General features: G+C 35.3%; 86 protein-coding genes and 3 pseudogenes (1 of these 89 cut by a window edge). 45 read left to right on the plus strand and 44 right to left on the minus strand.

The genetic code is table 11. The annotated features are described in order from the left end of the window. A protein-coding gene (locus MQX03_RS08260; protein ID WP_242802499.1) for a peroxiredoxin-like family protein crosses the window boundary here: on the minus strand, positions 1–307 show its start. The gene continues 332 nt to the left of window position 1, outside the view; 307 of the gene's 639 nt are visible here — the first part of the coding sequence; it begins with the start codon at positions 305–307; its stop codon lies off the left edge, out of view. 92 nt (positions 308–399) lie between these two features. Between MQX03_RS08260 and MQX03_RS08265 the strand changes: the two genes are divergently transcribed. Next, complete coding sequence (locus MQX03_RS08265) at positions 400–741, plus strand: winged helix-turn-helix transcriptional regulator (protein ID WP_242802500.1); 342 nt, start codon at positions 400–402, stop codon at positions 739–741. Positions 742–896: 155 nt separating this feature from the next. Here the strand turns inward: MQX03_RS08265 and MQX03_RS08270 are convergent, their stop codons facing one another. Then, positions 897–1,343 (minus strand): GNAT family N-acetyltransferase, encoded by a 447-nt coding sequence (locus MQX03_RS08270; RefSeq protein ID WP_242802501.1) that lies wholly within the window; start codon positions 1,341–1,343, stop codon positions 897–899. An 89-nt stretch (positions 1,344–1,432) separates the two neighbouring features. On the opposite strand from MQX03_RS08270, the gene pdxR reads away from it, so the two are divergent. After that, positions 1,433–2,884: a MocR-like pyridoxine biosynthesis transcription factor PdxR gene (pdxR, locus tag MQX03_RS08275; protein WP_242802502.1), complete on the plus strand. Its 1,452-nt coding sequence runs from the start codon at positions 1,433–1,435 to the stop codon at positions 2,882–2,884. Positions 2,885–3,045: 161 nt separating this feature from the next. Here pdxR and MQX03_RS08280 read toward each other — a convergent pair whose 3' ends face one another. The 12 genes from MQX03_RS08280 to MQX03_RS08335 form a co-directional block, all read right to left on the minus strand. Beyond that, on the minus strand, positions 3,046–3,489 hold the full coding sequence (locus MQX03_RS08280) for an ASCH domain-containing protein (protein WP_242802503.1): 444 nt from the start codon (positions 3,487–3,489) through the stop codon (positions 3,046–3,048). Positions 3,490–3,755: 266 nt separating this feature from the next. Continuing rightward, the gene (locus tag MQX03_RS08285; RefSeq protein ID WP_242802504.1) at positions 3,756–4,175 is read right to left on the minus strand and encodes a hypothetical protein; all 420 of its coding nucleotides are present in this window, start codon (positions 4,173–4,175) and stop codon (positions 3,756–3,758) included. Between the two features lie 347 nt (positions 4,176–4,522). Further along, positions 4,523–5,206, minus strand: coding sequence for a GNAT family N-acetyltransferase (locus MQX03_RS08290; protein ID WP_242802505.1), 684 nt, complete (start codon positions 5,204–5,206; stop codon positions 4,523–4,525). Between the two features lie 81 nt (positions 5,207–5,287). Then, the gene (locus MQX03_RS08295) at positions 5,288–5,797 is read right to left on the minus strand and encodes a ClbS/DfsB family four-helix bundle protein (RefSeq protein ID WP_242802506.1); all 510 of its coding nucleotides are present in this window, start codon (positions 5,795–5,797) and stop codon (positions 5,288–5,290) included. A 60-nt stretch (positions 5,798–5,857) separates the two neighbouring features. Next, entirely contained in the window at positions 5,858–6,808 is a 951-nt protein-coding gene (locus MQX03_RS08300) for a heavy metal-binding domain-containing protein (protein ID WP_242802507.1), read from the minus strand. Between the two features lie 9 nt (positions 6,809–6,817). Continuing rightward, entirely contained in the window at positions 6,818–7,036 is a 219-nt protein-coding gene (locus MQX03_RS08305) for a heavy-metal-associated domain-containing protein (protein WP_242802508.1), read from the minus strand. A gap of 140 nt (positions 7,037–7,176) precedes the next feature. Then, on the minus strand, positions 7,177–7,704 hold the full coding sequence (locus MQX03_RS08310; RefSeq protein WP_242802509.1) for a DUF2652 domain-containing protein: 528 nt from the start codon (positions 7,702–7,704) through the stop codon (positions 7,177–7,179). Positions 7,705–7,768: 64 nt separating this feature from the next. Continuing rightward, positions 7,769–9,184, minus strand: coding sequence for an MFS transporter (locus MQX03_RS08315; protein ID WP_242802510.1), 1,416 nt, complete (start codon positions 9,182–9,184; stop codon positions 7,769–7,771). Positions 9,185–9,216: 32 nt separating this feature from the next. Next, the gene (locus MQX03_RS08320) at positions 9,217–10,566 is read right to left on the minus strand and encodes a TolC family protein (RefSeq protein ID WP_242802511.1); all 1,350 of its coding nucleotides are present in this window, start codon (positions 10,564–10,566) and stop codon (positions 9,217–9,219) included. Between the two features lie 23 nt (positions 10,567–10,589). Further along, positions 10,590–13,694 carry an efflux RND transporter permease subunit gene (locus MQX03_RS08325; RefSeq protein WP_242802512.1) on the minus strand — a complete coding sequence of 1,035 codons (3,105 nt, stop codon included), beginning with the start codon at positions 13,692–13,694 and terminating at the stop codon, positions 10,590–10,592. 21 nt (positions 13,695–13,715) lie between these two features. Next, positions 13,716–14,816: an efflux RND transporter periplasmic adaptor subunit gene (locus MQX03_RS08330; RefSeq protein WP_317224564.1), complete on the minus strand. Its 1,101-nt coding sequence runs from the start codon at positions 14,814–14,816 to the stop codon at positions 13,716–13,718. A 268-nt stretch (positions 14,817–15,084) separates the two neighbouring features. Next, the gene (locus MQX03_RS08335; protein ID WP_242802514.1) at positions 15,085–15,636 is read right to left on the minus strand and encodes an AraC family transcriptional regulator; all 552 of its coding nucleotides are present in this window, start codon (positions 15,634–15,636) and stop codon (positions 15,085–15,087) included. 232 nt (positions 15,637–15,868) lie between these two features. Here MQX03_RS08335 and MQX03_RS08340 point away from each other — a divergent pair, with 232 nt between their 5' ends. Further along, the gene (locus MQX03_RS08340) at positions 15,869–16,135 is read left to right on the plus strand and encodes a hypothetical protein (protein WP_242802515.1); all 267 of its coding nucleotides are present in this window, start codon (positions 15,869–15,871) and stop codon (positions 16,133–16,135) included. Between the two features lie 99 nt (positions 16,136–16,234). Here the strand turns inward: MQX03_RS08340 and MQX03_RS08345 are convergent, their stop codons facing one another. Both MQX03_RS08345 and MQX03_RS08350 read right to left on the minus strand, forming a co-directional pair. After that, on the minus strand, positions 16,235–17,305 hold the full coding sequence (locus tag MQX03_RS08345) for an iron-sulfur cluster-binding domain-containing protein (RefSeq protein WP_242802516.1): 1,071 nt from the start codon (positions 17,303–17,305) through the stop codon (positions 16,235–16,237). 209 nt (positions 17,306–17,514) lie between these two features. Beyond that, on the minus strand, positions 17,515–17,763 hold the full coding sequence (locus MQX03_RS08350; RefSeq protein ID WP_242802517.1) for a heavy-metal-associated domain-containing protein: 249 nt from the start codon (positions 17,761–17,763) through the stop codon (positions 17,515–17,517). Positions 17,764–18,077: 314 nt separating this feature from the next. Between MQX03_RS08350 and MQX03_RS08355 the strand changes: the two genes are divergently transcribed. Genes MQX03_RS08355 through MQX03_RS08370 form a run of 4 tightly spaced genes read left to right on the plus strand, consistent with a single transcriptional unit; the run spans position 18,078 to position 20,391 of the window. After that, positions 18,078–18,404 (plus strand): ArsR/SmtB family transcription factor, encoded by a 327-nt coding sequence (locus tag MQX03_RS08355; RefSeq protein WP_242802518.1) that lies wholly within the window; start codon positions 18,078–18,080, stop codon positions 18,402–18,404. Positions 18,405–18,463: 59 nt separating this feature from the next. Continuing rightward, complete coding sequence (locus MQX03_RS08360; protein WP_242802519.1) at positions 18,464–18,934, plus strand: DUF6428 family protein; 471 nt, start codon at positions 18,464–18,466, stop codon at positions 18,932–18,934. 9 nt (positions 18,935–18,943) lie between these two features. Beyond that, positions 18,944–19,975 carry an ACR3 family arsenite efflux transporter gene (gene arsB / locus MQX03_RS08365; protein WP_242802520.1) on the plus strand — a complete coding sequence of 344 codons (1,032 nt, stop codon included), beginning with the start codon at positions 18,944–18,946 and terminating at the stop codon, positions 19,973–19,975. Continuing rightward, positions 19,972–20,391 carry an arsenate reductase ArsC gene (locus MQX03_RS08370; protein WP_242802521.1) on the plus strand — a complete coding sequence of 140 codons (420 nt, stop codon included), beginning with the start codon at positions 19,972–19,974 and terminating at the stop codon, positions 20,389–20,391. Before arsB ends, MQX03_RS08370 begins: the two co-directional genes overlap by 4 nt. Positions 20,392–20,522: 131 nt before the next feature. On the opposite strand, the gene MQX03_RS08375 is transcribed toward MQX03_RS08370, so the two are convergent. Then, positions 20,523–22,940 carry a heavy metal translocating P-type ATPase gene (locus tag MQX03_RS08375; RefSeq protein WP_242802522.1) on the minus strand — a complete coding sequence of 806 codons (2,418 nt, stop codon included), beginning with the start codon at positions 22,938–22,940 and terminating at the stop codon, positions 20,523–20,525. Between the two features lie 285 nt (positions 22,941–23,225). On the opposite strand from MQX03_RS08375, the gene dcm reads away from it, so the two are divergent. Next, the gene (dcm, locus tag MQX03_RS08380) at positions 23,226–24,449 is read left to right on the plus strand and encodes a DNA (cytosine-5-)-methyltransferase (protein ID WP_394801739.1); all 1,224 of its coding nucleotides are present in this window, start codon (positions 23,226–23,228) and stop codon (positions 24,447–24,449) included. Positions 24,450–24,467: 18 nt separating this feature from the next. On the opposite strand, the gene MQX03_RS08385 is transcribed toward dcm, so the two are convergent. Further along, positions 24,468–25,178, minus strand: a complete 711-nt coding sequence (locus tag MQX03_RS08385; RefSeq protein WP_242802524.1) for a PmeII family type II restriction endonuclease — start codon at positions 25,176–25,178, stop codon at positions 24,468–24,470. Positions 25,179–25,418: 240 nt separating this feature from the next. On the opposite strand from MQX03_RS08385, the gene MQX03_RS08390 reads away from it, so the two are divergent. Further along, complete coding sequence (locus MQX03_RS08390; protein WP_242802525.1) at positions 25,419–26,060, plus strand: GNAT family N-acetyltransferase; 642 nt, start codon at positions 25,419–25,421, stop codon at positions 26,058–26,060. Between the two features lie 55 nt (positions 26,061–26,115). Here MQX03_RS08390 and MQX03_RS08395 read toward each other — a convergent pair whose 3' ends face one another. The 5 genes from MQX03_RS08395 to MQX03_RS08415 form a co-directional block, all read right to left on the minus strand. Then, complete coding sequence (locus tag MQX03_RS08395) at positions 26,116–26,940, minus strand: KilA-N domain-containing protein (RefSeq protein WP_242802526.1); 825 nt, start codon at positions 26,938–26,940, stop codon at positions 26,116–26,118. A 54-nt stretch (positions 26,941–26,994) separates the two neighbouring features. Then, positions 26,995–27,558 (minus strand): helix-turn-helix domain-containing protein, encoded by a 564-nt coding sequence (locus tag MQX03_RS08400; protein WP_242802527.1) that lies wholly within the window; start codon positions 27,556–27,558, stop codon positions 26,995–26,997. Positions 27,559–27,641: 83 nt separating this feature from the next. Then, positions 27,642–28,274 carry a LysE family translocator gene (locus MQX03_RS08405; protein WP_242802528.1) on the minus strand — a complete coding sequence of 211 codons (633 nt, stop codon included), beginning with the start codon at positions 28,272–28,274 and terminating at the stop codon, positions 27,642–27,644. A 168-nt stretch (positions 28,275–28,442) separates the two neighbouring features. Continuing rightward, positions 28,443–28,964, minus strand: a complete 522-nt coding sequence (locus tag MQX03_RS08410; protein ID WP_242802529.1) for a GNAT family N-acetyltransferase — start codon at positions 28,962–28,964, stop codon at positions 28,443–28,445. Positions 28,965–29,127: 163 nt separating this feature from the next. Then, positions 29,128–29,991 (minus strand): AadS family aminoglycoside 6-adenylyltransferase, encoded by an 864-nt coding sequence (locus MQX03_RS08415; RefSeq protein WP_242802530.1) that lies wholly within the window; start codon positions 29,989–29,991, stop codon positions 29,128–29,130. 414 nt (positions 29,992–30,405) lie between these two features. Here MQX03_RS08415 and MQX03_RS08420 point away from each other — a divergent pair, with 414 nt between their 5' ends. From MQX03_RS08420 to MQX03_RS08450, 7 genes are all read left to right on the plus strand, one after another. Beyond that, positions 30,406–31,560 (plus strand): helix-turn-helix domain-containing protein, encoded by a 1,155-nt coding sequence (locus MQX03_RS08420; RefSeq protein ID WP_242802531.1) that lies wholly within the window; start codon positions 30,406–30,408, stop codon positions 31,558–31,560. A 138-nt stretch (positions 31,561–31,698) separates the two neighbouring features. Then, positions 31,699–32,757 carry a serine hydrolase domain-containing protein gene (locus MQX03_RS08425; protein ID WP_242802532.1) on the plus strand — a complete coding sequence of 353 codons (1,059 nt, stop codon included), beginning with the start codon at positions 31,699–31,701 and terminating at the stop codon, positions 32,755–32,757. A gap of 55 nt (positions 32,758–32,812) precedes the next feature. Further along, the gene (locus MQX03_RS08430) at positions 32,813–34,276 is read left to right on the plus strand and encodes a serine hydrolase domain-containing protein (protein WP_242802533.1); all 1,464 of its coding nucleotides are present in this window, start codon (positions 32,813–32,815) and stop codon (positions 34,274–34,276) included. Between the two features lie 213 nt (positions 34,277–34,489). Next, entirely contained in the window at positions 34,490–34,948 is a 459-nt protein-coding gene (locus MQX03_RS08435) for a hypothetical protein (protein ID WP_242802534.1), read from the plus strand. A 28-nt stretch (positions 34,949–34,976) separates the two neighbouring features. Continuing rightward, positions 34,977–35,675, plus strand: a complete 699-nt coding sequence (locus tag MQX03_RS08440; RefSeq protein ID WP_242802535.1) for a hypothetical protein — start codon at positions 34,977–34,979, stop codon at positions 35,673–35,675. A 7-nt stretch (positions 35,676–35,682) separates the two neighbouring features. Continuing rightward, on the plus strand, positions 35,683–36,396 hold the full coding sequence (locus MQX03_RS08445; protein WP_242802536.1) for a DUF1266 domain-containing protein: 714 nt from the start codon (positions 35,683–35,685) through the stop codon (positions 36,394–36,396). A 30-nt stretch (positions 36,397–36,426) separates the two neighbouring features. Then, a complete protein-coding gene (locus MQX03_RS08450) occupies positions 36,427–37,803 on the plus strand; it encodes a serine hydrolase domain-containing protein (protein ID WP_242802537.1) in 1,377 nt (458 codons plus the stop codon). Between the two features lie 484 nt (positions 37,804–38,287). Here the strand turns inward: MQX03_RS08450 and MQX03_RS08455 are convergent, their stop codons facing one another. From MQX03_RS08455 to MQX03_RS08475, 5 genes and pseudogenes are all read right to left on the minus strand, one after another. Further along, positions 38,288–38,638, minus strand: a complete 351-nt coding sequence (locus tag MQX03_RS08455) for a 4Fe-4S dicluster domain-containing protein (protein WP_242802538.1) — start codon at positions 38,636–38,638, stop codon at positions 38,288–38,290. An 81-nt stretch (positions 38,639–38,719) separates the two neighbouring features. Beyond that, a complete protein-coding gene (locus tag MQX03_RS08460) occupies positions 38,720–39,058 on the minus strand; it encodes a 2Fe-2S iron-sulfur cluster-binding family protein (protein ID WP_242802539.1) in 339 nt (112 codons plus the stop codon). Next, the gene (locus MQX03_RS08465) at positions 39,055–39,609 is read right to left on the minus strand and encodes an NADPH-dependent FMN reductase (RefSeq protein WP_242802540.1); all 555 of its coding nucleotides are present in this window, start codon (positions 39,607–39,609) and stop codon (positions 39,055–39,057) included. Before MQX03_RS08465 ends, MQX03_RS08460 begins: the two co-directional genes overlap by 4 nt. 5 nt (positions 39,610–39,614) lie before the next feature. Next, a pseudogene (locus MQX03_RS08470) lies at positions 39,615–40,112 on the minus strand (DUF2480 family protein). 14 nt (positions 40,113–40,126) lie between these two features. Continuing rightward, a complete protein-coding gene (locus MQX03_RS08475; protein WP_242802541.1) occupies positions 40,127–40,753 on the minus strand; it encodes a superoxide dismutase in 627 nt (208 codons plus the stop codon). Positions 40,754–40,940: 187 nt separating this feature from the next. Here MQX03_RS08475 and MQX03_RS08480 point away from each other — a divergent pair, with 187 nt between their 5' ends. Continuing rightward, positions 40,941–41,564 carry a helix-turn-helix transcriptional regulator gene (locus tag MQX03_RS08480; protein ID WP_242802542.1) on the plus strand — a complete coding sequence of 208 codons (624 nt, stop codon included), beginning with the start codon at positions 40,941–40,943 and terminating at the stop codon, positions 41,562–41,564. 186 nt (positions 41,565–41,750) lie between these two features. Here the strand turns inward: MQX03_RS08480 and MQX03_RS08485 are convergent, their stop codons facing one another. The 5 genes from MQX03_RS08485 to MQX03_RS08505 form a co-directional block, all read right to left on the minus strand. Next, positions 41,751–42,311, minus strand: a complete 561-nt coding sequence (locus MQX03_RS08485) for a DUF6624 domain-containing protein (protein WP_242802543.1) — start codon at positions 42,309–42,311, stop codon at positions 41,751–41,753. 139 nt (positions 42,312–42,450) lie between these two features. Next, a complete protein-coding gene (locus tag MQX03_RS08490; RefSeq protein ID WP_242802544.1) occupies positions 42,451–43,521 on the minus strand; it encodes a serine hydrolase domain-containing protein in 1,071 nt (356 codons plus the stop codon). Positions 43,522–43,852: 331 nt separating this feature from the next. Continuing rightward, positions 43,853–45,664: a metallophosphoesterase family protein gene (locus MQX03_RS08495; protein WP_242802545.1), complete on the minus strand. Its 1,812-nt coding sequence runs from the start codon at positions 45,662–45,664 to the stop codon at positions 43,853–43,855. 31 nt (positions 45,665–45,695) lie between these two features. Further along, positions 45,696–47,477 (minus strand): alkaline phosphatase, encoded by a 1,782-nt coding sequence (locus MQX03_RS08500; RefSeq protein WP_242802546.1) that lies wholly within the window; start codon positions 47,475–47,477, stop codon positions 45,696–45,698. A 21-nt stretch (positions 47,478–47,498) separates the two neighbouring features. After that, a complete protein-coding gene (locus MQX03_RS08505; RefSeq protein ID WP_242802547.1) occupies positions 47,499–48,626 on the minus strand; it encodes an alkaline phosphatase in 1,128 nt (375 codons plus the stop codon). 276 nt (positions 48,627–48,902) lie between these two features. Here MQX03_RS08505 and MQX03_RS08510 point away from each other — a divergent pair, with 276 nt between their 5' ends. Together MQX03_RS08510 and MQX03_RS08515 are read left to right on the plus strand one after the other, a co-directional pair. Continuing rightward, on the plus strand, positions 48,903–51,668 hold the full coding sequence (locus MQX03_RS08510) for a SusC/RagA family TonB-linked outer membrane protein (RefSeq protein WP_242802548.1): 2,766 nt from the start codon (positions 48,903–48,905) through the stop codon (positions 51,666–51,668). Between the two features lie 23 nt (positions 51,669–51,691). Continuing rightward, positions 51,692–53,428: a RagB/SusD family nutrient uptake outer membrane protein gene (locus MQX03_RS08515; RefSeq protein WP_242802549.1), complete on the plus strand. Its 1,737-nt coding sequence runs from the start codon at positions 51,692–51,694 to the stop codon at positions 53,426–53,428. A 218-nt stretch (positions 53,429–53,646) separates the two neighbouring features. On the opposite strand, the gene MQX03_RS08520 is transcribed toward MQX03_RS08515, so the two are convergent. Then, positions 53,647–54,267 carry an RNA polymerase sigma factor gene (locus MQX03_RS08520; RefSeq protein ID WP_242802550.1) on the minus strand — a complete coding sequence of 207 codons (621 nt, stop codon included), beginning with the start codon at positions 54,265–54,267 and terminating at the stop codon, positions 53,647–53,649. A gap of 238 nt (positions 54,268–54,505) precedes the next feature. On the opposite strand from MQX03_RS08520, the gene MQX03_RS08525 reads away from it, so the two are divergent. The 8 genes from MQX03_RS08525 (at position 54,506) to MQX03_RS08560 (ending at position 65,169) form a co-directional block, all read left to right on the plus strand. Continuing rightward, entirely contained in the window at positions 54,506–55,450 is a 945-nt protein-coding gene (locus tag MQX03_RS08525; protein WP_242802551.1) for a FecR family protein, read from the plus strand. Positions 55,451–55,498: 48 nt separating this feature from the next. Then, positions 55,499–58,801 (plus strand): TonB-dependent receptor, encoded by a 3,303-nt coding sequence (locus MQX03_RS08530; protein WP_242802552.1) that lies wholly within the window; start codon positions 55,499–55,501, stop codon positions 58,799–58,801. 394 nt (positions 58,802–59,195) lie between these two features. Further along, positions 59,196–60,491 (plus strand): hypothetical protein, encoded by a 1,296-nt coding sequence (locus MQX03_RS08535; protein WP_242802553.1) that lies wholly within the window; start codon positions 59,196–59,198, stop codon positions 60,489–60,491. Between the two features lie 70 nt (positions 60,492–60,561). Next, complete coding sequence (locus MQX03_RS08540; RefSeq protein WP_242802554.1) at positions 60,562–61,581, plus strand: T9SS type A sorting domain-containing protein; 1,020 nt, start codon at positions 60,562–60,564, stop codon at positions 61,579–61,581. 271 nt (positions 61,582–61,852) lie between these two features. Beyond that, positions 61,853–62,602 carry a hypothetical protein gene (locus MQX03_RS08545; protein ID WP_242802555.1) on the plus strand — a complete coding sequence of 250 codons (750 nt, stop codon included), beginning with the start codon at positions 61,853–61,855 and terminating at the stop codon, positions 62,600–62,602. A gap of 90 nt (positions 62,603–62,692) precedes the next feature. Beyond that, positions 62,693–64,069 carry a S41 family peptidase gene (locus MQX03_RS08550; protein WP_242802556.1) on the plus strand — a complete coding sequence of 459 codons (1,377 nt, stop codon included), beginning with the start codon at positions 62,693–62,695 and terminating at the stop codon, positions 64,067–64,069. A 23-nt stretch (positions 64,070–64,092) separates the two neighbouring features. Then, complete coding sequence (locus tag MQX03_RS08555; protein ID WP_129536528.1) at positions 64,093–64,374, plus strand: hypothetical protein; 282 nt, start codon at positions 64,093–64,095, stop codon at positions 64,372–64,374. 336 nt (positions 64,375–64,710) lie between these two features. Beyond that, positions 64,711–65,169 (plus strand): hypothetical protein, encoded by a 459-nt coding sequence (locus MQX03_RS08560; RefSeq protein ID WP_242802557.1) that lies wholly within the window; start codon positions 64,711–64,713, stop codon positions 65,167–65,169. A gap of 150 nt (positions 65,170–65,319) precedes the next feature. On the opposite strand, the pseudogene MQX03_RS08565 reads toward MQX03_RS08560, so the two are convergent. Next, positions 65,320–65,665 (minus strand): annotated as a pseudogene (locus MQX03_RS08565) (response regulator transcription factor); the annotation flags it as partial. A 39-nt stretch (positions 65,666–65,704) separates the two neighbouring features. Beyond that, on the minus strand, positions 65,705–67,660 hold the full coding sequence (locus tag MQX03_RS08570; protein ID WP_242802558.1) for a KUP/HAK/KT family potassium transporter: 1,956 nt from the start codon (positions 67,658–67,660) through the stop codon (positions 65,705–65,707). Between the two features lie 1,423 nt (positions 67,661–69,083). Here MQX03_RS08570 and MQX03_RS08575 point away from each other — a divergent pair. From MQX03_RS08575 to MQX03_RS08595, 5 genes are all read left to right on the plus strand, one after another. Continuing rightward, positions 69,084–69,296, plus strand: a complete 213-nt coding sequence (locus MQX03_RS08575) for a zinc-binding dehydrogenase (protein WP_242802559.1) — start codon at positions 69,084–69,086, stop codon at positions 69,294–69,296. 20 nt (positions 69,297–69,316) lie between these two features. After that, entirely contained in the window at positions 69,317–70,300 is a 984-nt protein-coding gene (locus tag MQX03_RS08580; protein WP_242802560.1) for an L-histidine N(alpha)-methyltransferase, read from the plus strand. Positions 70,301–70,317: 17 nt separating this feature from the next. Then, positions 70,318–71,508, plus strand: a complete 1,191-nt coding sequence (gene egtB / locus MQX03_RS08585) for an ergothioneine biosynthesis protein EgtB (RefSeq protein ID WP_242802561.1) — start codon at positions 70,318–70,320, stop codon at positions 71,506–71,508. Positions 71,509–71,604: 96 nt separating this feature from the next. Then, on the plus strand, positions 71,605–72,435 hold the full coding sequence (locus MQX03_RS08590; protein ID WP_317224566.1) for an ABC transporter ATP-binding protein: 831 nt from the start codon (positions 71,605–71,607) through the stop codon (positions 72,433–72,435). Then, positions 72,432–74,003: an ABC transporter permease/substrate-binding protein gene (locus MQX03_RS08595; RefSeq protein ID WP_242802563.1), complete on the plus strand. Its 1,572-nt coding sequence runs from the start codon at positions 72,432–72,434 to the stop codon at positions 74,001–74,003. Before MQX03_RS08590 ends, MQX03_RS08595 begins: the two co-directional genes overlap by 4 nt. A 406-nt stretch (positions 74,004–74,409) precedes the next feature. Here the strand turns inward: MQX03_RS08595 and MQX03_RS08600 are convergent, their stop codons facing one another. From MQX03_RS08600 to MQX03_RS08625, 6 genes are all read right to left on the minus strand, one after another. Beyond that, the gene (locus MQX03_RS08600; RefSeq protein ID WP_242802564.1) at positions 74,410–75,060 is read right to left on the minus strand and encodes a MarR family winged helix-turn-helix transcriptional regulator; all 651 of its coding nucleotides are present in this window, start codon (positions 75,058–75,060) and stop codon (positions 74,410–74,412) included. A 47-nt stretch (positions 75,061–75,107) separates the two neighbouring features. Further along, on the minus strand, positions 75,108–75,806 hold the full coding sequence (locus MQX03_RS08605) for an SDR family NAD(P)-dependent oxidoreductase (protein ID WP_242802565.1): 699 nt from the start codon (positions 75,804–75,806) through the stop codon (positions 75,108–75,110). A 61-nt stretch (positions 75,807–75,867) separates the two neighbouring features. Continuing rightward, on the minus strand, positions 75,868–76,149 hold the full coding sequence (locus MQX03_RS08610; RefSeq protein WP_242802566.1) for a TIGR03643 family protein: 282 nt from the start codon (positions 76,147–76,149) through the stop codon (positions 75,868–75,870). Further along, positions 76,133–76,279, minus strand: coding sequence for a DUF2256 domain-containing protein (locus tag MQX03_RS08615; protein WP_242802567.1), 147 nt, complete (start codon positions 76,277–76,279; stop codon positions 76,133–76,135). Before MQX03_RS08615 ends, MQX03_RS08610 begins: the two co-directional genes overlap by 17 nt. 1 nt (position 76,280) lies before the next feature. Continuing rightward, positions 76,281–77,603, minus strand: a complete 1,323-nt coding sequence (locus MQX03_RS08620; protein WP_242802568.1) for an ABC1 kinase family protein — start codon at positions 77,601–77,603, stop codon at positions 76,281–76,283. Further along, positions 77,604–78,263, minus strand: a complete 660-nt coding sequence (locus MQX03_RS08625; protein WP_242802569.1) for a TetR family transcriptional regulator C-terminal domain-containing protein — start codon at positions 78,261–78,263, stop codon at positions 77,604–77,606. Positions 78,264–78,360: 97 nt separating this feature from the next. Between MQX03_RS08625 and ribA the strand changes: the two genes are divergently transcribed. Continuing rightward, positions 78,361–78,951 carry a GTP cyclohydrolase II gene (ribA, locus tag MQX03_RS08630; RefSeq protein ID WP_242802570.1) on the plus strand — a complete coding sequence of 197 codons (591 nt, stop codon included), beginning with the start codon at positions 78,361–78,363 and terminating at the stop codon, positions 78,949–78,951. A gap of 49 nt (positions 78,952–79,000) precedes the next feature. Then, positions 79,001–80,440 (plus strand): SDR family oxidoreductase, encoded by a 1,440-nt coding sequence (locus MQX03_RS08635; protein ID WP_242802571.1) that lies wholly within the window; start codon positions 79,001–79,003, stop codon positions 80,438–80,440. A gap of 816 nt (positions 80,441–81,256) precedes the next feature. Here the strand turns inward: MQX03_RS08635 and MQX03_RS08640 are convergent. Next, a complete protein-coding gene (locus tag MQX03_RS08640; protein WP_242802572.1) occupies positions 81,257–82,444 on the minus strand; it encodes an MFS transporter in 1,188 nt (395 codons plus the stop codon). Between the two features lie 88 nt (positions 82,445–82,532). Between MQX03_RS08640 and MQX03_RS08645 the strand changes: the two genes are divergently transcribed. After that, entirely contained in the window at positions 82,533–83,378 is an 846-nt protein-coding gene (locus MQX03_RS08645) for an AraC family transcriptional regulator (protein ID WP_242802573.1), read from the plus strand. A 255-nt stretch (positions 83,379–83,633) separates the two neighbouring features. On the opposite strand, the gene MQX03_RS08650 is transcribed toward MQX03_RS08645, so the two are convergent. Beyond that, positions 83,634–84,200: a TetR/AcrR family transcriptional regulator gene (locus MQX03_RS08650; RefSeq protein ID WP_242802574.1), complete on the minus strand. Its 567-nt coding sequence runs from the start codon at positions 84,198–84,200 to the stop codon at positions 83,634–83,636. Between the two features lie 104 nt (positions 84,201–84,304). Here MQX03_RS08650 and MQX03_RS08655 point away from each other — a divergent pair, with 104 nt between their 5' ends. The 10 genes and pseudogenes from MQX03_RS08655 to MQX03_RS08700 form a co-directional block, all read left to right on the plus strand. Further along, entirely contained in the window at positions 84,305–85,309 is a 1,005-nt protein-coding gene (locus tag MQX03_RS08655) for a Rossmann-fold NAD(P)-binding domain-containing protein (protein WP_262916920.1), read from the plus strand. 36 nt (positions 85,310–85,345) lie between these two features. Next, the gene (locus tag MQX03_RS08660) at positions 85,346–85,783 is read left to right on the plus strand and encodes a nuclear transport factor 2 family protein (RefSeq protein WP_242802576.1); all 438 of its coding nucleotides are present in this window, start codon (positions 85,346–85,348) and stop codon (positions 85,781–85,783) included. Between the two features lie 178 nt (positions 85,784–85,961). Then, positions 85,962–86,099, plus strand: coding sequence for a hypothetical protein (locus tag MQX03_RS08665; RefSeq protein ID WP_242802577.1), 138 nt, complete (start codon positions 85,962–85,964; stop codon positions 86,097–86,099). Continuing rightward, on the plus strand, positions 86,054–86,308 hold the full coding sequence (locus tag MQX03_RS08670; protein WP_242802578.1) for a DUF2383 domain-containing protein: 255 nt from the start codon (positions 86,054–86,056) through the stop codon (positions 86,306–86,308). Before MQX03_RS08665 ends, MQX03_RS08670 begins: the two co-directional genes overlap by 46 nt. 544 nt (positions 86,309–86,852) lie before the next feature. Next, positions 86,853–88,430 (plus strand): Na+/H+ antiporter, encoded by a 1,578-nt coding sequence (locus MQX03_RS08675; protein ID WP_242802579.1) that lies wholly within the window; start codon positions 86,853–86,855, stop codon positions 88,428–88,430. Positions 88,431–88,991: 561 nt separating this feature from the next. After that, a complete protein-coding gene (locus MQX03_RS08680) occupies positions 88,992–89,669 on the plus strand; it encodes a sialate O-acetylesterase (protein ID WP_262916921.1) in 678 nt (225 codons plus the stop codon). 734 nt (positions 89,670–90,403) lie between these two features. Next, on the plus strand, positions 90,404–94,309 hold the full coding sequence (locus MQX03_RS08685) for a response regulator (protein ID WP_242802581.1): 3,906 nt from the start codon (positions 90,404–90,406) through the stop codon (positions 94,307–94,309). 893 nt (positions 94,310–95,202) lie between these two features. Next, positions 95,203–95,739, plus strand: a complete 537-nt coding sequence (locus MQX03_RS08690; protein WP_242802582.1) for a peptidoglycan-binding protein LysM — start codon at positions 95,203–95,205, stop codon at positions 95,737–95,739. A 193-nt stretch (positions 95,740–95,932) separates the two neighbouring features. Beyond that, positions 95,933–96,478, plus strand: a complete 546-nt coding sequence (locus MQX03_RS08695; RefSeq protein WP_229984310.1) for a peptidoglycan-binding protein LysM — start codon at positions 95,933–95,935, stop codon at positions 96,476–96,478. A gap of 532 nt (positions 96,479–97,010) precedes the next feature. Further along, a pseudogene (locus MQX03_RS08700) lies at positions 97,011–97,264 on the plus strand (peptidoglycan-binding protein LysM); the annotation flags it as partial.

The raw sequence follows: 97,264 nt of genomic DNA on the forward strand, positions 1-97,264 counted from the left end.
CGATAATCTGTTTCAGACTGTCTTGCAATGCTTTCAATTCAAGATTGCAATAAGGACACCAACTGCCACGAAAAAAAGCTACAATCACTTTTCCGTTTTGTAGAAGCTCTTGTAACTTTACGATTTCATTGTTTGTATTTGGAAGACTAAAATCAGGAAACGTATCGCCTGTGGCGATGCTGTTTTCTTCGATGTTCTTGGTTTTCAAATCCTGAATAGATTTTCCGAATACCTCCAAAACTTCTGTCGGAAGTTGTTTTGCTAAATTTTCATTTAGTTCTTCTATTTGATTTTCTAAATCCTTCATATTAAATTTTTTATTTTTGCAAATATGTGTGCTTAAATTGAGGGCTACAATACCGCATACAATTGTCTCTATGAGACAAAAAAGTCAATTTTATGAAAACAAAGGAACGAGCGATAGAAGAAAAAATTTGCCCGCTGGAAATAGCTGTTAATGCCATTAGCGGAAAATGGAAAATCCCGATTATATGGCGTATAAACGAAGGCGAAAAACGTCCGAGCGAAATGTTGCGAGGTATAGCCAAAGTCGACAGACGTGTTTTGAACCAACAATTGAACGAAATGGTTTCAGACGGAATTTTAACCAAACAATCATTTAACGAACTACCTCCAAGAGTAGAATATTCACTTACTCCGCTTGGCGAAAAATTAGTAGAGGTGCTTTGGCAATTGAACGATTGGGGGAAAGTGTTATTAAAGCATTCTAATGAGGAATAACAAATAGTCAAAATTTGTTATCAATTGTAGTTTTTATAATTGTTTTTTACTTTCCATTGCTGATGAAATAGTTCTGCTTCTTTTTTATAAACATCAAATAATTTCATTTAACTAACTTTAAGGAAAAGGCGAACCGATTAAGTCCGCCCTGTCCGTTATTTCCACCAATAGTAATAATTGTGATTGCCGTCGTACTCAAAACCGCAACGTGGATAGAGCTTGTTGCCTATGTCGTTTGTTTTTTCGGTTTCAAGCATCAAGCCGCAAGCACCTGTTTCATCGCACCATTGTTTTGCCTGGTCTATCAACGCTACCGAAAGCCCTTTTCCTCTGTAATCTGGGTGAACGAACAAATCGCTCAACAACCATTGTTTTGCCAATTTGATATAATGATACAATTTGTACAACTGAACAAATCCGACTGCTTTGTCGCCTGCATACACCACAAAAATATGCGATTGGTCATTGTTTAAGCGTTCCTCTATGAACTTTTTGCACTTTTCGTAATCGTCCGCTTGGCGATAAAAAACCCGATAAAGGTTAAATAATTCTGCTGCTGTGTCTAAATCTTTTAGCGCTACTTTTTTAATGTTGTACTCCATTGTTTTTGATTATTTTGAATGAGATAGCAAAATTATATTTTAACAGGACTATCTTTGTAGTCCAATTTAGATATAAAAGGTAGTCCAGAATGTTGCCATACGAACACATCATCGTTATAGATAAAGAAAGTAAAATTCCTGTTTACAGGCAGATTGCTGTATCCATCATCAATGCTATCAGAAACGGCACTTTGAAAGCCGGAACACACCTGCCGGGTAGCCGTGAATTAGCTAAAACGCTGGGTGTACACCGTAAGACGGTCATTGCGGGTTATGAGGAATTGGATGCACAGGATTGGATTGTGATTATTCCAAGAAAATACGTGGCTGTTTCGGAACACATTCCGTTACTCAAACCTCAAAAATGGAGCGAACCCAACAACGTACTGACAGCCTATGAACATGATTTGGATATACCTTTTAGAATGATAGAAGAGAAAGTATTTGACGAAAATACTGTTTCATATCCCGATATTATTATTGATGACGGACATCCTGATGTAAGATTATCGCCAATAGATGATTTATTGAAAACATACCGCTCGCTTACGTCAAAAAAGTACGCAATTAAAAACGCAAATATCGGAACTACGCAAGGAACGCTGAAACTTCGGGAGGAGCTGGTTAATTACCTGTCAATAACAAGGGGACTAAACATTTCGGCTGATAATATTTTGATTACTCACGGGGCACAAATGAGTATTTATTTGTCTGCCCAATTGCTTTTAGGGCGTTCGTCCAATATCATTGTGGGTAAACCTAATTATCCTGTCGCCAACAAAACTTTTGAAGAAACCGAAGCGACCATTATTGAGGTAAATTTAGATGACAAGGGCATTGATACAGATGCCATTGAAAAGATATGTAAACGGAGAAAGATTGACGTAGTGTATGTCATTCCGCATCATCATTACCCTACAACCGTAACGCTAAGCGTAGAAAGGCGGGTGAAATTACTGGAACTTTCCAAACAATTTTCGTTTGCCATTATCGAAGATGATTACGACTACGATTATCATTATACCTCTTCGCCTTACCTGCCTTTGGCAAGTGGCAATCACAACGGAAACGTGATTTATATTGGCTCTTTTTCCAAGTTATTAGACCCTGCTTTACGTATTGGTTTTATGGTAGCTCCGAAAAATTTTATTGAACAATGTACGGCTTTCAGAAAAATAATAGACGTGGGTGGCGATGGATATATGCAGAATGCTTTGGCTACCTTGATAAAAGAGGGCGAATTGAAAAGACATCTGAGAAAAGCCAAGAAAATCTACCACCAACGCAGAGATTTTTTGGATGCGTTGCTGAAAGAAAAATTAGGAAAGTACGTTTCTTATACGTTGCCAACAGGCGGAATGGCTGTTTGGATAACGCTTAATAAAGGGTTTTCTGTCGAGCAATTACAATCAAATAAAGCTTTGCAGATAGTCAGATTAGATAACGAACTAAATTCTTTTAGGTTTGGTTTTGCTTCGATGAATGAAATAGAATTACAATTGGCCGTAAATGCGATAGAAAAATTGTTAGCGAAAAGTTGATTTTTTGGTAAAATAGCAAATAATGTTTCTCGGCTTGGCGGTGGTGGGCAAATCGAGCTGAAACTTTCAACTAAAATACAAAATTGAACCGAAGCGCAAAACTTGAGTTATAGACTTTCTTCCTGCTATTCCCAAATCATTGTTAGCTGTAGCCAATTTTTTTACCAAATAGTTTCAAAATATTCGCATAAAATTTCCATTTCTTCGCTCGGATATTCATTGAATTCTTTCATTTCATTAGTGTAGTAATCCCAATGTGCTTTTTTCCAATAATCCAATGTTTTATCTCCTTCACCTTCAATGTGAGCGTATTCTGGTGTAATATCTTTAAATCTAACTATTTCTACTTTTATTGTCTTTATTATTGCTTTAGGTTCTCCATCCCAATTTGTAACAATAGCAATATCTCCAATTTTTGGAAATGGTTCATTATTTTTCTTAAACCACCATACAGATGGTGAGGTAGCTTGTTTAATTTTTTGAACGACTAAGTCGGCACATTCATCAGCCTCTCTTTTATTATCACAAAAGAAAAAAGATTGAGGTTGCTCAACATTAGTATATTCACTATTGTTTTTTTGAAATTCTTTCCAATATTCTGTCATAGAATTTATGGTTTCATAATTATTTTTGTTACTCGTAATGATTGTCTTGTTATTTTGATTGCAAGACATTAAGGTTATTAAAATAAAAGGAATTATTAATTTTGACACAGTTTTTTTTGGGTTACAGTTAACGTTTCGGGGCTTTGTGTTCAGGCGGGAAATCGAAGCGCAAAAGTTGATATTATTACTAAAGTTTAATTGAAATACTACCGTTGAATTTAGCACTCAGCCCGTCTGACGCAAAACCCTAGTTAGCAGATGTTTTTCTATTTAATTTCATTCCATTTATATTTTGTAAACAAATATCTGTGACTTGCTTCTTTTAGGTCTGTATCTTTTGGCGCTGGAATTCCTTGTTGCATTATTGAGTCATTTTCATTTGGAACAAAAACCGGCAGGTCATGTCTTTCTATCAAAACACCTGTCACTTTAGCACTTTTAGTTTCTTTTTCAGTATAAAATCCGTCGGGCCAACTATGCATTTCGTCCATCCAAATTCGTTGTCCGTTTTCTAATATCAATGCTGCTCCTAGCTTCATATTCACTGTTTTGCCAATAAAAGTTACATTCTTTCCAAGGAGTTGTTTTATTTCGTCATTCTTCGGATTATCAGTTTGATTCGTGGTTGAACAAGCAAAAATCCAAAATATTTGGAGAAGCAAAAATCCTCTTGTGATATATTTCATTGTACGTTTTTTTTAAAATATCTGCTAACACCCAAATATCCGAAAGTTTTTCAAAACACACAATATAGATCAACCTATCAACGACTTATGTTTTTTATATTTGCAGACATTCAAAGTACGAAACCTGAATTCAATTGCTATTTTTACTTCATCTGTGGAACTAATAGCAATTTTTCACTCTTGTTGTCGTAATTCATTATACTTTGTTTTAGAGTTATCTTTAATAAACAACATAGAAATTCAAAAGAAAACCCCGCGACAAAACGCAGGGTTGATTTTATCCGGATTACTCGGCTCAGATTTTACTATTAAATCTGTCGTAACTAATGACCTTGGCTGTTGATGTGTCATTTCTCCTTTGCAATAAAATTCCAAAAACTGATTTCTTTTCTGGTTTGAAAACCTAGTTTTTCATATAGTTTTATAGCTCCGATATTGGTGTTAGCGACGTGTAAATACGGGATTTTTTGTTCGTCGAAAATTTTGTCGCTTGCAAATTTTATCAACTGTTTTGCATAGCCTTTTCCTGTGAAATCGGGGTGTGTAACGATAGCACTTAGTTCGGTATATGCATCCATTTTCATTCGTTCGCCAGTTACCGCAACTAGCTTATCATCCTTATAGATGCCAAAATAATTGCCTAAATCTGATGTTTTGTTTTTAAAATAACCAGGTTGAACCAAATTCACAAGGTTAAATAAATCAGCCTTATGAATTGCTGTTTGAAGTTCAACGATGCGCTCCTTTATTTCCAGGTCAATTTGTTTATCAAGCACCATCTGGTTGCAAACCAATTCGTTGTTCAGTAGAACTTTATCGTTACTATTTGGTTTGTTGCCCACTACAAAAAAGTTGTTCGTCAGTGAAGCGTATGCTTCAATTCCGTCTGCGGTTTTGTCTGAATTTAGAAAGCCTCCGAAAGGACAGTAATCGGGATGATAAAACTTGATGCCATCAAACTCTACCGCAAAATCTTTATGGGTTTCGTTCAAAGAATGCCAGGTTGGATTGTCTAATTTATTGATTTTCATTTTTTTATTCTTCTATTTGATAGGTCGAAATCTGGAAAGAAAATAAGTTGTTACTAATCTTTGCTAATATTATTATTATTATTATATGTTTTGTCCCTTTTTCCATTTGCGAATTCTTCCTCTTGCATTGGTGTAAGGGGAAGCCGTATTGAATTGTATCATTCTTCCCAAAGTCCATTTTTCGTACCAGCTTACTTCGTAAAGTTCCTTATTCGATTTGTTTTCTATCAATTTTAAAATCTCTTCAACGGTTTTGTTCAATTTTTCAGTTAAAATATTGAAGTCATCATCTTTATAATCTGCATAGAATTTCTGGGCAAGTTTTCCAAGTTCGTTCCATTTGTAACCCATTTCAGGGAAATCAACAGCTTCTTTATTATCTTTCTTTTTGTTCCATTTCAAAACCAATTCTCCCCAACCGACAAGATAAGCCACCAAATTATTGATGCTCATTAATGTTCCTTTAGAATGCCCTTCCAATTCTTGAAAGCTGGTCATATCGTAAGGAATTGTAGATAATTCTTTATTTAATTTGGAAAAATTCTCAACAATCGTTTTTTGTAATTCTTCTTTATTGATTGGAACAGCCATTTTTATAATTCTATTGGATAAATTTGCGATTGCTCTATTCAACATCCAAAATTAAACTTTTTAATGATGATGTGCGTGCGACTTTTCTTCGTTTTCGCCTTTTTTCCCTTCGGCTACATCAACGGTGAAATCTGCGGTATGCACTTTTCCATCTATTTTAAACTGTGCCCACATTCTGTAAATTCCAGCCTTTTCGATTTGTGTCTGCGCAAAAACTGGAAAACGGCTGTCTGATACCGGATGAATATGCAGAAATTCTTTGCCAACTTTGCCAATCATTACGATATGGGCAGATGCACCTAAATATTGTTGCAAATCCTTTTCGATTAATTTCTTTCCGTCTTTTTCGATGGAAATTTCCAGGTGCTGTGTTTTGTTGGTTTTAAAGTCGCTTCCATTAAGAAGAGTTACGGTAAATCCATCAACTTTTGAAATATACTTAGTCGAAATATCATTATTAACCGGACTGCTTTTTCCTTGCACATCAATTTCCTGCTTGTTCAAAGTTTGTTCACCACCGCTCGGTTTAAAATCAGAAAACAGCAGATACTTTCCACCAGTCGGGAATGTTTCCGTAATCGCATATGCACCGTCTTTCTGCTCTTCCGGATGGATGTGGCGAAACCAGTTTAAATCTTCACTCACCACCATTAAATGTAATTTCATCTCGTGTGAAATATCCAGAGCCACCATTTTTTCGTTTTGCTTCACCGCTAGTGTCAATTGGGTTGGCTTTCCAGCTTCCACATTTCGTGGCGAAGTAGTTAACTGCACCTCATACGCAACTGTATTTTCAGCATTAACTGCTTTCAAATCCATTCCACATTTAGGGCATTTTTCTCCCTGTTTTCCGGTTACTTCCGGGTGCATAGGGCAAGCGTAAACGCTTTCTTTGTCTGTGTGCTTGTGAGTTGTCATATCTTTATTTTTTTTATTTTCTACATTGTTACAGGCCGATAAAGTAACTAAGCAAACCGTTACGCCCAACAATGTATTGATTACCTTTTTCATCTTTATAAATTATTTTATCGGTTCTATTTTGAAACCTGCTTTTTGAACTGTTTCTATCACTTCTTGTTCGGTAATTCCTTCAGACTTTAAGGTAAGGATTTTTTCTCTGTTGGCAGTGTCCACTTCCCATTGCCCGATACCTTCGGCATCATTTAAAAAAGGGGTTACTTTTGCTACGCAGCTGCTGCAGTTGATATTTGTCTTGAACTGAAAATTCGTATTTTCCATTTTTATTTATTTTAAATTATTTGTTGATACAAAGTTGCGCCAAATAACACGATTTCTTTTGCGGTTTTTGGGGTTTGATTTGTAAGATTTACTGATTGCAGATTTTGTATTGTTACCGATATTGAATGCATGGTCTCTAATTACAGATAATGTATATATCCAATTTTAGCCAGGTAAATACAGTTGTCGCAATTGTCATATTCAATAGTAGATTGGGCAGGATGTTCGAAATTAGCTTTTAAAAAGGCTTCGGAAAACAAAGCATACGGTGGAAACTTCGCAATATGGTTTTTAAGCATTTGATGCGCTTCTACAACTGTTGCTCCATAAAGTTTTTCAAACTTGCCAATTTTATATTGGGTAAAAGCACCATAGTGAACAATAATTTTTAAGGATAGAGAGATTTCCATAGTAAGCTCCAATGACAGCCTGGCTAGCTCTTTTTTGAAATTCTGGTACATTACCACAATCTGGGCTATCGTATCGTCAAAGGAAGGAATTTTGCGGTATTTATAAAACAATACCGCATCTCCCTCAATCTCTGAAACTTTAAACGAAAGGTTGTTGCTGTCAATTATTGATTTCAGAAGATTTTCAGTTATGTATTTCCCAATAGACATATTGGTATTTATGACAAAATCTGTAAATCCGGATATGTCAGGTATCATTACCATTCCTGTTTCATTTGGGGAAATAATTTCTTCCATAATCTAAACTGATAAATGCAACGGGTTAATTTTTAAGTGTTTTTATAGAAAAAGCAGCAATAATCGCGGCAATTACACAGATAACGGCCGCCGAGAAAAATGCCGTTTGAAAACCTGCATTCAGTGCTTCCATATCAGCTGCTCCTGTTGTTTTAATTGCATTGGTTTTTGCAGCAGAAATAGCAACAATAATCGCCAGACCCAAAGCCGAACCTACTTGATAACTCGTATTAACCAATCCTGAAGCCAGTCCTGTTTCTTCGGGTTTAGCACCCGACATCGAAGCAATCGTACCCGGAATATAAGCCAGCGACATACCCAACGCTCCCAACAAAGATGCTGGCAATACATTGACCAGGAACGTTCCATCAGCCGGAATGGTGCTAAACAGAAAAAGTGAAGCGGCAAGTGTAATTAGCCCGGCTATAAGATTTGTTTTGAACCCAAATTTGGCTACCAGTTTGCCCGTAACACCTACCATCAAAAACATAATCGCAATCGTCATAGGCAGTAAAGCCAATCCACTATTGAAAGCAGAATAATTCAGCGTCTGCTGCAGGTACAGATTTAGAAAAAACCATAAAGGTATCCAGGCTGCTGCCAGTAAAGCCATTACCAAATTACCTGATGAAAGATTGGGCACTTTGAAAATGCTTAGCGGAACCAAGGGTTCATTTTTCTGTTTTTGGATAACAAAGAAGATAATGAACAATACTAAAGAAAGTGCCAACAGTCCGATGGTCTGAAGCGATTTCCACCCGGCACCTTCAGCCGATACAATGCTATATACTGCTAACACTAACGCGGCTGTTGCCAAAATTGCGCCTGCTACATCCACTTTGCCTTTTTGGGTACTGCCTTTAAACAAAAGCTTTTTGCTATAAAACAGCACAGCAAGTCCTATGGGAATATTAATGAGGAATACCCAATGCCATGAAAGCCATTCGGTAATAGCTCCACCAAGGAAAACTCCCGCAGAACCACCCGCTGCTGCAGAAGCTCCCCAAAAGCCCAACGCTTTATTGATTTCTTTGGGGTCGGTAAATTTGGATAAAACTAAAGTAAGTGCTGCCGGAGCAATCAACGCAGAACCCAAGCCTTGCAAAGCCCTTCCGGCATTAAGTGCTGCTTCTGACCAAGCTACACCTGCCAGAAGTGATGCAGCAGAAAGAATAACAAAACCCCACATAAAAACCTTGCGGGCGCCAAACAAATCTGACAAACGTCCGCCGAGTAGTAAAAAGCCGCCAAAGGCGATAACATACGCATTAAAAATCCATTGTAAGCCGCTTTGGGAATAACCGAGGTCTGCTTTTATTGCCGGCAAAGCTACCCCGATAATAGAGGTGTCCATAATTACTATAAACTGCGCAGTACAAAGTAAGAAAAGTGCCGACCAGCGTTTGCTGTATGCGGCAGGTTTGTCTATTGGTTGTTTCATGTTTTTTATTTTTTTAAATTATTGATGAGTGATTACAGGCTTAACAGCCCAAGCGCATTTTGCAATTCTACATGAAGCATCCGCAGGTTATATACAGCATTCAGATAATTAATCTTGGCTTGTGTCAAAGCCAATTCGGCATCCGTCAATTCAAGCCTTGAACCTAAGCCGTTTTTGAAACGGTCTTCCATCATGTGGTGGTTCAGTTCTGCCGATTGCACGGTGGTTTCCTGAATGTCCATTTGGGTATTGGCTTCTTTCCATTTGCTTATAATGGTGGCCAGTTCTGTTTTAACCTTGTCTTTTAAATCGTTTAAACGTATATCTTCCTGCTCCGCTTTAATTTTTGCCTGGCTGATTTGAGATTTGGTACGGTAGCCGTTAAAAATTGGTACGGTCAATTGCAAACCCAGAAAGGAAGTTCTTGGTAAAGAATATTCGCCAAACTTCATATCATCAGCCTGTGCCTGTACCTGATATTGTCCTATCAGAGAGAGCTGTGGCAACAACATGGCTTGCGTAGCTTTTAATTTTTTTTGCTGAAGGTCAATCGATAATTTTTGGATATTCAGGTCTTTTCGATTGACTTCTGCAATTTTGAAAGCTTCATCAACCTGGTAAAATTCACTTTTGTTGGCTTCAATACCCAGCTCAAGGTCATCGGTCAATTCTAATTCAGATACATCTTGCAACCCAACCAATCTTTTTAATTCAATACCCGAAACCTCAACATTGTTTTTCAAATATGAAATAGAAGATTTTAAATTTTCTACTGCGATAAAACTCCTTAATGTATCCGCTTTTAAGCCTTTTCCCTGCGCCAACAATGCCCGTGCATCTTGCAGTGCCTTGATATTGCGTTGCAGACTTTGGTCTAGTAAACCCAATTGACTGTTCATCATCAATATATCCAGATAGCGGGTTGAAACCTGAAGGGCAACCTGGCTTTTCAGGTCGGCGGTTTTTTCAATTTCAATTTTTTCATTGATTTTTGAAACCTTTGTTAACTGATGTGCGGCAGGTGAAAAAATGGGTTGATAGAGTGATACAAACCCGTTGTAAATATTTTTTCCGCCAACGGCGATGTCCTGCACCGGCTTATTGGTGCCTGCAAACGAACGGGGCATGAATATAACCTGCCTGTCGAAATAATAGGAATAGCCAAGGTTTGCCGAAATAGTAGGCAGTAAGGCGCCTTTTGCTTCACGGGTTTTTTCTTTGGCGTTAATTTCTTCCAAAACCTGTACCTGCAATGCCTTGTTTCCCTGTTTCGCCATTTCCAATGCATCGGTAAGGGACAGCATTTTTTTCTGTGCATACAATATATTTACGCTACTAATCAAGAGCAGCATCGTAACTATATATGAGATATTCTTTTTCATTTTTTCTTTTTTGAGATTTAAAATCATACTACTTCGGCTGGTCTGTTTTCTTCCTCGGTATCTTCTTCTACAATTACTTTTTCTGCTTTTTTGCTTGATAAATAAGAATAAACTGCCGGGATGATAAACAAGGTTAGTATTCCGGAGAAGGCTAATCCGCCTACAATCACAATCCCTAACGACTGACGGCTGTTAACCGTCAATGCAATCGGTAATGCTCCGAATATCATCGCCAAAGAGGTCATCAAAATAGGACGGAAACGTTGCTCGGCTGCCTGTATGGCTGCTTCTCGTTTTGAAAGTCCGGTGTTTTTAAGGTGGTTGGCAAATTCGACGATAAGGATACCGTTTTTGGTAATTAACCCAATCAGGGTAATTATCCCAATTTGACTGAACACATTTAAACTCTGACCAAACCACGAGAGGCTGAGAATGGCTCCGGTTATAGCCATCGGTACGGTAAGCATAATGGTCAACGGGTCACGTAAATTGCCAAACTGTGCCGCTAAAATCATGTAAATAAGTACCAGTGCCAGAATAAGCGTAAAGGTGATATTGCCCTGACTCTCTGTATAATCTCTCGACTGACCGGCTAAGGATGCTTTAAACGTTTCACCCAAAACTTCTTTCTTTATTTTTTCGATTTCCTGTATTCCTTCGGCAAGGCTCACGCCGGGTGCCATGGCTGCCGAAACTGTGGCAGAAGTGTATTGGTCGTATCGGTAAATAGCGGCAGGACTTACAGCTTCTTCTGTGGTGATGAGATTGCTCAATGGTATCATTTCGCCTGTTGCCGAACGAACGTAGATTGCACTCAGGTCACTTTTGTCATTTCTATAAGTTCTATCTAATTGTCCGATTACTTCATATTGACGGTCGTTTCGTAAGAAATATCCGTAACGCTGCCCGGAGAAAGAGAGTTGCAAAGTATGTGCTACTTCCTCCATTGAAACACCCATTAAGGCCGCTTTCTGGCGGTCGATATTTATTTTTACTTCTGGTTTATTAATCTTTAAATCGGCATCTATAAACATCAGTTTTTTACTTTGCCGTGCCGCTGCCAGGAATTTTGGAAGCACCGCCGTCAAACTGTCGAGGTTTTGCGATTGCAATACAAACTGTATCGGCATTCCACCACCATATCGGCTTCCGATAGTTGGAGGTAAATAAGGAAACAGAAGAAATCCTCTGAATTGCCCTGATGCAGCACCATATTGGTTATACAGGTCCTGAACACTATGCTTTCTGTGCTTAGGGTCCTTAAGATAGATACTTTGTACCGCCACATTCACAGGTGCCGGAGCGGGAATAAAGGAAATAGCGACCATTGAATAGGTTTGATACAGCCCATCGGTGGAGTCGTTCACATATTTCCCGACTTCGGTCATGTGCTTTTTCATATAATCGAACGAAACACCTTCTGGGGCAACAGCGATGAGGTTCATGTTTGAACGGTCTTCAACAGGCGCTAATTCTGATGGAAGTCCTTTTCCTACAAAATAAATGAGTGCAGTAGTACCCACTAAAAATACCCAGGCTAACCATCTGGCTTTCATAAATGTGGTAAGCAAACGGGCATATCCATTATTTAAACGCACGAAAAACGGCTCAGTAACCCGATAAAACCAACTCGGTTTTGTTTTTTTCTTTAAAAAATAAGCACTCAACATCGGTGTTAATGTCAATGCCACCAAAGCCGATACCAGCACCGAACCCGATACCACAATGGCGAATTCCTTGAAAAGCTGTCCACTAATTCCACCCATGAAAACAATGGGAAGAAAAACGGCTGCCAACGTAATGGTAGTGGAAATAACCGCAAAATAAATTTCTTTGGAACCTTTAAACGCAGCCTGTATGGGCGTCATGCCTTCTTCTATCTTTTTATAAATATTTTCAAGTACAACGATGGCATCATCTACTACTAATCCGATGGCAAGCACCAATCCCAAAAGCGTTAAAATATTGATGGAAAAACCAGCCACATACATGATGAAAAACGCGGAAATGATGGATACCGGAATCGCCAATACCGGAATGATGGTCGAGCGCCAATCCCTCAGAAATAGAAAAATAATCAACACCACCAGTCCGAAAGCGATGAATAGTGTTTCTTCTACTTCTTTGATAGATTCGCGTACAGAACTGGTATAGTCGAAACCAACAATCAAACGGTATTCAGACGGAACTTCTTTACGCAGTTGCTCTAAGCGTTTGTAAAATTCATCTACCACTTCAATGGCATTCGCACCTCTTTGAATTTGAATGGCAACACCAATTCCGATACGGTTTAACCCACCAGTTTCGTTAATAATTGCGGTACGTTCATTCTCTTCGCCCAATTCGGCAGAGCCAATATCTTTGAGGCGAATAACTGTATTACCCACTTGCTTGATGAGCATTTCTTCAAAATCATTTACCGAAGTAAGGCGACCCATTGTACGGATGCTCAGCTCACTGTTGCTTCCTTCTATGCGGCCAGCAGGCAGGTCAATATTCTCTCTCGTTAACGCTTTGCGAATGTCTGCAGGTGTCAATTGATAAGCGGCAAGTTTTGCGGGGTCAAAGCGAAGGCGCATGGCGTATTTGTGTTCACCTACAATCGCTACGTTACTAATCCCAGGGATAGATTGCATTTTGTCTTTGATGACGGTAGATGCAAGGTGACTTACTTCTTTGATGTCTTTGGTGTCACTTTCTACCTCAAGGAATGCTACCAGATTATCTGGCGAAGATGCTTTTTGCACAATTGGCGGGTCAACATCACCAGGAAGTTGTTTACGGGATTTGGCCACTTTGTCCCTTACATCGTTCAATGCATCCTCCAAATCCACTTCACGGTTAAATTCTACCGAAATAATACTTACCTGTTCCCTGGATTCAGAAGAAATGGTACGTATTCCGTTGGCCTCGGCAATAGATTCCTCCATTGGGCGGGTAAGCTTCGATGCAATCACATCCGGGCTTGCACCGGGATAGAAGGTAATGACCGAAATAACGGGAGGTTCTGTTAGCGGGAATTCCCGAACGCCTAATTGTTTCCATCCTACTATTCCCAAGATAATAAGCAGGAGTGAAAATACCCCGGCTAAAACCGGTTTTTTTATACTTAAAGATGATATACTCATAATGCTAAGATTTGAAATGAATTATTTGGACACAACGGCTTTTACAGGCATTCCATCTCCTAAGCGCAACATATTTGAAACAATAATGCTATCGCCGGTTGCAATGCCGGAGGTAATGACCGCATCTGTTTCTGTCCTTTTACTAATGGTTACTTCCGCAGGTTTTGCCACGCCATTTTTAATGATAAAAACAGTGTAACCTTTTGCGCCGGGAGCCAACGCTTCGGTTGGTACCAATATTCCTTTTGCGCCTTTATCGGTAGCACTGAAATATACTTTTGCAGAAAGTCCCGGCCTAAACTGACCACCCGTATTAATTGCCAATGCCTGCACCTGCAAGCTCCTGCCTTGAGCATCGAGCCCAGGTTCGGTGGCATTGATGGTTGCCACATACTCCTCACCAGATAACTCTGAAGTAAACCGTACTTTATCTCCCATTTTTATTAAAGGCAGGTATTTTTCCGGAACCGAGAAATTGATTTTGATACTGCTTTGGTCTTGCAACATCACGAGTACTGCACCAGGTGTAACATAAGCACCAAGATGTACTTTTGAAATCCCGATTTTTCCTGAAAATGGTGCACGGATTACCGTTTTTGCGAGTTCAACACGTAGCAAATCTTGCTGTGCAACCAAGGAGCGGAAACGCGTAAATGCTTCATCATATTCCTGCTGTCTTACAGTTTCGGTTTTCAAGAGATTACTCATACGCTCTTTGTTGAGTTTTGCCAATTCCAGTTCTGCAGCAATTTGTTTTAAACGGGATTTGATATCGGCGTCATTCAGTGTGTACAATACAGCGCCTTGGGTAACGTAACCGCCGTCTTTAAAGGCTACTTTAGTTATCTTTTGAGGAATTTCGCTGACGATGGATACTTCTCGATTAGACATCATCGTACCCACAATAGCTTCTTCATGATTGAGCAGCTGTTCCTGAGCAATGATAATATCTACCGGCAATTTGCTGGCATCTGCGTTATTTGTTGCCGGTTTTCCCGACGTTTTTTCCGACTTGTTCTCACAGGCAATCAATAAGATGCCCATTAACGGAATTAAAATTCCTAACCTTAGTCTTGTAGAATTGTATAACATGGTCTTGTGTTTAATGATTTTGTATAACATGTTGCTATGCTTAATGATGTAACAAACGATTAATTTTAAAGGACAAAGGTATTGGTGGCTGCTGCCGTATTTTTGATACTATTACGGGTAAGAGTTGTGAAATTTACGCCTTGCTATTTTTAGCTTTTAAGCAGTATAGTTTTGTTATTAAACCACTTATAAAAAAATCCCTGTTCCTTTTGACGAACAGGGATTGGCAAGTTGATTTGTATTCCGGTAGTTTTACGAAATCGTGCTACAAAGAATTTTAGGTGTTACTGGCAATTTTTCATGTGATTATTTCTGTTGTAATAGCCAGCTTATCACGTCTTATTTTTTTATAGTGGGAAGAGGTAAAGCCGGTGTACTTTTTTAACTGATTGGATAGGTACGCCGGACTGCCGTAACCTAGGCTGTAAGCAATATCAGACAGTGACTGGTCTGTATAGACTAAAAGCTCTATTACTTTTTCTATCTTCTTTGAAATAATAAATTTTTCGAGCGTGAGTCCCTCCAAAGATGAAAACAAGGCACTCAGCGAATCATATTCTTTATACAATTCGTTACTGATAAATGCCGAAAATTTAACAGGCTTGCCAGTCTCCAGTTGTTCATCAATCCCTTTTTCAACGGCAGTTTTAATAAATTCAATAATCTTTTGGTCTTTACTGTATAACAAATCGAATCCGTTCTTTTGGAGCATGGCTCTGATAACTTGTTCATCAACAATGATTGCATCCGTTTCTTTTAGAATTACCACCCCTAAGCGTATTTCGGAAATTTCCAAACCGAGCTTAGGAAATTCTTCCGACAGAAAATAGATGCACCTGTTGCATACCATTCCTTTAATTAATAGTTTCATAGGTTAAAAAAGATATTTCGCATTCTTGATATTATGGAGTCAAAAGTCCGGTTTTGAGGACTATAAAATGTTACGATATTCCGTGTTTGATTTGCAAAATTTCGTGAATCATAAAATAGGGAGAACATTAAAAATTACAAACTAATCAAGGAAAACCATACAGATTTTATAATTAGTCCTGCGGAATTTTGTATAAAATAAAAGTCGGATAATGAAGAACAAGCAAAATATCGAACATCAAATTATAAAAGTGCTTAAAGACTATAATTCAGGGAAAAGCGGATTGGACCTCTTTGAAAAATATGGAGTTTATGGGGTAAATATTTTTGAGTTAAAGCAGAAATACAAAGATTTAGGGATAGATATCCTTAAAGAGCTTATTAATCTTAATGAAGAAAACTACAGATTGAAAACAATGTATGCAGATTTAAGTATCCAACATCGTAAACTGAAAGATTTATTGAAGGAGGATTTTTAAAGGTATAATTGATAAAATTTATCCAATGTGCAAAAATTGCTCAATCAAGTACAACAAACATTTTGTCAAAATTTTTTGGATTCTTTTTTAAATAAACGGTCAGGATAGGTTTATGACCACTTCCTCGTCCATCGGGTAACTCTGACATAGCAATATAATGCCCTCCGATATATTCTGTTCGGTAAGTGCGTGATGGTTGAGCATCCGTACTTCACCATCGGTTTTAAGCGCCCAACAAGTACCACAGGTTCCGTTTTTGCAGGAACTTGAGACTTTGATATGATGTTCGTTCATTGCATCTAAAAGAGATTGATTGGCTTTTACTTCAATAAGCGAAGTGCATTCGTAGGTCTGTACTTCATTGTTAATGTAATGGTCCTGAAAATAAGTCACGATAACATCTTTAGATATACCATCATTCTCAAATACCAGATTTTCTTCGGGAACAGGGTCGAAATATTCGGTATGGATTTGTTCTGGTGAAATATTCAGACCGAGCAAAGCTTCCTGATAAAGTTTCATTAATCCGACTGGTCCGCAGATGTAGTAATTTGCCTCTTCTAACGTCGCAACTTGTTTCCTGATGATAGAGTGGAGTAGTTGCGGAGAAAATCTGCCTGTAATATGGTTGATTTTGGAGGATACAAACTCGTCCGATGTAAACGAATAATAGGGATTTAGCTTTCCATCTGCCTGCATTACTTCCAATTCGTTCCAAAAGATAGTCTCTTCAGGCGATTTATTTCCGTAGATAAGTAAAGGTGTTTTTGCACTTTTATCAATGCTTTTCAACATAGAAAACAGTGGTGAAATACCACTGCCTCCAGTTAGCAGAACTATTTGAGCATGTGCTGCAACCTGCTTTTCCAAAACAAAATTACCGAATGGCGCCTCTATCTCCCAGCTTGAAATGAATATTGCATTATCTACAAGATGGTTGCTCATCTTTCCTCCGGCAACGCGTTTTACGGTTATCGAGGGAAATTCATCGGATGGTTTAGAACTAAGAGAATACGACCTGATGACCAACTCTTCATTTATCACACATTTTATATTGAGGTATTGTCCCGGAAGATAGTTGAATGTCTGCTGTGCGGTATCAAAGTATATTGTAATCGTATCTTCTGTTTCCTTTACTATTTTATATGTGCTCCACTTGTATTTCTTCATCTGTATATAGTTTCTGTTTTTTTTTGTTGTACCCTAGTAAAAAGAAAACCTCTTCTTAGCTGTCTAAAGAGAGGTTTCTGCCCAGTTAGTTCCTGACTTTTCTTGTGTCGTAGCTTCTGTTTTAACTCTGTTGAGCTTAAATTCTTCAACACTTAAAATTTCAGGGATGTAATTTATTGATACATCATCCCTGAAATTAAATTAAACTTTTAGTTAGCACAGCATCCGCTTGAAGGGCTTGAATCCTTTTCGCTATCATCATCTTCTACTTTGTAACCAGCTTTTTCAATGGTTTCTGCCAGCTTATCTTTTATTTCGTCGTTTTCAACAGCAACGGATAATTTTCCAGCCTCTAATTTTTCAACTTTTATACCTTCAATAGCTGCGATTGCGCTATTTACTCTTGTCTGGCAATGTGCACTCTGCATACTTGGAATGCTCAATTCTATATTTTTCATTTTAAATAAATTTTTGTTTTACAAAGTTCCGTACTGTTCTACGCTTATCTTATATGTTATTCCCTTTTTGATTTGTGATATTTACTGATTGGGGTGATGGTATTTGGGTTTGGGAGAGGAATTTAGAAAGGATTTACTTTGTGAACTTGAAAAAATAATTCTGCAGGGGAATATGGGTAATACATAATGTTATATTTTAGAATTAGGTATCAACTATTACAACTGTCCGTACAAGCCTCAACATTTTACTAATTGAAAAAAAAATTGTCTGATAAAATTATTATCGTAATATTGCGATATAGAATTTATGAAAAATGGGAGCCACTAAAACAGAACATTTCACGGACAAGCAAAATCAAATTGCCACCATCGCAAAAGCCTTGGGACATCCTGCAAGAATTGCGATTATTGAATATTTAATGAAAGTAAACGAGTGCATTTGTGGCGACATTGTGAACGAACTTCCATTGGCGCAACCGACTGTTTCCCAACATTTAAAAGAGTTAAAAAACGCCGGAATTATTAAAGGAAATATCGAAGGAAATTCGATTTGTTATTGCATTGATGAAAAAACAATCGAAATTTTAAATATTTATTTCTCAAAAATTGTAGAAACGGTTTCTAAAGCCAAATGCTGTTAAAGTATTTTTTTTGGCTAATCATATCGCAATATTGCATTTAAACTATAAAGAATTATAAGATGAAATTATCAGACGTAAAACAGATCTTACCAACATTAAAAAATGTTGAATTTCAATTAGAAAACGGAACTTTTGTTCCCGAACATTTTCACGTGACGGAAGTGGGAATGATCACTAAAAACTTCATCGATTGTGGTGGCGTAATCCGCACAGAAAAAGTAGTGAACTTTCAGTTGTGGAACGCAGATGATTTTGAACATCGCTTAAAACCTAACAAATTACTCAATATCATCAAGCTATCTGAAGAAAAATTAGGCATCGAAGATTTTGAAATCGAAGTGGAATATCAAAGTGATACAATTGGGAAATACGATTTAGAATTTAACGGAAAAACATTTGTTTTGGTCAATAAAACTACGGCTTGTTTGGCTCAGGATGCATGTGGAATTCCATCAGAAAAAGAGAAAAAAAACTTAGCAGAATTGTCTGCAAATCAAACAGTTTGCAAACCCAATTCGGGTTGCTGTTAAATGATTAATATGAAGCCAAAACTAAAATTTCTCGACCGTTATCTTACCCTTTGGATTTTCCTTGCAATGACTATTGGCGTTGGTTTAGGATATTTTATTCCCAATATTTCAGACGTAACCAATTCACTTTCAGTCGGAACAACTAATATCCCATTGGCAATTGGGTTGATTTTAATGATGTATCCGCCTTTGGCGAAAGTGGATTACTCATTATTACCAATAGCATTTAAAGACAAAAAAGTACTATCGGTTTCGCTCTTACTGAACTGGATCATCAGTCCGATTTTAATGTTTATACTGGCAATAATTTTTCTTCGAAATGAACCCGATTATATGATTGGTTTGATTTTGATTGGCTTGGCAAGATGCATTGCAATGGTTATTGTGTGGAATGATCTAGCGAAAGGAAACCGCGAATATGCGGCTTTATTGATCGCATTAAACAGTATTTTCCAATTGGTATTTTATAGCTTTTACGTTTGGCTTTTCATCAATGTTTTGCCACAAAAATTGGGTTTTGGTCATTTTAATATTAACGTGCCAATGAAAGATGTAGCCGAAAGTGTGTTCATCTATTTAGGTATTCCTTTTATTGCAGGATTTTTGAGTCGCTATTTTCTAATAAAATCAAAAGGTGAAGAATGGTTCAATAGAAAATTTATTCCTGCCATTTCACCCATTACTTTATATGCCCTGCTTTTCACGATTGTATTAATGTTTAGTTTAAAAGGGGATAAAATTTTAGAATTACCGATGGATGTTGTAAAAGTTGCGATTCCTTTAATCATCTATTTTGTGCTTACATTTTTCATTAGCTTTTTCATCAATAAAGCATTGAAAATACCTTACGACAAAAACGCATCCATCGCATTTACGGCCACAGGAAATAATTTTGAATTGGCAATTGCCGTAGCCATCGCAGTTTTCGGAATCCATTCGCCACAAGCATTCGTTGGTGTCATCGGACCTTTAGTTGAGGTTCCGGTTTTAATTTTATTGGTTAAAGTAAGTTTATATTTAAAGAAAAAAACGTATTTATGATAACAAAAAAAGTATTAGTGCTTTGCACAGGAAATAGTTGCAGAAGCCAAATTGCGGAAGGATATTTAAGATATTTCGCAGAACAAAAAGCAGAAATTTTTAGCGCAGGTGTAGAAACTCACGGTGTAAATCCGAAAGCAGTCGCAACGATGAAAGAAGACGGAATTGACATTTCACATCACACTTCAAACAATATTGACGAATATCGAAATATAGATTTTGACTTTGTAATTACGGTTTGCGACAATGCCAAAGAACGTTGTCCATTCTTTCCTACAAAAGCTCAAAAGTTTCATTATAATTTTCCCGATCCAGCAAAAGCAACAGGAAGTGATGATGAAATTTCGGAAGAATTTAGAAAAGTAAGACAACAAATTAAAGAATATTGCGAAAAATTTGTTGCCGAAAATTTTTAGATTGATGAACCGAAAAGGCTAACGTATTACACGAAATATTCGACAAAATGGCGGGATGAGTGCTAAATTCAACGACTTTTTTCGCTTGAATTTTGTACTATTCCCGCTACTACACAAAATCCCAATCTGTTTTATTTCTTCCACTTTAATCTTAAGCTATTACTCACAACACTTACGCTACTCAAAGCCATTGCAGCTCCGGCTATCATTGGGTTTAACAAGAAACCATTGATTGGATACAATATCCCTGCCGCCAGGGGAATACCAATCAGGTTGTAAATAAATGCCCAAAAGAGGTTTTGCTTAATGGTGGCCACGGTTTGTTTGGATAAACGTATTGCCTGTGGTATCTTGGTAAGGTCTGATGAGATGATGGTCATTTTGGCTACATCCATGGCGATATCGCTGCCTTTTCCCATGGCAATGCTTACATCGGCTGTTGCCAATGCGGTGCTGTCATTAATTCCGTCGCCTACCATGGCTACTACTTTGCCTTGCTGCTGTAGTTCTTTTACAAAATCGGCTTTGTGTTGTGGTAATACTTCGGCTTTGTAATGCAGGATGCCTGTTTGCTCGGCAATTGCTTTAGCTGTGGCTTCATTGTCGCCGGTTAACATATACAATTCGATACCCATTTCCTGCATTGCTGCAATTGCCTGAACCGATGTTTCTTTGATTTTATCGGAAATAGCGATAACAGAAAGTGCCTCTTTGCTGTTTGCAAACCAAATGACCGTTTTGGACTGTTTGCCCCATTCATCGGCTTGGTTTTGCAATTGTTCGGCAATCGCAATGTTGTTTTCTACCAGGAGTTTTTTATTTCCTACAAAATAGGTTTCGTTGTTATGATTGGCTTTTGCTCCTTTACCTGTAATGCTGTCGAAGTAGGATAAGGGTGCGGTAGCTACGCCTTCCAAATGTTTCACTACGGCTTCTGCCAATGGATGCTCTGATTGTTTTTCGATGCTCAGCAAAATAGTTTTTGCGGTATCATCATTGTTCAGCCATTGGATACTTGTTACTTCGGGTCTTCCCTGTGTTATGGTTCCGGTTTTATCCAAAACAATGGCATTTACTTTTTTAGCCAATTCAAGACTTTCGGCATCTTTAATTAAGATACCATTTTCTGCACCTTTACCAACACCCACCATAATTGCCGTTGGTGTAGCCAAGCCCAATGCACAAGGACAAGCAATAACCAAAACGGTAACGGCTGCCAATAATCCTTGCACCAAACCATTTTCGCCACCTAAAATAATCCACAAAACAAACGTCAGAATAGCAATACCAATCACCACCGGAACGAAAATGCCTGCAATTTTATCAACCAATTTTTGAACGGGAGCTTTACTGCCTTGTGCATCTTGCACCATTTTAATGATTTGGGCCAACATGGTTTCCTTACCCACTTTTACTGCTTTAAATTGAAAACTTCCTTTTTGGTTAATGGTTCCGGCAAATACTTTTTCGTTTTCTGTTTTTAGTACCGGAACAGGTTCGCCGCTCAGCATACTTTCGTCTACATACGAATTACCCGAAGTAACCATTCCGTCGACCGCAATTTTCTCGCCGGGCTTTACCAGGATTATATCATCAACATTTACGGCTTCAATAGCGGTTTGTTTTTCGCTTCCGTCCGGTGCTATTACTATCACGGTTTTAGGTTGCAAGCCCATCAGTTTTTTAATGGCCGTAGAGGTATTTCCTTTGGCTTTTTCTTCCAATAATTTACCTAAAAGGATAAAGGCGATGACCACTGCAGCTGCTTCAAAATAGACGTGTGCGTGCAATCCTCTCTGGTGCCAGAAATCCATAAAAAGCATATTGAATACACTAAATATATACGCAATGCCTGTACTCAAGGCGACCAAAGTATCCATATTGGCAGAACGATGTTTGGCCTGTTTCCATGCGTTGATGAAGAAATCTTTACCCAGCCAAAGTACCACAGGAGTGGAAAAGAACCACATAATTTCGTTACCATAGGGCATATCCATAAAAAACATACCGATGGTTACCACAGGTAATGATAATATAACGGCCCAAATAGTTTTGTTTTTTAACTTTTTGAATTTCTCTGCATGGATGGTCTCCAGGGATTCCTGCTGCTTTGCTTCTTCAACAATGAGCAGGTCATAACCAACGCCCTGAACCGCTTTTTGCAGTTTGGTAGCATCCGTCATATTGGGAAGGTACTCAACGGTCAGGTTTCCTGTAGCGTAGTTGACAGAGGCGTCAATCACACCCGGCTCATACTTTACGATGCTTTCTGCACTACCCGCACAAGACGCACAAGTCATCCCTAAAACCGGGAAGGAATTTTTTACGGTTGGGACACCATAACCCAAGTCTTTAATAGCTGCAACGGCTTTACCAACGGTTTCAGTATTTTTAACGGTAATGGCTGCTCTGTGGTTATTGATTTCTACTTTCTGGGTTTCAACACCATCAACCTTTGCCAACCCTTTTTCAACGATTAATGCACAATGTTCGCTTTCCACATCTTCTAAAGGAATGTAAACCGTTTCTCTGTTGTTATTTGTAGCCATAATTTCTATTGCTTTATTTGCAATACAAAATTGGCGACAATGTGGAGAATAGTTATTGTGGAATTATGGAATTGATTTGTAATATTTACTAAACTTGGTTTAATGGTTTGCGGTTGAAGTTTTCTTCAATCGCTTTAAAAAAAGTCGTTTTTTATAAGTTATTTTGAAGTGGGAGCTGGGAAACGGCGACTGATTTTATCTTCTGTTTTTTTTCGTCCGTTCGATTGTTAGCTCAAAATATTTTTCTAAATTTGTAACCATTGTATAAGGTTAAACAACTTGGTTATGAGCGAATATTTGTCATTGTCGGAAGCATCAGAATTAATTGGGAAAAGCAAAGAAACGCTTAGACGTTGGGATAGAGAAGGAAAATTGTCTGCTGTTCGTGAACCAATGAGCAATTATCGGGTTTACAGAAAATCGGAAGTTTTAGAATTATTTACTGATTTTGTAAATGATGACATTGAAGCATCTAATTTTGTAGAACCCGAAAATGAATACAAAGTTTTAGAACTATTTGCAGGCGCAGGTGGTTTGGCCGTAGGAATGGAAAAGGCTGGTTTGAAGTGTGTTGCACTCAACGAAATTGATAAATTTGCTTGTGCTACTTTGCGCAAAAATCGACCAAATTGGAAAGTTTTGGAAGGTGATATTAAAGCTTTTGATTTTTCTGAATTTCACGATAAAGTTGATGTTGTAACCGGTGGTTTTCCTTGTCAGGCATTTAGTTATGCAGGAAAAAAATTAGGATTAGCAGATGCAAGAGGAACTTTGTTTTATGAATTTGCGAGAGTCGTAAAAGAAGTAAATCCACCGATTTGTATTGGAGAAAATGTTCGTGGTTTGTTGAGTCACGATAACGGAAATACTTTGCAAGGAATGATTTCTATTTTAGATGAAATTGGCTACAACGTAGTTCCAGTACAGGTTTTGAAAGCCATTAATTACAATGTTCCACAAAAAAGAGAACGATTAATTTTAGTCGGAATTCGAAAAGACATCAATTTAGAATACGAATATCCAATACCGTATAAGAAAATTTACAACTTAAAAGATGCTTTGAAAAAAGGCGAATTATTCGACACCAATGTTCCAAAATCAGATGGTGCAAAATATCCGAAAAGCAAAATTGAAGTTTTAGATTTAGTTCCACCAAAAGGATATTGGCGAGATTTACCTTTGGAAATTCAGAAATCTTTTATGGGCGGAAGTTTTCATTTGGGTGGCGGAAAAACTGGTATTGCTCGCAGAATTGGTTGGGACGAACCTTGTCTCACTTTAACTTGCAGTCCTGCCCAAAAACAAACCGAACGTTGTCATCCCGAAGAAACCCGACCATTTACCGTTCGCGAATATGCAAGAATTCAAACTTTTCCGGATGATTGGAAATTTGAAGGTTCCATTGCGCAGCAATACAAGCAAATCGGAAATGCTGTTCCTGTAAACCTCGGAAAGGAAGTTGGTTATTCGATTGTGAAATTTTTGAATAAATATTATAAAGTAAAATAGAAATTACTGGTATCTATTTTACTCAAAGTATTTTTCTTGGATTTCAATTGTCAGTTTTGAGATAGTCTCTTCAACTATATGACTACCGTCAACTTCTAAGGCTACATCTCCAATTGCATCAATCAAGTCAAAATAGAAATCTTCTTTGCCTGTTAATTTATGCCAAAAATCTTTTCCAATTATTACTGGATATAATTGAGATATTTTCTTGTAATGTGAACTTAATTCGGCTTCTTCTCCATAAATAACACCAACAATCATATCATTAATTCCAATATTTAAATTGTTTGTTCTAGCTAAATTCCGAACACCATTAAAATGATTAATAACAGTTGTAACATCATCGTGATTAATTGTGTTTGGACCAGCTTTTAATTGGCAGTATTTTCTTCTTCCATCTGTTGCGTCAATAAATTCAATATCAATTCCAGATGTTGTTGAGCCTAAACCTTGAAATAATTGTCCAATTAATTTTTGAACTTTCATTCCAAATGAAGTGTTAATTGAAGACCCTAAAATTCTCGGTAAAACCAAAGCTTTTGCTATACTTTCAGCATTATCATTTCCTGTGAGAAAATTCGCCAAATATTTAAATAAAAATGGATTTACATTATATTCAGATAATTTACTAGCCCTATTACAAGCTCCTTCGATATGACTTGTAACAATTTCGGTTCTGAAAAAGTCTTTAGCATTGTTTAAAATTTCAAGTCTTTGTTCTTCTGTCATCTTTTATTAATTGGTTGGCTAAGTTAAGTCTTTTGTCTAATATTTTCGGTTGTTGATGTTAGCACGCTGGTTGTATAGAATGATTACTAACTCAAAACAAAATAGTTTAAACAATATTATGAAATTTCATATTATTCCGCAATGAGTAATCATTTAAATTGGTTTTCGGTTAGGCAGTGCAACGCTTACCCTTGTTGAGAGAAGTTTTTTATATTTTAGCTTTTTTAATATTTGTTTTAAATGGAACATCCGATTTCTAAAGATATCATTGCGAAATGGCTTACAGCTTGGTCTTTGTCTAGAGAATTATCGTTACCTGTGAAGTATAAGTCAGGCTTTAAAGTTGATGTTGGTTTCGAAAATCAGAAAAGCCGTTTTGTTTTTACAGAACTTAACGAAGATTTTATTCAACTTTCAAAAGAAATTGATGAGCCATGGGTTTTTCTAAAGGTCTGTGCTTCACCAAAAGAAATTGAGGGCAAAATTTCAGATAAATGGAAAATTCAATCACAAGGTTACATGATGTGTTGTTTTCATAAAATGGATATTGTAAGCACCCAATTAAATGAGGCGTATAAATTAGAGTTTGAAAATTATAACTCAACTGTAGTTGTTAGAATTGTTACGAAAAATGGTGAACTAGCTTCAGAAGGCCGGGTTATTATCGTGGATGATTTAGCAGTTTACGACAGAATAAAAACTGAAAATAACCATAAAAGAAAAGGCCTTGCAACTTTTTTGATGAAAGAATTAGAAAATATTGCTTTATCAAAAGGCGTTTTTAAAAATTTTTTGGTGGCGACAGAAGAAGGCAAATCACTATATGAAACTTTAGGTTTGGAATTGTATTGTCTTTATACTTCAGCTGTATTAATAGACTAATGATTACTCCTTTTCTTCATGAAATTTTGGCCAACTGGTTCGCGTTTCTCTTCCTTTATTTTAGCTTCTTAATGGCTTTACTTTCTATCAATGATTTCATTTGAGTAATTGCAACTTTGTTGAGTTGTATAAGTCTGTCACTTTGTGATAATCCTTGTTGAATAAGCAAAGCATTGATACCTTCCATATTGCTCAAAACCACCAATTGCTCTAATGTTGCATCGTCTCGGATATTTCCTTTTTGGTCGGGATTCGTTTCTCTCCATTCTTTTGCAGTAATTCCGAATAAGGCAACATTGAGTAAATCAGCTTCGTTGGCGTAAACAAAACTTGCTTGTTGCTTTGTGATTTCTTGCGGTATCAGACTTTCTTTAATTGCATCAGTATGAATTCGATAATTGATTTTGGAAATGGTGCGTTGCAAATTCCATTCTAATTTTAGTCGGTTGTTTTCGTCATCTTTTAATCGCTGAAACTCTTTGATTATGTAAAGTTTAAATTCTATGGAAATCCACGATGCAAATTCCAAAGCAATGTCTTTATGAGCAAAAGTTCCTCCGTATCTTCCAGCTTTTGAAACAATTCCGATAGCATTTGTATGTTCTATCCAACGTTTTGGGGTCATTACAAAACTGTTGAGTCCCGCCTGCTTTTTAAACCCCTCGAATTCGAGGGGTTTAAAATCTGGGTTGTACATCGTTTCCCAAAAGCCCAATAGTTCGATAGTGTTTCGGTTTCTCATCCAATTTTGGACGATAGTATCCATATTTTCGGGGTCTTTGTGTCGAGCTATATCGGTCAGGGAAATAAAATCGTTGCTATCATCTTCATATAAAATAATATCAACTCCCTGAACATTTATCTTTTTATTTTTTGCCATAATTGAGCACTTGAATTTTACACTTTCAATAATATTTTGAAATGATACAAATACCTAAACTTCATCCAAAGGTTTGCGTTTCTCTTCCTTTATTTGCTTGAAATGGCTCGGCGTCAATCCGGTAGTCTTTTTGAATTGATTGCTGAGGTAGGCAACGCTGGAATAGTTGAGCTGAAAAGCGATTTCACTCAATGACAATTCATCATAAACCAATAACTCTTTTACTCTTTCAATCTTCTGAGCGATAAAATATTTTTCTATTGTGGTACTCTCAACCTCAGAAAATAGATTAGAAAGATAATTGTAGTCGTGGTTGAGTTTTTCACTCAAGATATCAGATAGATTGGTTTTTGCGTCATTATCCTTATGATGTACTAAATCAATAATAACATTTTTGATTTGCTCTATCATCCTGCTTTTTTTATCATCAATCATTTCAAAACCCAATACTGATAAGGCTTCTGCTAAATTCTGCTTCTCTTCGATAGTCGGCTCTTTTTCAAAAACCACTTCGCCAAGCTTTATGCTTATTGCAGACAAATCAAGCTTATCCAATTCATTTTGAACCACCATTATACAACGGTTGCAGACCATATTTTTTATAAAAAGTGTTGTCATATTTCTTTGGATAACAGATTTGTAAAAGTACAATTATTAAGTTCATAAGGACTCAGTTGGTTGCAACAAAAATCTTTCGTTTGCTACTTTTTTGTCAATGCTACCTTTAGCCCTAATAAAATAAATACGACTCCGGATGTCTTATTTAACCAACTTTCAGTCTTTTTATTTTTATTAAAAAGCACTGCAACTTTACTACCCATCAACGCCAAAAAGGCACACCAAACAAGCGTAATAAAGAACATAATTAACCCCAGCAAAAGGTAGGGGATTGGATTATTAATTTCTGTTGGCTGAATGAACTGTGGCAGAAATGCTAAAAAGAAAATGGCAATTTTGGGATTTAGAACGTCGCTCAGAAAAGCAGTTAAAAACATTTTTCTCAATCCGGTGATTTTAATATTAGTTGCTTTTATCTCTGTTTGTTCGCTTTTACTTAATAACGATTTGATACCGATGTAAATTAGGTATCCAGCTCCTAAATACTTGATGATACCGAATGCCATTGCTGATTGTGCAATGATTAGCGAAAGACCAAAAGTCACGGCACAAGTATGAAATATCAGTCCTAAACTAACCCCCAAAGCCGAATAAAGTCCAGCTTTTTTCCCTTTAGAAATACTTCTGGTCAAAACCATAATGGTGTCTATACCTGGTGTTGTTACTACAATGAGTGCAGTAACTATAAATGCTTCTAAATTTATTATTCCTGTCATTTTATAGTGTGTTTTTAAAATAATTCGATATCTGAATTTATTGCAATCAAAATATTTAAATCAAGCTGAATTTCCAAGCCAGAATCTCCAGCTAAAGTACATATTTCAACTGAGGAATTAAGCTTGAATTTTGTGATTCAGTTCGTCTGAGATAAATCTTTGTTAGCTTCAGTAATATTTTCGATATTCTACAATATTCAAGTTGACAGAATCATCTTTTTGTTTTGAGTAAGTTTTAAACTCTTTAAATCCCAGTTTTTCAGGAATTTTTCTACTTTTAATATTTTCTTTGTCAACAGGATAAATGATATAATTAATCTTGAAATTTTGTTCAATAAAATTTATCAGGCTACTTATAATTTCCGTTCCAAATCCTTGACTTTGACTATTTTCTTTGAGCCATAATCCAAGCTCTACTGATTCTGAATTTATATTGTGAATTCCGCAACATCCAATAAAAATTTCATTAGCATCAAACACAACCAATACAATGTCTGTTTTTTCCTTAAAACATTTGATAGAATTTTTCACGAAATTTTCAATTTCTATTCTATTCCCGTTTGGATTGAAGGGCATATATTTCGTTACCTCTTTCGTAAAGTTGATATTAATTTCATCAATGTATTTTTCATCAATAAGTTTTAATCTTAAACGATTTGTTTGGATAACTATGTTTGAATTGAACTCCATACTTTTATAAGACTTGCTTAGAATTATTGTAGCTAAAATGTTTTGAATAAATCTAAATTTTGACGCTCAAACGTTAGGCTAAAGTACAAAATTTAAAAAACAGCTATGTTTGGGTCTTATAGTTTCGTCCGTCTGATGCAAAGCACTCTTGTTTACGACGTAGTTATTTTTTAGCCTTTACTTCGTTTAAATATTTTCGTATATCTTTTTCTAGCTTATTAGGATATTTGTAACCTAATTTTTCCGATAACTTAGTCCCCATTTCAGAAAATAATTCAGCCATTGCGAATAAAGCGTTCCAGTTATCTTCTAATTTGCTTCCCGAAAATGTTTGCTCTGTTTTTGCCCAAATTTCTGAGTTTAGATACTTTTTGAATAATCTTCCGTGTTTATTGGTTGTTATATTCCAATTGTGTTCACTTGCAATATACCATTGGATTAAGGGAATTAAATATTCGGTGCGTATAATTGTTTCTGACATAAATTTTGCATAGAATATTTCATCTCTCGCAATGCATTTTACTACATAAGTTGTGTCCCACCAAAAGTCGTTTAAAATACTCTGAAACTCTTTTTCGGATGGTTTTTTGATAATAGAAACTTGATGCGTTGGCTTTAGCATTTCCTTTGTAATCCCATCTTTGTCAACCAGAATTTTATAGCCAATATCCCAATCTTCGGGTAATTCTTTTTGTTGAGTTTCTTTTAAAAATTTTGATTTGCTATAAAGTTTAAAATCTACTTTAACACCGTCATCATACAACACCATTTTCATTGCGTGTTTATTATCGAAACAACTTTCATCTTCTTCAATCATTGCAATAGGATTTCCAAAGCTAAGTGTCCACCTTTTGTCTGAAATGTAGCCTGTATTTTTCTCGAAAACAAATTCAATGTCTAAGTCGCTAAATTGGTCAACGGGTGCTAATGGATTTGCGAGAGAGCTTGTCAAAAGGAGAACTCTTACATCTTCATTTCTTTCCGCCCACTCAATAATGGAGTTTAGTTTTTCTTCTCTGATTTTCATTTTTTATTCAGTTGTTTTAAGTGATATATCAATTGATGAGAAACTTCATTGCAAGTTTTTACTTGTAATTTATCTATTAATTATCAGGAATAATGAGTGAACTTACGAAGGTAATCTTTTTTAATTTTGTAATGCTGTTAATCAATCAATTGAATTTATTTCGAAAATTAGTATATAAAATGATTCACCGAATGTATGTAATAACCATTTGGAAATGTGTGTTATAAAATTAAATAAAAGCCTTTGAAAAGCAGTAGCCCGCTCGATAGACATGCTGGAATATATTTTTGATTGAAAAAAACTAAAGTAAAGTCAATCTAATTTTTATATTTGCACTTTTTGGATCTTAAAAGACTGCTGGAATTCCAATAAAAATTTTTAAATAAAATAACTATATACAAAGAAGGGTAAGGAATGGATAAAATCAATTTATTAATTATTGTAAATATAGTCTCTTTATTCATTTCATTGTTTCTGGCATTTTTCCTGATTACACTTAAAACAAAGTACAAAATAAGTAATTCTCTGTTTGCTGTTTTTCTACTGTTAAATGCAATAGATATTAGTGAGCCTTTGTTTAACATGCTGGCTGATGGCCCTTCTAACCTGGGAATGTTTAGGACCACCTTCGCTTTCCTGCAAATTCCTGTTTTTTATCTCTATATAATATCAGTCTGTTACTCTGATTTTAAGTTAAAGCCAAAATATTTACTACATCTGCTCCCATTTTTAATTGTTAATTTGGTTTTACTGCCACGTTTTTATACTGTAGATGACGCATCGAAAATGAGTTTTATTCAGAATCGTCAAAATATGATAGAGTTCCAGTTCATTCATATTTTAATCCATTTTCAGATCGTTTTATACATCATTGCTGTTTTTAGAGTATTAAGAAAATCAAAGAAACTATATCTTGAAAACTATGCAGGGAAAAACATCAGTTCCTATAATTGGCTATTCCAGTTTACCATTGTATTGACCATTTTATATACGGTAGCTCTTTTAAAAAATATTTTAAAATTCTCTGATTATCCATACATTTCAGAATGGATCAAGATCGGACTTTTAGTATCTTCTCTCTTTATCTTTTGTTGGTATCTGTTCAAAGCATTAAATAATCCAGGTCTTTTTAGAAATATTGATTCAAAACTAAAGCTTGTTTCTGAGCTTGTTTCAGAAGAGAAAGGCTGTGAACAATCAACCATAGATGAAAGAGAATATAACGAAGAACTTTTGAAATTAAAAAAATACATGGTTGAGAAAAAACCTTACCTTAACTCTTCGCTCACCATTCAGGATGTTTCCAGTGATATTGAAATTCCAGTGCGGGATTTATCTCTTTTAATCAATCATCAAATAGGGCAACATTTTTACGATTTTGTGAATACTTATCGTATAGAGAATGCCATGGAAATTTTAAAAGATGCTTCAAAAAGTAAGGTAACTATTCTTGAGATTCTGTATGAAGTCGGTTTTAATTCAAAATCTTCTTTTAATACCGCTTTTAAAAAACACACGGGTAATACACCAACTAGTTATCGTAAGGATTTGAAAATAAGTAGTTTGTAATTACTCGTACTCTTTTCTGTAAGGATTCGTACTTATTTTTTTGCACAAATGTGATTGAATACTTTTATTCGGTCGCATAATTTTGTTTTCTCTCACATCTTTGTATCGAAATAATTTTTAACATAAAAAAACGATACAATGAAAACTTCATTAAAACTTTTAGCAGGACTATTATTTATAAGCAGTTTTTCTTTTGGACAAAACATTACCCAAAAGATTGATTCCATCATAAGCGATAATTATAAAAAAAATCCTGAGGTAGGAATTAGTGTTGCCTTTATCAATAGCAATGAAGAATATTATACTGCCTATGGTAATTTGAATGCAGAAAGCCAAACAAAAATTAATAAAAACTCGATATTCGAAATTGCATCAATCACTAAAATTATGACTTCAAATTTAATTGCCCAGGCGGTTTTGGATCATAAAATAAAATTAGATGATTATATAGACGGATTTCTCCCTAAAGAATATGTACTACAGCAGAATCTTAGAAACAAAATTAAAATTTCGGATCTGGCATCACATCAGTCTGGTTTACCTGATATCGATTTTGCGAAATTGATAGAACAGGATCCGCAGCAGCCTGTAAATAGCGTGACTGCAGAAACATTGGCTGCTATAATCAATAATTGCAGTGAACTGAAAGATTATGGTAAATATCGTTATTCTACGATTGGATATACTTTACTGGGGCAAATATTGGAGAAAGTGTATGGTAAGAGCTATGATGAAATTATCAGATCTAAAATAATAAAGCCGTTACATATGACTCAGACATTAACTAAGGATTTTGATGTAAAAAACAAAACAACTGCCCATAATCCTAATGGAGGAATCCAGGAATTTTTCAAATGGAACATTACCGCATCTGCTGGATTAATAAAATCTAATGCTTCCGATATGGTAACGTATTTAAAAGCAGTACTAAATAAAGAAACAACAGTAGGTAAAGCTGCCATCATCACGGAAAAAATCACGTATAAAGATGAAAAAAGAGAAATGGGATTAGGACTGAATATCGTAACTGATGACAAAAATACAATTTATATGAAATCAGGAGATTCTATGGGACAGTCTTCCATCATCTGCTACAACAGGAATAAAAAGTGGGGTATTATCATCCTTCTTGACCAGAGAAACTCAAAAATGAGACAGGATCTGTTGAATAAAATTTATGATACAGTATTGAAATAGATTAAAAACAGTTGGCTGAGCAAAAAGAACTTTTATCCTAAAAGAAGATCATACCATGAAAAATACACTTTATTTACTCATTGTTACACTCATCATGTTGAGTTGCCAAACTAGGAATAATGCAGTAACCTCAAAAAAAGATTATAGCTTTCTTACAGACAGTTTACATATTGATAAGCAGTTAGAAAAGTATAAGCTTCCTGGTTTTAGCCTTGTCGTTTTTGAAAATTATAAGATTGTATACTCAAGCCAGGTAGGTGTGAAATCTATGGATTCTAAAGACAAATTAGATGTAAACACTGCTTTTTCCACAGCGTCAATCACAAAACCAATAACAGCACTTCTTTGCCATATCCTTGAAGAAAAAGGATTAATTAACTTGGATGAGCCAATCGATAAGTACTTAAAACGCTGGCATTTGCCAAAAAGTAAGTTTACAGAAAAGAATAGTCCAACCTGGAGACAATTTTTTAATCATACTTCGGGTACAAACCAAGGAGGATTCTCAGACTATTACAATGGAGATGTCATCCCAACTATAAAACAAAGTCTTTTAGGGCAGATCCCAAGGTATGATAAGGAAATAGAATTCCTGTTTACGCCGGGAACCGGTTTTGAATATAGCGGTGGAGGTTATGTAATTATCCAAATGGCGTTAGAGGATACTTTGAATAAATCTATTACAGAACTGGCGAAAGAACATCTTTTTGTACCTCTTGGCTTGACGAATACCACCATGATACAGCCTAATGAAAAAGGGTTTCCAACAAATGTAGCTTCTGTTCACGATAAGGATGGAAAAGTTATAAAAACAGGCTTGCCCATTACGCCACAGATTGGAGCATCAGGAGTATGGTCTACCCCTACAGATCTAGCTAAGCTTTCTATTGAGATACAAAATGCTTTACGCAATAAAAATAACAAAGTGATTTCTCATCAGGTTGCCAAAAAAGTAACGGAAGTAACAGCTTTGAAAGATGCTGTTGGCGGTTGGGGCTACGGCTGGCAAAAGTCTGTTGCTTATAACAACTATAATTGGTTTATGTGTAATGGTTCCAATACTGGAGTTGGGGGAAGTATTTTGGCTACTATGGAAGACGGGAATGGTTTTGTAATTCTTGCGAATGGCGAAAAGCCTAATCGTATTCCGGTGATAAATGAAGCCCGCATAAAGCTTCTGACATTAATGGACTGGAATAAGAAAATATCCAATGAAAACACTCAGGAACTTCCTTTGAGCTTAAAAAAACAACTTGTCGGGACGTATAACGATTTTCTTTATGGGCAGGGAGCGGAAACAAAAATTGTAGAAAAGAATAACAGGCTCTATGTTGAATCTCTATTTTTAGGATATTTTAAAGGAAAAAATGCTAACGAATTACTGTATCTGAAAGATGGAACTTTTAAAATTGTAGATTATCCAAATGCACTAAAATTTGATTTCAGCAATGGAAAGATAAACTCTGTTGTCTTAACAAGAGATTCCATGAAAACAGAAGTTCAAATAACTAAAAAATAAATACAGTTTCCCATGAAAAAATTACTGACCGGTATTTTTCATTTTCATGTCCTGTTTGTGTATTCACAATAAGAGAATAACGCAATAGTGCTTTCTATCCATAAATTAAAACCATAAATTAATCGCAGCTCATCAATATTCAGATATGTAAGTGTTGCAATATTCAAAAATATTGTCTTACAGCTGATATGAGCCAAAATCAAATATTAAAATATGATAAAAAAAATTCTCTTACTATCTTTTGTTTCAATCCTAGCAACAAATCTTATTTCAGCAAAGGCGAAAATTCCATTTGGAAAGGTTGATAAAATAGAAATAATAGCAGATTTACCGAACACTGAGAAGTATGCTGTAAGTAAAGACTCAAAAGAATACCTGGATTTGGCAAGAATGCATCAGGAATATAATATTGCCTGGGTCATTCCGGTCTGGATAACGCAGGAACCCAAATTGGTCTTAGCAAAAAAAGAAAGTGACGAATATTTCGAATTAACTAATGAACAGCTAGATCAGATTATGAATGAAAATAAACTGAATAAAGAAGATCTTTTGCAGCTTGGGCTTTACACACAATATGGAGGGAAATTCATAATAGTATTGATTATCATACTTATTCTCTATGGGATTTTTTCTAAAGACAAGCCTAAAAAAGTAAATCCAACAACTATTTAAATATTAAAAAACTTAAACCAAATAAAAAATGAATCCATTATTTTTAATTCCAGTCGTAGTAATAATTGCAGGGATAGCTTTCATGATTATCATGAATAAAAAACACAAAACTGCAAAATCAGAAATTGATTTAGATTCTGAAAGAACTAAATATAACCAGTATAAACAAGAGCTTTTAGCGCAGGATTTTCCAAAAATAACAGAGTGGATGAGAGGGAAGCGAATTGATGCTTTTACTTCTGCATCTGTTCCCCAGTCAACAACCAATAAGATGCAGGAACTTGTAACTGACGGACTAAAAAATGTTGCATTATCCGCAATAGGGGTAAAGCTTAGACGGATTGAAACAGATTCTTTCTGGGTTTTAAGTGGAAACGATTTACATTTTTTCAGTACCGATACAGTTGGTGAATTAGATGAACACATTGTATTTGACAATTTTAGAATCGAAAAAGCCACACTTCAATATGGAGGTATCCTGAAATCGCAATTGGGTGTTTATGCCAAATCATCAGAAGAATATTTACCCAAAACACATGTTATCACTTTTGATATAGACGGAAGTTCATTATCTCTTGAAATTCACGATAGACTTAATTATAGGGTAGATCCTGAAGATATGCTCAACCTGAAAAAGCAATTGAAAACAAGAGCAAAATATCAGGTAGTCGGCGAAAAATTGGTAGCAATTTTACAAGACAGATTTCCTAATTTAAAAATGTCTTAATAATAGCATGGGGCTTTTATCAAAATTTTTAAATTCATTTAAAAGCATACGATTAAATGATAAAAATAGAGTAAATGGCTATTTATTGGATCATTTGCTGGTAGGTTCAATGTATGCCGAACAACAGTCGGCATACCTGAATTCTTATGAAACGGGGTTGAACAAATCTGATATTACAAATTTAGTTGAAACATATTGGGGAATATCAGATCAAGATCAGGCTATAGAAATTCTCCAGAGTTTGCATGACAGAAATCAAGATGAAAATCTTGATATTGTATATAAAGCATTTGAAAACTCAGAAAACTATGTTGATATTTTAAGATCAAATCTTCCCAATGAAGAGGACGTTTTTGAATATTACCTGAATCTGTTCAGAACATTGAAAAATGTTGTTCCTGAATTAATTGAGCAGAAAATTATCACAGATTTTACTCAGTTAAAAAAAATAAAAGATAGCGGCTGGAATTATGGAAGAAGTGTGTTTTTAGCACGGTGTTGCTACGAATTGGGTTATATTTCTGAAAAGGAGCTCATAGAATATTTAGCAAAATCTCACAATGAATTGAAAAAATATTGCAGCACCTGGAAAGAATACACAACGAGTTATATTTTTGGAAGAGCCATTTGGGGTGGAGGCAGTAATAATGGAATGGTACAGATTGCAAATGACTTATTGAATAACAGCCAAAGCCCACTCAAGAATAGAACCTACCTCTGATTAGAAACCTATGTTCAACACCTACTATGTATGAGAAACTCAAAATTATTATTTCTTTTAGGAATTAGCTTACTCTCTCTCAAAGGCTTTTCGCAAATCAAAAAGGTTGAGAAGAATGTTAATATAACAGAGAATCGGAAGAGCCTCTCTGAAAAATTATCAAATTACATGCAGGCCCAGGCAGATGTGAATGGATTTAGTGGTACCGTTCTGATTGTCAGAAAAGATTCTGTGCTGTTTCGGGAAGCTTATGGTTATGCAAATTATGAATGGAAAATAAAATCAACTGCTGATACAAAATTCAGCTTGGCTTCTGTAAGCAAACAGTTTACTGCTGCAGCAATTCTTCAATTGGCAGAGCGTAAACTTTTATCAGTTGATGATGCACTAAATAAATACTTTCCAGACTTTCTAAAAGGTGATCAAATCACACTTCACATGATGCTTTCTCACATGTCAGGGCTTCCAATGGATTTTGATGAACTCTATCTTAACCAGGTTTCTTTAACCCAAGATAATGTATTGAGTTACATTGCTCACAAAGAACTTTTATTTACGCCGGGAAAGCAGGCTGAATATAGTAATATTGGTTATTACCTGCTGGCACGTATTATAGAAAAAGTAAGTGGCAAAAGCTATTCAATATATTTAAAAGAAAATATCTTTGATCCACTGAAAATGAATGATACTGGTGTTATGACCAATGATAAAGTGATAACGAATATGGCTGACAGGTATATCAAAAAGGAGAAAAGTTATAACAAAAACCCATACATCAATTGGTCATTTAATATTGGACATGATGGGATCTATTCAACGGTTGATGATCTTTCAAAATGGGATAGAGCTTTATATGGGGTAACGATTTTAAGTGAAAAAATGCAGCAACTGATGTTTACTTCATATAATGAACAAAACTTTGGATACGGATTCCTGATCAATCCTTTCTATCGTCAAGGACATCAATTGATTGCTCATGATGGTGGCTTTTTTGGAGCTATGACTTCCCTCAACCGTTTTACAGATGATGATTTGCTTGTCATTGTTCTTTCTAATAATCAGTCTCCAGCTTATATGTTTGCATACGGATTAGCAGCAATATGCTTTGGTAAAGATGTTGAACTTCCATATTATCATCAGAAGGTTAAAAACAATATATCGCTTTACAAGCTCTTTAAAGGAAATTATGAAGATGTTAAAATTCTTGAAAATAATGGAAAGCTCTATTATAATGATTTCGATATTGAGCTATTTCCGGAATCAGATAATAAATTTTTCAGATCAGATGATGATAACAGAACCCTTGAATTTATTAGAGATTCTAATGGAAAATACTCTAGCATTAAATTGACTAAGGCTGGGGTAGTGGAAATACGAAAAAAACTATTTAGATATCCGATGCCTTAAATTTATCTTCTTTGGAGTTTGCTTCATTATTTTGACAGATCCGACAATTCATAATTTTTAATGTTTTATATGGAGTATGGTTCTTTTGTTTTAAATCCAAAATTTCTTTTATACTGGGAGGATACTTTCCATTAAAATACTCATAGACCAAAGGATTTTGAGAAAAAAAATGCTTGTTAGATTTAACCCAGGTTTCAGTTAATGTCTGTCCATTTATATGGACAAGAAAAGAAAAGTCGAAGATTTTAAAAATAAAATTGCTTTTACTTTTTGTGCTCATCTTGACAGTAACCTTATTTGTAGCTTGAAGATTATTTGGTAGACAAATTAGCAGCTTTCATCTTGACTATTTTTATCTGTCTATTGCCATTTATAAGCAATGGCGATATCTTGCAACTAGCTACCTTTGAAGTTTTAAGAGATATGGTGTTTTCCATGAAAAAAATATATAGTTTGCAAATGATATGACAAATACTAATTTAAATCATTCGTGATGAAGAAATTTTTGACGTTCAAATAATATTTCGTCTGTTTCCCTATGGTTAGGATCGTCAACACAACAGTCGACGGGGCAAACTTCCTTGCATTGTGGTTCATCATGAAAACCTTTACATTCTGTACATTTTCCCGGAACAATATAGTAGACTTCGTCAGAATAACCTTCATTGAATTCTTCAGAATCTATCTGCTGGCCATCAGGAGAGGTCAATTTACCTGAAAGTTTGGTCTTATCTTTCCACCGCCATTCCATTGCGCCCTCATATATTGCGTTATTTGGGCATTCCGGCTCGCAGGCACCGCAATTGATGCATGCATCTGTTATCATTATTGCCATTGTGAATTAAATTATAGGTGTAAAAGAGGGATTCTCATTTTAAATTAAAATCCCTCTTGAAATAAAACAAAATCTTTGTTTTTAATTGGATGCTATTTCAATGGATAAACCATTTAGTTCTTTTGTGATCTGAATTTGACAAGCTAATCTACTGGTGCTATTTGATGTAAACAACTCTGACAGAAGAGCTTCTTCAATATCTCCCTTTTCAGGAAGTTCAATGTCGTTTAAAATAAAACAGTGACAAGTTGCACACATTGCCATTCCTCCACAGACAGCTTCCATTGATAATTCATAAACTTTACAGATATCTTTTAAATTGAGTCCCATATCAGTGGGGCAGTTCAGTGTATGGACGATACCATTCTGATCTCTTACTGTTATGTTGATATCCAGTTCATTATTTGCAGTATTCGTCATAAATTTACAATTTTTTTATGAGTAGCGATATTAATGAGCTGATCAAATTTATTCTTGTAGAATTCTGAAAATTTTGTTTTATCATCATTGTCGAACAGAGAAGAGCGAAGTATTGGAACACTGAACGGCAATGGCCAGGCTCTTAAAGATTTCGCAATGGCGTCCATCGCCGTAATTCCCTGCATGGCATGCAGGCCTTCTGCCCAGCATACGAATCCTATGGTTTTATCTGTGAGATAGGGCGGGTTACTTTTTGCGGTAACTTCCAGCCAATCCAGACAGTTTTTCATCACGCCTGGGATACTTCCGTGGTAAAGAGGTGCGAACCAAAAATGAAGGTCGGCTTCTCTAAACAATTGATACATCCTTTCTACAGCTAGCGGCGTTTTTCTAAGAGATGTGTCAAATAGAGGAATTCCGGAATCGACAAGATTGAAAACTTCAGTTTTAATTTTTAAATTGAGCAATTGATCAGCGAAATAATTGGTAATCAAACCTGAAATAGATTCGGTTCTTCTTTCTAACGCTCCATTAAATATAATAGCTTTCATTTTTTCTAATTTTTAAATATGACTTTCGGCATTCCAATTTCTCCGTACATCAAGGTTTTAACCAAAGGTTTGAGAAATAGCGTTGCGGAAAGATACAATGCAGGTGTAATTTCGGTTCTGGCTCTGACCACTACTTTTTTGTCCTTATAAAATGTTAGATCAGCAGATTTAAGATTGTCCAGTCAAATGTTTTCCAATACTTTTTCAGGATTGTCAAAATAAATATTTTTAGCGTGTGTAAATATTTTTTCTGCAATCAGCATAAAGATCCACGGAGGTAGGATTGCGTCCGCAGAACAGATTATAGCCACAATTTTATCTTTGAATTTGGTAAAATCAATCGACGAAACGGACTCGCGAAATTCTTTTTCTTTTACAATAAGTCCCATAAAAAGATGATCTTTAATATCAAGTACTTTAATTTCCTCAATAGGTTTGAGATCTAAAAGATCAATGGCAACAATACCGGATGCATCAACTTTGTTAAAAAAAATATTTTCCATAATATTTGATTTAATTATTTGATCTTTAAAAGGGTTTCATCATATTTTTTTTCAACTGACTCCCAATCTAAAACATACCATAGGGAGTCAATATAATCTGCTCTCTTATTTTGATACGCCAGGTAATAGGCGTGTTCCCAAACATCAAAACCGAGAATCGGAAATCCTCTATCCGTTATCTGCGTATCCATCATTGGGTTGTCCTGATTAGGTGTCGCAGTGACAGCAAGTAAACCATTGAATTTTACATACAGCCAAACCCATCCTGATCCAAATTGGCTTAGGCCGACTTTTTTTATCTCTGCTTTTAAATTGTCCAAGTTTCCAAATTTTACTTTAATAGCTTCATCGAGTTGGCCTTCAGGCGCCAATTTTGCAGTTGGTGAAAGAATTTCCCAAAATAAAGAATGGTTGAAATGTCCTCCGGCATTATTTCTTACGGACGGACCATACCAACTGATTTTTTGAAGGATTAATTCAAGATCCGAATTGTTTTTTTCCTCTTTTTCTAAAGCAATGTTGAGGTTGTCGACATAGGCCTGATGATGCTTTTGGTGATGGATGCTCATCGTTTCTTGATCAAGATAGGGTTCTAGGGCATCATAGGAGTAAGGAAGCTGTGGTAATTTAAATGTTGACATAATTCTTTTGTTATTTTTATAGGGCAAAGATAGTGTAAAAGTAAATTAAACAACTATTAGGTTGTTTAATTGGTGTATTGAAAATATTTGCATTTATTTGAAATGTAGCTTGTTAAAGTTTAAAATGACAAATTATTGAAAATAACTATATTTGTAACGGGAAATAAAACAACCAAAATATTGACAAATGGAAAAAACTGCAGGAGAACAAATTTTGATGTTTTTAAAAATGAAAACTGAAGCTACTTCTTTAGAGGTTGCCCAAAAACTTAATATCACAAAAGAAGGGGCGAGAAAACATTTGATCAGTCTGGCTAATAAAGGATTAATCGAGCCTGTTCTAAAAAATGTTGGAGTGGGGAGACCGAGTACCTACTATGTTCTTACTCCCAATGGGCTGTCAAAATTTCCCGATACCCATGCAGATGTCACCGTCCAGTTATTGAGGTCTGTTAAAAATCTATTAGGTGAAAACGCCTTGGATCTGCTCATCAATGACCGGGAGAAAGTGGCTTACGACCGATACCAGAATGCAATGGAAAATAAGTTTACGTTAGAGCAGCGTTTGGAAACGTTGGTGAAATTGAGAAGTGACGAGGGTTATATGGCAGAATGGAATACAATTGATGAAGTCTACTATTTAACCGAAAATCATTGTCCTATATGCGCGGCTGCACGGGAATGTCAGGGATTTTGTCGCAGTGAGCTGAAAAATTTTCAGAGTATCATAGGAGAGGAATATAAGGTAGAAAGAGTAGAGCACATCCTGTCAGATGGTAATCGTTGCAAGTATAAGATAACTGAAATTTAATCTACTTTTTATAAAAAAGCTCAAATTAAATTCTTAGACATTATCCCAAAAGTGATTCAGCCTAATTTTAGTAATAAAATCTTTAGATCTTTTGAGTTCTAATGTTGGTTCATCGTAGCGAATATTTATGGGAATGTAAGACTTAATGAATATATTTTACACCTTTAATAATATATGAGAAATTCATTAAATCCATCCCACTTTTTTTCTCCATAAGAGATAGTCTGGATTTTCATTCTCGATCCTTTCAATATCTTCAATCGGAAGAATGCGGTCGATTTCTTCAAGGGATAAAATTGGTAAATTGTTTTTGATCCTTAACTCGTTGATTTGATCCTTGTTGATGACAGGGTAGATGGTGCCATCTGAATTGAGCTGTGTTGCAAATTTCTGTGGTTTTCCCTGAAAAAATTGTATCCTGTCGAAGAGATAGGCACGATCCTTTAAATCATTGTCATTGCTGTTTTCAAGCATCAACTGGTAAGCCTCTTTCATAAATTCGGGTTCTGCAATGGCGTGTTGGATGATCAGCCAGGCAGCTTTATTTGCCTCCTTCCCAACTTTTGAGATGGTAGGGAAACCGATCAGCCGAATGATCTCTCTCAGCTTTTGTGCATTACGCCGATGAACACTTTCCATCTCGGGATGATATCCCCCTGAAAGTTTGTTCTCTTTTAATAATCTATCCCTTACTGACAAATCATATTCAGATAATTCTAATAATTGCCTGGAAAAGTTATTTTTCATTAAATGGAAATTTTAGTTAGAATAAATTCACTTTGTTTAAATCAAATATAAGAATTTACAATTTACCTTGTTGTGCTAATGCCCGTCTGATAAATTGCCTATACCGATAAAAAAAGGTATTTTAATATCTCATCTGAGTTTATTTATCTTTAGAATTTTCCAGACTTAGTTTCGCGATATCTTTAACAAGTTGGGTAGGGGAATTACAATCGCAATTACTGAATCCAACTACATAAATGTCTTTTTCAGGAATATAAACTGCCATAGATTTGAATCCGAAAATGCTTCCGCCGTGTTCACGAGTCGGAGTTCCATTGATGTTCTTTAGGTGCCATCCGTATCCGTATTCTATTTCCTGACCATTATTAAGCTTGTATTTGGTAAAAGCCTTTGTCTCTTCTTTTGAAGTTAATAATAGATTATGATTTAAGGCATTCTGCCATTTCAGCATATCATCCAAAGTCGACATGAGTGAACCGGAGGAAAAAGGAACACTGAAATTGATCATTGTTTTATTCACGTAGCCTGAACTTTTTTTGTGGTAACCAAATGCCCTGTTTTTTATAATTTTCCTGTCGCTGGCGTAAAAAGAATTTGTCATTTCTGCTTTGTCAAATATATTCTTCTTAATAAAATCTTCGTATGATCCTCCAGATGCCAATTCAATGATATAACCTAAAACCACATACCCTGAATTATTATAGTCGAATTTTTCTCTTGGAGCAAAATCCACCGGTTCATTCTTAAAGAAATCGACCATTTGTTCCGGCGTCATTTCCTTTTGAGCAATGTCTTGCAATGCTTTCATTTTCGTAAAATCCTTGATACCGGAAGTGTGGGTCAAAAGATCATGAATAGTGATCTTATCTCCATTGGGATAAGAGGGAATGTATTTCGAAACAGCATCACTTACCTTTAATTTTCCATGTTCTTCTAACATCAAAATGGCTATTGCCGTGAACTGTTTGGTCATAGAACCAATCTGGAATACACTGTTTGTATTCAGTTGGGAGTCCAATTCAAGGTTTGCCATTCCGAAGGCTTTTTTATAAATAGGTTTCCCTTTTTTCGCAATAAGGAAAACACCGCCCGGTCCATTGATTTCTTTGAATTCTGCTTGGATCAGACTGTCGATTTTTCGATTCAGATCTTGAGCATTCGATACAATCGAAAACAATACGATAAAGCATAATAAAAATAATCTTTGCATAGTGGTGTAATTTTACACAAAGATATATTTATTTTTTAATACTATGTAATACAAAGTAGTAAATTAATTTTTTATTTTTCATCCCGTAAACAAGGAGGGAAAGTTATGTTTTATGATTATTATGATAGTCTTGCTAATATTGATTTTATTTTCTACTATACTTGAAACTAAGTCTCTAGCAATATAAAAAAAAACTATTCATTAAAATTGTTTCATGCCTTTTAGGTATTTGTCATATTCTACAGCATAGTAAGATCTGCAAGTTTATTCAGGTCATCCACAAAAGTGTTCGAAAACTGCATTTCTCGGGTCACTTTTAAGCCAAACAACGCTAATCAGTTTTTAATTTTACAATCTCCCTTTTCTCAAAATTAATTTTGAAATGGTCTGCGGGATCTCCCGAAAATAGTTTATTTAAAATTTTGAAGAATGTTTTCAGCTGATTTAGAAATTCATCTTCTGTATTCACTTTTTCGAAATTTTCGTGCAAAATTTTGAATTGTGAAAGGCGTTTTTCAGGAATGTCTTTTTTTGCTAATTCGTCTGCAGACTGTAATTGATAAAGATTTAGTAAAGCATCTTCAAAATTCCATGTTTTAAATTTTTCTGCATTTATTTTATTTGAATTTGCAGTGTCAATACTTAAATAAAGTAAATCTTCTCCTGAAAGTTTGGAAGCTTCCTCAATAAAATCTTTAGGCCACTCTGAAGGAACAAATCTCAATCGCACCAGTTCTTTTAAATGAAATAATGTGAAATCGTGATAATTCTTTGTTTTTAAAATGTCAATGTTCCAGATATCTTTTGTATTCTGATTTTTTAAAGCATCAAACTCTTTCAGATACAAAGGAAATAGCTCATCAAAACGTGGAACATCAGTAATAGAAACCGTTTCTACTTCAAAATCAGCGGGAGAATTCACCGTTAAAATTTTATATCCCGGAAGATAAGCTGCCAACGAAGGAACCTGAATGTTGACCAGCATTTTTCCGTTTTCAAACTTTTTGATTCCGGTATCGTTGATGTGCATGTGACCTGCGAAATGAAGTTTCAGTCCTGCATCAGCAAAAACCTGAGCAACCTGATCATTTGGTACTCTGTCAAGCTGCCATTTATTTTTACCTAATAAATTTTTAATATCTTCAGAAGCACCGTCATTGTAATCAAGCATAGGGTAATGTGTAAATGCAATGAGAATTTTGTGGTTTTTTTCTGCTTCTTTCGAAATATTTTTCACCCAATCAATCAAATGTTTTTTATTGGTAAGTACATTGTTGTATCCAACGGAAGCACCATGAAAATTATCGGGATTTGTTGGATTTCCATTACTATTTTTTGGCAAATAGGTATTTCCGTCAATTGCTAAAAGCCAAATTCCTTTTATAGGTTCTACCACATAACTCAAATCAGGAACAGAAAATCCTTGACTAACTTCATACATTCTGTTGGAATATTCTGAACTTTTTAAAGCCTTTTTAAAACTATAATCTTTGTAAGGATTATGATTAAATGGAGTTTCCCAAAACAGATCTTTTTCAGAAGGGGAGAACCCAAATTCTTTGAGCTCGTTCATAATTTCAAGATAGCCAGACATCGCAATATCTTTGGTTATGAAGGTTTCCTGACCATTATTTTGAACTAAATTTTTATTACTGAAAATGTTAACAGGGCTTCCATTTTCGCCTAAAAAATCAGATTTACCACCATCCTTCAAAAACGGACTTACCGGATCGTGATTTCCTGTAGTAATAAAAAACTTTATCCCATACTTTTTCTCATACTCATTTAAAATCCGTTTTAATCCTCTTAAATTGTAGGCTTGTCCATCATCAGTATAATCACCGGGAAGTGCGACGATTTTAATTCCCCGTTTTGCTACATCATCCAAAGCTGCCAGAAAAGCAAAATAATTTTCATTAAAAATTCTTGTCGAATGGAGCTGAGAATCCATTGTTCTCAATAAGGTTTTCTTTTTGGTTTTTAGATTTTCTACTCCTCTGAATGTATTATCTGAAAAGTCTCCGTAAAGATCCTGAAAATGAACATCTGCCAAAAAGGCTATTTGAATTGCCTTATGTTGTGCAAATACGTTTAGGGAAAGCAGTAAAGCAACTAAAACATGAATAGAAAAATGTTTTTTCAAAACTGTATATTTTAGAAAAATAATTAGAATACTAATTTACTTTCAAAACTTTTAATATTTTATGGAAAATCTCATTATTCTCGTATACTCCCGTAAAAATTTCTGAGCCGGAACCGTAGGAAAACACAGGAATTAATGTAGCCGAGTGATCATCTGTCGTAAAATCACCTTCAATAGTGCTCGTTTTCAGATCACCATGAGGAATACTAAAACCACCTGTCTCGTGATCTGCAGTAATGATCACCAAAGTCCCTGGGTTTTGATCTGCAAACTGTACTGCTTTTGTAATTGCCCTGTCAAAATCAATACCTTCAGTAACGATGGTTCCTACATTATTGCTGTGACCGCCGCTGTCAATTTGCGCCGCCTCAATCATGATGAAGAATGGTTTTTTCTTGCTTTTTAAAAATTGAAGCCCACTTTCTACAGTTTCGGCCAAAAGATTGCCTCGGCCTTTCAAAACTTGCGGAACGCCGTTATCGGAAAGAAAGTATGCCAAACGATCTGCTTTACTTTCTGCAATATCTTTTGTGTTTTGCGCTAATTTAAAATCATTCAGACCAGAAACTTTAGATTTACCACCTGCTGCAAAAAAGTTAAGTTTTGATTTTGGTAAATCTTGAGCAATTTCCTTTTCCATACCGCGGTCTTCTTGATGAGCATAAAATGCAGAAGGTGTAGCTCCTACAATTTCGTCAGTCGTAATAATTCCTGTGCTAAAACCTTTTTCTGAAAGAATTTCGGTAAGGTTTGCGGTTTTTTGTCCCTCAGAATCTACTCCGATAAATCTGTTTTTTGTTTTCTTTCCGGTTGCAAAAGCGGTTGCTCCTGCTGCAGAATCTGTAGTGAAATTGTCAGTGGAAGAAGTTTTAATTAATCCAATATTTTTAAGCTGTGTTAAAGTAAGTTCACCTTTATTTGCTAAAACGGATGAAGAAATTTGTGAAAGACCATTTCCGTCACCGATTAATAAAATAACATTTTTCACAGGAATATTTTTTTTCAGATAGGAAAATTTAGGTTGATAAACTTCTGAAAACAGATTATTCCTAAAAGTTCTTTTCTCCAAAGAATTTACATATTGCACACATTCTTTCGGATGATCTGTATTAATAAAATCAACACCGTTGTGTGTGAAAAATTCCCATGAAGTTTTCCCGTCGGGAATCGCCCAGAACCTGAATGGTTTCCCAAAAGATTTCGCTTTTTTGATGACTTCTGTTATTTTCGGCAAATCTTCTTCTGTTAAGCCTCCTTTACCGTTCCATTTAGAATACTGCGGGAAGCTTAAACTTACCAAGGCAACTTTCTTCCATTGATCAGCTGTTAAATTATCCAATTTTTGATAATCAAAGACAATGAATTCAGGATAAGAAGCATAGTCTTCCGGTTTTGGCTGATTTCCTGAAATAACAAAGCTTACTTTTTTTTGAGCAGTCAATGCAGGATATTTCTCAATCGATTTTACAATCTGTTGCAAGGTTGTTTTTGCATCTGTCTTTATGTCAATCAAAATCTGTAGAGATTCCTGCGTAATCATGTTCATTCCTAAAGCTTTATCAATAGGATTCAAATATAAACTTTCAAAAGTCCGTTCTTTGGTTATGTTTTTTTTGTCGTGGGCTACAAAAAGCTCGTTGTTTTCAAGAAAAACATCCACTTCAATTGAATTTGTACCCGAACCTAACGCATACCAAAATGGGATTTTCTGTTCGTAATCATTGTGAGAATGTACTTTTGTGGTTTGACCAAAAACAGTCGCTACAAAAAGAAGAGTGATAAAGGCTGTATTTTTTTTTAAATGTAAGCACATAAGATTGTAATAAAATTCAAATTATTTAATAGAAATTCCGTTTTTTTTCAACGCTTCAACAAGCTTGTGATAGATTGTGTTGTTTGGGTAAACGCCAGAGAAAAGCTCTTGATTTTTTCCCATCGCAAAAACAGGAACCAAAGCCGCTGTATGTTGATTGTCGATGAAATTCACCTGCACTTTATTTCCGATTTCTTTTTCCTTCCCTGTCACCGGATCTTTTTCCGAATATTTTCCGATGCTTGCACCGCCTGTTTCATGATCTGCTGTAACAATTAATAATGTATTTGGATTTTTTTTGATGAATTCCATCACCATACCGATGGTTTTGTCGAAGTCTAAAACTTCTTTCACCATCATTTCACCATCTTTTGCATGACCGCCCCAATCGATAAACGAACCTTCCACCATAAGAAAGAATGGTTTATTATTCTTTGATAAATAATCTAAAGCCATCTGAGTAGCTTGAGGAAGGAAATCGCCTCTTCCCTGAACTTTATTTGGAAGCTCGTCCTGCGCTAACAGGTAAAAGTTGTTTTTGTTTTGAATAGGTTTTGAAAGTTTCAGAGTGTCTATATTATAATTGAGTTTTTTAAATTCATTCAAAAGATTTTTTCCGTCTTTTCTTTTGTTGAAAAATTTTAAACCGCCGCCTGCTAAGAAATTTACGTTTGCTTTTACCAAATCTAGCGCAATATCCTCGTGAAGATCTCTGTCTTTTACGTGAGCATAATAAGAAGCGGGTGTTGCGTGAGTAATGCTCGTTAAACTAACCAATCCTGTTTGGTAATTTTTTTTCTGAAGCTGTTCTAATATAGTGGGTAATGCAATTGAATCTTTATCGACACCAATAGCACGTTTGTAAGTTTTTTCTCCTGTAGATAAAGCGGTTGCTCCGGCTGCAGAATCGGTAACCCAATCACTGATTGAGGAAGTTTCTGAAAGACCAACAATTTTAAACTTCTGAAAGTGGGGTTCTGAATTTCCAAAATAGAATGCTGAAGTGACTTGAGAAACACCCATCCCGTCACCAATCATAAAAATAATATTAAGCGGTTTTTGGGTTTGAGCTTTAATTAATGCTGTAAAAAGAAGCAAAGAATATAAAATTACTTTATTGAATTTGGTAATTGTGCAAATAAATTTCATAATGTTTGATTTGTTGATAATTTGAATTGAGATGAAATTAGGTGCAAAATTACTTACAAATCATGTTTCAAAAACTGTTGCTATAAATCATAGACCCAATATTAACTGATAGTTTATTGATTTGGAGTTTCTTAAAAAAAAGTTGGTTGTAAAAGTTTATAGAAATTTAATTTTCAACAATAAAATTCACATTGTATTAACTTTTTAATATTCATTTATTAAAGCTTAATTAACATATTCTGGCGTTTGGCAAACCTAATTTTGCACAAAAAAAGAATGAAACGTATTTATTTGGTACCGACAGTTCTGATGAGTTGTGTAGGTTTTACATTTGCGCAAAATAAAATCTCTGATACTGTAAAGGATGAGACTAAAATGAAAGACATTGATGAAGTGGTAATGGTTGGTTACGGCTCTCAGAAGAAATCTGATGTTACCGGAGCAATAGGATCTGTGAAGAGCGAAGATTTCAATAAAGGTCTAGTAGCTAACGTTGGTCAGCTTCTTCAAGGGAAAGTTGCCGGAGTAAATGTTGCAAACGTGAGCGGTGAGCCTGGAGCCAATCAAAACATTGTGATTCGTGGAGTAGGAAGTTTACGTTCTGGAACTACGCCTTTGTATGTTATAGACGGTTTTGTAATCGATAACAGCAATACAGGAGTTGCCAACAACCCGATGAACTTTATTAATCCCGACGATATTGCATCAATGGATGTGCTGAAAGATGCGTCTGCATCAGCTATCTACGGTGCGAGAGGAGCAAATGGTGTCATCGTAATTACCACAAAAAAAGGAAAAAAAGGAAGAACAGAAATGAATCTTTCTTCATCACTGACGGTTTCTAATCTTGCCAATAAAATGAATGTTTTCAGCGCAGATGAATTCAGAAAGCAGGTAAATGGAATGGGAGCGAAGATTGATGACATGGGCGGAAGTACAGACTGGCAGGACGAATTGACTCGTACAGCAATTTCAAAAAACCTAAATTTCTCAGCAGCCGGAGCAACCGAAAATTCTAATTACTACGCTGCTTTAGGGTATGAAGATCAGGAAGGAATTCTTTATAATAGTTCTTTGAGAAGATATTCCGGTCGTGTAAATGTTTCTCAAAAAGCATTTGACGGAAGGGTAAATATTGACTTCAACATCAATGGAAGTAAAACTGAAAACGACAGGCCAAGTGTGACAAGCATGGTTTCCACAATGTTGACACTCAACCCTACTTATCCGGCATATACGAATGGTTCGCCAACTACTGTTTTTAATAATGGAGCTTTCAATCCGCTGATACGTCAGGATATTTATACAGATTTTACAAATAACAACAGAATCTTAGCCAATGTTTCTCCGTCAGTTGAAATTATTAAAGGTTTAACTTATAAATTAAATTTAGGAGTAGATTACTCAAGTGCAGACAGAGTTGTACAAAATATGCCACACGCTGTTCCTTTGGAAAATGGAAGTTTAAATCTAAATTATTTCACAAATAACAATACGCTGGTTGAGAATTATCTAACCTATAAATTTAAAGTTCAAAACCACGATTTTAATGTTATGGCTGGGCATTCTTACCAAAGGCTTTTCTTAGTGGCAAGAGGTTGGAATTATTTGAATTTCCCAAACAATGGTATTGAGCCACAATATCAAATTCCTGCGGGTGACAAAACTACAATGACTTCATCGTCTATTGCCAACAGAAACGAACTGCAGTCTTGGTTTGGAAGAGTAAACTACGACTATCAGGATAAATATCTATTAACTGCTACTTTAAGGGCTGATGGTTCATCAAAATTTGGTGAAAATAATAGATACGGCTATTTTCCTTCTGTAGCTGCTGGATGGAATATCAGCAAAGAAAGTTTTCTTTCGGATGTTGATATGATCAGTAATTTAAAATTGAGAGGAAGTTGGGGTAGAACCGGAAATCAGGAAATTCCAAATAAAATTACCAAAAAAAGCTACAAATCTGCATCAGACGGAAGCGGAATGGCAACCTATCCAATGGACGACAGCGGAAATTATCCGGTGGGAATTTATTTGGTAAGAGCCAATAATCCTGATCTTCAATGGGAAGTAACTACTCAAACCAATGTAGGTGTTGATTTTGGAGTTTTAAACAACAGAGTGACCGGTACGGTAGATTTCTTTAAAAAAGTTTCAAACAATATTCTTTTAGAAATAAGTCCTGAAGATCCTATTGAACCGGCAGAGACAATGTGGAAAAATATTCCGAATATGTCGATTCATAACACAGGTTGGGAATTTGCGCTTGACTACAGCAGCGATAGAAACAAATCTTTTACTTACAGTATAGGAGCCAACGCAACCTTCATTAAAAATAAAGTGCAAGATTCTCCGTACCAAGTAATTTCAACAGGTGAAGCTCAAGGTCCCGGAACTACGAATGCGGTAATCAACGGTTACTTAAACAATGAGCCTATTGGAACTTTTTATGTGCGCGAATTTGTCGGATTAAGTCAAAACGGAACCAATATTTTCAGAGATGTAGATGGTGACGGAATCATCACAGATAATGATAGAGTAGCAGCAGGAAGCGCATTGCCAGATTTTACTTATAATTTGTATGTGAAAATGGCGTACAGAAATTTTGATCTTGGACTGAATTTCAACGGAGTTTCAGGAAACATGATCTACAACAACACTGCTTCCACTTTGTTTACGAGAGGTCGTTTGGGACTTTCTCAAAACACAACTGACGCAGCAACTCAATTTCCTAACGAAAGTGTAAACAATACCAATGTAATTTCAACGAGATATTTAGAGAAAGGAGATTTCTTAAGATTAAATAATGCCACATTAGGATATAATTTGAATCCTAAATTTTTGGGAATAGGAGATCATGTGAGAAATATAAGACTTTCTGTTACCGCACAAAATTTATTCGTCATTACAAAATATTCGGGTTTTGATCCGGAAATCAATACAGGTATTTCTCAAGGCGGAATTCAGTCATTCGGAATTGACTATGCTACCTATCCAAAAGCAAGAAGCTTCGTGTTTGGCGTTAATATAGGATTTTAATTAAAATTTTAAAAAAGAAAAAAATGAAAAATAAATTTTTACTAGGAATAGCAAGTCTTACCGCTCTATTTGCAGTAGGCTGTACAGATCTTTCGGAAGAAATTATAGATGAATCTTTGGATGTTCAGACAGATAATATTGTTTTGGCAGTAATGGCTCCAGCTTACGGGCCGCTTCCGGATGCGTTTACTCATACTAAAAACTATGGCTTGCAGTTGGTGAGTTCAGATCAGGCAATTTTGCCACCAAGAGGAAGCGGAAATGATTGGTACGATGGCGGAAAGTATATAGAACTTCATCAACACAATACCACAACCACAAATGTTGTGGTGAGAGATACCTGGAATGCTTTTACATTAATGCTTTCCAGAACGATCACGGCAATTGAAAGATTGCAGCCACTTGCGGCAACAGATCCTCAGGCCGCTAAGGCTTTGGCAGAAATGCGAGGTTTGAGAGCGTATTACAATATGCTGATGCTTGATTACTGGGGAATTGCCTTTAAAAAAGATGCCGCAAGTGAGCAGTCAATTATTTTAAGAAAAGCTGATGCTGTAAGTTATATTGAAAGCGAATTTCTTGCAGTTGTCAATCAATTAGATAATACAAAAGGTCCGGGAAGAATTTCTCAAGCTTCAGTGAACGGGTTTTTAGCTCAATTGTATTTAAATGCAGGAGTGTACAGAAATCCTTACGGAACGCCTACTTTTGCTGCTACAGATATGGATAAGGTGATTGAGTATACAAACAAAGTAATCAATTCGGGGTTATTCATTTTGTCGCCAGAATATTTCTCTATTTTCGACGATAATAATCATTCAAACAAAGAATTGATTTTTGCAATCGATCAACGCTCAAATCTAACAACGTCACACAACAGATTAGCATACTGGTCGCTTTCAGGAAGTCAATATCCATTAGCAGCTTTCCCAAAAGCAAACGGAACAGACGGTCCTGCTTTAACTAAATATTTCTATAACACTTGGGTACAAGCTTACGGAAGTACAGATCCCGCGCAAGCTGATGCGAGATTTTACAAAGAGAACCTGGTGATTCCACAGAATTTACAGAATCTTACGGGAGTGAGCCCAGCAAATGATGGCAATCAGTATTTTCTGGTAAATGGCGCTACGTATCAAATTAACAGAGGTATTCTGCGTGGTATTCAGTGGGGTTTAAGAAATCCAGCTAATGGACAACCTTTCAAGATGGAAAACGGACAATATAAAATTTACCCAATGATCGAGCAAAGAGACGGTTTTACAAGCTATGTGAACCACAGTATTGATATTGATCTTGAAAATCCTAACAATAAAGATTACTCAGACGGTTACAGAGTGGCAAAATATCAATTCAGCAGTACTTCAGATACAGGAAGAAATAAAGGTCAGGCTGATATTGTTTTGCTAAGGTTGGCTGACGTTTATCTGATGAGAGCCGAAGCTCAATTAAGAAAAGGTAATAATGGTGCGGCCTTAGCTGACGTTAATGTAGTACGAGCTTCAAGAACAGCTCGTCCACAAGTGACTCCACCCGCTTTAACTTCAATTAATCTTGATTTACTTTACCGTGAAAGAGGTTTTGAACTGTATTGGGAATATAGCAGAAGAACAGATATGATTAGATTTGGTCATTTTGAAGATGTTTATGCTTCGAAGACCAATGCTGATCCTAGAAAAAGACTGTTTCCAATTCCTCAATCTGCGATCGATGGAGCATCAAGTGCGCCAGGATATCTGGTTCAGAATGAAGGATACTAATTTTACAATTTTTTACTTTCCAAAAAACTGTCAGCAGAATTTCTGCTGACAGTTTTGATTTTATAGAACAATTTTAATCATTTTACGTAGTACAGAAATATTACTAAATTTTGATCTAAATCAGAATTAAAGATCAAGGTAAAGATTACAAGCTAAAAGCCTTAGAAAAGGGTAATTCTTACAACCAATATACGATGTAATTTATAAACTTTAAAATTCTATTGTTTTGCCAGAATTTCCATCAGTAGGAGTAAAGTGATCAGCTTCTTAGAAGATTGGTAATCGGGATTTAGTTTTTTGCGTATTTCGCCTAGAGTTTTACTTAGTTTATTGCTTACCGTTTTGTTACTTATACCCAAAGCTTCTGCGGTTTCGTCAACAGACATATTTTTACGTATTCTCATATCAAAAACTTTTTGTTCGGTCATCGGAAGCTGTGAAACCACGGTGTCAATCATTTCAAATAGAGCAGAAATATCATTTTCTTCAAGAATTTCAAAATATTCTGTATCTGTAATTTCTATTAACATGTCAGATTCATCAATGCTTATAATTGATGAATCTTTTTTTGAACTTTTATAAAAATCAATTATTCTGTAATGCAGATGACGCAACAGGTAGCCTTTTGCATTTTCAGACTCATCAGATTGTATTGTATCCGTATCTTCAAGAATTTTAATCCAGAGGTTTTGTAAAATCTCTTCTGCGATTTCTCTCTTCTTCGTTCTTCCCAAAACAAAAGCATAAAGACTATCCCAATATCTTTCATACAAAAGCATAAAAGCAGTTCTGTCTCCAGTTTTTATTTTATTCAATAAAGTTTGATCTGTCAGGTTCATAATTGCACTTGCAAAATTACCTAATGTAAAATTAACTTTTTGTGAACTTTCGTAAATCTAGTATTAATTATTTCGAAGAAATAGCTTTCAAATATGAATGGAATGTTGATAATGTATCATAAACCGATAAGATTATGAACAAGTTGGTTGTAATGTTAATTAGATGTTACACTGGCTCTGGGGAAGTTTTTCAATTTCACAGTCTTATCAGTAGTAGGCATTTAGAATTAAATATTTTATGAAGAGTTTAAATTATAAGAAAGTTGAAGCATTTGTTTTCAGACTTTGGTACCGAGAAGTTTCCGGAGAAAAAATCTCACAGAAGGAAACTGAAATTTTGGAAAAATGGAAATTTCAGGTTGGGAAAGATTTGGATGTCAATCAGATCAACGAATCAAAGCAAAAAATTTTATTGGCATTAGAGCCTTATTTTATTCAATCAAAACATATTAATCAGAAAAGCATCTCCAGAAAATATTGGTATCAGGCTGCAGCAATTATGCTGTTCTTAATATCATTGGGCGGAATTTTCACCTATCATACTTACTTTAAACCAGATGTATATGTTGCAGATCTGGGAAACCGAAAAATTCATCTGGCTGACGGTTCCACGGTCACCTTATTTCACGGTGCTGAACTTACGGTAGAAAAATCTTTTCCTGCAGATACAAGAATTGTTGCTTTAAAGGGAGATGCAATATTTTCTGTGGCAAAATCTAAAATACATCCATTTATTGTAAATGCCGATGGTTTCAAAACTAAAGTTTTAGGAACGGTTTTTAAAATCTCGCAGTCAGGAAATGATAAAGCGGTTGATCTTTATGAGGGTAAAGTAGCTGTTTCTTATGCAGGTGTTCCGATATCTTATCTGAAGCCCAATCAGGTGTGGACTAATTTCGGGATAGCCCGTACAGCAGCAGTATATACAAAGAATACTGATTCACAATCGGGCAGAAAGAGTTCAAAAATAGAATCTTTAAGTTTTAATGAGGTACCGTTTGGTGAAATTATAGAAGTCTTGAAAAAGAATTACAGTATCAATATTTTTTATCCTGCAGGAATAGGAACTAAAAAGATTTCAGCAGAACTTAAAGGAAATATAGATGAAAATATTGAAGTTTTAGCTTTTGCTGTAGGAATGGAAGTTCAGAAAGATAATAATACATATACCCTGAAAAAGTAGCAGACAATTTTATAAAAATATTCTTCTAATAAAAGGAAATAAATAATAATGAGAAAAATGAAATGTGGGCTAACGGTAGCGGCTGTATTTTTTGCAGTATCGTTGCAAGCACAGGAATTGACACAAAAAGTATTTTTTGCCTTTCCTGCAGGCAGCCCTTTAGTTAAAACCCTGGAGGAGTTTGCGGCAAGAACGGGTTTGGGGCTTACCTATTCTAAAGAAGATTTTAAAGGACTTAAAATAAAAAATGTTAAATGCGAAAGCATTCCGGTGAGTGATTGCTTAAAGGAAGTTATAACAGGGCTTCCTGTGGTTTTCAGAATGAGAGGGAATTTAATATCTCTGAAATATAATGGATCAAATGCTGTAGTATCGGGAAATGGGCATCTTTCGGGAAAAATTGTAAATGAAGTTGGAGAACCTGTTACAAGAGCAGTGGTAAGTGTTGCAGGAAAAATCGTGGTTACCGATAATAATGGGGATTTTTCTCTGGATCTTCCATCTGGAGAATACACACTTACCGTAAAAGCTGAAAAATACAGCTCATTGCGTGTAGAAAAGCTTACAGTAAAAGGTAATGAAATCAACACTGTTTCTTTTGCGATGAGATCTGCATCTGAAAATGAAACATCTATCAAAGAAGTGGTGATTACCGGTATCCGAAAGGCAGATACACAAGCTGGTTTACTGGCACAGCAGAAAAAGGCGGCTCAGATGAGCGACGGTATTTCTGCAGAGCAAATCTCCAAAACACCGGATAGTGATGTAGGAGCTACACTGAAAAGAGTAACCGGTGTTACTACGGTGGACAATAAATATGTGGTAGTGCGTTCTATGGGCGAACGTTGGAATACGGCAGCGATGGACGGTATCAATCTTCCAAGCACAGAAGTGTATAACAATAATTTTTCATTCGATATTATCCCTACTGCGATGGTAGAGAGTGTGGTAGTGAGTAAAACCGCTACTCCGGATATGAACGCCAGCTTTGCAGGAGGTTATGTGGAAGTACATACAAAAGATATTCCGAATAAAGATTTCTTAACGCTTAGTATGGGTTCTTCTTATAACGATATTTCTACGTTTAAGGAGTTTCTTACAAGACAGAGAGGGAAGAACGATTACTGGGGATATGATGACGGGACAAGAAATTTCCCAAAAGGGCTGGAGCCAATGGACTGGAATAATCCTCAGTTTTTCGAGCAGTCTAAACAGTTTAAGGACAACTTTTCTACTTTTAAAACAACAGCAGACCTAAACTCAAATTATCAGTTGGCTTTCGGAAAAAGCTTTAAGATGAAAAACAATAACAAGTGGGGATTTGCAGGAGCTGTAACTGTAAGAAATGAACAGAATAAATTAGATATAGACCACACGGGTAGAGGAAACTGGCTGGATACCGCAGGACCCATAGGGAAAGAGCAGCAGCAGGGCTTGGCACCGGTAAAATTTTACAACTTCAAAAATAAAGGAGCTTCTTATTCTTACAATTCTACAGTGGCAGGAATGTTGAATTTCGGATTGCAGCTGGGAAAAAGCAGAATTTCGTTCCGCAATTCGTATACCCATATTTATGATAATACCCTTACAAGGGTAACCGGATGGAACGAATATACCGGAGGAAGCGGAATGCCGGAAAATGCAGAGGCATCATACAACTATTTTTATAACGGAGTAATTCCGAATAATGATCCTTCTCAGCTTCAGTCGATGGATAGACCTTATACGGATAATACAGTTTATCCAGTTTATCAGACTTTACTGCAAAATAAATTAGAAGGAAGCCATAAAATAGGAAACGCCGAGCTGAGCTGGTTTGCAGCAAGAACAGGGGTAGAATCAGACACAAAAGACTATACACAACATCAAACCTATTATCAATTTATTGGTAACGAAATTTTAACCTACAATCAAATTTATAATTCCGGGAATAATTTTTCCAGAGGATATATAGAAAGCAAAGAGACCGATTACAATTTTGGAACATCGTTCAAATGGATTATGGATACGGGAAACTTCAAAAATGATATTAAAGTAGGTTATGCCGGAGCATTGAAAAACAATACCAATGCACAGGAAAAATTCTTCTTGAAAGTAGATGAAAATCGAGCAAATGTCCCAATCAACGAACGAAATTATTTAATGATGTATGGGGCTTTGACAGATTGGTTCGATGGTTCTCACTATACAACAGGCGGAATCGGCTGGCAGACCAAACCATTGTATAAAAACAGCAAATACGAGGGCGAGGTTACCCAACACGCTCCTTATTTGATGTTGGATAACCGTTTGGGAAGTAAGCTACGTTTGGTATGGGGTGTTCGGGCAGAGTATTTCAAATATGAGCAAATCTCACAGCAGTTAGATCCTGATGATTCACGAAATCTTAACAAAGAACCAATTGAAGACAGGGTTTGGCAATGGATGCCTTCTGCCAACTTTACGTATAGTCCAACCAATAAAATGAATCTTAGGTTAGCCTATGGCCGTTCTGTATTACGTCCGCAGTTTAACGAAAGAACAGGCCTTCCTTACTTTGATCCGGTAGCTAATGCTTTGATTTATAATACGGAATTAACTTCATCTGTAATCGATAATTACGATTTTAAGTTTGAGTGGTTTCCTGGATTAGGAGAAATTATCTCTGCAGGATTATATTACAAAGATATTGACCGCCCTATAGAACGGGAAGGATATATCTCCAATGAGGGCAATTTATATCTCTATAACGGAAATTCAGCCAATGCAAAGCTTAAAGGTTTTGAAGTAGAGGTAAGAAAAAATCTTGGCTTCATAGCAGAAAATACATTGCTGAATAACCTATTTGTGAGTGGAAATTTCACTTATAATGATACGAAAGTTGTTGCATTTAAAAACCGTTTCAATACTGAAAATAATGCTGAAACCTACGAAGTAGAGCGTCCACTTTATGGGCAGACTCCTTGGGCATATAATCTGGGATTATCGTATGACGGAGAACGGTTAGGACTAAACTTCCTCTACAATGCTAAAGGTGAACAATATATTACCGTGGGCTATGACTATAACGGAGAAGAAATCCAGAGACCTTATGCCGTGGCAGATGCACAGGTGTCATATAAACTGCTTAAAGATAAAAACCTTGAAATAAAATTCAATGCTAAAAACATTTTTAACAGAGTAATAGAATATTATAACAATTATAATTCTTATTCGGTGCAAACAGCAGATGGAAATACTATCGCTGCAACAAGGGAGGGTTTAGGACTGATGCCCGGAGCAACGGATAAGTATGATAAGGATATAGACAAAATCCTGTTCCGTGCATACAGAGGCAGAACTTTAGGATTGAGCATAAATTATACATTTTAAAATGTTCATTGTCATTCGGAGGAGTAACCTTAGGCCTGTTAACGAATCCATAAAATATCTCGACAGACTTGATACGACAGAGAAACAAAATAAACATCAGCCCGTAAGCTGAAAAAGCGCAGCGTTCATTCAACCGTAAAACCATTATCTGAGGAAAACCCGCCTTTCGGAGTGAGAAATCTTAGAGCGTATAGCATACCAACCGTGCTCGTCAAGTGCTGGTTTTGCAAAGATTTTGGAATTTCGGTAATACCTTCACGATGTTGTGCCTTTCGGCATTGCGAAGATCATAAACAAAAAATGGAGACAAAAAGGCATTGTCTCCCGGCTAATTAACCTGTTTCGGGCAATAAAATGCGAAGCCCGAGACAAAACTACTAAATTACTAAATATTATGAAAAATTTCTTTCTGGTAGCGATGACAGCTCTATCATTTACTGCTTGTCGCCAAAATGATTCTTTAGCAGAATCAGATTCGAACTTTAATATGAAGTCTACATCAGCAGAATATTCATCTGTTTGTAGTCGTCCTGTACAGACTGTTTCGGGAGATGTAGGATCTTCTACAGCTCCAATTCATTGGACTGCTGACAAGATTTGGGAAATTGACGGTATTTTAAATGTACCAAGTGGGGTTACCCTGACAATTGATGCTGGGACTTACATCAAATCTAAGCCGAAAGCGAATAATACTGCGAGTGGTGTTTTGGTCGTGCAAAAAGGTGGTAAATTAGATGCCAACGGTACAGTTGCCGCTCCTGTTGTATTTACCAGTTATAACTTATTAGATTGTGATGCTGAAACAACAGGAGCCCCTGGAGATTTCGGTGGAATAGTAATTTTGGGAGATGCCCCTACAAATAACGGAAATACCACTACTACAATAGAAGGGCTTAACGGTCCTAATTACCAGTATGGAGGGACTAACACTACCCATAATGGAGGATCTTTAACTTACGTACGTATAGAGTTTGCCGGTTTTGACCTTTTAGCACCTAACTCAGGTAATGAGATCAACGGTTTGACATTAGGGGGTGTAGGCTCTGGAACTACCTTAAACAGCATTCAGGTTTCGTATGGTAAAGATGATTCTTTCGAGTTCTTCGGTGGAACAGTAAATGCCTCTAATTTGGTGTCATTTGCTGCAGATGATGATAATTTTGATTTTGATCAGGGTTATACAGGTACTATTACCAATGCGCTTTCATTAGCAAATTACAATTCTACTCATAGCCTAAGTGGTGGTAACCCTGATTCTAATGGAATCGAATTAGACAACAATTCAGGAGGTACATCTACAACCTTGCTTACGCATCCGATCATCAATAATATCACCATTATAGGTGCTAAAAATAATACACAGGGAGCTTTATATGAAAATGGAGTTCATGTAAGAAGATATGGGCAGCTTACCCTAAACGACGCATTGGTTACTGGATATCCTACAGGTATTAGAGTAGAAGGTACAGGTTCTGCATTGGCAGCACTTAATCTTTCTACTATTTATGCACACGGCTTTACAACTGCTGTTACCGGAACTGGTACGTCAGGTATCACTAACATAGCAACAGGTACTCCTGCAGCAACTTTCTTCCTGACAGGAGGAAACCCATTCTTTAACGAAGGTAGCTGGAGTATTGCTCCAAGAAGCTGGAGTTATAATGGGACTTGGACAAATTATTCATTTTAATTCTCAAAGTAATTAACCCGAAAGCAGGTGGCGGTAAGCTGCCACCTGCTTTCTTTATTTAATTTTAATTATGAAAAATATAAACCAGTTTTTAGTTTTCTTTAGTCTAATATTATCCGGTGTTATTCATGCACAGGTACTTGTTTGGGAAAATACCTTTAATACTCCACAGGAAAGAGCCGGGTGGATATTCTATGACGGAAACAATAACAATAACACGTGGAATATAGGAAAACATGTGGTGCGCAATGCGGCAACTCCCAATATGTATGAGGAGGTGTCACCCGATTACGTTTTGAGGCACAGTGCATATAAACCAAATGTTGTTGGAGGTCCGGCGAATTTTCAGGATGGTTATCTCAACGATTTTGAAGACTGGGTAATTTCGCCAGAAATAGATTTAACGACAGCTTCGGGAACCATTACTCTGGCGGCTATGATTGGAAGAGTAATTACTTATAACACCACTTCTGCAAGTAATAATACCAACAGACATATTTTTGTTTATGTAAGCACACCGACAAAACCAGTTCCTGGTGTAGCCGATTTCCAAGCTCTCCGTACTGATATTACAACAGCTAATAATAACGGGAGTAATCCTAATGTAATTCCTAAATTGCTAAGCATCACCAATGCAGATTATATTGCTGAGAGCAATGCTTTATTCTCCCAGGCAACGGCTGATCTTTCCCAATATGCAGGGCAGAAAATCTATATTGGATTTTGGAATAATGTTAACTTTGCAAGCAATTCATCAGCAATCAGTACGTTACCATTTAAAGATACAAACTCATCAAATACCTTTCAAATAGATGAGATGCAGGTTTATGCAGACTCAAATGTTTTAGGTACATCAGAGGCAAAAGCCAAATCTACAATAACGGTATATCCTAACCCTGTGACAGATGTGCTGTACCTGAAAAATATAAGCAAAGCTACTGTAAAAATATATAATGCGGCAGGACAGCAGTTACTTTCCACGGTGGTAAGCAATGGACAGATCAACGTAAATGAATTACCAAAAGGTATTTATACTCTAACGGTAGAAACAGGCAGTAACCTAAGCACAACAAAGTTTATCAAGAAGTAATTTTTTCACCTCATCAAAAACAATGGCTGATATTCTTTTTAAAAACCCATTGAATGATACCTATGGCTACGGTATATAGAGAACAAATATACAAGAGCTTGTTTTGTAAAATATAGCCCTTTGTTTTAACAGTGAAGGGCTTTATTTCAATATCAAAAAAAAATAAAAAATTCTATTAATTGGAGCTCTCTTTGGATCCACTGTTTTTGCAAATGTCTAAAATGAAGCAGTAAGATCGAACATAAAATTGAAATTATAAATTAATCTATATATGAAAAAGATAATTGCACTCACTGCATTGATGAGCTTGTTTTCCTGCACAGATGAATCGTTGCAGCCCTATGATGTAGCCCAAAAACCAGCAGAGGTCAATATTAAAGGATACTCCAAGCCCGATATCTTACAGCTTCGATTGAACGGAGAGCCTGTGTCTATCAACGGGAATACGTCTTACACCAATAGTATTACTACCAAACTCAGTTTTGTGCTGGATAAAGGAGAAACCGATATACTTGGGATTTATAACAAAGATACCGGAGCAGAAATCAAAACATTCAATATTAACTACGATAATGTTGACCAATATAAAACATTGAATTTCTTCAACCTGCCGGGAATTTTCCTTCAGGCTTCTGCGGTGAAACCAACAGTCAATCTCGGAAAAGTAGGCTATGTTTTCATTTTCCCGAATATAGGGGAATTTTCAGGTTCCGATTTAGAAGGAGTTAAGGGTATTTTGAAAAGAGATAACGGGACTGTACTGGCGATCTTTGATGAAATCGGGAAGAAATCATTTACTAGTGTTCAGGTCTACAATAATTTTAACGTCAATACACTGGTCTATCTGGAGCTTTATAAGCCGGGAACTACCAACACTTATATTGGTACATCTCCCATAATGGTAACATTGAAGCAAGTATACATCAATAACGACCGGGTAAATATGATCGTTTTACAGGAAAAACAGGAAAACGGAAATTTAGTTATAAAAGGCGATATTGATGTAGCAGATTATCTGTAAATAATAAAAACTATCTGAACAAAAGAGATCATAAGAATCTGTAAAAAGATCTTATTAAATTACAACTGACTGTTTTCAACCAAAATCACAATGAATATATCATTAATTAAAAATCTTTACAGAAATCAGCTTAAATTTCTGCTTTTGCCATTTTTAGCCTTTATTTCGATTGTTTCCTGCCGGCAGGATGAGGAGGGAATTCCTGATTTTCCTGAAGGCAGCACAGAATCTGTTAACTTGTGGGTGCAGGACAGTATGAGACGGTATTATTATTGGGCGGAGCAAATGCCTTCAAAACCCAATTATAGTCTTCCTACAAAAGATTTCTTCAAGAATCTTTTATCTCCACAGGATAGGTTTTCATTTATTTTGGATACGAAAGACGCATCTACTTATCCGAAATCAGTTCGCAGTAGGTATGGTTTTGATTATACGATACTTCAACAGCCGGATGGAAAAATTGTAACGGTTATTAAACTGATCTTGCAGAATTCGCCGGCTCAAAATGCAGGTCTGAAACGTGGAATGGTTATTACCAAAATTAATGGGGCGGTGATTACTTCTGCAAATATGGGAACAATATCATCCTCTATTATCAATTCCACGGTTCTTCATCTTTCTGTCGGAGATTGGAATAACGGGAATATTACTAACGAAAAAGACATTACGGTATATTACGGGTTCACCCTTGATCAGTCTTTAGTTTCAAAGATTTTTGAACACAATGGTAAGAAAACCGCCTATTTGTATATTTATGATTTTCCGGATGGAATGGCTCAGCTTCTTTTACAGAAATTCTCTGAGTTTAAAGCATTAGGCGTTCAGGCTTTGGTTTTAGATTTAAGATATAATTACGGAGGTTCGGTAGCTTCTGCGGCTGCGCTCTGTGCGATGATTCCGGCAGGAATTTCTGCCAATTCTCCTTTCATTATTTATAGAGGGAATAAAAACGGAGGAGAAGTAAAAATGAATTTTTCACAACAAATCGCTTATGATAAAAGTGCACCGGGTTTTAATATTTTACACGCTAATACTTTAGGGCTTAGCAAAGTCTATATTTTAACTTCCGAAAGCACAGCTTCGGCTTCTGAAATTGTTATTAATAATCTTAAACCTTATCTGGAAGTAATTCAGGTAGGTGGAACTACTCTAGGAAAAGATATGGCAGGTTTTGTTATTGAAGATAAGCATAATCCTCCTAAAATTTCCTGGCAGATTCATCCGGTGATTTATAAAGTTTATAATGCCAACGGGGAAGGAGAATACAGTAATGGAATTTCTCCCCAGATTTCTGTTAATGAATTTTCTTTTTTGCCATTATTACCTTTAGGAGATCCTAATGAAACCATACTTTCTTCAGCATTGAACAAGATTTACTCAAAAACTTCAGGGAATGAAATGCCAGACCATTCGTTGAAAATATTGTGGGAAAGCGACTGGCAACATGGAATTAATATGAAGAAATAATTTAGTAATATCATTAAAGTATAATGAAAAGAATTGATACTAAAGAGCATCAGGATCTGATAAATGTTTTTGAACGTTACAAACAATTTTACGATCTGTATGGAAATATTACGGTTACAGAAGATGATGATAAAATCTTAAGACAAAGAATTACTGAACTTCAGGGAACTTATGATTATTACCAAGTTTTGCTTTTCGAGCTTAGTAAATGTCTGAGAACATACCAATTGACAAGTGCTATTCTGCGATCAAAAATGTACTCTCCAGTAAGAAAGATGACAACAATAAATAAAAAGTCTAAATAGTTCATAAGGAAGTTAACTTAGATTAATTTTTTATTTTAATTTAGTTGAATTTGACAGCAGTACATAAAATAAGAAAGTTTATTTTGGATTTATTGATTAAAAAAAGGTGTTTATATACTTGGATGTACCGTAGTCAGAAAGGATTAAAACCAATAATTACACTTCATAAATGTTACTTAGTATTTAGTAAATTAAATTAAAAACTCATTTTGTTATAGCTTGTAAACTCAAGTATATAGTTATCTTAAGGAAAATTATTATGTGAAAAATTATATAATATTGATTGCATTTTTTTAGTACATTAGGACTAGCTAATAACCTATAAACATAATAATTATGAAAATCTCAATTTTTTCATTAATCACTTGCATTACTCTTTGTTCTTGTAATAGTAAATCAGCTGATAAAGTGGTTTTTACTAAGGACTTTATCGCAGAAAATCCACAATGGAAGATTGCTACCGATACCTTGCATAAAGAATTTACAATTGGATTTGAAGATATAAAAGACTCAATGCGAGTTTCATGGATTGCCGCTAAGGATCAGACTGGCTGTTTACGCATTGGATATCTAAAATTTGAAAATGTCAGCAAAAAATCTAAATTGAGGATAGAGAATATAAAAACCGCTAACGTAGAATGCGGAATGAAATTCGATTCCCCAGACACTACAAGATTTGAGACTCTTGTATTATCAGCAGATTATTCAACCACCAAAAACATTAAAGACTACAATTATAGAGGTTCTATTATCAATATTATGGGGAATGGTGAATCTAAAGTGATCAACGATTAAAAAGATCAATTCTTTATTTGATTAATTTAATGCGGTTAGCAGTTCTAAGTATTTAATTTGAGCTAAAAAAAGAGTGTACAATAAACATGTACACTCTTTTTTTAGTTTCATAATTAAAATTGGTTCTATTTTCTTTTTCCCAGCCATAGCCCTTTTTAATAATGCACGGATACGAACAATTAATTCCCTCATTTCAAAAGGCTTTACCAGATAATCATCGGCGCCGGCATCAAAGCCTTCAACTTTATCATCAGTTGTTCCCAATGCCGTGAGCATAATTATAGGAATATGAGGTTTTATCAGTCTGATTTGTTTGCAGAAATCAATACAATTCAATTCAGGTAACATTATATCTGTAATGATAAGATGTATTTAAAGCTAATGCCTTTTCTGAAAGTCCATCAACAGCCAGTTCGGCAGAAAAGCCATGCTCTTCTAATCCTCTCCTTATAAGATCGGCTACTCGTTGGTCGTCTTCTATCAGTAATATATTCATCTTGAAAATATGAGATTGGTCTTTCCTCTTCGAATTGTATTAATTTTCCCTTCTTTCTAATTTATTTTGGGCAAAAGGAACCACAACCAGCGGGTATTTTTCTATTTCTAAATGACTTTTATCCAGCCCAAAATTAATATGGTCTTTTATTGACAAATGTCTTAAATTATAATACGATCTCATAACAAAGTTTTTCCAAAGGGGCATTTTATTATCGTAAGAAAGAAAACTGTCCATCATTACAAATTTGAAATCACCTATTTTATTTTGTTGATAAGCCTGCTCTAAAGAGTCGGTAACATCAATTTCATTTTTTTCAATCATATCACTGACTACCTGCTTGAAATAATAACCAATTCTAGGCTCTTCACGAAATCCTAAATCAAATTGTATGTAGTAAACATCATTTTTAATAATGGTTTCCACAGAATATTTTTGTGCATAAGGTTCATCTAAAATATTAACGTGAACAAACCAATAGATATCTGCACGCTTAGGCAGACCAATTTTTAATATAGAATCTATGATTGTTTTTTCAATCTTCTTTTCAGAATTTGATGTTGTAAGGTATACCAGATTTGTGGCATATTTTGGCATATTCTCATCTATACTTAGCTTGTTCAGGGTCGGAATATAATCAGATAGCTTAACAAGAGATTGAATGTCTGATTTTATCTGTCTTCCCCTCCACCAAATGTACATTATACTGAATAATGAAAAACCAATCAACAACGTGATCCAGCCGCCATCTTTTACTTTCTGAAGGTTAGCGATTAAAAAACTTATTTCCACGGTTAAAAAAATACCAGTAATGAGTACATTCAGGATCATAGGAACTCTTTTTATCCTTAGATAGGCATTTATGAGTAGAGTACTCATCAGCATTGTAAGCGTAACGCTTAGTCCAAATGCGGCCTCCATTTTAGTGCTTTCCTTGAAATATAAAACCATTCCTACACAGCCACACATCAGGAACCAGTTAATTGCCGGAATGTATAATTGTCCTTTTACATTACTCGGAAATAATACCAGGTGCTTCGGCCATATATTCAGTCTTATTGCCTCGTTGATTAAAGTGAAACAGCCACTAATTAAGGCTTGTGAAGCAATAATAGTTGCCAAAGTTGCAATTCCTAATGCAAGCCAGAATATAGATGGCGGAACGATATGATAAAAAGGACTCAGGTTACCTACTTCTTCGCCGACGTGATTTAAAAGCCAGGTTGTTTGCCCAGCATAGCTCAATACCAAAGCAATTTTTATAAAGATCCAGGAAATTCTAATATTGTTTCTCCCAGCGTGTCCCATATCGCTGTACAAAGCTTCAGCACCGGTGGTACAAAGAAAGATACTTCCCAAAAGCCAGAATCCTTTCGGTTCATTTACCAGCATTTGATACGCATAGTAAGGATTTAAAGCTCTCAGTACACTCCAGTTATCGCTCAAAGCCATTGCACCTAAAACACCAATAAATCCAAACCAGATGACCATTGCAGGACCGAATACTTTACCGATTTTATCTGTTCCAAATTGTTGAAAAATAAATAGAAAAATTAAAATCCCGATAATTACAGGAACCGTATTAAATCCCGGAACAACAGCCTGAACACCTTCTATCGCAGAAGCAACAGAAATTGGCGGTGTAATAATCCCATCCGCCATTAAAAATGCTCCACCAGCCATCGCAATAAAGACCAGCCATTTTCCGCTGTATCTTCTGACTAAAGCATATAGAGAGAAAATACCTCCTTCACCTTTATTGTCTGCCTGCAGAGTAATGAGGACATATTTTATTGTGGTCTGGAAAAGAAGTGTCCAAAAAATACAGCTTAAGCTGCCAAGGGCAATTACTTCAGTGATAATCTTATGATGAAAAACTGCATTTAAGGTATACAAAGGCGAGGTACCAATGTCCCCAAATACAATACCTATGGCAATTAATGATCCTGCGAGGGTGATCTTTTTATGAAAATCTGAGCTATTTTGTCCAGTCATGATATGTTTTGCTACAAAATAAGTCAAATTTACAATGTAATTACTAAAATTGTTTTAAAATATATTTGTAATGCAGGGGTATAATCGCTCAGAATATTAGGTGCTTCTTGAAATCTTTAGGTTTCTTAATAATTCATTATTATGATTTTAGTTGTTGAAAGTTTTAATGATGATGGTTGTAATAATTATAAAACCATATAAGCTTAGTAACATATTCCAGGGTTTAATCTTGGGAAATCCGTTTGAAATTTTCATTATGAATTTATTTTATAGGGAAAAGGAATCAAACTACCAGCCGAAAAAGAAAAAATATAAACAAACGTCCTATTATAGAGTATTTATATGTGTTTAAAAAATTTGCTAATATAATAGACCCTTCCAATTTGATAGATAGGTTTATCATTTTGATACGATTTGTGATATTTTATATTCACGATATTTTTATAATAAAATGCAGATAATATTTAATGATTCTTATGCATCCGTTAGTTCTATAGGAAGTTTCCGGCACGAATGCATTCAAATATTTGGTTGTCAAGCGCATCGTTGCCAGCGCATTAAAGCTTCCGATGGCGGGTTAAGCTTAGGACATTGAAGGCAAGCTTGGTATCTATAACGATGATATTGTTAATGATAATTTTTTCAGATTGGAAACAGAATAAAAATTTGCAACATTGATATATAAAATAGTTTTCTTAAAGACTTTAACAAATGTAAATTTGGCTTAAACTGGTCTCAATAAGAAAAAAAATGGCTCAATTTAGATTAAAATAGAGTCATTTGGATGTTTGTGGCCAAAACGAGCGTATCTTCAAACACTTTTGTAGATGACTTGGTTTGTTTGAGCCAAATTAAACAAGAATTACAAAGCTCATTTTTAATTAATAATTCCCTTTAGTTTATGATATTGTAAACTTTATTGGAATTTAACTTTAAAAATAAAAAACATACTATATTGGAATAGTAAGTCTTTAGTTGGCAGTGCTTGTCTTTTACCCGTAACTGAAGAAATGTCGAAATGTTTGGTAGAAGATTTACAGCGAATTTTACAAATTTCAAAATAATTAATTCTCTCTATTGAAAACAACTTGAATATGTTCTAATACCTTCAATGATGGCTTTATTTCGTTTGAACCAAAAAGGAATAGGCTTTAATGTACGGTCATTCTACGAAATTTCTAATAGGTAGTTTGAAGATAAATATGTAATTAGAAGTGAAGGGAAATAATTTACTCAATTAGTTACAGCATATCATTTATGTTATAATTCTTGTGGTGAATATTAGTTCAATAACGTCTTCGTAATTCTATAGTATTTTACAATTATTAGAAAAAGTCTTCAGTCATTTATCTGTTTTGAGCTTTTTTACAAAGTGCTATTTAGAATGCTTTCTTAGCAATGGTCAATCAAAGATTTTGCACCGATGGATTATATTCCGGCTGCAACTTTTCTCACCGTTTACGACAGCGGACAAATGCGGGTGGAAGGAAAATATTTTCAGGATTTTATTGATGAAATCGAAAATGGGAACATTCATCCGAAAATAAAAAAGGTTTTCAGTCTGGAAGAAATTACAGAAGCCCACACTTTTATGGAAAGTAATTCCGGTGGCGGCAAGATAGTTGTAGTTCTCTAAAAAACCAAAAAACAATATTTATGAATTCACAGGTGGAAACAGAGTTTCAGACACAAAACGACTCCAAGGAAACTTTTCTTGCGGACGTTCTGGAAGGCTTGAAAAGCACTCCAAAAAGATTACATTCAAAATATTTTTACGACGAGGCAGGTGACAGACTTTTCCAACAGATTATGGATATGCCGGAATATTATCTGACCGATTGTGAGCTGGATATCTTCAAAAATAAAACTGAGATATTGGCAAAAAGTATACTGATAGATAATGAACCTTTCGATTTGATAGAATTGGGAGCGGGCGATGCAATGAAATCCAGTTTTCTGCTAGAACATCTGACCAAAAAAAATATCGATTTCACTTATATGCCGATTGATATTTCCGGACATATTTTAGATGAACTGAATGAAAAGTTCAGCAGAGATTTGCCCGAATTGGAAGTCATCACTTTGGAAGGCGACTATTTTGATATGCTCGATAAGGCAATGACTATCTCGAGAAGAAGAAAAGTAGTTTTGTTTTTAGGTGGCAATATCGGCAATATGGATATGGAAGAATCCTACCATTTCTGCCGAGAACTGAGGAGGAAACTCAATCGTGCCGACATTCTTCTAATTGGTTTCGACCTTAAAAAAAATCCACATACTATTCTCAATGCCTACAATGACAAGGCTGGCATCACATCATCTTTCAACCTCAATCTTCTCATCAGAATGAACCGCGAACTGGAAGCCGATTTCGATGTTTTGAATTTCCAGCATTACCAAAGCTACGACCCAATATCAGGCGCTTGCAAAAGTTATCTCGTAAGTCTTGCGGAGCAAAATGTACATATTGGAAACCAGGTTTTTCACTTTGAAGAAAATGAATTGATTGATATGGAAATCTCACAAAAATTTTCTCAGGACGATATCAGCAAACTCGCACTAGACTCCAAATTTCATATCATTGATGAAATTGCCGATTCCAAAAACTGGTTTGTAGATTCTATTTGGCAAGTTGTCTAATTTTAAAATTAATTCCAATGAAAACAAATTCCATTTTAACAAGACCAAATTCCATAACCAATTGGGCAGAAAAATATTCAGAGATTAGAAATCATTCTGTCGAGATTTGCAGATCTCTTGAAATCGAAGATTATGTCGTTCAACCGATTGTAGATGTAAGTCCACCAAAATGGCATTTAGGTCACACGACCTGGTTTTTCGAAACGTTTATTTTGGAACCAAACTTCCCAGAATATCAGGTTTTCGATACTCAATATAATTTCGTTTTCAACAGTTATTATGAAACGATTGGTGCCAGAGTCATTCGTACAGACCGCGGAAATTTAAGCCGACCATCAGTTTCTGATATTTACAAATACAGAAAATATGTCGATGAGCAAATGAATGCTTTTCTCAACAGCGAATATTTAACTGAAGAAATCAAACCTTTACTCGAACTTGGCCTCAATCACGAGCAACAGCACCAGGAATTGTTGTTAACCGATATCAAATATATTTTAGGTCACAATCCACTTTTTCCGGCTTATAAAATTGAAGATATTTCAAAGAAAGAATATTCTGAAAATATTGAAATGATTCAATTCTCTGAAGGTGTTTGCGAAATCGGTTTTGAAGGTGAAGGTTTCAGTTTTGATAATGAATTGGGAAGGCATAAGGTTTATTTGAATGATTTTGAAATCGCAAACCGTTTGGTTTCCAATCAGGAATATCTAGAATTTATGGAAGCTGGAGGTTACGAAGATTTCAGACATTGGCACGCCGAAGGCTGGGATTGGGTGAAACAGAATGAAGCAAAATCTCCTCTGTATTGGCATTTAATTGATGGGAGATGGATGAATTATACTTTTAATGGACTTCAGGAATTAGATTTAAATGATGCCGTTTGTCACATCAATTTTTACGAAGCTTCAGCGTTCGCTTCGTGGAAAGGAATGCGTTTGCCAACCGAAGCGGAATGGGAAGTTGCTTCCAATCATTTGGAATGGGGAAGCCGCTGGGAATGGACGAACTCTGCCTATTTGCCTTACCCTGGATTTAAGAAAGAAGCCGGAGCAGTAGGAGAGTACAACGGAAAATTTATGGTCAATCAAATGGTTTTGCGCGGCGCATCTGTTGCAACGCCAATCGGACACAGCAGAAATACGTACCGTAATTTTTTTCAAACTGGCTTGAAATGGCAGTTCACCGGAATCAGACTTGCTCAATAACTGATTATGATTACAGTAGAATCGGTTTCAAAAAGTTTCAACGGAAAACCAGCAGTGGATGATATTTCTTTTCAGGCAAATGATAATTAAATATTGGTGCTTTTGGGAACGAGTGGTTGTGGAAAAACGACAACTCTGAAAATGATTAACCGATTAATAGAAGGTGATTCGGGAAATATTTTGATTGATGGAAAAAATATCCGTGACCAAAAAGTGGAAGAGCTCAGAATGGGAATCGGTTTTGTGATGCAACATTCAGGATTGTTTCCGCATTATACGATCAAACAAAATATCGCTGTTGTCCCAGAATTATTAAAATGGGACAAACAAAAGATTCAAAAAAGAACAGAAGAGCTTTTACACAAGCTCCATCTTCCCGAAGAAGTACTTTCACGATTTCCCAACGAATTGAGTGGTGGCCAACAGCAAAGAGTAGGGATTGCCCGAGCTCTGATTTCCAATTCACCGATTCTGTTGATGGACGAACCTTTTGGAGCGTTGGATAATATTACAAAAGCTGATATTCATTCGGAATTCAAATCGTTGGAAGAACTTAAAAATAAAACCATTATTCTTGTCACGCACGATGTTCAGGAAGCGTTTGAACTGGGACACAGAATCTGTTTAATGGATAAAGGAAAAATTATTCAGACCGGAACTCCAAAGGAAATGCTGTATCGACCGAAAAACGATTTTGTGAAAAATTTCTTTGCTGAAAACAGATTGCTTTTGGAATATAAAGTCGCACGTTTAAACGATGTCAAATCTTTCATCAATTCAGAAAGTTTCATCAATGAATTTAAATTTACAGAAGACACAAGTGTTTGGAATGCTTTACAAAAATTAAGTTCTGACGAAAAAAATACAAATGCTTACGAAATGTTGATTAAAGCATTCAATGACTACCGAAAATTACAAATTGTATGACGCAGCAAAGTCTTTGGCTGTTCGTCATAGAACAGCACGAAAAATTACAGACCCAAGTTGTGCAACATTTGGGATTGACTTTTCTGTCATTGCTTTTAGCGATTGTAGTTGGTTTGCCTCTAGGAATTTTGATTGCCCGAAAAAGAAAATTGTCAAGTCCAGTTTTAGGTTTTGCAGGAGTTTTACAGACGATTCCAAGTATCGCTTTGTTAGGATTTATGATTCCCGCATTTGGAATTGGGGCAACTCCGGCCATTGTCGCTTTGCTGATTTACGCCCTTTTACCGATTATCAGAAATACTTTCACCGGAATTACGGGCGTCAATCCAACAGTCATTGAAGCTGCCAAAGCAATGGGAATGAACCGGAAACAGTTGCTTTTCAAAGTTGAACTTCCGTTGGCAATGCCTGTGATTATTGCGGGAATTCGCACGGCTGCTGTTATCAACGTTGGTGTGGCAACATTAGCTTCATTTGTAGCGGCCGGCGGTTTGGGTGAATTTATCTTCGGTGGAATTTCTTTGAATAACACCAATATGATTTTGGCAGGTGCTATTCCTGCGGCGTTACTGGCGATTTTACTCGACCAGACGATTGCTGTTCTGCAGAAATCTGGCTATCAGTTTTTAAATAATTTAAAGTACATTATTCCTGTAATTTTACTGGTATTTGGAATTGTTTATTTGATGAATTCCGTTTCAGATAATAAGCTGAAAGCAGGATTTACGTCCGAATTTATGGGAAGACAGGACGGAGATTTAGGTTTGCGCTCCGTTTATGGTTTGAATGTCAATCCTAAAGTCGTTAATGATGCCGTGATGTACAAAGCCGCTTATGAAAATGAGTTGGATTTAATTAGCGGATATTCAACAGACGGTAGAATTAAAGCGTTCGATTTGTATGTTTTGGAGGATGATAAAAAGATTTTTCCACCGTATTATGCTGCACCGATTATCAAGACGAAAACATTGGAGAAATTTCCTGAACTTGAAGAAACTCTGAATCTACTTGCCGGAAAATTTAATGATTCGATAATGACAGATTTGAATTACCGTTCAGATTATCTCAACCAAACGCCTGAAAAAATTGCCAAGGATTTTTTAATGAAAGCCAAATTGTACAGAGTTTCCAGAAACGGAAATTCCGGAACAGTTCGAATCGGTTCAAAGATTTTCGGTGAGCAATATATTCTGACAGAGATTTATAAAATGCTGATTGAAGGCTACACCAATTACAAAGTGGAAACCAAAACTGGATTGGGCGGAACCAAAATCTGTTTTGATGCTTTGATGAATGATGCCATCGATTTCTATCCTGAATATACAGGAACGGGACTTTTAGTTTTATTGAAACCATCAGAAAAAAACATTCAAACTGTTTCGCAAAGTGCCGATAAAACGTATCAATTTGTAGATTCAGAATTCAGAAAACAATACGGAATACAATGGCTGAAACCCCTTGGCTTTAATAATTCTTATGCGTTGATGATGCGCAAAAAACAGGCAAATCAATTGAAGATAAAAAGTATTTCTGACCTCAAAAATATCTTGATTCAAAATAAATGGTAAACAAATATAATTTTGCTGAGATTATCGACAGACGGGGGACGGATTCTGTAAAATGGGATTTGGAGAAAGATGCTGAGGTTTTACCAATGTAGGTTGCAGATAGGGGTTTTAAAACTGCGCCCGAAATTACAGAAGTGCTTCTAAATAAAGTCTCCCAAGGTGTTTTGGGTTGCAATCTTGTTCCGGCGGATTTTTTTTGATTCAATTATTGATTCGTGGAAAAATTCATTATTATAATAGTAAAAAAGGATAACTATATACTTGAGTTTACAAGCTATAACAAAATGAGTTTTTAATTTAATTTACTAAATACTAAGTAACATTTATGAAGTGTAATTATTGGTTTTAATCCGTTCTGACTACGGTACATTCAAGTATATAAACACCATAATTTTATAGCTAATGCCTACTTCGATAAAAGCTCATAAATTTCTTGAATCTCCGAATTCTTGTACTCAGTATAAATATGTACATGAAATTCATTGAGTTTTTTCAAAATTCTCAGAAATTCACTCTTTTCTTCTTTGTCTAGTTTTCCAGATAGAATTTTCGATGTCAGGTTTACTTTTGCTACAGATTCGTGGAAAATTTCTTCTCCTTTTTTAGTGAGATTCAGTCGTTTACTTCGTTTGTCATCTTCATCATTTTTTTCTTCTAAAAAGCCTGCTTCCAAAAGTCTTTTAATAATTTGAGTTCCGGTTTGTTTTTCGTGACCGTTTTTTTCAATCAACTGAATTTTAGTTAAAAAAGGTTCATCTTTCAAACGATATAAATAAGTGAATTCTTCATTCGCCAACTCAGGAAAATCGCCCAAACCTTTTCTGATCAACAGTTTCGAATATCGTCCCAACAAAAGAACTTGCTTACAGATTTCATTTTCGGTAAAAGAAACCTGATGATTTTCATTTTTAAAAAGTTTAGTCGGACATTCATCTGAATATTTTTTATCATTCATCCACAGACGGAAATCATCCACATCAGAATTGGGTTTGTAAGCATCAGAATGTTCAAATTCTTTGACCTTTTGAAGAAGATTGATAAAAAAATCGGTTTGCATAGTTCTAATTTAAGTAAAGATATTGGTTTTTGTTTTTTGAAGACAAATTATAATTTCACACTTCCCATTCCACCGTCGATTCCGATGATTTGTCCGGTGATCCACGATGAATTTTCAGATAATAAAAACTCAACCATTTTTGCGATTTCGTCTGCATTCCCGACTCTTTGCAGAGGATGTCGTTTTCCTGAAGCTTCACGTTTCTCCGGCGTTGAAAGCAATTGCGACGCAAGATGGGTATCGGTCAATGATGGGGCGATAGCATTGACTCTGATTTTTTGAGCAGATAGTTCTGCAGCTAAACTTTTCGTTAAACCTTCAACAGCACTTTTGCTCGCAGAAATCGAGGCGTGAAAAGGCATTCCCAGCTTTGCTGCAACCGAACTGAATAATACAACCGAAGCACTTTCTGATTTCTTTAGATAAGGTAATAATTTTTGAATAACTTTTACTGCTCCTATTACATTAATTTCAAAATCATTCTTAAAATCATCTGCAGAAAGTCTGTTGAAAGGTTTTAGATTAATGCTTCCTGGAGCATAAACCAATCCTTCAATCACATCAGGGAAATTAATTTCATCAAGGTTTCTGTTGAGAATATCGATTTGATGAAACTCAATATTCAATTGCTCGACTTTAGGACTTTGAGTTTTCGAAATTCCAATTACATTATAATTTTCTGATAAAATTTTTGCAGTGGCAAATCCAATTCCCTGTCCGCAACCGATGATGACTATATTTTTCATTTGTTAATTTTAATTTATTTTTAAAAATCTAAAATTTCATGGGAGCATTCGTGACATTTAATTACCGTTTCGAAATTTTATTATGACTGATTGTTCGTTGTCTTGTACATTTAAATCTATTAATTTCGGAATTTCTTTTCATCAAATGTTTCTGACTGACTCCCGAATTTACTCTTTTTCTCCAAAGTCTGAAGCTTGATGGTTTTAGTTCTGTTCTCATTACTTCAATCACATCAGATTCAGTGATTCCGAATTGAAATTCTATTGCCTCAAATGGCGTTCGATCTTCCCAAGCCATTTCAATAATTCGGTCAGTTTGCTCTAGATTAAATTGTTTCAGCATTGTTCTTTTTGTTTTTCCGGCATCTTTCACTGCAATATTTAACTTCGTCCCAGTTTTTCTTCCATTTTTTTCTCCAATTAAAAGGCAATCCGCAAACCACGCAAATCTTTAAAGGTAAGTTGGAAGGCATTTTATTGAATTAAATTTTTGTACTGATTGATCACGATATTTTTGGCTTTCAGATCGTGCATCATGTTGTACAAACCAAAAAATGTTCTGTTCAGATAAATAAAATGTTTTGATCCTCTATTGGTATTCATTCCTTTCATATTGCTGAGTTTCGCATATCGTTGTCCAAGATCTGCAATTTCCTGAAAGAATGTTTCATCAGAAAAATCAAAAATTTCTGTGTTGAATGGTCTTGTGAAAAGCTCCAGCAATTCATAGTATAGCTTTGTGAAAAATGCGTGTTCTTGTGGAGAATCATCTGAACGCAAAATCTCTAGCTGAAATAGTTTTTCTCGGAAAAGATCAGGATTATTTAGATTTTGTCTTTTTGCCAACTCAAAATACGGTTTGTAAAAATCGTTAGGAATTTCTTTGATACATCCAAAATCGATAACCAATAACTTTTTATCATCTGAAATAAGGAAATTTCCGGGATGCGGATCTGCGTGCACTTTCTTCAGGATGTGCATTTGATACATATAAAAATCCCAAAGCGTTTGCCCTATTTTGTTCAAATCTTCCTGAGAATTGTTCAGTTTTGTGAATTCAGAAAAATGTTTCCCGTTCATCCAATCCATTGTGATGATTCTTTCACACGAAAATTCAGGATAATATTTCGGAAAGTCAAGATTCGGAAGATGGCTACATTTTTCCGAGATATCCTGACTTCTTTTCAGTTCAAGATCATAATCAGTTTCTTCAAAAAGTTTATTTTCTACTTCCTGAAAATAAGATTCTGAACCTTCTTTTTTGATATTGAACATCTTCATCGCAATTGGTTTTACCATTTTCAAATCGCTGGAAATGCTTTCTCTCACTCCGGGATATTGAATTTTGACGGCAAAATTTTGATCACCTTTTTTAGCTTTATGAACCTGACCAATACTTGCCGCATTCACAGATTCCGTTGTAAAGTCGTCAAAAATTTCTTCCGGATTTTTACCAAAATATTTTCTGAAAGTTTTTTTAACCAAAGCTCCCGAAAGTGGCGGAACGGAAAATTGCGATAATGAAAATTTTTCAACATAAGCCTGCGGAAGAATATTTTTCTCCATGCTCAGCATCTGCGCAACTTTTAAAGCTGAACCTTTCAGTTCTTTCAAAGAGTCATAAATGTCGGAAGCATTATCTTCATTTAAAGTCTTCAACGCTTCGTGTTCGTTTTTGTCTTTCGTAATTTTATTACCGTAATATTTGATGTAATTAACGCCAACTTTTGCACCCGCTTTCAGCAAACTGCTCGTCCTTTCTAATTTCCCTGTTGGTATTTTATTAAGTGTTTTCATTTAACTTTTTCTAAATTTTTCTTTGAATAAGAACTTCCCTAGATCTACAACTTTTCTCAACGGTTCATTATCCATCAGTTCGAATCCTGTATCAATCGTTTTTTCGATGAAAATGTCTGTCTTTTCAAATGATGGCGAAGTGTCTTTTTTCCAAAATTCGATGGCAGAAACCAAATGCAGCCAAAGTGCTTCTTCACGGGCTTTTTCGTGAAAATTTTTGATGTCATCTTTAGCTTTTTTGATTATTTTCCAATCATTAAAATCTAAAGTTTTGACGAAATCACGATGCGCTTCTTTTAATTGATTTGAAATTTTCGCAGAATGTAATTTGTCATTTCCAAGAATTATCAGAACCAAAGATCTGTTCATCGTCATATTTTCGAAAAAGATAAAATAGACGTTCAGTAATTTTTCTTTTGAAGTAATTTCGTTTGAACTGTTGACTTCAGAAGCCAATTCCAGAGATTTATCAAAAAGATTCACCAGCATCATTTTTTCAATCTGTTCAAAACTCGAAAAATAATCGTAAAAATCTTTCTCTTCAAATTCATTGTCTTTGGCAAAACGGTAAATGTTTTTCGGTCTTTCACCGTGATTTAAAATGTAATCACCGTACAGTTCAAATATCTTATCTTGTGTAATCAGAATATCTCTTTCCATTATTAAATTTTATTTACAACAAATTTAGTAATTAATTTTACTAATTAAATAAATAAAGTATAGATTTGTACTATATAAATGATTTAAATTATAACAAATGCTCAAAGTACAAGCTCAATCTAATATACCGACAGATTTTGGAATGTTTACAGTATATGCATTTTCTGAAAATGAAAATGACTGGAGTCCTCATTTGGTTTGGGTTGCGGAGAAAACTGATTTTAATGAAACTGTAAATGTGCGTTTCCATTCAGAATGCATCACCGGAGAAGTTTTTCATTCCAGAAAGTGTGAATGTGGGCAACAATTGGATGCTGCAATGGAATTTACTTCAGAAAACGGTGGAATCATTATTTACCTTAGACAGGAAGGAAGAAATATAGGAATTATCAATAAACTTAAAGCGTATGCACTGCAAGAGCAGGGTTTTGATACGGTAGAAGCCAATCTGAAACTAGGTTTGCCGGCAGACGGTAGAGATTTTGGTGTCGCCATAGAAATTTTAAAAATTCTTAATATCTCAACCGTAAATCTTCTGACCAATAATCCTGAGAAATTAAAATCTCTTGATAATAGCGGTATTTTGTTAAACAAAAGAATTCCGCTGGAAATTGATTCTAACGCTACCAATGAGTCTTACCTTATCAAAAAGAAAGATTATTTCGGACATTTTTTAGAAAAGGTATAGTTTTCTCATTGGATGTGAGAAATTCTGACCATCAATCAAATTCATCATTATGAAAAAAATACTGCTTACAGGAGCTACAGGATATATTGGGAAAAGAATGATCAGCGTGATTACCGAGCAAGGCTACAAGGCTGTTTGCTGCAGTCGTGATGTCAGCCGTTTTTCGAAGCCTGCAGGAATTAAAGATGATCTGATAGAAGTTATTGAAGTCGATTTTCTGAAAGAGGAAACTTTGAAGAATATTCCTGATGATATATCGGGAGCTTATTATCTTATGCATTCAATGAGTTCAAGTGATGATTATGAAGAATCTGAAAAAATTTGTGCTCAGAATTTTGTTTCTGCAATCGAAAAAACGCATTGCGAACATATCATTTACTTGTCCGGATTGGTCAATCAGAAAGAATTATCAAAGCACCTGAATTCGAGATTTAATGTCGAGAAAATATTGATTGAATGTAAAATTCCGACAACTGTTTTACGGGCAGGAATAATCATTGGCTCGGGTAGTGCTTCATTTGAAATTGTCCGTGATCTCGTGGAAAAGCTTCCCGTAATGATCACTCCAAAATGGCTGGAAACAAAATGCCAACCGATTGGAATCGCCAATGTTCTGGATTTTCTGATTTTCACCTTATTTAAAAAAGAAACCTACCACAAAAGTTTCGACATCGGTTGTGATGATGTTTTAACTTATAAAGAAATTCTTTTAGGTTACGCTAAAGTGCGAGGTTTAAAAAGAAGCATTTTCATTTTACCGGTAATGACACCGAAATTATCATCCTATTGGCTGTATTTTATTACTTCGACCACTTATAGTTTGGCAAGTTCACTCGTCGGAAGTATGAAGATTGAAGTCATTTGCAAGCAAGAGAGTCTTGACGAAATTAAGAAAATAACAGGCGTTCATCCATTAAGTTATAAAGAGGCTTTGCAAAGAACGATGGCAAAAATTCAGGCTAATGAAATACGTTCCAGCTGGAAAGACAGTTTTATCAGCAGCAGAAATGATTCTTCGCTTAAAGAATATATTGAAGTTCCTCATTTCGGATGTTTCAAAGATATAAGAAGTTATGAATACGATGATCGTGAAAAATGCCTAGACAGAGTTTTTGGCTTAGGTGGCAATAATGGTTGGTACGGACAAAGTCTTTGGAAAATAAGAGGTTATATGGATGTTATGGTGGGTGGTCCCGGCTTGAGAAGAGGCAGAACACATCCGACTCTTTTACATGAGGGTGATGCACTGGATTTTTGGCGCGTGATTTATGCCAACAGAGATGAAGGGAAATTGATTCTCTTTGCTGAAATGAAATTACCTGGAGAAGCTTGGCTAATGTTCAAATTATATAGAGGGAAACTTTGGCAGAAAGCGGTTTTCCGGCCGAAAGGATTGTGGGGGAGACTATATTGGTATTCAGTTTTGCCATTTCACGGAATTATTTTTAAGGGGATGGTAAGAAGATTAGCTGATAATTCTTTAAAATAGATTTTTTAGTCTCATAAAATATTTTCTGCTGCTAGCTAATTCAAGTCTTCTACAAAAGTGTACGAGAAATGAACCTCTGTGGTCACTTATGGGTAATTTTTTAAAATTTTCTGCTATTCTGAACAAGGAGAATGTAAAATAAAGTCACAGAAATTTTTTGATTTAAAATTAGGTATCATAAAAGCACATATATCAGCTTTGATATTACCAGAAGTTGTTTCCGTTTTGTGCTCAAATCCATTAAAAAAATGTTGGAATAATTTTGTTTTTAAAATCATTTCGTGGGAATGCTTTTAATATTTCCTCTCTGTGTTTTGAAGTTAAATGTTCATAACCTTCTCCCATAAGATTCAAGCCAACACCTGAATAAATCAAAGCTACCTCATTCTCTTTGTGTTATGCAATAGCGATGGTGGTATGTAAAGCAATAGTATTACAAACCAGTTGCAATTTCTCCTTTGGTAATCCGTGACTTCCTAAAAATTCTCTTGCTGCATTGGCTCCGTCTACTTCAAATCTAAGATTCTTACTGCTTATAGTTCGATACGAGACCTAAATCGTGAAATACAGAAGCGACTACAATAACTCTGTATCGCGATCTAAATTATTGCTTTGATCCCTATGTTTACAAAGTCCTGTCGATAATCAGCCGGAGCCATTGACTGAATTGTTCTGAAGTAGAGCTCGTATGAAATTTATTTTACAGGTTTTGAGCTAAACTGTAAAAACCTTTTTGCTTCTGCTGTAATCTGTCCGTTGATAATTTCTTTTGCGTTTTTGTTACTGCATCTTTTGCAGATTTCACTTATAAAATGCTTAGCTCTGTTCACATACAGATGCTATAGGTTTCAATTGATCTGTTTTTTCGTTTTCTGTAATGTTTTTCGGGAAGGTCACAAAGCTCAGAATAAACGTTACTGTCAACAACAGAATGCTTACCCATAAAACATAATGAATTCCGTAATAAGCACTTACTAGTCCTCCGAGAAATGCACCTAATGAAATTCCAATATTAAAGGAGGAAGTCAGTAAACTATTTACAAATTCTAATGCATGATGGGGAACAGATTGTGTTGTTCGGATATTTGAAACCAAAAATCCCCCAGTATGTATCATTCCCCACAGGGATACAATGATGACCATAGGAATATAGTTTCCTCCAAGATAGTAGGCGAGTATCTGTACCGTCACTAAGAGGATTAAAAATATTCTTGCAGTCAAGAGCACATTGCGATTCAATGCTATTCCCATGAGCCAATTACCTAAAGTGCCCATACAACCGAAAAGGAGTAGCATTATACTGATTTGTGCACCATCCATTTTGGTAATCTGTTCAAGGTAAGCAGTAAGGTAGGTATAACTGGCAAACATTGCTGCTAATGTGGCTATGGTAGAAATCAGATTGAGCCATAACAGAGGACTTTTCAAAACCGTTACCTGATTCCTGGTGGATATTGCAGGATCTGCCGGTATAGAAGGTATAAAGAGGAGCAGGCCAATAAAAGCAATCAAACTTATAGAGCTACTAAGGAAAAATGATGCCTGCCAACTATGAAAGAGATCTACTGCATAAGTTGTTAAGGGAATACCGAGTACTGTGGCTAAGCTTAATCCCAACATTACTGTAGACACCCCTTTTGCTCCTTTTTCCTTGAATGCAATTGCAATAGAAATATTCCAGAATAAGGGATGTAATATCGCTGGCAAAATTCGTGCAACCATAAGCATCGTGAAATTGGTGGAAAATGCAGAGAGTAAGTTGGATAAAACAAATATACTCATGACTAGACATAGCAAGAGTTTTCGGTTTATTTTGGTTGTTAATGACGTGATAAAGGGGGAAGAAACTGCGACAGTTATCGCAAAGGCACTAAGTAGCCAACCCGCTGTATCGAGAGATACACCGAATTGCCGACTAAGAGTCGGTAGAATGCCGATTATCCCAAATTCAGTGGTAATAATGCCAAAGGCTCCGAGTGCTAAAATGTAGATTGAAGTTTTCATTAATGCATAAAATTATGATGTAGCAAATTTGAACAGAAAATTTGTAAAAAATCAGTATATTTTAATGATAATTGAGTATTTTTACCATATGAGAAGAGAGAATATAGATCAGTTGGTAAAAGTAGAATACCATCAGGCGGCCAGCTGTCCCTTAAAAGATAGCCAGTACTCCTTTTTCCAAATTATATGTGTAATCTCTGGAAGAGGATTTCTTAAGATAAACAACAATATTGCTTCTTATGGTAAAGGCAGCCTGATTCTGCTTACACCAAATGACCAACACAATCTGGAAATTATTGAAACTACGGAGCTTTTGCTCGTGAAGTTCAGTGAACGTTATATAAAGGAATACAAGTGGAATAGTATTAATTCTATGGAATGTCTACTATATGGTGCTTCCTTTTTGTCTGGGTGTATTTTACAGAATAAACCTGATATCGTTTTGGTTGATTCGATCGTAGCTTCACTGCTCCACGGCCTAAATCATCCAGACCTATACCACGAGGAGCTGACCTTACATTACGTAAATGCATTGATCGTGATCGCTGCAAGGAATATTTCAAAGATGAGAGCTGAGTATGTTACTTCCGGTACTGATAAAAGAGTAGTTGATATTATTGACTATATCCAGGGAAACATCCATGATCCAGCAGTGCTGAAGGTTTCTGTGATATCTCGGAAATTTGGCTTTTCAGACACCTATCTTGGCAGTTACTTTAAAAAGCAATGCGGGGAAACTATCCAGCAATATATATTGAATTATAAAATGAGATTGATTGAACATCGGCTCTTATTTAGTGATATGAGGGTCAATGAAATTGTAACTGAGTTTGGTTTTTCAGATGAAAGCCATCTGAATAAGTTTTTTAAAAAACGACATCATATGAGCTTGACGGAATTCAAAAAGATGAAAGGATATAAAGCAATGGTATAAATATCACGCAACTTATAACCTTGGAAATTTACTCATCTTTGTTCTTGTTATGGAGTTTGGTTAATGCATTTTTACTTTTATCCTCCTTTATACCCACTGATCTTCCGTCAAATCGTATTTATTTTCTGTGTGAAGGCTTACGCTAATGCAGTTTAATTTACTGAAAAAGAGTTTTAGAAATTCTTAGTTTAAATTTAAATACAGTTCTCACCACTTGAGATTACTTGAATTGACTTATAAAGTTTCTGTCAAAATTTATTTCTCCACTATCGAAATTAGTTTTACCATCATCTCAATTACTCCTTTTTTTTGCAGAGGAATAACATTGCTTACAATTGTATAACCTTCTACAAATGGAATAAGAAAACTTACAATTTCATGGGGTTTTTGACAGAATGTGGAGACCAAATCTATCATCCACAAGCAGTACGTCTTGTAATAAGTTTCTACAGCATCCTGCAGTTCTTTATTTCTTGCTGCCAAAGTCCATATTTCCTGAAACATTAAGGTCTGATTGCTTGATCTTCCATCTATCAACAACATATTCAATATCTTTTCCAGAAAAACATTTTTATCCGGTGCGTTGTTAACACTCAAAATTTTAATAGCCTGAGAAAGTTCTTTCTTGCAACTTTCAAAGTAAAATTCTACAGTGGCGATCAAAAGCAGGTTTTTATCCTTATAATAATACTGAAGATTGCTTAAAGACAAATTGGCATTTTTTGCTACTTTCCTCATAGAGAGATTTTCTGCTCCTTCCTTGGTAAGTAAATCTATCGTTGTTGCTAAAATCTTGTTTAAACGCTCCTCTTTTTTGTCCATGCGGTAAATTTAAAAATAAAATATTAAAGTAGTGTTTGTTTAGGTCAAATGACCTATATTTGTATTAGGTCATTTGACCTAATTTAACATTTAAAATATTTTTCATGGAATTACAAGAAAAAAGAATCTTAATCATTGGCGGTTATGGCCAAGTGGGAAGCAACATAGCACGTCTCATCAGAAAAGCTGACAGTACCATTGAATTCATTCTAGCAGGTAGAAACCCTCAGAATGGCGAAGTGCTTGCAAAGGAATTAACTAATGCTGAAACCGCCTATATCAATCTTGAGGAAGGTTTTACTTTAGCTCAATTTCTAAAAATTGACCTTATCATATCTGCATTGGGTGACCACAGCAATATCTTAAGGGAAACTGCTATTTTAAATGGTATTGCCTGTATTACGGTAAGCGAACTGGCTGATCAGATTTCTCCTACGGCGTTTCTGAGCCTGCATAAAACAATAGCGGCTCCGATTGTTTTTGCCGGACATTGGCAGGCAGGATTGTTGACTCTTGTGGTTAAGCAGCTGGTAGAAAAATTCAGCCATATTACAACTGTAGAAACGGCCGGATTATATGATGAGAAAGATCCCGTGGGACCATTGGTTACAGACGAGGTAACAGGTTTTGTAGGCCGGGCACTGATACGTCAGGCTGGAAAATGGCTGCATGTAGAATCTAAAGCTAATACAAGATTAATTAATCTGTACGATGATTCATCGGCGGTGGGTTATCCAATGGGTACTCTTGATGTTCCCAGTATCGCTGCATTTACTGGTGCCGGAAATATCCGATTTGATTTCATTGTCGGTGATTCAATAGGCAGTGGTAAGGGGTTGGAAGCTTCGCATGATCTGTATATTGAAATTGAAGGTGTCTTATTATCCGGTGAAAAGAAGAAGCTTCGCACGGTAGTTTACGGATCAAAGGGAAATTCTCATCTCACTGCTGTAGGTATATATTTGATTACAGAAAAGATATTAGGTCTAAACGGAAAATCCGAGCAGAAGACAGGAGGCCTGTATCTTCCTGAAACTATTGTTGCAGAAGACAATATCATCAAACGTTTATCAGGATTCGGAATTCACACCATTGAAGATATCGGTTAGAATCTAATCTAAAATTTATTCAATTTAGCTTTTAATATGAAAAAAACATTAATCATAATCTCACTTTTGCTTTTAGCATTCAACGTTAATGCACAAGCAAAAAATAATAATCTAAAACAACAGAAAAATATGAACAACACAACAATCCTGCACACAGCCAATGAATATGTATCAAAAGGCGATTATGAAAGTTTTTTAGCTTACTGCACCTCTGATACGAAATGGGTATTTGTGGGCGAGCGTATCCTTCATTGTAAAGAAGAGGTTCGGGCCTATATGAAAGAATTTTATATTGAACCACCGGTATTTGATGTGGAATTGGCTATCGAAGACGGGGATTTTGTCACGGTAACGGGTAACATAAGATTAAAAAATAAGATGGGGAATTACGAACATTTTAATTACTGTGATATCTGGCGATTCGAAGATGGAAAAATTGCGGAGCTGAAAGCATTTGTGATAGAAAAGAATTAAGGGTTAACTTTATTAAAAGCTGCTTCTATGTTTAGCTAAAAAGGTTTTTTTGAATTATTTATCTGTAAGTCATTTGTAACAACTCAATATTTTTTTAAGAAAAATTTAGCATTTAAACAGTTACCACATGGTACGGCTCTTGAAAAAAGATAAATACACTAGCAAAAAATATTTTATTATGGACAACAGTAAAACAGTATCAACTTTAAATGATTTATTAAACATTACGAACGACAGAATCAAAGGATTCAGCAAAGTAGAAGACAAAGTATGGGAGACGTATTCACCGTTAAAAATGATTATGATCAAATGGTGAGAGAATCTCAAACGATGAAATCTGAACTGATAGCACTAATCAGTGAAAGTGGAGGTGAAGTGGATGATACTTCCACAACTGCCGGAGCATTACACAGAACTTGGATTGATGTTAAAAATGCATTTGGCGGTGATAATGCTGAATCAACATTGGAAAATGTGGTTTTTGGAGAAAATGCAGCGATTGACGCATATGAAGAGGCACTCTAAGATGGAAATTTATGTCCTCAAAGCACAGCGGTTGTTGCTCGTCAATTAGAACAGTTAAAATCATCTTATACAAAATTTGAAACACTTAATACAAGTGTAGATTAGTAATATAGTTATTATTTGATTGACTCCTAAAAGCGAAAGTTTTTAGGAGTTTTTGCTTACAATTAAATGCAATCAATAATTTCGTAGTTAGCCTTTGTGTACGTTTCGTCATCTTGCTTTGCTAAAACTTCAATATCACCTTATCCTATTTCATCTTTGGGAATTTCAATAAAATAATTCTCTGCTTTTTCGTTCTGACTGAAATGTTCTTTTGTAAAATCTATAAACTGCATAATAGTAATGTATTTGGTCTAGAGCTAACTAAGCAAATACTGTACAAAAGTTTTTATTAATTGATGTGGAAATCATAGTATCCTCCGAAATTTACTACTCTACCAATATATTTTACCCTCTATGATTATAGATGGGAGTTTTTTGTTTTTTAGAACAATAAATAATTTTAAAATTTAACTTATATTTAGATATCTAAAATTCCTAGATGCTGGAAAATTTTGAATTTTATCTTTTTTTGGTTCTGCTTATAACTTTGCTCATTATGCTGGCTAAGAAAATTCAGGTTGCATATCCGGTTTTACTGGTATTAGCGGGACTTCTCATCAGTTTTATCCCTGGTGTGCCACCTGTCAAAATAGAACCCGAATTATTATTCATTATTTTTTTACCCCCTTTGCTCTATGAAGCTGCATGGTCAACCTCCTGGAAAGAACTTTGGCGATGGCGCAGGATTATTTTCAGCTTTGCTTTTGTGGTCGTTTTTTTTACTGCGTTGTCAGTGGCTGTTTTCGCAAATTATTTTATTCCCGGATTTTCCTTAGCTCTGGGTTTTTTATTAGGGGGAATTGTTTCTCCACCAGACGCAGTGAGTGCTGGGGCAATTTTAAAATTTGTAAAAGTGCCGAAAAGACTGGCCTCAATTCTCGAAGGTGAAAGTTTGCTCAATGATGCTTCTTCTTTGATCATTTTCAGATTTGCAATGATTGCTGCTGCTACCGGACAATTTGTTTGGCACGAAGCAGCAGGAAGTTTTATATGGATGTGTTTTGGTGGTGTGGGAATCGGACTTGTTATTGCGTATATTTTTATGAAAATGCACAAAATTTTACCTACCGATTCAAATATTGATATTCTATTGACTTTTATTGCGCCCTTTTCAATGTATTTGGCAGCAGAACAACTACATGCATCCGGAGTTTTGGCGGTTGTAACCGGTGGATTATTTCTTTCTTATCGCAGTCATGATTTTTTAAGCAGTGCATCAAGAATACGTACGGTAACAGTTTGGGAAAGTTTTTGCTTTTTGTTAAATGGGATTGTATTCATGCTCATCGGCTTAGATTTGCCAGAAATTGTTTCCGGATTGGGTGATACAGATATATTCACTGCAATCGGTTATGGAATAGCAGTTACTGTTGTCCTGATTATCGTAAGAATATTTGCGGGCTACGCAGCGGTGATTACAACTTTAATTATGAGAAATTTTATCACTGTTGCAGATGCAGAATCACCCGGCTGGCAAACGCCCATGATTATCGGTTGGACTGGAATGAGGGGCGTAGTTTCTTTGGCGGCAGCGCTTTCCATTCCCTTGACCTTAGATGACGGAACTCCGTTCCCACAAAGAAATATGATACTCTTCATCACCTTTATTGTCATTCTTTTAACACTACTTCTTCAGGGGCTAACACTTCCTATTTTACTTAGGAGGTTTCCTCCAATTGACCGGGACTTTATAAAAAGTGAGAAAGAGATAGATTACGAAATTCAAAACAGTCTGGCTGCAGTGGCGATTGCTAAAATTCGCAGCGATTATGCTCACAAGATAGAAAGTTTCCCGGCATTAAAAGATCAATTACAGAAATATGAAAACCAATTGAGCAGTTCTGAAATTATTCTTAATTTTGATGAATACAGAAATATTTATATTGACATTCTCGAAACTCAAAGAAGTTGGCTGATCAATAAAAACCGTGAGGAACTTTTGTTAGATGAAGAAATAATCAGAAAACATCTTCGGCTGCTTGATCTTCAGGAGGAAAGATTGAATATGAAAAGCTAGGACTTTGCTACAAATAGTTTTGAGACCTTTTAATTTTTTTTTCAGAATAAAATCTTTGGAACTGTTGAACATTCTATTTTGCCTTTATAAACCTTTAGAAACTTACTGATTCAATGGGAAATGATAGATGTATTTTATTCTATGGCTTAATCAGTATTTTAAACCAATAATAATATTCTTGCAATATTACTATACCATCTTTATAGGTTACAATAATTTGCTTTCAAAATATCATTATAAAGAAAGAGTTTTCTTCACGCAATATCACTGGAATTTTTCAAAAAACATCGTTTATATTTAATTTAACTATTTCATGTGCTGGAATTTTTTTAGTTATATCCAAAATACTTTCAATAATTATAAGAGTATGAAAAATAGAGATCTCACTGTAGAATACATAGCAAACAAAACTGAAATTTCAAGTCTGAGTTATTGGCAATCTTTTTGCTGAAAAAATTCATCATACACTTTGAAGGTTTACAGGAAATCGTATTTGAAATTGAATAAAAAAACAGATAATCATAATTTATAGTAAGTAATAGAATGATACATTCCTTTTTAATGATAGGCCAATCAAATATGGCAGGACGCGGTTTATTAAATGACGTAGTTCCTATTTATGATGAGCATATAAAAATGCTTCGAAACGGAAGATGGCAAACGATGGTTGAACCTATAAATTATGACCGTCCTACTGCGGGAATAGGACTTGCAGCTTCCTTTGCAGAAGCTTGGCTCTTAAAAAATGACTCTGCTGAAATTGGTTTGATTCCTTGTGCAGATGGAGGAACGAGTTTAGAGGATTGGGCAATAGATGGATTGCTTTTTGAAATTGCAGTTACGCAAGCAAAACTGGCTCAAAGAACAAGTATATTGAACGGTATCCTTTGGCATCAAGGTGAAAATGATTCAACTCCTAATAATGCGAATCGTTATGGTGAAAAATTTTCGGTAATTGTAAAGACCCTTAGAGATAAGCTCAATGTGCCCACTGTTCCAATTATCTTGGGCGGACTCGGTGATTTTTTAACACAAGGTAACTTTGGTTCTTACTTCTCAGAATATCACATTGTCAATAAGGCTTTGCAGGATTTCGCAGAATCAAATGCGGATTGTTATTTTGTTTCTGCTTCTGGACTTACCGCCAATCCTGATTTGATACATTTTGATGCTGTTTCACAGAGGAAACTTGGCATCAGATATTTTGATGCTTTTAATGAACGTAAAAATGTAAAATGACCTTCGACCGCATAATAAATTACTCTTGTAAGAAATATTTAAAACAAGGAACAAGCGATAAAACGAGCAGTTGAAACAATCTTTGCTTTAATACGATGCAGGTTTATACATTAACTCAAAATAGTATGAACTCATAAGATTATCGAATCCGAAAAACTAAAACCTTTGGTCAACAAAGTTTTCTAATTGTCGGAAGTCGACAGGACCCACAGCTTACTGAAAACCAAAATGGGTGATGAAGATTTCTATGGAAAGTGGAATTGAGATCGAAAATGATATCCCCTTATCTCAAACATTACTTGTTTAAATTTATCTTCATTCATATATATCTGATTTTTAGTTGGACGTTTTGGCAATATCTGTCAGATTACATAAGGAAATAGATATTGGATATTATGACTTCATTATTTCATCGGTATTCTGATCATGTGTAACAACACCATAATGCACCACTGTGTTTCATCATTGGTGGATGCAGTGGAGGGTTTCAGGGGCATTTTGATGCGGATGAAATGGATTACAGGCTAATAATTTTTTGAATAGATACGCAGGGTAGCGATCAAAATATTTTGTAATTATTCATTAATAAAACTTTATGAAAAATTAATTCACTATTATAAATAAATTAATTTGTTCCGAAATGTAATTTTCAGCTATATTGTGATCGATTTGATATATTATCTTTTCTGCATGCAAAAGTTCAATTAAATTTCTTTATAGACACTATATTATATATGAATAATTATCCGGTACCTGCTAATGAGGAAGGAAGAATCAAAAAGCTGGCGTATTTCGATCTGTTAGATTTAGCAAAAGATCCGCAATTAGACATTTTTGCAGAAACGGCATGCCTAATTGCGGATTGCCCGGCCTCTCTGATAGCAATGATGGAAAGCGAAACTCAGGTCATTCAAAGTTGCATAGGGATGTCCTTGGATTTTGTTGAAAGAAAAAATACGGTATGCCAATATTCTATTGAAAGTGGAAATGTGGTTGTGATTCAGGATACATTATTAGACGGGCGTTCATCCGAAAATCCACTAATAAAAGATGGTGGAATCCGCTTTTATGCTGGTGTTCCATTGATTGATGATGAAGGTTTTGCTTTGGGAACACTTTGTGTTATTGATTATAAGCCTAAAGTATTATCAGAGAACCAGATAGCTACATTAAAAAAAATAGGAGTGGTTGTTACAAACCATTTGGTCAGTAAGAGAAAAAACATACAGGCAGAATACTTCGAGCAGACCTTTAGTATTTCTAACAACCTGATCTGTGTTTTAGATAATAATTTAAGATTAAAGGAAGTAAATCCATCTTTCGAAAAAGCTTTTGGACTTACTAAAGTACAGGCAATTAGTCAAAAATTTAGCACGATTATATCAGATGAAGCTTTTTCCGATTCATTACTTTTAGAAAAATTTAATGATGGAGATCAGGAGTTTGCATTTACCTCTTCTACTGTTGCTGATAATTCAACTCCGATTACTGTAGAATGGTACATGAAAAAGAACGATGATCACTCCGAAATCTTCTGTTTTGGCGTTAATATTACGAATCGTTTAGAAGAACAGTTAAAACTAGAAAGTTCTGAACGTCGTTTCAGAAGCTTTTTCGAAAATGCAATAGGACTCATGAGTATGCACGATATGGAAGGCAATATTCTTGCAGTAAATGAAAAGGGAAGGGAAACTTTAAAATACTCTAATAATGAAGTAAAAGGATTAAATCTAAAAGACTTGGTTCCAGAAAAAAACCATGATCTCTTGGAGCAATATTTGCAGAAGATCGGTTCTCATACTGAAGATGTCGGAAATATGATACTTCAGACAAAAGAAAAGGAAGAGTTAATCTGGATGTATCACAACATTGTTGAAATTGATACAAAAGGAGAACCATATGTTATAAGTACTGCTTTGAACATTACTGATAAAGTAGCTTTAGAAAGAGATTTATTACATACAAAAAAAGTACTTGAACAGACAAATTTAGTAGCTCAGGTAGGAGGATGGGAAGTCAATTTTGAAACAAATTCTGTATTTTGGTCACAACCTTGTAAAGAAATCCATAAAACTGACCCTTCATTTCAACCTGATCTTGAAACCGCTTTAGATTTTTACGAGGAAGACAGTAGAAAAAAGCTACAATATGTATTTGAAAAAGCTGTTAATGAGGGTGTTCCGTATGATGAAGAGTTACAGCTGATACGAAAAGATGGCGTGATGATCTGGGTAAGAGTAAAAGGAATTCCAGAGTTTGAAGAAGGGGTATGTAAAAAAGTATTCGGTATTATACAGGATATAGATGGCTTCAAGAATATCTATCTTGAGTTAGCTAAAAAAGAGGCCATGTTACAGTCATTTGTAACTTACGTTCCCACCGCCGTAGCAATGTTTGATAAAGATCTTAATTATCTTTCTATAAGCAGCAGCTGGAAAAATGAATTTCAGATGAAGGATCGTGAGCTTATTGGAGAGAATATTTTTGCTATTTTTCCCAATGTAAGTGATGAAAGGAAGGAAATATACGATAATGCTTTGAAAGGCAAAACTTACAGCAATAAAGACTTTACTGTCGCAATCCCAAACAAAGAAGAATTACAGCATTTTAATTTTAATGTTAGCCCCTGGTATCTTTCGAATGAGATTATTGGTGGTGTTATTGTGTCTGCACAAAATATTACCGATTCTGTGAGAATAAATGAGGAGCTAAAAAATGCAAAACAGATGGCAGATATTGCCAACAAAACCAAGTCTGAATTTTTAGCCAATATGAGTCATGAGATAAGAACTCCGCTGAACGGCGTCATCGGGTTTTCTGATCTTCTGCTTCAAACTCCGTTAAATGAGATACAAACGCAGTATCTCAATTACATTAATGAGTCTGGCGAAAACCTTCTGAATATCATTAATGACATCCTTGATTTCTCTAAAATTGAATCAGGAAAAATGGAACTTTTGATAGAGAAAGCCAATGTGTATGACATGGTGAGCCAGGTTATCAATGCAGTTCTTTATCAGTCTCAGAAAAAAAATATCGAACTTCTTTTGAATATTGAACCAGGGTTACCTAAAACAATCTGGCTTGATGAAACACGATTGAAGCAGATTTTGATCAACCTTCTTGGGAATGCTGTGAAATTTACAGAACAAGGTGAGATTGAGCTTAAAGTTGAAAAACTGAATTTAGACGATAAAAATATAAAGTTGAGATTCTCAGTAAGAGATACAGGAATTGGTATTCCCTTAGAAAAACAGCAGCATATCTTTAATGCTTTCACTCAGGAAAACAGTTCTATCAGCAAGCGTTATGGTGGAACAGGGCTCGGACTTACCATTTCAAATACCATTTTGAAATATATGGGAAGTAATCTTACTTTGGTAAGTGAACTTGAGAAAGGTTCTGTTTTCTATTTTGATATTGAGATTCCTTTTGAAATTTCTGATCAAAGCGAAGATGAAATACTGAAAATCAATAAGGTACTAATTGTTGACGATAATGAAGCAAACAGGGTTATTCTCCAGCACATGCTTGCTTACAAAAATATAGATTCTAAGCTCGCTGCCAACGGAATGGAAGCTCTTCAGATGCTTTTAGCCGGCGAGCGTTTCGATATTATTCTGGTAGATTACCACATGCCGATTATATCAGGCTTAGAAACAATTGAAAAAATAAAGCAGCTATTTAATGAAAAAAGTGAGGCATCGCCTCTCGTTATTCTTCATACATCTTCTGAAGAGCATGACGTTATCAATTCATTCAGAAAGGAAGAAAGCTCCTATTTTCTGTTAAAACCTATTAAATCTGAAGAATTATACAAGACGTTACGACGTGCAGTTAAAAGTTCAGAAAAAGAATTGGCTGCCGCTAAACCGGTGCAGAAAGAAGAATATTTCCCACTAATGACTTCTCCTAACGTTTTGCTTGTCGATGATAATCCGGTTAACATGGTTCTGAATAACAGAATGATGAAATCACTGATTCAGGATGCTAACCTAACAGAAGCAACGGATGGTTTACAGGCTTTAGAACAATGTCGTAATCAGTTTTTTGATATCGTTTTAATGGATGTACAGATGCCAGTAATGAACGGGATTGAAGCTACAAAACAGATTCGTCTGTTGCCGGAATATTCTGCCGTTCCGATTATTGGTGTTACCGCAGGAAATGTTTTAGGTGAAAAAGAAAAATGTCTGAGTTCGGGAATGAATGATTTCCTTCCAAAACCTCTTAGACAAAACGATCTTTTAGAAATACTGAAAAAATATATTGGCACTGGTATTCAGGAATTGTCTGAAATTTTACCACATCCTGAAGGATATTTGGATATGAATCTTCTGAGCGAGCAGATGGGTGACGATGATGATTTTAAAGTAATATTTTTAAACTTAGTGATTCAGGAGCTTGATCAAGCTAAAGAAAATATAAAATCAGCGGTGAAAGAAAAAAATACCGAAGAGCTAAAGAAAATTGTTCACAAGCTGAGAGGAACTGCTGGAACTGCTGGCTTAATTATGCTCACAGAACAAACTTCCAATTGGGAGAAACGCATTGAAGAAAACATGGACTATAATGCTATGGAGCACGATATAGTACATGAAATAACGGTAGGATTACAATTGATAAAAGATTTAGTATAAATAAATAATAAGACTATAGTAATTCTAATTGCTGAAGACGACGAACTTATTTTAAAAACATATGTATCAAAAGGGGATTACGAAAGTTTTTTAGCATACTGCACCTAAAGTTAATAAAGATGCTTACTACAGGAAGAGAAATAATATCTCTACAAACAAAGATGTTCGTAAACTTCAACAAATGGCTGTTTAATTATAAGGAAGCTATTCCTTTCAAAGATTATCAGAGTGAATCAATGTTTTTCTTTAAGCTAAGGAACTGATAAAGCGAAGACTTTAAGAGGAGATTATATTCTTGATGGAATTAAATTTTCAATGTCAATTCTAATTAAAGTTTCCCAAAAAAGCAGAAATAGTTGCATTGATACAATTTCATACTACGATTAAATATCCTGCTAACTAGGATGAGTTTCTTAGAAAATTATATGTAGTTATAAGATACTGATTGATACATTAATTTCTATTTTAAAATATATAATCGACTAATAATCATATTTTTGTGTTTTTTTTGATTTTATAGAGTTAAAATTTATCGGTATGTTGCATCGTATGGTGAACAAAGTTTTATTTCTCTCATTTTTCAATTTTCCTTTAATGATGTTGGAACTCATTTGTTACCAAACATCAATAATACATGATTTACTTGTGGTAAAATTAAGTTATCCTTTTCTTGTTCTATTTTCATACTAATGACAAAGCTACATCAGCTTTTTCAGCAAATTGTTGCTGTTTAAGATTGTTGCGGATGGTGAAACATTTATTGCTAAAAAAATAGCAACAAAGCATTTGGTCATTTCAAATAATGGTATTAGATTTGATTTAACCAATTATCACAGAACTATTAAATTAGAATAACAGCATTTATTTTACACCAATTTTAAATTTATTCTATTATGAAAAAACAAATCTTCATCGCCATGCTATCTCTAATAGCAGTAGGAACTCATCAGGTTCAGGCACAACATTCAGACCATGTGGGTACATCAGTCAATATTAATTTAGCAGATATTATTTCAATCGACGAAGGAAGTGTTGCTTCAGGAGGCGTTGTAGATTTTAATTATGTGAATACAACAGATTATAATTCTTCAAAAAGTGTAACGGTACCCAATAGTTTAGTCATAAATTCCTCCAAAAATTTCGATGTAAAAATAAAATCAGAGGGCGCAAATTTTGTAAGTGGCGCAAACCTTATTCCTGTAGATGTATTACAGGTAAAAGCGATATCGGGAGGAAGCTTAATGGGAACTATGAATGAGGTAACTTTATCTACAAATGATCAGATGCTTGTAAGTAACGCAAGTTTAGGTTCAAAACAAATTTTAAATATTGCTTATTCTATTTCGGCAGAAAAAGCATCAAAGGTTCTTCTAGGAAAACCAAAAGGAACATATACGCAAACAGTAACTTATACTGCGACTGCATTGTAATTAAAAAGAATAATTATTTATAAAAGCCCTCAACATGTAAATGTTGAGGGCTTTTCATTGAAATAAACCGTGTAGTTATTTTACTACATGAACTTCCATTTTCCACTACAAAGAAACTTTTATCGCCGCTGTAGATTTGTAGTGTTCAAAAGGAGAACAATTAAATAAAAATAAAAAATTAAATATTACTATCATGACAAAACAATTCGCAATCGCAGCCTTAACTATTGGAGCAATCGTATTAGGAACTAACAATGTTCAGGCTCAAAATACAACCGCAACAACAACAGTAAACATTACCCTGAACGATGTGATCTCTATCGACGCCGGAAGTACAGCAATTGGTAATACGGTTGATTTTAACTATGTTACTGCAGCAGACTATAACTCTGATCAAACGATTACTAAAGCCAACTCTTTGAAAGTTACTTCAACGAAGAACTTTAACGTTAAAGTAAAAGCAGGGGGTGCTAATTTCATGAATGGAGTTAACTTAATCCCTGTAAATGTTTTGACGATCAAAGCTGCTGCAGCTGCCGGAACAATGGGCGGAACAAAAAGCGCTGTAGTTTTATCTGCAACTGATCAAACTTTAGTTACAAATGCTCCACTAGGAAGTGCATTGACGTTGAATTTGGATTACACGATTCCTGCAGCGAAATCATCTTCTGCCGACATTTTAGGTAAACCAGCCGGAACTTATACGCAGACAGTTACGTATACTGCGACAGCTTTATAATAATTTTTTTCATATTAATATTTGTGATTTGGTGTTTCGAAGGCTTCCTACAGGAGGCCTTTGATTTTGAATGTATTGATAGCGATATAGAGAAAATTCAAAATCCGGGAATAAGTATCTATCAGCTGTAAGGTAAAATCTATGTTTTTGGACATTTAAATCTAATTAATACATACACCAAACATTCAGTAAATTTATTAAGTCGTTTTATATCTTTTTTAAAGTTATCAAATCTCAAAAACGATGATAACAAGTTTACCAACCTATAAATATTTTTTGTGAAAACCTAAAGAAAACTTATAAGCAAACAGTTACGTATACTGCAACAGCTTTATAATAAAAACACAGCAATTATATATACGCCCTCATCACTTTCTAGTGTTGAGGGCTTTTCTATTTAAGCGAAATGAATAAACCGTGTAGTTATTTTACTACATCAACTTCCATTTTCAACTACAAAGAAACTTTTATCGCTGCCGTAGATTTGTAGTGTTCAAAAGAAACAATTAAATAAAAATTAAATATTACTATCATGACAAAACAATTTGCAATCGCAGCCTTAACTATTGGAGCAATCGTATTAGGAACTAACAATGTTCAGGCTCAAAATACAACCGCAACAACAACAGTAAACATTACCCTGAACGATGTGATCTCTATCGACGCCGGAAGTACAGCAATTGGTAATACGGTTGATTTTAACTATGTTACTGCAGCAGACTATAACTCTGATCAAACGATTACTAAAGCCAACTCTTTGAAAGTTACTTCAACGAAGAACTTTAA

The sequence above is a fragment of the Chryseobacterium aahli genome, from assembly GCF_022699665.1.
Taxonomy (GTDB): domain Bacteria; phylum Bacteroidota; class Bacteroidia; order Flavobacteriales; family Weeksellaceae; genus Chryseobacterium; species Chryseobacterium aahli.

Coding starts and splice junctions, on each gene's coding strand:
- MQX03_RS08595 (WP_242802563.1), top strand. CDS start 72,432: ATGACGCAGCAAAGTCTTTGGCTGTTCGTCATAGAACAGCACGAAAAA.
- MQX03_RS08440 (WP_242802535.1), top strand. CDS start 34,977: ATGAATCCATTATTTTTAATTCCAGTCGTAGTAATAATTGCAGGGATA.
- MQX03_RS08295 (WP_242802506.1), bottom strand. CDS start 5,797: ATGGCTGTTCCAATCAATAAAGAAGAATTACAAAAAACGATTGTTGAG.
- egtB (WP_242802561.1), top strand. CDS start 70,318: ATGAAAACAAATTCCATTTTAACAAGACCAAATTCCATAACCAATTGG.
- MQX03_RS08660 (WP_242802576.1), top strand. CDS start 85,346: ATGAAAAAAACATTAATCATAATCTCACTTTTGCTTTTAGCATTCAAC.
- MQX03_RS08420 (WP_242802531.1), top strand. CDS start 30,406: ATGGATAAAATCAATTTATTAATTATTGTAAATATAGTCTCTTTATTC.
- MQX03_RS08490 (WP_242802544.1), bottom strand. CDS start 43,521: ATGCAAAGATTATTTTTATTATGCTTTATCGTATTGTTTTCGATTGTA.
- MQX03_RS08545 (WP_242802555.1), top strand. CDS start 61,853: ATGAAAAAGATAATTGCACTCACTGCATTGATGAGCTTGTTTTCCTGC.
- MQX03_RS08520 (WP_242802550.1), bottom strand. CDS start 54,267: ATGAACCTGACAGATCAAACTTTATTGAATAAAATAAAAACTGGAGAC.
- MQX03_RS08515 (WP_242802549.1), top strand. CDS start 51,692: ATGAAAAATAAATTTTTACTAGGAATAGCAAGTCTTACCGCTCTATTT.
- MQX03_RS08645 (WP_242802573.1), top strand. CDS start 82,533: ATGAGAAGAGAGAATATAGATCAGTTGGTAAAAGTAGAATACCATCAG.
- MQX03_RS08395 (WP_242802526.1), bottom strand. CDS start 26,940: ATGGCAAAAAATAAAAAGATAAATGTTCAGGGAGTTGATATTATTTTA.
- MQX03_RS08505 (WP_242802547.1), bottom strand. CDS start 48,626: ATGAAATTTATTTGCACAATTACCAAATTCAATAAAGTAATTTTATAT.
- MQX03_RS08555 (WP_129536528.1), top strand. CDS start 64,093: ATGAAAAGAATTGATACTAAAGAGCATCAGGATCTGATAAATGTTTTT.
- MQX03_RS08670 (WP_242802578.1), top strand. CDS start 86,054: ATGGGAGACGTATTCACCGTTAAAAATGATTATGATCAAATGGTGAGA.
- MQX03_RS08475 (WP_242802541.1), bottom strand. CDS start 40,753: ATGTCAACATTTAAATTACCACAGCTTCCTTACTCCTATGATGCCCTA.
- dcm (WP_394801739.1), top strand. CDS start 23,226: ATGAGCGAATATTTGTCATTGTCGGAAGCATCAGAATTAATTGGGAAA.
- MQX03_RS08385 (WP_242802524.1), bottom strand. CDS start 25,178: ATGACAGAAGAACAAAGACTTGAAATTTTAAACAATGCTAAAGACTTT.
- MQX03_RS08560 (WP_242802557.1), top strand. CDS start 64,711: ATGAAAATCTCAATTTTTTCATTAATCACTTGCATTACTCTTTGTTCT.
- MQX03_RS08465 (WP_242802540.1), bottom strand. CDS start 39,609: ATGAAAGCTATTATATTTAATGGAGCGTTAGAAAGAAGAACCGAATCT.
- MQX03_RS08675 (WP_242802579.1), top strand. CDS start 86,853: ATGCTGGAAAATTTTGAATTTTATCTTTTTTTGGTTCTGCTTATAACT.
- MQX03_RS08405 (WP_242802528.1), bottom strand. CDS start 28,274: ATGACAGGAATAATAAATTTAGAAGCATTTATAGTTACTGCACTCATT.
- MQX03_RS08530 (WP_242802552.1), top strand. CDS start 55,499: ATGAGAAAAATGAAATGTGGGCTAACGGTAGCGGCTGTATTTTTTGCA.
- MQX03_RS08690 (WP_242802582.1), top strand. CDS start 95,203: ATGAAAAAACAAATCTTCATCGCCATGCTATCTCTAATAGCAGTAGGA.
- MQX03_RS08570 (WP_242802558.1), bottom strand. CDS start 67,660: ATGACTGGACAAAATAGCTCAGATTTTCATAAAAAGATCACCCTCGCA.
- MQX03_RS08285 (WP_242802504.1), bottom strand. CDS start 4,175: ATGAAATATATCACAAGAGGATTTTTGCTTCTCCAAATATTTTGGATT.
- MQX03_RS08340 (WP_242802515.1), top strand. CDS start 15,869: ATGAAGAACAAGCAAAATATCGAACATCAAATTATAAAAGTGCTTAAA.
- MQX03_RS08535 (WP_242802553.1), top strand. CDS start 59,196: ATGAAAAATTTCTTTCTGGTAGCGATGACAGCTCTATCATTTACTGCT.
- MQX03_RS08500 (WP_242802546.1), bottom strand. CDS start 47,477: ATGTGCTTACATTTAAAAAAAAATACAGCCTTTATCACTCTTCTTTTT.
- MQX03_RS08510 (WP_242802548.1), top strand. CDS start 48,903: ATGAAACGTATTTATTTGGTACCGACAGTTCTGATGAGTTGTGTAGGT.
- MQX03_RS08310 (WP_242802509.1), bottom strand. CDS start 7,704: ATGATACCTGACATATCCGGATTTACAGATTTTGTCATAAATACCAAT.
- MQX03_RS08265 (WP_242802500.1), top strand. CDS start 400: ATGAAAACAAAGGAACGAGCGATAGAAGAAAAAATTTGCCCGCTGGAA.
- MQX03_RS08320 (WP_242802511.1), bottom strand. CDS start 10,566: ATGAAAAAGAATATCTCATATATAGTTACGATGCTGCTCTTGATTAGT.
- MQX03_RS08605 (WP_242802565.1), bottom strand. CDS start 75,806: ATGAAAAATATAGTCATCATCGGTTGCGGACAGGGAATTGGATTTGCC.
- MQX03_RS08430 (WP_242802533.1), top strand. CDS start 32,813: ATGAAAAATACACTTTATTTACTCATTGTTACACTCATCATGTTGAGT.
- MQX03_RS08350 (WP_242802517.1), bottom strand. CDS start 17,763: ATGAAAAATATAGAATTGAGCATTCCAAGTATGCAGAGTGCACATTGC.
- MQX03_RS08425 (WP_242802532.1), top strand. CDS start 31,699: ATGAAAACTTCATTAAAACTTTTAGCAGGACTATTATTTATAAGCAGT.
- MQX03_RS08335 (WP_242802514.1), bottom strand. CDS start 15,636: ATGGTATGCAACAGGTGCATCTATTTTCTGTCGGAAGAATTTCCTAAG.
- MQX03_RS08435 (WP_242802534.1), top strand. CDS start 34,490: ATGATAAAAAAAATTCTCTTACTATCTTTTGTTTCAATCCTAGCAACA.
- arsB (WP_242802520.1), top strand. CDS start 18,944: ATGAAGCCAAAACTAAAATTTCTCGACCGTTATCTTACCCTTTGGATT.
- MQX03_RS08410 (WP_242802529.1), bottom strand. CDS start 28,964: ATGGAGTTCAATTCAAACATAGTTATCCAAACAAATCGTTTAAGATTA.
- MQX03_RS08455 (WP_242802538.1), bottom strand. CDS start 38,638: ATGGCAATAATGATAACAGATGCATGCATCAATTGCGGTGCCTGCGAG.
- MQX03_RS08290 (WP_242802505.1), bottom strand. CDS start 5,206: ATGAAAATCAATAAATTAGACAATCCAACCTGGCATTCTTTGAACGAA.
- MQX03_RS08625 (WP_242802569.1), bottom strand. CDS start 78,263: ATGGAAAGAGATATTCTGATTACACAAGATAAGATATTTGAACTGTAC.
- MQX03_RS08600 (WP_242802564.1), bottom strand. CDS start 75,060: ATGCAAACCGATTTTTTTATCAATCTTCTTCAAAAGGTCAAAGAATTT.
- MQX03_RS08300 (WP_242802507.1), bottom strand. CDS start 6,808: ATGAAAAAGGTAATCAATACATTGTTGGGCGTAACGGTTTGCTTAGTT.
- MQX03_RS08360 (WP_242802519.1), top strand. CDS start 18,464: ATGAAATTATCAGACGTAAAACAGATCTTACCAACATTAAAAAATGTT.
- MQX03_RS08315 (WP_242802510.1), bottom strand. CDS start 9,184: ATGAAACAACCAATAGACAAACCTGCCGCATACAGCAAACGCTGGTCG.
- MQX03_RS08400 (WP_242802527.1), bottom strand. CDS start 27,558: ATGACAACACTTTTTATAAAAAATATGGTCTGCAACCGTTGTATAATG.
- MQX03_RS08460 (WP_242802539.1), bottom strand. CDS start 39,058: ATGACGAATACTGCAAATAATGAACTGGATATCAACATAACAGTAAGA.
- MQX03_RS08540 (WP_242802554.1), top strand. CDS start 60,562: ATGAAAAATATAAACCAGTTTTTAGTTTTCTTTAGTCTAATATTATCC.
- MQX03_RS08305 (WP_242802508.1), bottom strand. CDS start 7,036: ATGGAAAATACGAATTTTCAGTTCAAGACAAATATCAACTGCAGCAGC.
- MQX03_RS08550 (WP_242802556.1), top strand. CDS start 62,693: ATGAATATATCATTAATTAAAAATCTTTACAGAAATCAGCTTAAATTT.
- MQX03_RS08620 (WP_242802568.1), bottom strand. CDS start 77,603: ATGAAAACACTTAATAAAATACCAACAGGGAAATTAGAAAGGACGAGC.
- MQX03_RS08580 (WP_242802560.1), top strand. CDS start 69,317: ATGAATTCACAGGTGGAAACAGAGTTTCAGACACAAAACGACTCCAAG.
- MQX03_RS08640 (WP_242802572.1), bottom strand. CDS start 82,444: ATGAAAACTTCAATCTACATTTTAGCACTCGGAGCCTTTGGCATTATT.
- MQX03_RS08325 (WP_242802512.1), bottom strand. CDS start 13,694: ATGAGTATATCATCTTTAAGTATAAAAAAACCGGTTTTAGCCGGGGTA.
- MQX03_RS08330 (WP_317224564.1), bottom strand. CDS start 14,816: ATGTTATACAAAATCATTAAACACAAGACCATGTTATACAATTCTACA.
- MQX03_RS08280 (WP_242802503.1), bottom strand. CDS start 3,489: ATGACAGAATATTGGAAAGAATTTCAAAAAAACAATAGTGAATATACT.
- MQX03_RS08415 (WP_242802530.1), bottom strand. CDS start 29,991: ATGAAAATCAGAGAAGAAAAACTAAACTCCATTATTGAGTGGGCGGAA.
- MQX03_RS08635 (WP_242802571.1), top strand. CDS start 79,001: ATGAAAAAAATACTGCTTACAGGAGCTACAGGATATATTGGGAAAAGA.
- MQX03_RS08390 (WP_242802525.1), top strand. CDS start 25,419: ATGGAACATCCGATTTCTAAAGATATCATTGCGAAATGGCTTACAGCT.
- MQX03_RS08370 (WP_242802521.1), top strand. CDS start 19,972: ATGATAACAAAAAAAGTATTAGTGCTTTGCACAGGAAATAGTTGCAGA.
- MQX03_RS08355 (WP_242802518.1), top strand. CDS start 18,078: ATGGGAGCCACTAAAACAGAACATTTCACGGACAAGCAAAATCAAATT.
- MQX03_RS08615 (WP_242802567.1), bottom strand. CDS start 76,279: ATGCCTTCCAACTTACCTTTAAAGATTTGCGTGGTTTGCGGATTGCCT.
- MQX03_RS08480 (WP_242802542.1), top strand. CDS start 40,941: ATGGAAAAAACTGCAGGAGAACAAATTTTGATGTTTTTAAAAATGAAA.
- MQX03_RS08680 (WP_262916921.1), top strand. CDS start 88,992: ATGATAGGCCAATCAAATATGGCAGGACGCGGTTTATTAAATGACGTA.
- MQX03_RS08270 (WP_242802501.1), bottom strand. CDS start 1,343: ATGGAGTACAACATTAAAAAAGTAGCGCTAAAAGATTTAGACACAGCA.
- MQX03_RS08685 (WP_242802581.1), top strand. CDS start 90,404: ATGAATAATTATCCGGTACCTGCTAATGAGGAAGGAAGAATCAAAAAG.
- MQX03_RS08575 (WP_242802559.1), top strand. CDS start 69,084: ATGGATTATATTCCGGCTGCAACTTTTCTCACCGTTTACGACAGCGGA.
- MQX03_RS08485 (WP_242802543.1), bottom strand. CDS start 42,311: ATGAAAAATAACTTTTCCAGGCAATTATTAGAATTATCTGAATATGAT.
- ribA (WP_242802570.1), top strand. CDS start 78,361: ATGCTCAAAGTACAAGCTCAATCTAATATACCGACAGATTTTGGAATG.
- MQX03_RS08525 (WP_242802551.1), top strand. CDS start 54,506: ATGAAGAGTTTAAATTATAAGAAAGTTGAAGCATTTGTTTTCAGACTT.
- MQX03_RS08450 (WP_242802537.1), top strand. CDS start 36,427: ATGAGAAACTCAAAATTATTATTTCTTTTAGGAATTAGCTTACTCTCT.
- MQX03_RS08650 (WP_242802574.1), bottom strand. CDS start 84,200: ATGGACAAAAAAGAGGAGCGTTTAAACAAGATTTTAGCAACAACGATA.
- MQX03_RS08665 (WP_242802577.1), top strand. CDS start 85,962: ATGGACAACAGTAAAACAGTATCAACTTTAAATGATTTATTAAACATT.
- MQX03_RS08345 (WP_242802516.1), bottom strand. CDS start 17,305: ATGAAGAAATACAAGTGGAGCACATATAAAATAGTAAAGGAAACAGAA.
- MQX03_RS08695 (WP_229984310.1), top strand. CDS start 95,933: ATGACAAAACAATTCGCAATCGCAGCCTTAACTATTGGAGCAATCGTA.
- MQX03_RS08445 (WP_242802536.1), top strand. CDS start 35,683: ATGGGGCTTTTATCAAAATTTTTAAATTCATTTAAAAGCATACGATTA.
- MQX03_RS08655 (WP_262916920.1), top strand. CDS start 84,305: ATGGAATTACAAGAAAAAAGAATCTTAATCATTGGCGGTTATGGCCAA.
- MQX03_RS08610 (WP_242802566.1), bottom strand. CDS start 76,149: ATGCTGAAACAATTTAATCTAGAGCAAACTGACCGAATTATTGAAATG.
- pdxR (WP_242802502.1), top strand. CDS start 1,433: ATGTTGCCATACGAACACATCATCGTTATAGATAAAGAAAGTAAAATT.
- MQX03_RS08375 (WP_242802522.1), bottom strand. CDS start 22,940: ATGGCTACAAATAACAACAGAGAAACGGTTTACATTCCTTTAGAAGAT.